Here is an 84,459-nt window from a genome sequence, read left to right on the forward strand (position 1 = left end):
CGCGATCATGTTTTCGCCAACGCGCAGACAGGCAACATCCTGCTCGTGGGCGTGAGCATCTCGGAAGGCAACTGGGCACTTGCGGGGCGTTACTTCTTCCCTGTGGTTTCGTTTGCTGTGGGCATTATGCTTGCCGACCTGGTACACGAGCGTTTTGGCAGCGTGATTCACTGGCGTCAGGTGACGGTGTTTTTTGAAGCCGTTATCTTGCTGGGCGTGAGCTTTATCCCGGGCGGCGATTTCAACCTGCTCGCCAACTGCCTTACTTCGTTTGCCTGCGGTATGCAGGTCGAGAGTTTCCGCAAGATTCATGGACACGGCATCGCCACGACCATGTGTATCGGCAACCTCCGTAATGCCTTGCAAAACGTGGACGACTACATCATTACCCACAAGCGCGGCTTTTTGGAAAACGGCCTGCTGTACTTTGGTGTGATCTTTACCTTTGTGTTTGGCGCCGTGCTGGGCAATTGGTGCATTGAGCGCATGGGTCTGCACGCCATCGTCGTGGCGAGCGTGCTGCTGTTTGTCGCGTTTGCCATCATGTTCATCGACCGCGAGCGCGACTTGCGTTTTCGCTGGAAGGTTGCGGCCGAGGCTTGGAAAGAGGGCTGTCGAAAGTAACCGAATGCGGCAAAGGGACAGCCCCTTTGCCGCAATATATTTTCATCTCTATGTAGTACAGCTTCAGGAGCCAGAAAAAAACTATCTAGCTCCTGAATGTTGTTACGAACTGCTTTTTGCAATTTATTCGAGATGCTCTTCAATCCGAGCCCTCAGAAGGGCAATGGCTGTGGGTATTCCAATTGCGGCGGCTAATTCGGCTTTATCCAAAACCTGTATGTTAAAGCACGATTGTTTATCACATTGAAGGACGTTAACTGAAGATAGCTTCACTTCCCGTTGACTGAATATATCGTAATCTCCAAATAGGAAGTTACCTTTTATTGTGTAATTCGGTATGTTCGTTACGCACTTCATCTCAAGTCTGTTTAGGCCATAATCGAACACCGCAACTTCCTTGTGTTCGATGATGAGCACAACCCTGGGCATGTTACTAAAACCACCGTCGACGACAGTAAAGAGCTTTTCATTTGCATCGTCATAAACGGTGTATTTAAGACTCAATAGCTGTCCTAGTGGACCCGTGAACCCATGTCTTTTGATGTTGAGGTTGTCTCCCGCTGGGTTGACGAGAGCCAGAGCATGCGGATAAGGGTTACCTTCAATTGAGATTCGATATTCGTTTGTAGCCGTCTTGCTCGATTTAGGACCAGTAGCCATCACGCGTCATCGCCTCGATCGAATTGGAACCGTCTTCTGCTTCGTGCGGAGAATTACGCTGTACGTTGCAGTACATGCAGCTGCAATAACCGCATGGGCAATTTCTAACAAAATGAATGACACTATTTGCTGCATGCATATTAATTACTATAAAGTATCCTTTTATAAACGTATTGTCAAACATATATTGCTAAAACAGAAACAATTTATAGACTGAGTTGGTCGTATTCTTTGGGCAATTGCTCCTATAATCTAGCCTTCGCTGCAGTCGGGAGGGAAGGGCTGGGGCTCCGTTATTATGTTGAAACGCTTTAACACTTTTGACGTTCTCATGCATTTTTTGTTTCAAAAGCGTTAGGATGGAACTTGCAGCGCGGGGCGTAATGGGTGCCCCGCACACGATGGGAGGCTATCAATGGCTAATCGTTTCGTTCTCAATACCATTTCTTATCATGGTTCCGGCGCCATCAAGGAGATCCCCGGCGAGCTCCAGCGTCGCGGCTACAAGAAGATCTTCGTCTGCTCCGATCCCGACCTGGTCAAGTTTGGCGTTACCGCTAAGGTGACCGACGAGCTCGACGCCGCCGGCATCGCTTGGAGCCTCTACTCCGAGATTAAGCCCAACCCCACCATCCAGAACGTCAAGGACGGCGTCGAGGCCTTCAAGGCCGCCGAAGCTGACGCTATCGTGACCATCGGTGGCGGCTCCTCCATGGACACCGCTAAGGCCATTGGCATCATCATCAACAACCCCGAGTTTGCCGATGTCCGCAGCCTCGAGGGCGTTGCTCCCACTAAGAACCACGCCGTGTTCACCATCGCCGTGCCGACGACCGCCGGTACTGCTGCCGAGGTGACCATCAACTACGTCATCACCGACCCCGAGAAGGTCCGCAAGTTCGTGTGCGTCGACACCAACGACGCCCCTGAGGTCGCCGTCGTCGACCCCGACATGATGGCTTCCATGCCCGCCGGCCTGACCGCTTCTACCGGCATGGATGCTCTGACCCACGCCATCGAGGGCTACACCACCAAGGGTGCTTGGGAGCTCTCCGACATGTTCCACTTTGAGGCCATTAAGCTGATCAGTGAGAACCTGCGCGACTCCGTTGCCGAGGCCAAGTCTGGTCAGCCCGGCTCCGGCCGCGAGGGTATGGCTCTTGGCCAGTATGTCGCCGGCATGGGCTTCTCCAACGTCGGCCTGGGCATCGACCATGCCATGGCTCACACCCTGTCTGCCCACTACGACACTCCGCACGGCGTCGCTTGCGCCATGCTGCTGCCGATCGCCATGGAGTTCAACAAGCCGGTTTGCGCCGAGCGCCTGGCCAAGGTTGCCGTTGCCATGGGTGTTGACACCACGGGCATGAGCACCGACGAGGCTGCCGACGCCGCCATCGCCGCCGTCAAGCAACTCTCCGCCGACGTGAACATTCCGCATGTCTGCGAGGCCATGAAGGCCGACGAGATCGAGGTCCTGGCCAAGGACGCCATGGCTGACGCCTGCTTCCCGGGCAACCCGCGCGAGGCGACGCTCGACGACGTCATCGAGCTCTTCAAGAAGATCTGCCCGGCTGCCTAGCCCAGTTTGGTGGTCCTTCGCCCGTAGGCGTATGGTCTTTTGACTTGCTGCTGGCCCCGCCGTGCTACGCGCGGCGGGGCTTTTTGTGCCGCGCCGATGCCCCAAGATGGGCAAAACCAAGGCATGCTGCCCGCTGCGGATAGGTGTTGCACTTCTCAGCGTGCATTTTTGGGAGTATTCAGCAAGCTCTGAAAAATGCATAACGTTGTGAATGGGCCGCAGTGGCCCGCAGACGCCCATCGACAGCCCTTGTGGGCGGGCTATCGATGAGCGGAGGGGGCTGCCACCGCGTTTTTGGTTTGCGACGACCTGCAACACTGCTGTAACCGCGTCGCTTTGCCGTTTGCGATGGGGCTGACGGGGTCCACGGTGCTGAATACTCCGTATTTTGCACGGTCCAAGGTGGGGTACCCTGAGACGAAGCAAATAGATGCCTCATATTTATGCAGATACCGATAGGATTTATGCAAGATTGGGACTGTAAACCGTGCGCGTGCATAAAACCGGTGTGGGGACGTCTGGAGTCGGCTCGGCTCCTGGGGCATTGCACGTGCAGAACGGTTAAAATCGGGACTCGGTCTTAGTTTTACTTGGAAGGATGCATATGGCTTCTAATGTTGATGCTTCTCTAGAGGAGACGCTCTCCTATATTACTGACCAGTTGAAGGCGCTTACCTCGATTGCTTCGCCTACGGGCTATACCCGTGCGGCGACTGATTATCTGATGGAGACCCTGCGCGATATGGGGTTTGGGCCCGAGCGTTCCAATAAGGGCAACGTGTTGGTTGAGCTTGGTGGCGAGGGTGAGCCGCTCGTACTGGCGAGCCATGTCGATACCCTGGGCGCCATGGTGCGTTCCATCAAGGACAATGGTCGCTTGCGTCCCACGACGCTCGGCGGGCATCAGTGGTCTACGGCCGATGGCGAGAACTGCACCGTTTACACGCGCGATGGCAATGTCTACACGGGTGTGGTTCTCAATACCGAGCCTTCGGCGCATGTGGCCGATGAGCCGGTCAAGACCATCGAGAAGAACATGGAAATCCTGCTCGACGAGAACGTCGACAGCAAGGACGACGTGCTCGAGCTGGGCATTCAGGCTGGAGACATCATCGCTATGGATCCGCGCACCACGGTGACGGAGAGCGGCTACATCAAGAGCCGCTTCCTTGACGACAAGCTGTCCGCGTCGATTCTGCTGGGTTTGGCCCGCGCCGTTGCTGGCGGCGAGGTGACGCTTTCGCGCAAGGTATCGCTGCTCTTTACCGTGTACGAGGAGGTCGGTCACGGCGGCGCTTTCGTGCCGGCCGATACGCGCGAGATGATCAGCGTTGACATGGGCTGCGTGGGCGACGACCTGGGCTGCACCGAGCGCATGGTGTCGATTTGCGCCAAGGATTCGGGTGGTCCGTACAACTACGACCTGGTGACGACGCTGTCCAACATCGCGCGCGAGCTTGAGCTCGACTATGCCATCGACGTGTACCCGCATTACGGTTCGGACGTCGAGGCCACGCTCTCGGCCGGCTATGACATTCGCCACGGTCTGATCGGCCCCGGCGTGTATGCGAGCCACAACTACGAGCGCAGCCACATCGACGGCGTGCGCAATACCTACGAGCTGGTTCGTGCCTACGTTCAGCGCTAGGGGAGCAGCTTGCGACTCAGCTGGCCAATCGCTAAGGCCCGATTTCTCGGGCCTTTTTCCGCTTTTGGTCGTTTAGTATTATGATGTCTGAAATCTATTAACTAAACGTGTAAATTACTTAACGAGGTGATGCGGTGTATGGACACGTCTGAGTACTTATCTATGGGTGATGCCGCCCGCCTGTTGGGCGTTACGAAAGCCCGCATATCGCAACTTGCCGCATCGGGGACGCTTGTGTGCGATATTGTGGGCGGCCGGAAGATGGTCGAGTACAATTCTGCGATCGCCTATCAAAAGGTCCGCAAACGAGGGCGCCGTCCTGCAGCCGATGTGGGGCGCAAGTTTACGCTGATGTCGGCCGACCATGAGGTCGCGCATGTCTCATTTGATCCGACGCGCGAGTTTCCCTTCGAAATCGCCGAGGTCCTCGATACGCAACGAATGCCGTTTGGCACGTGTTCGAGCTTTTCTCCAACGGTGAATAAGCGGGAGCTCAACGCGTGGTGGGGGCATCGGTCGGTGCCCGATGTTCGCCCTGGGCTTATCTCGCGCTACCGCGAGCTGGGGATTGTCAGCGGCGTTGAGGTGCCGGTTCAGTGCCTGGGCCTCTCGCTTTCGGATTGCTATTGGCTGCGGCCGACCGATTGCGACGAACTCAAATGGCAAAACATCAATTACTTCGAGAATGATTTTGAGCGGTCTGCGCCCGAGGGGCGTTCGGGTTGGCTGGAGGGCATCGGCCTTAAAAACCCCGACAACACGTCCGAGGGCGAGCTCCCTAAATCATGGATGATCCGCCGCGGCGTTCGCGTCTTGGCTAAAGGATGCGGCATGGATGACCAGCGACCCTTTAACGAGGCGGTTGCAACGGCCCTGCACCGTCGCTTGCTGTCGGAGGGCGAGTTTGTTCCTTATACGGTTGAGCGGATGTTCGATGGCCCTGTGTGTCTGTGCGATGACTTTCTTGATGGCCGCGAGGAATACGTTCCAGCCGTTTACGTTAAGAACGCTCTTGGCGGTCAGCGAGGAAACTCGACGTACGACCGGTACTCCCGCTTCCTTGGTAAGCATGGAGCAGACGAGGCTGCCGTGAGAAGGTCTATGTCGCAGATGATTGTCTGCGATGCCCTTTTGGCCAACAGCGACCGCCATTGGCGAAACTTCGGCATCATCCGCAATGTCGACACCCTGGAGATAAAACCTGCTCCGCTGTTCGATAGCGGCAACTGCCTGTGGTACAACGTACCAACTGCCGTGCTCGCAGCTGGGGAGTTTGGGTTTTCCGCTAAGCCGTTTGGGCCCGACCCTTCCGTCCAGCTGGCGCTTGCGGATTTGCTCGATTGGTTCGATTCATCGCGGCTCAACGGATTTGTTGATGAGGCGATTGAGATTCTTTCGCAGAGCGAGTGGGCGACGGCGGAGGGTCGACTCGAGGCCATTCACCGCGGCCTCGAGCGTCGCGTAATCGAGGTTGGTGCCGCTGTTGAGGCACTTCGACACGTGCAGCGATAAACCCGCGGCTACTTAAGTGCGCCGGCCACCGTGCCGCCGCCCAGGACGATGTCGCCGCGGTAGACTACGACTGCCTGGCCGGGGGCGATGGCTCGCTGCGGCTCGTCAAAAGTTAGCAGCATTTGTCCGTCTTCATCACGCGTAAGGGTTGCTGCCTGGTCTTTCTGTCGGTAGCGGTATTTGGCGCCCACGCGAATGCCGCCGGCATCCAGCTCGGCCTCCATGTGGTCGGCAGGGGCGCTCCAAATCCAGTCGTTGGCTGTGAGCGCTGTGGCCGTCAGGTCCTCGGCCTCGCCCAGATGCACAATGTTGTTGGCGGCATCGACGCCCGTTACGTACACGGGGTGCGCCATCGCGACGCCCAGGCCCTTGCGCTGGCCTATGGTATAGCGCAAGGCGCCATTGTGGCTTCCGACCACGCTGCCGTCGCGCCACACGATATCGCCCGGTGCAGCGGCGTGTCCGCAGCGGCGCTCGATATAGCCCGCATAGTCGCCGTCCGGGATAAAGCAGATATCCTCGCTCTCGGCCTTCTTGGCGTTGATGAAGCCCTGCTCGGCGGCAATGCGGCGCACATCGCACTCTTTGTCCAGCCCTGCCAGCGGAAAAATCGTGCGCGCCAGGCGCTCCTGCGTAAGCGAATACAAAAAGTAGCTTTGGTCCTTTTTGGGATCTTCGCCGCGATGTAGCTGCCAGGTGCCATCTGCCGCTTGGCTTGTTTTGGCGTAATGGCCCGTGGCGATATAGTCGCAGCCCATGTCCAGCGCCGCATCGAGCAGCGCGCCAAACTTAATGTGGCGGTTGCAGATGATGCACGGATTGGGCGTCAGCCCCTCCTGGTAGGCGTTCACAAAGCGCTCGATCACGTTACGGTCGAAGGTTTGCTGCAAGTCGAGCACGTGATGGGGTATTCCCAGGCGCCCGGCGACGGCCTTCGCGTCAGCGATGTCGCGATCGACTTTGCTCATGCCCGTGACGGGATCGGGCGCGGGACAGGTGAGGCGCATGGTGGCACCGACACATTCGTAACCCTGATTTTTGAGCAGATACGCGGTCACGCTGGAATCGACGCCGCCGCTCATGGCGACGAGCACGCGCTTGTTGTGCATGGGGAGGTTCTCCTTGGTGGCATGTGGCCAAAAAAGAAAAGCGGCGCGGGAGGCTGGTTCCGCGCCGCAGACATTGTAGCAAGTTCGGACGACTCGTGGGGCGCCCTGATGGGATGGGCTCAAGCTGCCGGGAGAGAGGAGACCGGTTCATCCTGGGCTCAACCTATGGGCAACAGACCTTAGTCCTGGAAGAGTGCCGTGGATAGGTAGCGCTCGCCGGTGTCGGCGAGCAGCGCCACGATGGTCTTGCCCTCGTTCTCGGGGCGCTTGGCCAGCTGCAGTGCGGCCCACACGGCGGCGCCGGACGAAATGCCTACGAGCACGCCTTCCTTGTGGCCCACGGCGCGGCCGGTGGCAAAGGCGTCGTCGTTCTCGACGGGGATGATCTCGTCGTAGACCTGGGTGTCGAGGACGTCGGGCACAAAGCCGGCGCCGATGCCCTGGATCTTGTGCGGGCCGGCCTGGCCCTTGGAGAGCACCGGGGAGGTGGCGGGCTCGACGGCGACGACCTGAATCTCGGGGTTTTGCTCCTTGAGGAACTCGCCCACACCGGTCACGGTGCCGCCGGTGCCAACGCCGGCGACGAAGATGTCGACCTTGCCGTCGGTGTCATCCCAGATCTCGGGGCCGGTCGTGGCCTTGTGGATGGCGGGGTTGGCGGGGTTCACGAACTGGCCGGCGATAATGCTGTTGGGCGTCTCCTTCTGCAGCTCTTCGGCCTTGGCGATGGCGCCCTTCATGCCCTTGGAGCCGTCGGTGAGCACGAGCTGTGCGCCATATGCCTGCATAAGCTTGCGGCGCTCAACGGACATGGTCTCGGGCATGGTGATGATCACCTTGTAGCCGCGGGCGGCCGCCACCGAGGCGATGCCGACGCCGGTGTTGCCGCTCGTGGGCTCGATGATGGTGTAGTCGCCGCCGCGCACGAGCTTGCCGGCCTTCTCGGCCTCGTCGATCATGTTCTTGGCGACGCGGTCTTTGACGGAGCCGGCGGGGTTGAAGTATTCCAGCTTGACGAGCACACGGGCCTTGAGGTCCTCATCGGCCTCAAAGTGGGTGAGCTCCAGGAGCGGGGTGTGGCCGATAAGCTGATCGATGGACGTGTAAACCTTGCTCATGGTGAACCTCCAAAGTGTTCAAATGACTGGATACCGTGTGGTTTTACGGCGTGGGTAGCAGCGAAACCCACAAACCTTATGGGTTGTTCGTTTTGCTGTTGGCAAGCATAGTAGGCACTAAAGCCTAGTAATGCAATAGGAAATAGAAGATTATTACGAGTCGATTAACCATCTTGACGGGAATAGGTATTTTCAAAACCAATATTTCGGCTAGAATTTCTACGAATTAAAAGACCGAAAGGCAGCAATATATATGTTGGTTTCCACAAAGGGCAGATATGCCCTGCGCGTTATGGTCGACTTGGCCGAGCATCAGGCGGCAGGCCGCATTCCCCTCAAAGAGATCGCCGCGCGTCAGGGGATTTCGGAGAAATATTTGGAGAACATTTTGGCTACGCTCGTGCGCGCCAATATGCTCTCGGGCATGCGCGGCAAGGGCGGCGGCTACGTGCTCACGCGCCCGCCCGAGCAGTACACGGTGGGCGAGATCCTGCGCCTGACCGAGGGTAGCCTAGCACCGGTCGCATGCCTGGACGGCGACTGCAAAGGTTGCTCGCGATCTGATGAGTGTCCTACACTCGATGTTTGGAAGAACCTGGACAAGCTCATCAACGACTACCTCGACGGCGTGACACTCGATACGCTCGTTGCCCCCAACGAGGGCTACGACTACGTCATCTAGCCCCACCTGCTATTGGGGGACGGGGCAGAAATGGTAGATTTTCTTGTCCTCTGAGGCTTGGCAAATGACAAGGCCGCCCATCGTTGCGATGGACGGCCTTCGTTTTGGCGTGTTGTGGCGGCCCGTATCCGGTCGCTTTAGTTCCTGGCGATGCTGTCGAGAATGCTGCGCATGATGGATACCAGGATGCTGCCCATAAACGCCGATCCAAAGCTGGCGATGGAGATACCCGCGCCCAGCAGATTGACCGACAGGTAGCTGGCCAGCTCGAGCATAAAGCTGTTGACCACAAGCTGAAAAATACCAAGCGTGATAATAGTGAGTGGCAGCGAGATGACCGTCAGGAACGGCTTAACGAGCGAGTCGACGATGTTGAGGAACAGTCCCACGAAGGCAAAGCAGACCCAGGCGTCGGCCATGCCGAAGGGCTGAATGCCGGGGACGAGAAACGTTGCGATCGCGATGGCGATTGAGGTCAAAAGCCAGTTGAGCATAAAGCGCATGGTGTGAATCCTTTCTTGCGCATGGCGTGGTGAGGGAGCGTGAGAGGCACATGCCTTTGCAACTCGGACAGATGCTCGGGCACGGCTCTGTTTGGGCGCCCATTGTCTCAGATATTCGTGGAGCTTGCGTGCGCATTCGGTTTCAAAACGGCGTTCGTCCTAGAAAACGCGCCGCTGGCAGAGAGTTTTGTCGCTTTAGTTTGGTGGTGTGCTAAACTGCTACGGGCAAAAGCCACAGGCGTTGCCCTATTGCATAGAACGGGCGAACGATGCCCGATGTCAGTATCAACTTCGATGCCTTTTGGCGGGTTTGGCGGTGATCGATGAATATCGAGAACATGTTTGACAAGCCTGATGTCAAGCAGCTGGTCCACGCATTTAGCCTTTTGGACGACGAGAAAGATATCCAAGCGTTTTTGACCGATATCTGCACGCCGCGCGAGATTTGCGATCTATCGCAGCGTCTGCAGGTCGCGCGTTATCTGGACGAGGGCGAGCCCTATGTTGAGGTTCAGGCGCGTACCGGCGCTTCGTCCACCACGGTGAGCCGTGTGTCCAAGGCGCTCAACGGCGAGTACGGTGGCTACCGCAAAATCCTCATTAAGCTGGAGGATGGCGAGTAGGCCGCGCCAAAAACGAATTGTGCAAAACCGCTCCTCCGGGGGCGGTTTTTTGATCCCTTAAGGACGGAGGAAAACGGATCACCGGGTTAGACTGACCCCTTCGGTGATCCGTTTTCCTCCGTCCCCAAGGGATCAAATCTGTTGGCGTGGGGCAAATCTGTCCGCGTGGGCGGGTAGGATGGATACATTGATTATTGCGAACAGTTTGAGCGGAGGACCATGCCTGTTCGAATCTATACCACCAATGCCGGCACGGATTTGAGCGATGCCGAGTCGGCGTTGCTTGCCGACCTTATTGCCCGCCATGGACGTGCCGTGCTTCTGGCGTCAACGTTTGCCGAGCTCGACCTGTGTCGCCATGATGCGGCGGAAGCCGGGATTTCGCTGGGTATTGACTACAAAACGCCTACATCGTGGCTTCGCTCGCTTTGGGAGCTTTTGGGCGACGGGCGCGGTTTCGTCGACAACCTGCAGCGTCAGATGCTGTTCTCGGACATGGTCACGCGTCTCGACGATGCCGACCTGCAGCCGCTTTCGCGCAGCCAGGGCACAGTGCGCATGCTTGCGCGCATGGCCCGCGACGTGTTGCCGGGCGTTGCGGGGACGACGGCCGAGCGATGCCGTGGCAACAATTGCCAGCCTAAGCCAAAAAGCGATGCCGAGGCTCGTGTGTTCGAGCTTTTGCGTGCCTACGCGGGTGGTTTGGACCGTCGAGATATGGTCGAGCCCTGCGAGGCGGCTGACATTATGGCCGATGCCCTGGCCGATAACCTGCCGGCGTGCACCCGCGCCGTATGCGTGCGCGGTATCACGTCGATTACGCACGGCCTGCTCGAGCTGCTGTCTGCCGTGGCGAACAATGGGGGGGAGGTCGTCGTACTGCTTGCCTGCGAGCAGGCGGCGATGCGCGAGGAGCTTGCCGCGGCATTTGATGCCCGCGGTGTGCTGTTCGAGGCCGCGCCGCTGAGGGAGGACGCCGTCGCGTCTGATGCCGCTTGCGGGACCGCCGCTCAGCCTGCCTTTATTGAGGTCGCCGGCCCCCATGCCCGTGCCCATGCTTATGCGGACGCCATCGATACGTTGGTGAAAACGCACAAGGAGTCCAAGGACGATAAAGCTACTGCAACGCCCGCTGACCCCGTGCGCGTGCTCGTTGTTTCTGCCCGGGCACCCCAGCTGTTCGGTGAGCTCGCCTCTCGTCTGGCGGCCCGTCATATCGCTGCCGAGACAGTTGAGTTCACGGCGTTTTCTCAATCCATTGCGGGCAGGCAGTTCACGGCGCTCGCCAACCTGATCGAGCGTATGAAGGCCGCCGACGAAGGGGCAGCTTCTAAGACTGAGTGGTGGCCCGCGCCGGAGCTTACCGACTGGATTTACAGTCCGCTTTCGGGCGCTGATGCCGTCAATGCCCGTACCTTCGATAAGAATATGCGTCTCTCGCGCAGCAAGACTACCGCGGGCGTTAAGAGCCTGCTGCAGAGCGTCCAAGGCCAGGTGAGGGGCGCGCGCAAGGCGGCGAGCGACGAGAACTGGTTTAAGAACGTGCCGTGCGTGGTCTCGGACGTGTTCCAGGCGCTGTGGCGTGACAAGCCCGTGACGGCGCTCAAGGCCATGCTTGCCGTTGCCGAGGGGTTGCCCGATCGCTCGCTGGGCAGCTTGGATGGCCAAGCCCGTCGCCAGGCGGAGGTGGCTCTGCTGCGCCACGTCATCGACATCCTTATGAACGATGCTCGCGCGCTCGACGTATCGCAGGCCGCGACCGTGCCCGTGCTCGATGGCATTCGCACCAAGGTGGACAAGCGTAGCACCGCCTACGATTACGAGACCTACGAGGTTGACCGTGCGCCACGTGCCCAGGTTCGCTTTACTTCGCTTGCCGATGCGGCGGCCCTGCGCCCCGGCAGCTACGATGCCGTGCTGTTTGCCGACGTCGACCTGGACAGTTATCCGCTCTCACATGAGGAGGGCCCGCTGGCAACGCTGACGGCGAGCCTCGGTCGCGAGGGCGTGACGCTTGAGCCTGCGGCCTTGCTGCGCGCACGCTTTGGCCGCGCGATACAAGCGTCGCGTGGTCCGGTTACGCTCGCCCGTGTGACCCACGATCGTCAGGCGCGCGAGTGCTATCCGGCGGCCGTGTGGACCGAGTTGCGGGCGCATGCCGAGGCCGCTAACGATGCTAAGGCCGCTGACGCCGACAAGGCCGCTGACGCCGACAAGGCCGCTGACGACGCTAAGGCCGTTGGCGCCGACAAGGCGAAGTGTGTGGGTGAGGGCGATATCGTAAGGGACTTCGATCCCGCGGCAGGCGAAGGTCTTAGGCGCGAGCGCGTGACCTGCGAAGCTCCTCAGCACCTGAGCGATGAAGCCATTCCGTATTTGGTCCTGCGTCGTCGCGATGGCGAGGGCGAGGATGCGCCGCTGGTGCCGCGCCTGACGTCTGCCTCGCAGATCGAGGCCTATTCGACCTGCCCGCTATGCTGGTTCGTCTCGTACCGCGTGAAGCCCCAGTCGATCGACGCTGGCTTTGGCAATATGGAGAAGGGCAACTTTGTCCACGACGTGCTGGAACACTTGCATGCCCGTCTGCCCCAGGAGCGCATGGAGCGCGTGACACCCATGAATCTGCCACGCGCGAAGGAGCTGCTGCGCGAGGTCTTTGACGAGACCTTGGCCGAGCATGCGGGCAAGCGCGGTACCGAGGGCCCGCTCGTGCCGCTCTCCCCGGTGGAGGAGCGCCAGGTGGCCGAGATTTTGCCGCAGCTGGAGGGCGTTCTTGCCTACGAGTCCGAGGCGCTCGCGCCCTTCGCGCCGCGCTACCTGGAGTTTGCGTTCAACGAGCTCCAGGTCGAGTATGCCGGCTGGCCGCTCGGCGGGCGCATCGACCGCGTGGATGTGGATGCCGAGAATCGCGCCGTGGTAATCGACTACAAGCATCGCACGGGCGTTGAGGAGTTTAAACTCGCCGACCCCACGGTGCGCGACGAGGAATCGGGCGAGGCCGCCATCGACGACCCGCGGTGGCTGCCGCCCCATACCCAGACGCTTATCTATGCGCAGGCCATGCGCCGGGCGCTGGATCTGGATGCCCGTGCGGCGCTCTATTTTTCGACCAAGGGCGGCAAACCGGCGCTGCGCGGCGCCGCGAGTGCCGAGCTGCTCGAGGAAGAGCGCGGCGACGGCCGCATCCCGGGGCTTAAGAAGGGCTTTCCCGGCGAGGGTGGCAGCATGGACTTCGACGCCCTGCTCGATCGCGTGGAGGCCGGCATCGCCGAGCGCCTGCACGAACTCGAGGCAGGCGACGTTGCCGCCGTCGACCCGACGTCGGCTCAGGCCGCGCATGCGCGCTGCTCGTATAACCACGAAGGAACGTTTGTAAGGAGGGACGTGTAGACCATGGATCTTTCGACTTTGATGCCGCAACAGCTGCAGATCGTCAAAACGCTCGACCGTCCGCTGTTTGTCTCGGCGGGTGCCGGTTCGGGCAAGACCTTTACCCTCACGCGCCGCATCGTCTACGCGCTCTCGCCCGAATCCGGTCCGTTCGTTGAGCATCTGGACCAGGTGCTCGCCATTACCTTTACCAAAGACGCCGCGGCCGAGATCCGTGACCGTGTGCGCCGCACGCTCATCGACGAGGGCATGGACGAGGAAGCCCTGACCGTCGACGATGCGTGGATCTCGACCATTCACGGCATGTGCTCGCGTATCCTGCGCGCACATGCGTTGGAGCTGGGCATCGATCCCGAGTTCACGGTGCTCACCGATACCGACGAGCTTATGGACCAGGCTGTTGAGCATGTGCTGGCCCGCGCGACGGCGCCCGATGCCGCCCCCGAGCTCGCCGCTTCGCTTAAGGCCCTCTACGCTTGGTATCCCATGGCGGGCGAGGGTGGGCCGTTTGGCGCCGGTACCACCATTAAAGGGCTGGTGCGTGAGCTGCTGGAGCTCTCGAGCCAGCTGCCGGGCGGTATGGACGACGTGTGCGTGGCGCGCGGCCAGGCCGATACCTCGGCACTCGCCGATGCCTATCGTGCGGCGCTGGGCGCAAGCAAGGCCGCGACCGAGAAAGCGCAGGTGGCACTCGATGCCATCGACGCGTTTGAGGCGAGCGGCAAAACCATGGAGGATGCGGCGCGACTCATGATGTCGTGCAGCATGCCTCGGGCGAGCAAGGCGTTTTCTAAGGAGCAGGTGGAGCTACTCAAGGCCGAGGCTGCCGATGCGTTTATCAATATCGTGCTGGCCTGCGGTGGTCCCGCGCTCGATGCGCTGGCGGGGCTTGCTCGTGCTGTGGAGGCGGAATACCGCGCGCTCAAGGCTGACCAGTCCGCGCTTGATAACAACGACCTGCTGCGCATGGCGTACGAGGCGCTGCGCGATTATCCCGCCATCCGAGCGGCCTATGAGGGTCGCTTTAAGATGGTCATGATCGATGAGTTCCAGGATACCGACCAGATGCAGGTCGATTTGATCCGTCACCTGACGGGCGCGGGGGAGCGCGCACTGTGCACCGTAGGCGATGCGCAGCAGTCGATCTACCGCTTCCGTGGTGCCGAGGTCGAGGTATTCCGTCGCCAGGAGCGCAAGGTGGGTTCGACGACGGCGTCCGAGACGGTCGCCACGTCCGATGCCCCCGCCGGCGAGCTCGTCAAGCTTGTACGCAACTTCCGCAGCCACGACGAGGTGCTGCGCTATGTGGCGCGCGTCTTTGACGGCGACACCGGTGGTTTGATGCAGGGGTTCTTGGATCTTGAACCGAGCGACGAACGCGAGGACAAGCTCAAGGCGAAGGCATCGCGCCGCCAGGCGATTTTCGTTGCCGGTGGCAGTACGCAGGAGCGAACGCAGGCGAAAGCTCGTGCGATTGCGGAGCGATTCCAAGCACTCGTTAAAGCGGGCCAGCCCCAGGGCAGCATGGTCCTGCTGCTGGGCCGCATGACCAACGCCGATGTCTATGCGCAGGCCTTCCGCGACCAGGGGCTCGACTGCGTGATCGCAGGCGGCTCGGTCTTTGCCCAGGCAGCCGAGGTGCAGACGGTGCGTGCCCTGGTGTGCGCGCTTGCTAACCCGGCCGATACGGCGCAGGGTCTTATGCCGCTGCTGGCCTCGCCGATGTTTGCGCTCGGCGCTCAGGAGTTCCTGGCGCTGGCGACCAAGCTGGACGACCAGACGGGGGAAACCTCGCGCCGCAACATCGACGTGGGCATCATGAGCGATTCCGATGTGCCGGGTTTGCAAGACTTGCCGCTCGTGACGCGCGCCCGCGAGGTGCTGCGGTATGCGCTCCGTCGCGTGGGCCGCGATTCGTTCGCCGCCATCGCGCGCGACGTGGTCAACGCCTCCGGCTGGTTTGTACGTCTGGCACAGCGTGGTCCCGAGGGCAAGGCCATTGCCGCCAACGTGCTCAAGGCGCTCGACGCCGTGGCCGAGGCAGAGGCCGAGCTCGGCAACTCGCCGCGCTCCATTGCGCTCGCCTTCGACCGCTTCTTGGCGGGCAAGGAGGCCCCGGGCGCGCTCAACGAGGAGGGCGACGGCGCGGTACGCATCATGACGGTGCATGCGTCCAAGGGTCTGGAGTATCCGGTCGTAGCGGTTGCCGAGTGTTTTGGCGTGCGTAAGTCCTCGGGTGCGGCACAGATGGGTCGCGTCGAGGGCGGAGCGCAGATCGTGGCGCTGCCGGCACGCTTCGACGGCGTTAAGCTCGCCGACGGAACCTTTGTGAAGGGCGACGACGTCAAAAAGCAGTTTGAGCATGCGTTTAAGGGCAAGGGCACGTCGTTGTGGCTGCCGCCAGAGCTCATGGAGGACGTCTGTGCGACGGGCTCTCCCGCCGAGGCATTTGCCCGCCTGCGCGACGACGACCTGCAGCTTTCGCTCGAGGAGCGGGCCCGCTTGCTCTATGTTGCCATGACGCGTGCGCGAGAGCTGGTGATCTTGGCGATGGATGCCGGCGTGAGCCGCGGCAAGCTGTGCGCGCCGACCTTCGACGTCGAGACCGATCTGACCTATGACGTGCTGCGTCGTATTCTGCCTACCGACGCTCTGGACATGCCGCAGCTCGATGCCGACCGCCTGGTGTTCGACAACTCCCAGCCGGGCGACTACGAGCTCATTTCGCTCGCGGACTTTTCCTTTGGCGAGCAGGCGTTTGAGGCCAACGCTTCACTGGATGCCGAGGGCAGGCTTGTTCGCGGCGATGTCGATACAGATACTGCCGACGATTCGGCCAGTACAATCGTCCCCGGTCCTGCCGACCCCGAACCCGATGCGTTCGAGCTCGTGCATCCCCAAGCGGTGGGCGTACGCATGGGCATCTGCCCGTATCCGGTGCGCGATTCGTACAGCTACTCGTCAATTGCCGCGGCGCTGCATGCCGAGTCCGAGGACCGTGCCACCGAGGCGCATGTGCCCATGGACGAGGCTGGCGATGATGCGGAGTCTGATGGTTCCGAGATGGCGGATGCAGACGTGGCCGCTGTCGAGCCCGCCGGCAATCCCATGGCGCTGGGCTCGGCCTTCCACGCCGCCTGCCAGTGGCTGATCGAGATGGGTGCCGATGCGCTGCCCGCCGAGCGTGCCGACGCCCTGGCTCGCCTGTGGCGCCTGACGCCGGAACAGCGCGAACGCTTCGACGTTGCCCTGGATCGCTGGCTCAAGTCGGCGGTCCGTGCCGAGCTGCTTGCCTGGCCGTGCGTTCGCGCCGAGGTGCCGTTCTTTTCGCTGGGCTGCGAGGACGAGGACATCGCTCGCTACGGTGCATATGCCGAGGGCGCCATCGATGCTTTGGCGACGAACCCGGCGGATTCGTCACGCGCGCTGGTCATCGACTACAAGACGGGCGGCACACCGGACGAGACGCCGGAACAGCTGCAGGAGAAGCACGCCCTGCAGGCGCGCGTTTACGCTGATGTTCTGCACAAGGCGGGCTTTGAGGCCGTGACCGTCAAGTTCGTCCGCGTGGAGCAAGTCGACCCCGCCAACCCGTGCGAGCCTCAGGTGGTCACCTACAGCCTCTAGCCCTCAATAACTTGCGGTGGAATACGGACTGTTTTGGCCAAAAAAGCCGCCAAACAGTCCGCATTTCACCGCAACTGCGTGAGGAGCCGTGTGGGTTTGGCTAGGTTCGGGTGCCGTCCGCGCCGTGCGGTAAAATCGTTCAGTCAGAACACGAACCCGCATCGGAGCTCATCACATGGCATTCGTCCATCTGCACAATCACACTGTTTTCTCCATGCTCGACGGCGCAACCCGTATCCAGGATATGGTCAACCGTGCCGTTGAGCTTGGCATGCCTGCCGTGGCCATTACCGATCACGGCTACATGTATGGCGTGCCCGACTTGGCGCTGGCCTGCGACGCCGTTAACCACAACACGCCCGAGTACAAAACCTGGAGCCACGACAAGGCCTTCTTGGAAAAGGACCGCCGCGACGAGCTGGTGGAGCCCGACCCCGAGGAAAACCCGCGCGAGCATGCCCAGTACGTTAAGGACATGGCTATGTGGGACGAGAAGGGCAATATCGACGAGCTCAAGCCGCCCCTGGTCATCAAGCCCATCTTTGGCTGCGAGGTCTACTTTACGCCGGACGAGACCCTTGCCCGCGACCATAAGCCCGAGCTCTACCACATGATCCTCCTGGCCAAGGACCAGGAGGGCTACGTCAACCTGATGCAGACGGTTTCCGAGGCCGCCGTGCAGGGCTTTTACTACAAGCCCCGCGTGACGCTCGACAACCTGCGCCGCCATGCCAAGGGCATGATCTGCACGAGCGCCTGCATCGCGGGCATCATTCCCAAATACATCGACCGCGGTGACATGGAGGGCGCCATCAAGTGGGCCGAGACCTTCCGCGATACCTTCGAACCCGGCGACTTTTATATCGAGATCCAGGAACACGGCATCACCACCGACAACGGCCTGACCGACGAGCAGATGGACCGCACGCTCATCGATATCGCCAAGCAGGTGGGCGTCAAAGTCATTGCCACCAACGACTTCCACTACCTGCGCCGCGAGGACGCGCCGGTGCAGGACGTCATCATGTGCATTGGCATGAACGCCAAGGTCGACGACCCCAACCGCATGCGCATGACCGGCTCGGAGTTTTATATGAAGACCGAGGAGGAGATGCGGGCGATGTTCCCGTATTGCCCCGAGGCCTGCGACAACACGCTCGAGATCGCCGACAAGTGCTACGTAGAGCTGGACTGGGACTCCATCATCCTGCCGCGCTTCCCGCTGCTCGATCCCGGCGAGACGCACGAGAGCCAGTTCCGCCGCGAGTGCGAGAAGGGCCTGCGCCAGCACTACGGCGACGACTGGGCCACGCGCGAGATTGGTGGCGTCAACATCAAAGAGCGCTTTGAGTACGAATACAAAGTCATCTGCGACAAGGGCTTTGCCGCCTACTTCTTGATCGTTGCCGAGTACGTGCAATGGGCCAAGGACAACGGCATCGGCGTCGGCCCCGGCCGTGGCTCGGCCGCCGGCGCTATCGTCGCCTACGCCATGAACATCACCGCGTTCGACCCGCTCGAGAACGGCCTGATGTTCGAGAGGTTCCTGTCCCCGCAGCGTACCGAGATGCCCGATATCGATATGGACTTCGACGATGAGCGGCGCCTCGAGGTCGTGGAGCACGTTCGCCAGCTCTACGGCCCCGAGAAGGTCACCCACGTCATCACCTACTCGACCATTAAGGCCAAGCAGGCCATCAACGACGCCGCGCGCGTCCTGGACTACCCGGTCTACATGGGTCAGCGCCTGTCCAAGATGGTTTCGAGCGACCCCAAGGTCAAGCTCAAGCAGGTGCTCGACAAGCAGCCCGGCAAAGAGGATCTGTTTAACCCCGATTTTGCCGAGGCCTATAAAAAGGACGACGACGCCCGCCGCATCATCGACACGGCGCTCTCAATCGAGGGCCTCACCCGTGGCGAGGGCGTGCACGCGTGCGCCGTTCTGATCTGCCGCGACCCCGTCAACGAGCACGTGCCCACTAAGCTCGATACCAAGGGCGGCGTCGAGATTACCCAGTACGAGGGCCATACCGTTGCCGATATGGGCCTGCTCAAGATGGACTTCTTGGGCCTGCGCACGCTGACTGTTATCTCCAAGGCCAAGGCAAACATCAAAAAGAACTTCGGCATCGACATCAAAGAGGAAGAGATTCCCTTTGACGACCCCGAGATCTTTAAGCTCATGGGTTCCGGCCACACCGCCGGCGTCTTCCAGGTCGAGTCCGCCGGCATGACGGCCACGATCAAGAACATGAAGCCCACCGAGTACAAGCACGTCGTAGCATTGATCGCCCTGTACCGCCCGGGCCCGCTGGGCGCCGGCATGGTTTCGTCCTACATCAACCGTATGAACGGCAAGGAGCCGGCGGTCTCCTACGACGACCGCCTGGACGACATCCTGGGCGAAACCTACGGCACCATGGTCTACCAGGAGCAGGTTATGCTCATCTCCGTCGAGATGTGCGGCTTCTCCAAGGGCGAATCGGACTCGCGTATCCGTAAGCCCGTGGCTAAGAAAAAGATCAAGCTGCTCACGTCGACGGTGCTCCACTGGGAGGATGGCTCCGACGAGACCACCTACGACCACTGGATGAACGGCGCCATCAAGAACAACTATACGCGCGAGGTCGCCCAGAAGATTTGGGACGATGTTCTCGAGTTCGCGTCCTACGCCTTCAACAAGTCGCACTCCGCCGGCTACGCCATCCTGGTTATGCAGACGGCGTGGCTCAAGGCGCACTATCCGCACGAGTACATGGCGGCCGTTCTGACGTCCTATACGGGCAAGACCGACAAGATCGTGCACTACGTCTCGGCATGCCGTCACGACGGCATCCCCGTGCTGTCGCCAGATGTCAACGAGTCCGGTACCGAGTTCACGGCTACCAAGGAGGGCGTGCGCTTTGGTCTGGCCGGCATCCGCGGCGTGGGCACCGGCGTGGCGCAGGCGATTATCGCCGAGCGCGAGGCGGGCGGCCCGTTTAAGACGCTGCACGACTTTGTCGAGCGCGTGGACTCGAGCCAGGCCAACCGCCGCGTGATCGAATCGCTCATCAAGGCAGGCGCCTTCGACTCCACGGGGTATCCGCGTCGCCAGATGATGCACTTTGTGGATAAGAACAACCCCGAGAACATCATCGATGCCGCGGTAAAGCGCCAGAAGGATCGCGCGAGCGGCCAGACGTCGTTCTTCGATATGTTTGGCGACGTTGAGGGCTCGGGCTTTGAGGTGAGCGTGCCCGATCCGGATGGCCAGGAATGGGACCGCCACCTTAAGCTGAGCCAGGAGAAGGAGGTTCTGGGCATCTATGTCTCGGACCACCCGCTGCGCCCGTTTGAGTATGCACTAGCCAAGGCGCGCGACTTCTCGTTCTCGCAGATCGATACCGGCTACGAAGTTCAGAATCCTACGGGCGGCACCATCAACCAGGAGATTCCCGAGGGCAAGGCGCTGTGGTGGGCCGGCATGGTCTCGAGCGTGTCCAAGCGCGTGACCAAAAACGGTGACCCCATGGGCATCGTGCAGCTCGAGGACATGGAAGGCGAGGCCACCGTCGTCGTGTTCCCCAAGACCTATAAAGAGGCCGAGGGGTACCTGTACGGCGAGGTCGATCCCGAGACCGGCGCGCAGCTGTCCGATGCCTTTGTGCGCATTAAGGGCAAGCTCGAGCGCTCGGACCGCGGCGACCAGATCATCGCGCAGGAGATCGTGCCGCTCGAGCTCAACGAGGAGAACAACAAGCCCAAGGTGTTTGAGGTCATGGTGCCTAACAGCCGCTTTAGCCAGGGCAATATGGCGCGCCTGGCCACGGTGCTCACCGCTAACCCGGGCGGCGACCGCGTGGAGATCTTTATCGAGCAGGTGGACGGGCGCGTGCTGCGTGCCGAGGTACCTGCCAAGGTCAACGCGCGTTCGATTCCGCTGCTGGCCGAGGCCAAGGCCATTGTGGGTAACCAGGGTCGCGTGACGGTGATCTAAGCTACCCCGGGTGAGATTGGAGGAAGTGATGGCGCAGGGGACGTTTGTGCAGGCGCTTCGCAAAGAGGCGGCGTTGAGCGGCACCTTTATGAAGGGGCGTTCGCTCATGCTCAACGGTGCCGTGCTGTCGATCGAGGACAGCGGCTCGCGCTTCTCCAAAAACGTGACGGTCGAGGGCACGGTGCGCGGCTCGCGCGGTGACCTGTACAAGACGCACGTGGCGCTCGACATGGACGAGCACGAGGTTATCGACTACGATTGCGACTGCCCCGCCGCATACCGCTATCCCGGTATGTGTAAGCACGCTATTGCCACGGCGCTGGCGTATTTGGATGCCAGCGGCGCCGAGCCCGTCGAAGGTTTGCGCACGCCGGTTCGCACGTTTACGGCGCAGCCGAAACAGCCCGCGCGCGCCGCGTCCGTCGCGCCGGCCGTCAACCCCAATTTTCCCTTTCCGGCGCCCGTCCCCACGAGCCCCAGCCTCATGGCGGCACTCTCCGATCTTTCGGACGCGCGCATGGATGAGCTGGCGAGCATGCGCCGCAAGCTTGCCGGTGCCGTTGATGCCGACGCCCCCAAAGCGGCGTTGGAGCCCTCGTTGGTGCCGTACTACAATCCGCTGTTCGCTGACCGCTTTAGCTGGGCGCTCGAGTTCCGCATTCGCTGTGGATCGGTCTCCTACGTGGTCAAGGACATCGACGGCATGGCCGATGCCTACGTGCGCGGCGGCACGTTCTCCTATGGCAAGAAGCTCACGTTTGTCCATTCACCTGAGGCCTTTGACGAAACATCGGCAAAGCTGCTCAACCTTGTTGCGACGACAGTTGCCTATCTCGATGACATCACAAGCTCGCGTTCGGCGTCGTACGACTTTGCCCGCAGTGGTTTTGTTGCCGAGCGTCAGTTGCCGCTGTCCGAGCATAGCATCGTATATGTGCTGGACCTGCTGCGCGGCCAGACCATCTCCTTTGAGCCCGCCTGGTCGCGGGGGATGACGACGCATCGCACCTACGACGTGGCGGTTGAGCTGTCTCCGCAAGGGGAGGACGAGGCATCCGCTAAGCGCCCACCGCTGCTTGCCGCCAAAATCGCGCCGGCGGCTGGTGGTAGCTATGACCTGCGCCTGCCCGCCGATATGTACTGCTTTGCGTCGGGCGATGCCGCCTACTTGGTTGACACGCGCCGCGCGCGCCGTACCGACGCTGCATTTGCTCAGCATGCCGCACCTTTTTTGTCGCGCTTGCTGCCGTGCCGCACGCCCGCCCATATTGCCGCCGAGCAGGTGGGTGAGTTCTGCCGTATGGCGCTGCCCATTTTGCGCGACTACACCGACCTCACCGCGCCCGCCGCGCTCGATACCGTGGCACCCGAGCCGAGCTTTGCTATGGCGATCGGTGTCGGCGATGGGCTCGTGACCTGCAAAATTACGGTTACCTACGGCGATTGGTCGGCGGATCTCTTTAGCCTGGGCGCTCCGGGCAGCCCCTTCGAAGAGCAGCGCCCCGGTGTGCCGCCCCGCGACGAGGTGGCGGAGTTTCGCGTTATGGATACAGCGGCCCTGTACTTCGATTTCTACAAGGGCGGTCTGGCGTTTGAGGAGCGCGATGATGAGAGCCTGTTCTGTCTGCTGACCGAGGGTCTGTCCGCCCTGTCCGAGCTGGGTGAGGTCATGCTCAGTGACCGTCTGCGCCAGGTCTCGGTCCGCCCTGCGCCCAAGCTTTCGGTGCGTGCGACCGTCAAGAGTAACCTGCTCGACGTCGAGCTGGGCGCGAGCGGGCTTTCGGCCGCGGACCTTGCCGTCTATCTCGATTCGTACAAGCGCCACCAGACGTTTGCGCGCCTGACGTCCGGCGACATCGTGCGCCTGGATGAGGGAGCGCGCGCCGCGTTTGGCCTTGCCGAAGATCTGGGTGTCGATGCCGTCGACCTGCTCGACGGCGTGTCGCTTCCCGCGTCGAGCACCCTTTTTGTCGATAGCATGCTCGCGCGCACGCCGGCGCTCGAGGCCGATCGCGACGCCGCGTTCCGCCGCACCGTCGAGCGCCTGGACACGCTCGGCAAGATGGACTTTACGGTACCCGCCTCGCTCAAGGCAACGATGCGCGGCTACCAGGTCGACGGATACCAGTGGCTCGGCTCGCTCGAACACCTGGGCCTTGGCGGCATCTTGGCCGACGACATGGGCCTGGGCAAAACGCTCCAGATGATTGCGCATATTCTGGCGCGCGTGGAGGCGGGGGACACCAAGCCCACGCTCGTGGTATGCCCGGCCTCACTCGTGTACAACTGGACCGCCGAGCTGGAGCGCTTTGCCCCGTCGCTCGATGTGTGCGCCATCGTGGGCGCCAAAGCTCAACGTCGTGTACAGATTGCCGGCGTGGCCGAGCATAGCGTGGTTGTGACGTCGTATGATCTTATGCGGCGCGATATCGACGAGTACGTCGAGCAGGATTTTGCCCGCGTGGTGCTCGATGAGGCCCAGTACATTAAAAACCCGCTCACGCAGGTGGCGCGCGCCGCAAAGCGCCTGCCTGCCGGCGTGCGCTTTGCCCTGACGGGCACGCCCATCGAAAACCGCTTGTCCGAGCTTTGGAGCATCTTCGACTTTTTGATGCCGGGCCTTTTGGGGACGCGCGAGTCGTTTGCCAAGCGCTTTGAGAGCCCCGTCGAGCATGCCGAGGGCGATAGCGCCGCTCGCCTGCAGGCGCTCGTGTCGCCGTTTGTGCTGCGCCGTGTTAAGGAAGACGTGGTGGCCGACCTGCCCGAGAAGATCGAGGACACCGTCATGGCACAGCTTACCGGCGAGCAACGCAAGCTCTACCTGGCCAACCAGGACCGCATCGCCCAGCAGGTGCAGCACCGCGAGGCTGGGGAGTTTAAGAAGGACAAGCTCAAGGTGCTCGCCGAGCTCACCAAGCTGCGCCAGATCTGCTGCGACCCGCGTCTACACTACGAGGATTACAAGGCGGGGAGCGCCAAGCTCGATACGTGTATGGAGCTCGTGCACGGCGCACTCGACGGCGGGCATCGCATCCTGTTGTTCAGCCAGTTTACAGGTATGCTCGATATCATCGGTAAGCGCTTGGCCAAGGAGGACATCGCCTTCCTTAAGCTCACGGGCGCTTCGTCTAAGGAGAGCCGCGCCAAGATGGTCGCGCAGTTCCAAGCGGGCGAGGTTCCGGTCTTTTTGATTTCGCTCAAGGCGGGCGGCGTGGGCCTTAACCTGACGGCGGCCGACGTGGTCATCCACTACGACCCGTGGTGGAACGTGGCGGCGCAGGACCAAGCGACCGACCGCGCGCATCGTATTGGCCAGCAACATACCGTGACCGTGTACAAGCTCATCGCCAAGGACACGATCGAGGAGCGCATCATGCAGATGCAGGAGTCCAAACGCGACCTGGTCAACAGCGTGCTCGGCGGCGACGGCATCTCCTCGGCGCTGTTTACCCGCGAAGATGTTCTGGCGCTGCTGGGCGGCGACGGGCGCTAACCCGCTCGGGTGGGGCCGCCAGGGCGGATAGCGCACGCTGCCCCATCGTCCCCGCCCGTTATGTGTTCATTTGCAATGCCGTGGATGGTTTGTCTGCCTTTGGGCATAAGAACCATCAAGAACATTGGCACGTCAGCAAAGGAGAACATCATGGCGAAATTCTTTAAGGACCCCGACGGTAAGCTCATTGCCGCCCTTGGCAACGACGTTGCAACCCCTGCCGGTTGCACGGAACTGACCGCAAACACTGAGGACGCGGCGCACGAGAAGCACGTGCCTGTTGTCGAGACCGAGCGCGACGGTCACGTGATTCGCGCACGCGTTGGCTCGGTCGAGCACCCCAGCCTGCCCGAGCACTATATTGAGTGGATCGCCCTTGAGGCCGAGGGCCGCTTAGAGGTCCATTACCTTGAGCCCGGCATGAAGCCCGCGACGTTTTTTGCCGGCGGTTCCAAGACCGGTACCGTCTATGCCTACTGCAACCTGCACGGGCTGTGGTCCGCGACATTCTAGGAGCGCGCCCCCGCTCGGGGTATCATAGCTAGCATATGCACATGCGAGCGCCGACTGCATCATGCGGCCGGCGCTTTTACTACGATTTCGATGGTTTACGACGGAAAGGGCTGAGCCATGAAGCTCGCGCTTGCACAGATCGATATGCGCCTGGGTGATATTGAGGGCATTTGCGGCCGCATCGAGGACCAGGCTCGTCTGGCCCACGAGCGCGGGGCGCGCGTGCTGTGCGTTCCGGCTCCGCTCTTTATGGGCGCCATGCCCGGGGGCCTGGTGGGCACTGCCGACTTTGAGCACGACATGCTTGCCGGCTTGACTGGTGTCGCCGAGCGTATCCAGGAGCTTGACATGATTTGCATCGTGCCCGCGGCGGTTTCGTTTGAGGGCCAGCCGCTGCTCGACTACATGATGCTCAAGGACGGTCATGTGGTGCCGGCGCGTTCGAGCATTGCCCTGCAGCGTGGTGAGAACAACGACACGCGTTGGGCGCCGCCGGTGTTCGACGTGGACGGCGTGCGCATCGCCGTGATTTTTGACTTGGACCGCGAACTCGAGATGTTGCCGACCGGTGTTGACCTCATTGCGTATTTCCAATTCAACGCGTTTGACATGACCGACCGCGAGACTGCCGCCATTGCCGCCGTACGCAGCGGCGCCTACCGCAAGATCGCATCCAAGCGCAGCGTGTGGTTTGCCTGCATGGCGCCGGTCGGTGCCTATGACGAGTCGGTGTATACCGGCGGTTCGTTTGTGCTCGACGACTGTGGTCGCGTGGTGGCCCAGGCGCCGTGTTTTGAGGAGAGCCTGCTGGTTCAGGAGATTCAGCGCGGCGTGATGCTCGATGCCCTGGAAGATCACGAACTGCCCGAGTTCCGTTCCGAGGAGTGGCTGTGGCAGGCGCTGGTGCTCGCCGTGCGCGACAACGCCCGAGCCCACGGTGCGTCGCGTGCTGTGGTGGCACTCGAGGGCGACTTGCCGTCGTCCCTGCTGGCGGCGCTGACCGTCGACGCTCTGGGCCCGCGTAATGTGATTGGCCTGGTGCTGGGGCGCAACCGTATCTTTACGCCGGCGCAGGAAGAGGCCGAGGCTGCCCGCTGTGCCGCCGTCCGCGCCATCGCCGAGCGTCTGCACATTCGCACCGTCGAGCGCGATGCACCGGATGCGGCGCGTGTGCTCGATCGCGACGTGTCGGCGGGCGATGCCGAGCGTCTGCGCTCGCGCACGCTGGGCCTCATGCTGGAGGACACGGCGCTCGAGCTGGGTGCGATGGCGCTGAGCCCGCTGTCCAAAACCGAGTACGCGCTGGCGGCGCCGGCGCTTTGCGGCGGCTACCAGGGCGATTACGCGCCCTTTGGCGATGTGTACCTGTCGACGCTTGAGTTTGTGGCGCGTGTGCGCAACCGCACGTCTGCCGTGGTGCCCCAAGAGCTCGTGACGCTCAACGCGGTGGAAGATTGTATGGAGCGAGTGCTGGCGCAGGCGCTCTCGACGCTCGACGGTCCGGTCGATATGCTCGACCGCGCGGCACAGCTGCTCGGCGGGCTTGAGCCGGGTGAGGTCGATGGCGCGCTCGAGGCGCACGTGGACCGCAATCGATCTTTCGACGACATCCCGATGGCCGCTGGCAAGCCTGAGGCCTGCTCGCTGCTGCTGATGCTCGTGCGTCAGGGCGAGGCCGCCCGCCGCATGCTGCCGACGGCGTCGATCGTCTCAGCCCGTTCGTTTGTCGAGCGCGCCTGGCCGTACATGCTCGCGTGGTCCGACCTGGGGCTTAACGGCAAGGAGCGTATGACGGTCGATTCGCTGGCGCGCGCCGAGGTGCGCCGTTTTGCTGACGAGGATACGAGCGAGCGCGTGCGAAACGAGATGATGGGCGTGCTGGGCGAGCTACTGGGTATTTCGCCCGAGCAGATGGAGGAGCTGCGCTCCGAGGACGGCCAGCGCCGCCTGCACGAGGGTATGAAGAAGTTTGAGGGCGAGGTCCAGGACGCCATCGATAAGATGATGGGCGGCCAGGGTGGCCCGCAGGGTGGCCCGATGCCGCATCCGCCGGTTGATCCCCGACAGTTCCCCTTTTTCTCTCAAAATTAACTATGGGATAGGGGCAAGGTTACGCGGTTTTGCCAAACCGCGTAACGAGTCGACGCTGCGCGAGCCCCTGCCGGTCAATCTGCCGCTCAAACCGTCGCTTGCGTACAGAAGTACGCGGCGCTCCTCTTTCGCGACACCTTGCCACGGCAGGGACTCGCTCGCTGACTTATGCTCAACCTATGGTTCAACCTTGCTTGCTAGATACGGTCTCTGTTGTGTTATTCTAGAACAGACGTTCGTGAATGATGCTCGGGGCCTTGCCTTGTGCTGTATTTGTGACGAGGGGAGGTTGGCTTGGTCATTTTGGGTATCGACCCCGGTTTGGCCCATACGGGCTGGGGGATTATCGAGGAGCGACGTGGCGAGGTTCGCTGCCGTGCCTACGGTTGTATCGAGACCAGCGCGGGCAGCCCGCTCGCGGTGCGCCTGTCGCATATCGCCCATGACCTTAAGGATGTCGTCGAGCGTTATCGACCCGACACGGCTGCTGTCGAGAGCATCTACTTTGGCGCCAACGTTCGTTCGGCCATCCCCACGGCACATGCCCGCGGCGCTGCGCTTGTGGCGCTTTCGGAGTGCGCGCTCGAGATCGGCGAGTACACGCCTATGCAGATTAAGCAGGCTGTTGTGGGCACCGGAGCCGCGGACAAACGGCAGGTCGCGTATATGGTTCGTACGCTCACGCAGCTCGACCACGACCCGCATCCCGACCATGCCGCCGATGCCCTGGCTTGCGCCATCTGCCACGTAAACCTCAGCCGCACCCGTGCCCTTACCGGTGGCGAGTTCTATCAACAGAGAGGAACCGGATACTGATGATTTCCCAGCTCCATGGAACGCTTGTCGAGGCCACGATGAGCTCGGCCGTCGTCGACGTGTCGGGCGTTGGCTTTGAACTCGGCATCTCGGGCAGCACTGCGGCCACGTTGCCGACGCCCGGCGGCGAGGTCCGCCTCTACACGCGTATGCAGGTGCGCGAGGACGCCATGACACTTTTCGGTTTTTCTTCAAAGGATGAGCGCACGATGTTCGACCGGCTCGTGTCCGTCTCGGGCGTTGGCCCGCGCTTGGCGCTCGCCGTACTTTCCACCTATACCGTGGGACAGCTGTATTCCCTGGTGATGGCCGAGGACGACAAGGGCATGGCCAAGGTGCCCGGCGTGGGCAAAAAGACCGCCCAGCGCCTCATCTTGGAGCTCAAGAGCACCTTTGCCAAGGACAAGGGCTTTGTGCCGGTCGATGCGATCCCCGGTCAGGTTGCGATGCCCGTGCCCGCCGCCGCTCCTTCGGCGATCGATGACGCCCGTGCGGCACTCCTTTCCATGGGCTTTAGCCCGCAGGAGACCGATGTCGCTCTGAGCGGGTATGATGGGCAGGATATGCGTGTCGAGGATTTGCTCGGCGCGGCGCTTAAGCGACTCGGAATGGATGCGTGATGTGGGAAGCCGATGACTCTCAGGACCTGTGGGCGACGCCCGGCAACTCGCCGGCGGCATCCATGGCGCACGGCGAGCGCATGGTGGGCTCGGAGCTGACGGCCGAGGACCTCGATGTCGATCGCACTTTGCGCCCCCAGCGCCTGGACGATTACTGCGGCCAGGAGCATATCAAGCAGAGCCTGCGCGTGTTGATCGAAGCGGCGCAGAGCCGTGGCGAGACGCTCGACCACGTGATCTTCTCGGGCCCTCCGGGTCTGGGCAAGACCACGCTGGCTACGGTTATCGCCAACGAGCTGGGCGCTCAGATCAAGACCACGAGTGGCCCTGCCATCGCGCGCACCGGCGACCTGGCAGCCATCCTTACTAACTTGCAGCCGGGTGATGTGCTGTTTATCGACGAGATCCACCGCCTCAACCGTTCGGTCGAGGAGGTCCTGTACCCCGCGATGGAGGACTTTGCCCTCGATATCGTGATTGGCAAGGGTCCGGCGGCGCGCTCGATTCGCCTGGATATTCCCAAGTTTACGCTGGTGGCGGCAACGACCCGCTCAGGCATGTTGACCGGCCCGTTGCGCGACCGCTTTGGCATTTCATATCGCCTGGATTACTACACGGTCGAGGAACTCGCGCAGATTGTTACGCGCTCGGCGACTATCCTGGGCGTGACGATCGACCATCCCAGTGCACTCGAGATCGGCTCGCGTTCGCGCGGCACGCCACGTCTTGCCAACCGCCTGCTCAAGCGCGTGCGCGATTACGCACAGGTGCGCGGCAACGGCCCCATCGAGCTCGATATCTGTCGCCAGGCGCTCGAGTTCTTCGAGATCGATGAGCTCGGTCTGGACTGGATGGATATTCGCATTTTGGAGACGCTCGCTAAGACGTTCTCCGGTCGTGCCGTGGGACTTACGACCCTTGCCAGCGCGGTGGGCGAGGACCCGGGCACGCTCGAGGATGTCTATGAGCCGTATCTGCTGCAGTGCGGGTTGATGATTCGTACGCCGCAGGGCCGTCAGGCAACCCTTCGCACCTTTGAGCACCTGGGGATTGAACCTACTGTTTAGGGCGCTTTGTTTTGGCGGGCTGTTGGGCTATCGCTGGGCATCGGGTAAACATATCGCCGTTCATCGGTTATGGGTGTTTTACTACTGCGCGCCCGTGCTATGCTGAATTGGTCTTTTTCTCATTCGGTAACGAAAGGACCGCCCATGCCTACTGACATCGAAATCGCACGTTCTGTCACGCCGCTGCCTATTACCGAGGTGGCCAAGAACGCCGGCGTCGACGTTAAGCACCTTATTCCGTACGGCTTCGACAAGGCTAAGGTCGACTATTCGCTGCTCAACGAGCCGACCGATCACCAGGCCAAGCTCGTCCTCGTGACCGCTATCAACCCAACGCCTGCGGGCGAGGGCAAGACCACCACGACCATCGGTCTGGCCGATGGCCTGCGTCGTCGCGGCGTCAAGAGTGCCGTGGCCCTGCGCGAGCCTTCGCTCGGCCCCGTCTTTGGTGTTAAGGGCGGTGCTGCCGGCGGCGGCTGGGCTCAGGTGATCCCCATGGAGGATATCAACCTGCACTTTACCGGCGACTTCCATGCCATCGGTGCTGCCAACAACCTGCTGGCCGCCATGCTCGACAACCATATTCAGCAGGGCAACCAGCTCGGTATCGATGTTAAGCGCATCACCTGGAAGCGCGTCGTCGACATGAACGACCGTCAGCTGCGCCATGTCATCGACGGTATTGGCGGCAAGGCCCAGGGCGTGCCGCGCGAGGACGGCTTCGATATCACCGTTGCCTCCGAGGTCATGGCAATCCTGTGCCTGTCCACGAGCATCAATGACCTCAAGGAGCGCCTGGGCGAGATTGTTGTCGGCTACAGCTATGCCGGCGAGCCCGTTCGCGCCCGTGACCTTAAGGCTCAGGGTGCCATGGCGGCCCTGCTCAAGGATGCGCTCAAGCCCAATCTGGTGCAGACGCTCGAGGGCACGCCCGCGTTTGTCCACGGCGGTCCCTTCGCCAATATTGCCCACGGCTGCAACTCCATCATGGCCACGCGTATGGCGATGCGCTTTGGCGATGTCGCCATTACCGAGGCCGGCTTCGGTGCCGATCTGGGTGCCGAGAAGTTCCTCGACATCAAGTGCCGCATGACGGGCGTTCGCCCCAGCGCCGTCGTGGTCGTCGCCACCGCTCGTGCGCTGAAGTACAACGGTGGCGTCGCCAAGGCCGACCTCAACGAGGAGAACCTCGAGGCACTCAAGGCCGGCATGCCCAACCTGCTGCGTCACGTCGACAACATCCAGAACGTTTATGGTCTGCCCTGCGTAGTCGCCATCAACCGCTTCCCGACGGACACCGAGGCCGAGCTTGCGCTCATCGAGTCCGAGTGTCAGAAGCTCGGTGTCAACGTTAAGCTTTCCGAGGTCTGGGCCAAGGGCGGCGAGGGCGCGCTCGAGCTTGCCGATGAGGTCATGCGTCTGATTGAGCAGCCGAGCGAGCTCAAGTTTGCCTATGAGGACGGCGCCGATGTGGCCGACGCTCTTGAGGCCATTGCCACCAAGGTCTACCGCGCCGACGGCGTTGACTTTACGCCGGCCGCCAAGCGCCAGCTCGCCGAGCTGCGCGAGAACGGCTTTGGCAACCTGCCGGTGTGCGTGGCCAAGACGCAGTACAGCTTTAGCGACAACGCCAAGGCCCTGGGCGCTCCCGAGAACTTCCGCATCACGGTGCGTGAGCTCAAGGTTTCCGCCGGTGCCCACTTTGTGGTCGCGCTGACTGGCAGTGTTCTGACCATGCCGGGCCTGCCCAAGGTCCCCGCGGCCGAGAACATCGACGTCGACAACGACGGCAACATTACCGGCCTGTTCTAAGTCTGCTGTCCATAGCTGCTAGCCCGCCCCGCCGTGCCCGCAAGGCCCGGCGTGGCTTTTTTATCCTTAGGCCCGCGCATGTCTTGTAGATACCGACGGGCTCTGCCCATCATAGGCTTTTGCGCGGGTAGAATGCATGGATAACTTGAGGCTCACGCGCGACGGAAAGGAATCGTTGCATGGATCAGGACAAGACAACCGTGATGGGCGGCTACGGTTCTGCGCAGGCTGGCGATAGCGCCGATGCGACCCGCGTTGTTCCCAACCCCGGTTATACCGACCCCGCCGCGACGCAGCCTTCTGCCGAGCCAACCCGGGTTATGGGCTATGGCGACACAGCGCGGGATTCTTATGCTGTATCTTCGCAAGGCCCCTATGGCAACGCAGCTCCGGACCCGTTTGATTACGCGCCGCAGGATTCTTATGCCGCCTCGACGCCGAATCCCTATGATGACCTGCCGCAAAATCCCATTCCGCAGCCTCAGCAGACGACGTATATGCCTCGCACGGCGCAGTCTCGCTACGAGTCGCGCGAGCCGTATCGCGAGTACCCCAAGTCGATTCCGCAATATGGCGAGGACGAGGAGAAGAAGCCGTCGCGTTCGTCGAGCGTGATCAAGAAGATCCTCATCGTGCTGGCGATCTTCTTTGCGCTGTCGGTTGTGTTTGCCATTGTGTCGGGCATGCTCAACAAGCGAGGGAGTTCAACGGCCGATACCGCTGCCGAGCAAACCGAGTCCGCCTCGTCTAGCACCGTCGATCTGAGCGATATCCCGGGGCAGTACTGGTCCAACGCCAAGAAACTTCTCAAGTCGCGCGGCGCCAATCTTTCGAATGCCGTGGTCCTGACTGATGATGGCTCAACGCCCGTCATCGATGCCAACTGGGTCGTTACTTCTGCTTACTATAACGACAGCGGCAACCTCGAAATTCAACTCACGCACAAGAATAGCTCGGGCAACTCGCCCGACGGCCAAAGCGGTACCGACAGCTCGAGTTCCAATACGCTGGAGGACTTGAGCAACAAGGCACAGGAGTTGGGAGACAAGGCGCAAGAGCTGGGCGATACGGCACAAAACCTGGGCGACACCGCGCAGAACTTGGGCGACATGGCGACGGGTGCCTGGAATGCACTGCAAAACGGCATCTCGGGCGCGCAGGGAAACTAGCTGTTAAGCGGGCTACAGCTGTTCAGCCGACGGTCGGGCGAGCTAAAGCCCGAGTCAAACGTAACGACGCATGAGGCATTGGGTCGGCGCTCGTGCACGATGCGCGTGACGAGCTCCAGCAGCTCCTCGTCGGATATGTCAAAGCCGTCGGGGCGCACCAGGTCAAACGAAACGAACCCGTCGTGCTCGTGCAGGTCGTGGATGGAGAGCGCGGGGTCGATCTGCATAACGCCGCGCTTGACCCAGCCGCGCAAATCATCGCCGGTTGTCGCGATGGGGTCGCAGTGCAGCGTGATGCCAATGCCCATCTGGCGCTTGATGTCGTGCTCGATGGTGTCCAGGATCTCGTGGTGCTCAAATGCGTCGCCCTCGCCGGGCATCTCCACGTGAGCGCTGGCAAACTGACGACCGGGGCCGTAGTCGTGCACCATCAGGTCGTGTGTGCCCAAGACCTGCGGATAGGACATGATCTTGTCGCGGATTGCCTGGACGAGCTTGGGGTCGGGCGCTTGCCCCAGCAACGGGCTGATGGCGTCGCGCACTAGGCCCATGCCGCTGATGCAGATGAAGATGCCCACACCCAGGCCTGCCCAGCCATCGAGGTCAAAGCCGGTCGTCTGCGAAATAAGCGCCGCCACCAAGACCGAGCCCGAGGTGATGACGTCGTTTTTGGAGTCCTGTGCTGTGGCAATGAGTGTTTCGGAATCGATACGGTTGCCCAGCGCGCGGTTGAATGCGGCCATCCAGAGCTTAACGAGCATGGATGTAGCCAGTGCCGCAAGGGAAACGAGCGTGTAAGCGGTGGGGGAAGGCTTGATGATCTTGGTGACCGACTCGAGGATCAGGTTGATGCCGACGGCGCAAACCAGGACGGCGACAAACAAGCCGGCGAGGTACTCGTAGCGGCCGTGGCCATAGGGGTGGCCTTCGTCTGCCGGGCGGCTGGCGAGGCGGAACCCGAGCAGGCTCACGATGTTGCTCGAGGCATCGGAGAGGTTGTTGAAAGCGTCGGCGATGAGGGAGACGGAGCCAGCGAGCAGGCCCGCGATGCCCTTGGCCAGGCACAAGGTGATGTTGAGGCCAATGCAGATGAGGCTTGCGGCGAAGCCCGCGTTGGTGCGGCGGGAGGTATCGACCGGCTCGCCCTCGCTGCCGGGAACAAGCGTATGTACCAGCCGATTTACAAATAGCATAGCGGTCGTCCTCACAATCATGTTTAAGGGGATAGTGTAGCTCGCGCGGGGGCGCCGTGCACCGATACTCAGAAAATGCAGCAATAGTCTGCCGGTGCTAACGAGCGAGCCTTCTCGTCTGCCTGGGTGGTCCATTTTGGGCCACATGGGTATGGGCACGTGCTTACCTGCCCAACATACTTAATGTCGACAGCCCCAGTGCAAAGGAGGACGTATTCATGGACGAGATGTTTGCCATTAAATGCCAAAACTGCGGCGGCCCTATGTACTCACACCAGGCTAAACGCAGCTTTGAGTGCGCCTATTGCGGCACGGTCGTTCCGTGGCAGGCCGATGCGGGGGAGCCCAAGAGCGCCCTGGGCATTCGCCATACGCCACTGACGGTTGTCGATGGGCTGCTTAAGCTCACGCATGTGTCGCAGCTCGAGCGCCCGGTGGACCCCGACTGGTATTTCTTTAATGAGCACTGGCGCAATCAGTCGGTTCTGGAGCATCTGCTGTGGGAAGACCGCGGCACGGCGCAGGAGTTCCAAGAAGCCACGCACGTGAGCATTCCCTGCCCCTTCTGCGGCGCGTCCTTTGAGGGCGAGTCAACGCAGCGTGTGTTTGAGTGCCCGTCCTGCGGCAACAAGATCGGCATTGCCGACCTGCTCAAGCCCGGTACGTTTAGCAAACGTCTGACCATGGGCGTGGGTGCGGAGTATGTGCCGGAGCAGGGTATTCCCTGCGAAATCTCACCGCAGCAGGCACGTGCCAACGCGCTGCAGCTGGTGCGCCAGTACCCGGATGCCTTTGCCGGGCACGACGTGGAAGACGCGATCCAAAACGACATGATGCTCTTCTATTTCCCCATGGCGCTGGCGGACCTGCGTATGATGGCGAGCTTCCCGGGCAAGGGCCTGAGCAAGGAGACCTTGGTGTACTACGAGGTACTCGATTGGGCGTATCCGCGGGCAAACTACCTGGACGTTCGTCTTATGGGCATTTTGGAGCCGTGGGACTTTGGCAAGGTGGGGCCGTTCGATCCTGCCATGCAGGAGGGCGACTTTCGCGTTGTCTCCGTCGATGCATCTACCAAGGACCAGGTGGTCATTGATAAGCTGGCGCTCGACATTGCCGGCAACGATGCCGAGGCGGTACTGGGGCTCAATAAAAAGAGCATTCGCATGTGGGCGCGCAAGGCCCGCAAGCAAAAGGACGGTCTGGTGATGGTGCCGGTCTACTTTGTCGATCGTCCGGCGACGGATAGCCGCGACGGCGAGCAGGTGCGCATCGCCGTGAACGGCCAGACGGGCCGCGCGGCCGCGGTGGTGTTTAGCGACAAGCGCGAGACGCATATCGTGGCGCCGCTCAACCTGAGCCTTCATCTGTCCGGCGAGAGCACCGTGCACGCCACGCCCATCGAGGTCAAATACGTTAAGTCGCCGTTTCTGTACCAGATCGTGCGCCGTGGAGGCGGCGAGCAACCGCGCCAGGTTGCAGCCGCCGTCGAGGGTTCCTACCGAGAAGAAAAGCCCAAACGCAAGGGCTTGCTCGCTGCGATCTTTGGGAAGTAGGGAAGCGCAGCGCGGGACGGCTCACAGGCGTGCGGGCGTTTCGGTCGCAACGTGCTGCTACCCTTGCGTTTCGCCATTGGTCGCTTCGTTGATGGCGCGGTACTCGGCACTCAGCTCGCGCGCCAGCTCTTCCTTGCTTGGAAGATACGGCAGGTATTTGGCGGCAAACACTTGGTCGTTGTCTTCGGGCAGCGTGTACTCGACGATCGAATCGCTTTTGTCCGCGCAGAGCACGATGCCTATGGGCGGATTGTCGCCTTCGTTCATGAGCTCACGCGTGTAGTAGTTCACATACATTTGCATCTGGCCCAGGTCCTGATGCGTAAGGTCATCGGTCTTAAGGTCGATGAGCACGAAGCAGCGCATCAGATAGTTGTAAAAAACAAGGTCAATATAGAAATGGCGCCCATCAAAGGTGATGCGCTTTTGGCGCGCCTCGAAAGCGAAGCCACGGCCAAGCTCCAGCAGGAACTTCTGAAGATGTGTGATGAGCGCCTGCTCTAGATCGCTCTCGCGAAACGCAGTATCGTCCGAGAAACCTAAAAACTCCAGTACATATGGATCGCGGATGATATCCTCGGGGCGACGAGCTGGGGCGCTCTTTTGGATTTCTTGGGTGACAGCCTCCTTGTCTTTGCTGGCAAGTAGGCGCTCGCGGAACATGGTGTTGATCTGGCGTTCGAGCTGGCGCGTGCTCCAGCGAGAGTCGGCGCATTCGTTCATGTACCAGGTGCGAGCTTCGGGGTCAGGAATGCGTATTAACCTGCGGTAATGTGTCCAGCTCAATTCGGGACGCAGTGAGTCCCGAATTGGAAATGCAAGATAGAACTGACGCATTTTGCGCAGCTCTCTTGCTCCAAAACCTTTACCAAAATCCTTGGTAAGTCTGATTGCGAGGGCCTTGAGCAGCGCCTCTCCATACTTGGCGCGCTCCTCTCCGCCCTGCTCATCAACTATGCTCTTGCCGATCTCCCAATACGCCTCAACCATCGCAAAGTTAACGGCGGTATAGGCCTTGTCGCGAGCGGCGTTGAGAATCGAGGAAACCTGCTTGTAAAAACCTTCGGGCACGATTGCCGATTCTCCACGGTTTACCAGTTCGCCCATCACTGTCGCCCCACTTTCCTCTTGTGGAATGCATCTTTATCGCATCTAGTTTAAAGCCTCGCGCGGACACGAATTGCTGTGCTGTCTGGCACCTTCGCATGGGAGCCTTGCGGTGACTAAAATGTGACCATAAAGGCAGTTTTAGCGAACCCCACGGGAGTGACATGCATGGACAAGAACACGCTGCTATTCCAGGATAAAGGTTCGGGTAGGTTTAAAGACGTCAAGATCTACCCTAACCGTATTGAGGTGCTCAAGAAGGGCACGTTTGGTGGCAAGCACACCGAGATTGTTTACCTTAAGGACATCACTGGGGTCAACAGGATCAAGGGTCGCGACGTTTTCCTGCGCAATCGACTGTTAACCGCTTGCGTCTTTAGTCTGAGCAGTCGTGCGAAGGCCCAGGAGTTTGTTAACGCGCTGAACATGGTGATGTAGCCCATGGCGGCGTTCGGGCCAAGGTAAAAATCGGGGGCACAGAACGGTGTCCTGCGCCCCCGATTGAGTCGATGTGTCTAAAAGGCGGGCTTGCCTACTCGCTGTCGTCCCCAGCGTTGTCGCGGTCACTGGCAAGCATTGCTGCACCTGCGACCGTTGTCGCCACGGCGGCGGCAGCGAGCCCGGCGGCAACGCCAGAGCTGTCGCCCGTGTCGGCGAGCTTTCCGCCCGAGCCCTTGCCCTGGCCTCTCTTGTTGCTCTTGCCGTTCTTGTCGGCGCCGCCTGCGTTGGAACCCGTGTCGCTGCCGGTGCCGCCCGCACTGCCCGAGGCCGCTACGGTAAAGCTTGCGGCTCCGTCGCTGGCGAGCGTGTAGTTCTGCGCCGCGTCGCCCAAGAGACCGTTCACGCGCACCCAGTACGTTCCTGCGGCAAATGTTTCGCCCTCGGCCATTGCCGTGCCCGGAGCGCCGTCCGCGTCGTGCACAAACTCGAGCTGGGCCGTGCAGGCATCGGTTTCGAGCTTGCCCTCGAGTGATGCCGCAATCTTGGCGCGCACGTCTTCGCCGGCCTTAAGGCCTTCGAGTCCCTCAAAATGGGGCGTCAGCGCGCGTGGATCGATATCGATGGGCACAGAGCCCTGCAGCCCCGTAACGGTCTCGTTGCCCAGGGCGTCGACATCCACGTATTCAATGGCAAACGCATGGCCCGAAGCTGTCGCGTTGAGCGCGTTGCTGCTGTCAGCAAGGCGGAAATGACCCTCGCCAACGGTCTTGCCATCCTGGAATGAGGCATCGCTCAGCGAGTCGCCGTACGTCATGCGCATGCGGGTCGGGAGATAGTACGGGAGATAGTACGAAGCCGTCTGCTTGTGCTCCGTATCGTAATTGCGCTGGTAGATGCTCCGGGCCAGCGCCGCATCAACAAAGTCGGATGCGATGATGCCAATGTGCTTGAGGTAATCTGACTTTGTATCCTCGGTGCCGCTGGGGTTGATGTACGGGCTCTTATACGGATGCTCGTTGACTACTCGTGCCGAGGTAAAAGGATTGCCCCCGTGCGACAAGCCCGTGCAGCTGGTGTAGTTGATAGACCAGCAGCGCTCCAGGACTTGCTCCTTGGCCCCGTTATCGTCCTCGACATCTACCTCGTTGCGCGTGCGCCCGGTCGTTTCCTTCAGCGCATTATCGATCCAGCTGAGCTTGTCGGTTCCCGTGAGTTTGTACTTGTCCTGGGCGTATACCTTGGTGCAACAGGGCTCTTTGTCGCCTGTTTCCCCCGCGGCTTCAAAGCCCCGCGCGTCTTGGACGAGACACATAGTGGCGCTGTCGGAGTGAGCCTTGATCTTGTCATCCCATTCGGTAAGGTCGAGGCCCCACGTGTGGCCGCTTACACTGTTGCCGGCGAGCCTAAATCGACGCAGCAGAACGATCTTTCCGCGCACCTCGTGTAGCGCGGGGATTCGGCTCGACGTATAGAACAGTTTGGGGTTGTCGTCCAAAACCTTGGCGAAAGCCGTCGTAACACTTTCGTCGGTAGCCTCGTCGTTGCCTCGTGATACAAGCATGATGAGCGCTTCTGTCGGGTTTTCGTTCAAAAACGTTTTGAAGTAGCCTATGACATCGGAAAGATGCATAAAGTACGCGTCTTTTTTGAGCAGGTAGTAATCCCCGTGGTCGATACCGGGGTCGTCGCCCTTTCCGAGCCGGATATCAAAATAGCGAATGCCTTCGAGCAACTGCGTGGGAATGTAATCCTGCTGGCATTTTACTTGCGAGGATTGGGGCTCAGTGTCGTTGTCCACGCTGCAGGTGCCCGAATCGTGCGTACCCGGGATGCTCAGCTCGTCGAGGAACTTGTTGTCGTCGACGTATTTCATCCAACATGGCCCATCGACGTAGCTGCTGTACGTGATCCAGTCGAGGCTGCTAACCGTGGCATCGTTCTTTTTCATGTCGTAACCGATAAGTTCGAGCTCCCACGGAATGCTCTTACTCTTATGGCAGATCTTATTGTTGTCCTGGTCTTCGCCGTTCGATTCTATTGCCAGGTACTTAATGTCTTTTTTCTCGGTTTCTTTCTCGACCGTGCGGTCTCGGATGATATAGGTTCCGTTTGATTGACGCTCGAACGCAAAAGCGCGGCTGGGCTTGTTGTCATACTCGCCGCCCCATACGTGGATGACCTTTCCATCTTTGTCAGAGTCGTCGTCGACCGACCAAATGCTGTAGCCCGTCTTTTTATGCTCTTCGAAATTGAGCAAGGTGCGGATAGCATACCAGTTTGTATCGTCATTCTTGGTCGTTACGTTCTCAAGGATGAGCTTGCTGGACGTGCCGTCGTTAAACAGGTGGCAGACGTTGCCGCGAACGTTGCCGTCTTGGTTGACGCTCGCGGTGCGAAAATAGCCCGCGGGGCGAAGGCGAATGACGAAATTGTCGAGGCTGACTGACGCTGTGGCAGCGTCTTCTGCAAATGCCGCGCGCACGGGAAGGCCCAATCCCGCGGTTTCGGGCAGGCTTACAAATGGCGACAATGCTGCGAGTCCTAGGCCCAACGTGAATGCTCGACGGCTGATGGCGTGGTGTTCGGTCATAACTCCTCCGTTCGCAGGGTGCGGTTATGCACTCATTTTGTTCACTATACTGCCCGGATGTCTAAACGTGTTGGCTTAATTGTCTGCGTGGCGCCATAAATCGGCGGGCGGACGCGTTGGGGCGCTTGTCTATTTGTGCTGCTACCGCGCTGGGGGTGGTTTTGCCGCCCGGCACCCTCGCGTTCGCCGGCTATCGGCATAAGAAAAGGAGGGTCGGTTTACCGGCCCTCCCTGGGTACGAAGCGCTGGGGTACCGTCGCTTGTTTGCTCTGCGACCGTGTTTCCCGTTGCGCTCGCCAGTCGCTTAGCGCTTGATCTCGATATCGTCGAGCTTGACGTCCATGGCCTCGGTCTTGGCCTTGGCAATGTCATCGGCAAACTCCAGAGACTTCATCATGGTCTCGACGGCGTCCTTGTGCTCCTCGACATTGTCGATGCTCACGTAAACGCTGCCGCCGCCTGCTTCGGTGAAGTACTCAGTCGTTACGCCGCCCGAGTGTGTATAGGAAGCGTTGCGCCAAGTCTTGCCGTTGTACTTGACGGGATCATTCTCGGTCCACTCAAAGTTGGCCTTCCATTTGGCCTCGTAGCCGAACAGCTCGTCAGCGTTCTTGTCAGAGTCGAAGACAGGGATGAAGCGATCGCTGGCGTGCTCGCTCTCGGTGAACTTAAACTGGGCCCTGTCGGCGGTGTCGCCGGCAACGTCGGTGATCTCGACGCCCTCGGGCACCTCGACCTTAAACCAAATGAAGTCGGTCCTCATATCCACGGCTGGCTTTTCTGCGCCGCCGCCACCGCCACTGCCGGTAGCGCCGCCGCTTCCGCCGCAACCCACCAGGGCAACCGCGGCAAGGAGACTGATGCAGAGTGTGAGAATCGCAAAGGCCTTCTTTTTCATGGTCGTGTCCTCCTCGATCTGTAACCGCCCATGGATTACCTGCCTTTACTGTACGCGTGGACGGCTCGCTAGGGTGGGCCATGTGTCCCATTCTGAGGGCCGGATTTGCGCCGACAAGTGGCAATATGCGCGGGTCCAAAAGAGGGGAGGGCCGATGCCTGTCGGCCCTCCCCGGGGTTGGGTGCCCGTTGCTTTAATGGGGCGCATGTGCGCAGGTGCGCGTAGGCGCGTGCGGGTGTCCCGTTACTTGAGCTCGATGCTCGAAATCTCGACTTCGCGCGCCTCGGAAACTGCCTCTGCCATGTCATCGGGGAACTCGATGGAGTTGAGGAGCGTCTCGGCTTCTTTCTTGTGCTGGTCGAAGTTCGAGATGAGGACGTAGACGCTTCCCGGCTCAACGTCGGTAAAAAGCATGGTTGAGATGCCGCTGTTGTCCTCGTATGTTCCGACGAGCCACGTCCTGCCGTTATACTCGACGGACCCGCCATCCTTCCACTGGAACGTATCCCCCTTCTTTTCTGCCTGGTCGGCGTGGGATTCCTCGGCTGTCATCGCTTTTTTCCAAACGGGGATAAAGCGATCGGCCGAGGCGTTCTCGTCTTCGGGGAAGGTGAGCTGGACCCTGTCGGCATTCTTGCCGGCGGAGTCGCTTACGCCGACGCCCTCGGGCATCTCGACCTTAAACCAGATAAAGTCGGTCTTCTTGGCGACGGGGGCCTTTTCCTTGCCCTCGCTCTTGGATGCGCTGCTGCCCCCGCCCGATGCGTTCCCGCCGCAGCCGACAAGGGCAAATGCGGCAAAGAGGGCGATGCAAAGGGAAAGGATTGATAGGGTCTTTTTCTTCATGGTGGCGTCCTCCTTGTCTGCCAGGGACATCGTGTGCCGCGGATCGCTGGGGCGGCGGTTGCGCGTGCACATGATGACTTTGTTTGCTGTGCGGTGATTCCTCCATTCGTCGTCCGGTGCCGTGATGAGCGTTGCCCCAACATGGGGCTCCTTACCTATATGTATGCCCCAGTTGCCGCTGCCCGGGAGTCTCGAAACGTGGGCCATGTGTCCCATGTTTGCGTTGGCATGGCCTATCGTTCGTCATAGAAATCCGCGATGGCCAGGTGCGCTGACGCCCATGTGCTTATGGGCTAGACTTAGCACCATTACGTGTTCGATGCGGTTGGTCGGCGGTTGCCGCCTGACCGATGTATATGACTTGAAGGTGCGTGCGTATGAGCCAAGAGATGATGGATAAAACCTGTCGAGAGTTTGCCGAGGCACTTGCCGCACGCGAGCCGGTTCCCGGCGGTGGCAGCGCGAGCGCCTTTGTGGGCGCGCTGGGCGCCTCGCTTTGTGGAATGGTCGCTCGTTATGGTGCGACCAATCCTGCGCTTGCCGATCGCGCGGATGACCTGACGCGCGCATTTGCCCAGGCAGATGAGTTGGCCCAGGAGCTTGTCGAGTTGGTTGCCGAGGACGTTCGTGCATATGGGCAGGTGTCCGCGGCGTACGGTATTCCGCGTGGCGATCCGGCTCGAGCGACCGCGATTCAGGATGCGCTGCATGTGGCCGCTATGCCGCCGTATCGCATTATGGATGCCTGCGGGCGTGCACTGGCGCTGCTCGAGGACATGGCCGACAAGGGTTCGCGTCAGCTGCTGTCCGATGTGGCGTGCGGCGCCGTGTTCTGCCGTTCCGCTATGCAGGGCGCGAGCTTGACGCTCTTTGCGAACACCACGTCTATGAAGGATCGCGCTCGTGCTGAGGAGCTCGAGACGGCGTGTGATGAGTTGCTCGACATGTGGTTGCCGCGCGCCGATGCGCTGGCGCGCCGCGCCGCCGACGCCGCAAGGAAGAGGGGATAGCCATGGCTGAACTGCTGAAGGGTGCCCCCGTTGCTCGCGCTTTGACTGAGGAACTTGCTGCTCGCTGCGTGGCTTTGCGCGAGCGCGGCGTTGTGCCGACGCTGGCTATCGTGCGCGTGGGTGAACGCGAGGACGACCTATCCTACGAGCGCGGTGCGCTCAAGCGCTGCGAAAAGGTTGGCATTGAGGCTCGCCGCGTTTTGCTTCCCGCCGATGTTTCGCAGGACGAGCTGTTGGCGGCCATCGAGGACATCAATACCGATTCGTCTGTTCATGGCTGCCTGATGTTCCGCCCGCTGCCCGCCGGCCTTGACGAGGACGCGGTTGCCGCGGCACTCGATCCTGCCAAGGACGTTGACTCCATGACGCCGGCTTCGCTGCTCACCACGCTTTCGGGGCGCGGCGAGGGTTTTGCCCCCTGCACAGCCGAAGCCGTGCTTGCTTTGCTGGATCATTACGGCGTTGAGCTGGATGGGGCCAAGGTCGCGGTCGTTGGTCGGTCGCTGGTGATTGGCCGTCCCGTTGCCGCCATGCTTACGGCTCGCAATGCCACAGTGACGACGTGCCATACGCATACGCACGACCTTGCTGCCGAGTGCCGTGCTGCCGACATTGTGGTTGCCGCCGTTGGACGCGCGCGTACGATTGACGTGGATGCGGTTCGAGAGGGCCAGACGATCATTGATGTTGGCATTAATTGGGACGAGGCCGCTGGCAAGTTGGTGGGTGACGTCGATTCTGATGCTGCGGAGCCGGTCGTTAACGCCATCACGCCCGTGCCGGGCGGCGTGGGCGCTGTGACGACGGCGATCCTCGCCAAACACGTGATCGAGGCGGCCGAGCGCGCATCGAAATAGGTTTTTGACCACAAGGGCTGCCGAGGCCGTGGTTTCGCCCTTTTTGCGCCGAAGCGATACACTGTTATCGTTTGATTTCTTCGCTCAAGGAGGATGCGCATGCCGTGCACAACGATTTTGGTTGGTAAGAACGCGAGCTACGACGGGTCGACGTTGGTTGCCCGCAACGAGGACTCGTCCAACGGGGTGTTTGAGCCCAAGCGTATGCGCGTGGTGCATCCCGACGAGCAGCCGCGCGTCTACACGAGCGTCCTGAGTCACCTGACCGTTGAACTGCCCGATAACCCCATGCGCTACACGAGCGTCCCCGATGTTGTCCCGGGCCACGGCATCTGGGCCGAGGCCGGTTTCAACGAGCTCAATGTGGGCATGTCCGCAACCGAGACGCTCACCACCAACGAGCGCGTTCGCGGCGCCGACCCGCTCGTCGACTACGTGCCCGCCAAGGGCAACGAGGACGAGGACGGCTATGTTCCGGCGCAGCCCGGCGGCCTGGGCGAGGAGGACATGGTGACCCTGGTGCTGCCATATGCCAAATCCGCCCGCGACGGCGTACGCATTCTGGGTGACCTGCTCGAGCGCTATGGCACCTACGAGAACAACGGCATCGCCTTTAGCGACGTGGACGAGATCTGGTGGCTCGAGACCATCGGCGGTCACCACTGGATCGCCAAGCGCGTGCCCGATGACGCCTATGTGACCATGCCCAACCAGCTGGGTATCGACAGCTTTGACCTGGATGACGCCGAGGGCGCCCAGGCCGATCACATGTGCTCCGCCGACCTGCGCGCTTGGATGGCCGAGTGGCATCTGGACTTGACGCTGGGCGTTGAGGGCGACGGTCCGGCCGCGGTCTTTAACCCGCGCGAGGCCTTTGGCTCGCACAGCGACAGCGACCACGTTTACAACACGCCGCGCGCCTGGTATATGCAGCGCTGCCTTAACCCCAGCGATGTGTGGGACGGTCCCGAGGCCGACTACACGCCCGAGAGCGACGATATTCCCTGGAGCCGCGTGCCCGAGCGCAAGGTGACCATCGAGGACATCAAGTACGTACTCTCGAGCCACTACCAGGGCACGGAGTACGACTGCTACGGCAGCAAGGGCACGCCCGCCACGCGTGGCGCCTATCGCCCCATCGGCATCAACCGCAACAGCCAGCTCGCTGTGCTGCAGCTGCGCCCCTATGCGCATCCGGCCTACCGCGCCGTGCAGTGGATGGCCTTTGGCTCCAACTCGTTTAACGCGCTGGTTCCGCTGTACGCCAACGTCGAGACCATGCCCGAGTACTTTGCCGACACGCAGGCTCGCGTGACGTCCGAAAACTTCTACTGGGCCAACCGCCTGATCGGCGCGCTGGCCGACGTCCGCTTCCATGAGTGCGGCCGCGCAGTCGAGGATTATCAGGAGAAGGTCGGCGGCATGGGCCACAAGCAGATTCATGACGTCGACGCTGCCGTAGCCGTTCTGCCCGAGGCCGAGGTGCCTGCCGAGCTTGCACGCGCCAACGAGGAGTTTGCCGAGCTCGTGCGCGTGGAGACCGATGCCCTGTTGGGCAAGGTGCTCTACACCACGAGCTGCGCCATGAAGAACTCTTTCGCGATGAACGACAACGTGAGATAGGGATTTCCCGTCGATCGAATAGCGCTTAAACGCTTTGTCGCTTTCACTCAATCTTGGGTACAAGAACGCCAATGCAGTTGTTTGTGATTGGAGACAACCATGGTTATGAAACTCGATCAGCTTGTTAACGGCGCCATCAACGTGGGCTTCGGCGCCGCCGCCGTTGCCGTCGAGGGCAGCAAGAAGGTTCTCGACGACCTTAACACCAAGGGCGAGCAGGTGCGCAAGGACGCAGGCGCCCCCGGTATCGCCCGCAGTGTGTCCGACATGTTCGAACAGGCCGGCGGTACCATCTCCGATCTGACCGAGCGCTTGGGCATGCAGGGCGAGACCGCGGCCCAGCGCGTGCTCGACGAGCTCATTCTGGCTCGCGTCCGCGTCATGACAGCCCTCGAGCGCACGGCCTTCCTGGCCCATGTGCGCGACATCGTCGATTCGGTCGAGGACAACGTGACCTCGGTGCCCGTCGAGTCCGTTGAGCCCGACGATGCGAAGGATACCGAAGAGGCCGAGTAGCAGCGCAGATGGCAGATTCCACCACCGATTACAACAATCTAGACCCCTTGGGTGACGAGGCGGCGGTTGTCGATGAGGTCGATGCCGCCGTCTCGGGCGCTCGCAAGAAGCCGCGCGCTGTCGATATGGTCCCCGAGGAGCCCGACGCGATGGCGCCGGATGAAGAATACCAGCTCACGCCGGCGGGTCGCCGCGAGCGCATCGGGCAGATTGTTCGCCTGGTCAAAAAGTACCGCGTGTGGGATAACCTCACGCCGGTTCGTTTGCGCCGCCTGCTCGAGGAACTCGGCCCCATGTTCGTCAAGATGGGGCAGATTCTGGCCAACCGGTCCGAGATTCTGCCGCAACGCTTTTGCGACGAGCTGCGTCGTCTGCGGTCCGACGTGGAGCCGGTGCCGTACGAGGTCGTACTCAGTTGTCTGGAAGAAGAATACGGCCTGCGCCTGGGAGAGATGTTCGATGCGATCGACCCCAATCCGCTTGGTAGCGCATCGCTCGCGCAGGTGCACCGCGCTCGTCTGGTGACGGGCGAGGACGTGGCCGTCAAGGTGCAGCGCCCCGGTGCGCAGCAGGTTATGGCACAGGACATCGATATCATCCGCTCGGTGGTGCGTATCGTTTCCAAGTTCGTCAACACCGATCAATTCGTTGACCTGCACGGCGTAGTCGAGGAGCTGTGGACCTCGTTTCGCGAGGAGACCAACTTTTTGGCCGAGGCCAAAAACCTCAACGACTTCTACGAGTTCCATAAGAGCGTTCATGGCGTGACGTGCCCTAAATCCTATCTGGACCTGTGCACCGAGCACGTGGTGGTTATGGACTACGTCGACGGCATTTCGATCGCCGATCCTGCACGCTTGGTGGCCGAGGGCTATGACTTGGAAAAGATCGGTGCCGCAATCGTCGAGGATTACTCGACGCAGGTGCTCGATGACGGCTTTTTCCATGCCGACCCGCATGCGGGAAACATTATTCTCAAGGACGGCATCGTTTACTTTATCGACTTGGGCATGGTCGGACGCATGTCGAGTCACGATCGCGGTATCGTCAAGGACATGATTTTCGCCGTGGCCGAGGGTGACGTGCCCAAGCTCAAGGATTCGCTCATGCGCTTTGCCGTGACGCGCGGCGACTCGGCTGAGCTCGATCATTCGGCCTTTTTGTCCGATTTGGACTTTATCGTCGCAGACTTTGCGGGCCTTGACCTGAAGGATCTGGATATCGGCGAGTTTTTGACCTCGCTGTTAAACCTGGCGCGCAAAAACGACGTTGAGCTGCCGAGCGTGGTAACGATGTTCGCCCGCGGCATGGTGACGCTCGAGGGCCTGCTGACTGAGTATATGCCCAACGTCAACATGATCCAGATCATCCAGACGCACATCAAAAACGAGAAGAGCACCTATGCGCGCGTGCGCGACATGGGACGCGATCTTGCCGCGAGCAGCTATCGCGCGGCGAAGGGCTCGCTCGAGGCGGCCGAGTATCTGGGCCTGGCTTCGCGCATGCTCACGCGCGGCCAGCTTAAGGTGAACACGCAGATCATGAGCAGCGATAAGGCGCTGCGACAGCTGGGTGGAATTATCGACCGCATGTCGATGGCAATTGTGATCGCCGGTCTGTTTATCGGTTCGTCGGTGGTGTACTACGCGCGCATCGAGCCGGTTGTGTTTGGCATTCCGGTCATTGGCTTTTTGGGCTACGTGAGCGCGTTGGTGCTGGCGCTTATGCTGGGCCGCAATATCTGGCTCAACAGTCACGGCGGCAAGCACTAGGGGCTGCGGTCACCGTATTTTCCTATCGCAAATAATAGCTTTTACCTTGGGCTTCGCCTGCGTGCGAGGCCCTTTTGCGTGATACCATACTGACGGTAATAATCGATGGCATAGATGGTGGTGCGGAGACGCACGAATGCGCGGTTTTCCTGCGCGTTTGGGAGAATCGGGGTGCAAGTCCCCGGCTGTACCAGTAACCGTAATTCCTCTTGGCTCGGGATGTTCGCGTCGCAGATCGGACGACGTGCCCGAGTCGTTAAGGTTAAGTCGGATCGCCTCCCATCTTGCATGCGGCTGCGGCGTATGCCGCCGGCGTGCATAGGGCTCTGGAGGGAAGGGGGACCCCGATGGGGGAACTCGAGCGCAACATGCGCGATGACGTGGGGCAGCCTCAAGGCAACGCTCCAAGTACAGACAATGGGGGACAAATGGATATGTTTGAGGACGAGCGTGAGTGCGCCTCGTTGCATCGCCGTGGCGCGATTGCACGCGGTGTAGCTAAGCGCGGTCTGGTGGCATTCCTGGCCTTCGCGATGGCCTTTGGCACCACGCCGGCTCAGCTGTGGGCCGAGGGCGCCGAGGGCATTGCCGAGGCTGTGGCTCAGGCTGCGACGCCGAGTGAGGACGCAGCGCCTGCGGATGGTGCTGCCGACCAGGGCAACGTTGAGGTTTCAGATTCTGGGAGCGCGCCTGCAGCTAGTACCGCCACAACAGGGGCGGCAGCTGGCGACGAAGGCTCGGCGACGGGGGAGAACCCTGCCGCGAGCGAGCAGTCTTCGACGGCATCCGCTGGCCAAGCAGGATCTGCCGCCGTGGCTGCCGTCCAGGCAGAGAACCCGACGGAAACTGGCGATGTCGCCAAGAAGCAAGTCGAGGTCTCGTTCTCGATTATCGGCACCGATGCCGACGGCAAGGCTCAGACCTGGGTGGCACCTACGCAGCTCAAGCTCGACGAGGGCGCGACGGCTGCGGATGCCTTTATTAAGCTGCAGGAGAAGACGGGCTTCAAGGCGGACTACGATCCGAACACGGCATACGGGTTCTACCTCAAAAGCATCACATCCCCGAGCGATGGCCGCACGCTTGTCTACGATCCGACGACTTATGCCTTCTGGCAGCTGTTCGTCGATGGCGCGTCTTCCTCGGTTGGCGCGAGCAGCATCAAGCTCACCCAGGGGCAGAAGATTGAGTTTGCCTATACGGCTGGTAGCGCGTCCCCTGTCGTTAAGGACCAGGTTGCCGCAAATGTGACCGTCATTGGTCGCGATGCCCAGGGCAAGACTCAGACTTGGGTCGATAACGCGCAGTATGTGGTGACGTCCGGCTCGAGCGCACTTGACCTTACGAAGGTCGCGCTCGAGGCGAATGACATCGACGCCGTTGCTGCGGGCTCCTTCATTCTGAGCCTTAAGTACAACGGCGTTGAGCTGGGTACGCCGCTCGATTATTCGACCTATTGGCAGCTGTTCATCAACGGCAAGTCGAGCGACTACACGGCAGACAATGTCACCATTCATGCTGGCGATACCGTTACGTGGTTCTACGGTGGCTGGGGCGACCAGTTGCCCTCTGATTCCGTCCGTGCCTCCGTTCAGGTCCTCGGTAAGGACAAGGACGGCAAGCAGCAGGTTTGGGCCTCGACGGGCCAGACGAGTCTCAAGGCTGGTTCCACTGCTAAGGATTTGCTGGAGCAGACTGGTCTTACCCTCGATGCTAAAGAAGAGTCTTGGGGTTGGTACCTCAGCGGCATTACCTCGCCGCTTGACGGTAAGACCTATGAGTATGATCCTGCGACCAAAAGTTATTGGCAGTTCTATGTAAATGGCAAGTTCGCCCAAGTCGGGGCCGGCAACTACGAACTCCAAGAGGGTGACGCCGTCACCTTTATGTATGGTGCTGACGCCGATGCCCTCCCCGGTCAGGTTCTTGGGTCCGTCGATGTTATCGGTCCCGATGTCAACGGCAACAATACTCGCTGGGGCTCGGCAAGCAATGTTTCCCTGCCCGAAGGCTCTACGGCCCAGGACCTTATTGAGACGGTTCTGAAGGCGAAGGGCGTTACGTACAACGGCTCCCAGAGTGGTGAGTACTGGTTCCTGAATTCCATTACTTCGCCGTTCGATCACAAGCCGTATGGCTGGGATGGTGCGACCAAGAAATATTGGCGTCTGTTTATCAACGGAGAGCCCTCATCTCTCTGCGCCAACCAGGTCACGCTCAAGAGCGGCGACAAGGCTACGTTTGCCTACACCACCGATAAATCGCCCATGCCCGATCCCGACAAGATTGTCGTGGACCCGAGTGCAACGACTCCTGATTGGGATGCCGAGTGGGCCGGCTACGGCAACGGTGGCAACGGTTCGACCGTAACGGATGCCAAGACACCTGCGCAGGCCGCCGGTCTTAAGTGGGCCTTCGATTGGAAGGCCGAGTCTGGTCAGCAGTATGCCAACTGCAGCGAACCTGTCATCGCTAACGGCTTTGTGTACATCGCGACCGAGAACGAGCTCATTAAGATCGATTCGTCCACGGGCAAAAAGGTTGCCTCTGCGCCGCTTGCCTCCAAGGTGAGCTATACCTCTCGTCCGATCTATACCAACGGCCTTATCATCGTTCCGCTCAACGGCGGTGCGGTCCAGGCGATTACTGCAGACAAGCTGATCTGCAAGTGGCTGACGCCTGGTTTGACGGACTTGACGCAGAGCTCCTGCACCGTCGTTTCGGACGGCGAGTATGTCTATGTTGGTACGGTCGATATTTCGTATGACGAGAACTACAACGCGACCTACGGCAACGGCTCCCTGAAGCGTATCAAGATTGCCACGGGCGAAGTCTCTTGGCAGAACATTGACCCTTCCGAGGGCTATTATTGGACTGGCGCTGCGCTGACGGATAAGTACACCATTGTTCCTACGAGCGCGGGCACGCTTAAGTGCATTGATAAGACGACGGGCGATGTCGTTTCGACCATGAAGCTCGGCGCTGTCGCAAATGCCGATTGCATTGCCGATCCGTCCAATGGTTCGACCTTCTATCAGATGACGCACGACGGAAAGCTCCATGTGATTTCGCTTTCGGCGAAGGGTGTGCTGAGTGAACAGAAGACGGTTGATCTGGGCCTTACGAATAATCTGAGCGCCCCAGCGGTGTCTGGTGACAATCTGATTGTCGGCGGACAGACGGCTACGGGCTCTGCTCTGGTTCTCTATAACCTGAAGACGGGTAAGACCACGATGGTCGCTGCTGCCGACGGCAAGGCGCTGCCGGCTGGCCTCAACGGTATTGCTGCTACTCCGCTGGTGAGTGTTCAGGGCGGCAAGACCTATGTGTACTTCACCGTGAACAGCGCGGATAGCAAGGATTACGTCAACTACTCTGCTGGCGGTGGCGTGTATCGCTATACGCTTGGCGACGCAGAGGCGACGCAGATTTATGATGCGGCTGGCCATTACCAGTACTGTGACTCTCCGGTCATTGCCGATGCTTCTGGCAACCTCTACTACATCAATGATTCGGGTACTCTGTTCAAGCTGGGGGCTGTCGAGTCTTGGACGGTTGCCTTTAATTCCAACGGCGGGTCTGCTTGCGACACTAAGTTCGTTGCTACGGCCGACGGCAAGCTGGTCAAGCCGGCCGATCCGACGCGCGATGGCTACACTTTCGGCGGTTGGTTCACCGATGAGGCTTGCACGCAGGCGTATGACTTCAGTACGCCGGTGACGGCCGATCTGACGCTGTATGCCAAGTGGACCAAGAATGCTGTTAACCCTGGCGGTAATGGCGGTTCTGGCACTAATGGTGGTAACGGTGGCGCTGGCAACGGTTCTGGTGCTGGTGCCGGCACTGGCACGGGTTCCGGCTCTGGCACGAAGGGCCAGCAGGCTGGCGGCGTTGTCGCCCCGGGTCATAAGCCGGCGACCAAGACGACGGTGTCGACCAAGACCGAGACCAAGGACAACAAGTCCGACAAGAAGGACTCCGATAAGTCCGATAAGAAGGACGAGAAGAAGTCTGACAAGAAGTCTGACAAGAAGGACAGCAAGTCCGACAAGAAGTCCGATTCCAAGTCCGATACGGGTGCTGCTTCCACGACCACTGCTAAGAAGTCCTCTAGTGCCTCCGAGCAGGAGGCTGGCACCAACCCGCTCGCCATTGTTGGCGTTGCCGCCGGCGTCATCGGTCTCGCCATCGTCGGCGTGTTCGTGTTCACCAAACGTCGGTAGGTGAGGGCTGTGTCCAATAAATCCAAGGACGCTGACCCCAAGCAACCAGATTCCTCGTTCATTCAGTTCGACGATACAAAGCAACAGGGCGCCGCTTCGGCGGCGTCCGCCCCTCGTCGCAAGGCGCTCCTTGGCGTTTTGACTGCCGCGTGCACCATTCTGATCGTCGTCTCGCTGGGCTTCGTCCATCCTTCCGAGAGCGGCGCCTGGTCCATCGACTGGATCATTCAGGCCGTGACGGGGGAGAGCGTCGTCACCAAGGACACCAAGGCGTCTGGCTCGACTATGGCTTCGGGCGAGGCCAGTTCCGAGGACTCCAAGTCATCGAATGATGCAAAAGACGAGTCCAAGGGTTCGAACGACGGCAAGGACGATTCCGAGTCTTCGGACAAGGAATCGGATAAAAGCTCGGATAGCAAGAAGTCCGATGGTCAGGACGGCAAGAAGTCTGGCGATAAATCCGCTGCCCAAAATACGGGAGTCGGCGATACTTCCAATGCGTCTGGCGGTGGCCAGTCGTCTGATGGAGCCTCATCCTCTAATGGTGGAAACGCCTCCTCGGGCGGCCAGAGCGGCTCGCAGGAGTCCAGCTACATAACAGTGACGGTTTCGGTCACATCGAGCGCTGTGGGCAATCCTGTGTCTTCTGGTGGCACCTTTACCTTTAACGAAGGCGCTACCGTCTACGATGCCCTGTGCGCGCTGGGCCTTTCTGTCAACGCACATGGCTCGTCGTACGGCACGTATGTCTCCGCGATTGGTGGTTTGGCGGAGAAACAGTACGGCGGTACGAGCGGCTGGATGTACTCCGTCAACGGCACAACGCCCATGACGGCCTGCAGCAACTACGTTCTCTCCAACGGCGACAACGTGGTCTGGTATTACGTTACAGGCTAGAGGCCTCGACATAGCGCGCCAGACGGGCGGTTCGGACAAACATCCGGGCCGCCCGTTTTCATGCGAATGGGACCGGGCCGCCCGGTCTCTCGGCAAACAAAAAACCGGTTGGAATGGGAATTCCAACCGGTTATACATTCAAGCAAATAGCGAATCGACTACGACCGTGCGCCCTCGAGGAAGAAGCGACGGCTGAAGTAGTTGTACCAGGTGACGAGGAATGTGGCGATGGCCTTCATGGCCTGGTAGCCGATGCTCAAAAACGTGACGCCCACAAACATGTATAGGTCGTTGAGGCCCAGGCCGATCACCGACAGGATGGTGAAGATCGTGAACTCGCGCTTGCGGCTCATGCCCTCGCGGTGGTCGAACACATACTTCATGCTGAGCCAGTAGTTGACCACGACGGACGTGGTAAACGAGACCGTGGTGCTCATCAAAAAGTCGAGGTGAAACAGCTCGACGAGCGCAATGAGCATACCCCAGTCGATGCCAAAGGAGATAAGACCCACGACAGCGAACTTGAGGAACTGCTTGGTATGAGGTTGTGCCAGTGCCTTGCGCACGTAATCACATCCAATGCGTTGATGAATCGAGCAGAGAATACTTTAGAGCTTTTGCAAGGGAAACGTAAGGTCTTTGCCAAGAACTATACGAACTCGCCAAATTATCAAGTGCTAATCCGCAAACGTTGAAAATTTGCCCGTAAACGAGCAATGCCCACGAACAACACAGCGCTCGACGCGCGTCATCTGTGGGCATTGTAAAGCTGTAAGGTTGCGAGTTACTTGGTCTCGTCGCCTTCCAGGAAGATCTTTCGGGTCACAAAGTTGTAGACCATGACAAGCGCGGTGGCGCAAATCTTGGCGATATTGGCCTCGAGCCCCAGGCCGGCGTTGAGCGCCAGCACGATGCCGTCGTTGAGTCCCAAACCGATCACAGACAGCACGACAAAGATAATGAACTCGCGGCGGCGGCTCATGCCCTCCTTGTGCGCAAACACGTACTTCATGCTAGCGAGGTAGTTAAAGATGAGTGAGATGATAAAGCCGCTGGTGTTGGCGATTAGGATGTTGAGGCCCAGACCGTAGTGGAGCAGATTCATAATGCCAAAGTCGATGACCGTGGCAATGACGCCGACGACGCCAAACTTCATGATCTGCGCAAGGAGCTTTTGCATGGTACCTGCCTTATGGTGGCGCCGGGGCGCCGCGGGGATGACAAACTCAGCAAGTTTAGCCAATCCCCACGGGTGGTGCTAGGCGCGCTCCTCGATAGCACCGTTTCTATATGCATCGAGCAGCTGGCGCAGGTCCTGGATCTGGCTGCGGATCTTGGCGCCGGTATCGGTGTCGCTCACCATGCGGCGGCGGTCGGCCTCGTCAAAGCGGTTGGTCTCGCTTTCGATATCGATGTTGCGGGTGAGCGCCTCGGCAACGGTGGTAAAGGCCTGGTGCGACTTGAGGCGGCACCCTCGCGAGCTCGAGATAAGCGTGTAGCCGGCGATGCCCGTCTTGGGATGGTAAGCGCGGCAGAATCCGCCATCGATGACCAGCAGCTTGCCCTCGGCGCGGATGGGCTGCTCGCCCTTGGTGGTTTTAACGGGCGTGTGGCCGTTGATGATGTGACCGGTCGGTGAGCATGCCATGGGCGCGACGCCAAACTCGCGCATGATGTCGTCGCAGACCGAGGGCGACTTGGTAAGCGTAAAGTACGGGTCCATCGGCTCGACCCAGGTGCTCTTATCGGCGATATAGGCGCGCTCAAAGGTACGCACCAGGCGTCCGCTGGCGGGTGAGTTAAAGCCAATCCACAGGTACCACATCCAGTCGAGAGCGTCGCGGTCGCCCACGCGCCAGGCGCGGCGGGCGATGTGGTCGCAAAAATCGAGATAATCGCGGCCAGCGTGCCAGGTGCCCAGGCAGTTCATGCTGCTAAAGGTGCCGTCTTCGTTGAGCGGCACGCAGCCATGGAACAGCAGGTTGCCGTTGGCGACCTTGTACATCGAGCCGTGGGAATAGAGGAAATCGATATGGCGATGCAGGTGATCGGCGGTGACAAACTCGGACACGAGCTTGTCGATGATGTGCTGCTCTTGGGGCGTGAGCGAATAGGGGTCCGCCGGGTCGACGGTGGGGAAGTCATTGGTCGTGAGCGGCCACACGCTGCCGTCGGCGAGCGTGACCGTGCCGGTGTCGTGATCGATTTTGTCGAGTAACAGGCGGTCGGTCATATCGAACTCGGGGTGGCGCTGGATAATCTGGCCCTCGAGCTTAAAGAGCAGCACGTTGATGGCCTTGATCAGCGGGGTGATGGACTCACCGGCGGTGTAGGTGGCATCGGCAAAGGCGACAAGCTCACGCAGCGAGATGCCGTAGTCGTTCTCCAGGATCTCGTAGTTGTCGTAGCGTAGGTTGTTGCGCAGCACCGTGGCGATGCAGGCGGGCTCACCGGCCGCAGCGCCCATCCACAGCAGGTCGTGGTTGCCCCACTGGATGTCGAGTGAATGGTAGGTGAGCAGACGGTCCATAATCTTGGCCGCGCCGCCGCCGCGGTCGAAGATGTCGCCCACCAGGTGCAGGTGGTCGACGGCCAGGCGCTTGATGAGCGAGGCGAGCGACTCGATAAAGTCGTCGGCGCTTGCGGTCTCCAGGATGGACTCCACGATGCGCTCGTGATAGCGCACACGATAGTTGTTCTCATCCGGATGCGTGTGTAGCAGCTCGTCGATGATGTAGGCGTAATCGCGTGGGATGGCCTTACGAACCTTGGAGCGGGTGTAGCGGCTTGAAAGCGAACGAGCGACCATGATGAGCTGGTCAAGCATCGTTTTGTACCAGGTGGGCGAGTCCTCGCGCTGGCTGCGGACCAGCTCGATCTTCTCGTGCGGGTAGTAGATGAGCGTGCACAGCTCGCCCTTTTCGTCAAAGGTGAGCGTGTCGCCAAAAATCTCGTCGACATGCTCGCGCACGACGCCCGAGCAGTTGTTGAGGATGTGCATAAAGGCCTCGTACTCGCCATGCACGTCGCTCATAAAATGCTCGGTGCCTTTGGGCAGGTTGAGGATGGCCGAGAGATTGATGATCTCGGTAAACGCGGATTGCTCGGTGGGAAATTGTTTCGACAGCAGACGCAGATACTTGAAGTCTTGCGGATTGCGATCGAATGCGACCATGAAACACCTTCCGATGGAGCTGGTAAAACTGATAAACAGCGTCAAACGTTTATCAGTATGCGCCGCTTTTGTTTCGATTTTGCGCCAGCGGCTGAATTGTCGGCTGAACGGTTTGGTAAATCGATTTAGTTGAGGTAGATATGGCGGTTGAGTGGAGACGTAGGGTCGTTTTTGCAGACGTATGCCTCCGGGATCGATAGAGATGATGACGGTAAAGATGTTCACCACCTTTGGCTCTATTTGGTAAATAGTGGACATTTGTACCGTATTTATGCTTGCTGTGCGATAATTTTTATAACTATACGTAAGGAGCCTCATATGAGTGATTTTGTCCTGACCTGTGAATCCGCCGCCGATCGAACTCGGGAGTTCTTTGAATCGCGCAATATCCCTGTCGTGTGTTTTCATTACGAGATCGACGATGTTGTCTATACGGACGATCTGTATCAGTCGATTACGCCGGACGAGTTTTTTGCCCAGATATCCGCGGGCGCCATGCCCAAGACGTCTCAGGTGAGCGTGGGTGAGTACGAAGAGTTTTGGGAGCCGCTTGTTGCCGAGGGCAAAGACGTGCTGCACCTGACGTTGTCGTCGGGTATTTCGGGCACGTATGGATCGGCCTGCGTTGCGGCGCAGATGCTCGCGGATCGCTATCCCCAGGGCGGCAAGGTGCGCGTCATCGATTCGCTGGGGGCGTCTTCGGGCTTTGGCCTGTTGCTGGAATATGCCGCCGATGTGCGCGATAGCGGGGCTTCACTCGACGAGACGGCTGCCTGGATCGAGGAGCACAAGCTCAACCTGCACCACTGGTTCTTCTCGACCGATCTGTCGAGCTACCTGCGCGGCGGTCGCATTTCGGCTGCGAGTGCGATCATCGGCACGGCGCTTAAGATTTGCCCGCTTATGACGGTCGATTGCGACGGCAAGCTGTCGCCACGTGAGAAGATTCGCACTAAGAAGCGCGCGATTTCCGAGATGGCCAAGACCATGATGGCACACGTGCAGGACGGTGCGGATTATTCGGGTAAGTGCGTCATGTCGCACTCGGCGTGCCGCGAGGATGCCGAGGCAGTTGCGGCGCTGATCGAGGAACAGATTCCGCAGCTTAAAGGCAAGATTGAGATCAATAACATCGGTACTCTGATTGGCTCGCATACCGGACCTGGTACGGTGGCGCTCTTCTTTATGGGCGACAAGCGCGTGGATTAGTTTGCCCCATCACATCGCTGCATGATTGCTCAAACGAAAACGGCCCGCCTCACGTTTGTGGGGCGGGCCTTGCTGTTGGGGTTAGCGTTTCTTTCCGCGGAAGAAGAAGCCGTGCAGTGACGGCTTGAGGCCGCGGTTGGCGCGATGCTCCTCGACGCGCTCGTGGATCGAAGCGACGCGCTCGATGACTTCGTCGGGAATCGGCACGTCGGGATTCATGTTCTCGACCTGGCTGACCTCGGCGGCGGAGACCTGGTCGATAATGGGCACATCGTCGTGCGAGATGACAGGTGTGGCGTCTTCCTTCATCTTGCGATAACGCTGCATCATGTCGGTCTGTAGCTGCTGGGCCGAAGGCGGCGTCCAGATGATGGCGTTGGCGCCGGCGGCGATGGTTTCACGGATGCTCTCTGGCGTCTTGCCGCCCGGCGCGATGAGCGGCAGGTTGGGATAGTGCTTGCGCAGCTCGCGTAGGACCTGGGGCGTGTTCTTGCCGGCGGCGATGTTGAGAATCTTGGCTCCAGCGCGCACCTTGGCGTGGGCATCGTCGTCGCAGCGAACGACCGTAGCGATGACGGGGATGTCGGCGATGTTGGTGATGTGCTCGACCATCTCGGCGGTGGCGGGGGAGTTGACCACGCATCCCGCCGCGCCCTGCATCTCGGAGACGGCTGCCATCTGCACGGAGCGCTTACCGGTGGTGGTGCCACCGCCCACACCTACAAAGACCGGGCACTCGGCGACGGTCAGCAGCGCCTGCGTAATGGCGGGCTGCGGCGTGAAGGGGTAAACGGCAAAGACGGCATCGGCGTTGGAGTTGCGGATAACCGCGACATCGGTGGTGTAAATGAGCGACTTGATGCGGCGGCCGAAGAGCGTGAAGCCGCTGGCCTCCTCGATCTCGTCGGGCATGCGAAGGGCAGCCTTGCGCAGACGTCCGTCGATGGGCAGGGGCTCCATAGGGAGCAGGCCGTTGGGCGTGACGGCTACCTGGGGCTCGGTGAACTCGTCTGCGAGCTCGACCTCGGAGAAATCGACCGAGGCGACAATGTCCTCGTGAACCTCGGCGGGCACATCGATGGGGGCTTGGTCGTTTGCCGCGGCAGGCGTGTCGAAAGAGCTGGTGCCGACGAAGGCGTCGACGCGCTCATTTAGATCGTTGAGGGTATCCATGGAAGCTCGATTCTATGTGATGACGGCCGGCGCGATGCAGCCGGAATTGCGAATGCTAAATCGTTTGACGAGTTGATTTTTCCCCGCCACGCAATTCGTTAGACCGAAGGGCCGGCGAACGTGAAGGAGCTGTGGTGGCGGGGATCGAGGTGCTATCTTGAAAGTCCCGTTTAAAAGAGAGGTGACGCGGTATGGAATTGACAGCAATGTTTGGCTCGATTGGCCTGTGTGTGGGCGCAATTGTTGCCGCCGCGGTCATCTACTTTGTGGTCACGGCCATTAAGGGCAAAAGGGCCGAACGCAAGGAGCGCACGATGCCTAAACAGCATCGCGACCAGCAGGGCAAACGCGCACGGAGATAGCTTGTTGAGTTTTGGATCCGTGCGCTAACTGCGTTTTCGGATCAGGGCAATGTAGAAGCCCTCAAAGTCGCGGCTGGGCGGAATGGTGAGCGTGCCGGGCAGGCCGTTGGCGATGGCCGATACCTGACCCGCGGCAATGGCTTCGGTCAGGGCGTTGGACTCGATGCGCGGCTCCTCACCAGCTTCCTGGGCGCGGCGTGCCTCACTTTCGCTCGGCGTGCCATCGAGGGGGATAAGCTCGCAGTCCATGTGCTTGTCGAGGGCCTCTTGCAGGGCGTCCTCGTTTTCCTGCGGCAAGATCGAACAAGTCGAATAGACGAGCGTGCCGCCCGGTTTGAGGGCTCCCATGGCGCGGTCCAGAAGTGCTCGCTGCGAGCGGGCGCACCTGCTCAGCAACTGCTCGGTGAGGCCGCGCAGGCTCTTCTCGTTGCCGCTGACGACTGTGCCCGTGCCGGTGCAGGGAGCGTCGAGCAGGATACGGTCAAAGCGGAAGAACTCGTCGAGCTCGCGTGCGTCGATGCGCATGACGGGCACGTTTTTTGCGCCTTGGCGGTGGAGGTTGGCTTCGAGCTTCTCGGCGCGGGGAATGCTCATCTCGCAGGCGGTGAGGTGTGCCTGGCCCTGGGTGAGGGCGGCGATCTGCGTCGTCTTGCCGCCGGGGGCCGCGCACATGTCCAGGATGTCCTCGCCGGCCTGGGCGCCCAAGACCAACGGCGGCATCATGGACGACAGACTTTGCAAGTAGATCTTGCCGTCGCGGTAGATGTCGAGGTCCCACAGGTCGGAAACCTGGGCCTCGGGCAGGATGGAAGCGTCCGGGTACCATGCGACGGGGCGGTGGGCGATGCCGGCGGCATCGAGCGCCGCGGCGATGTCCTCGGCGGTTGCCTTGAGCGTGTTGGCGCGCAGCGTGACCGGGCGTGTGGCCGCGGCGCCGAAGCCCTCGATCATAAGCTCGGCATCGGCGGGCGCATAGGCGCCGGCGACCGTGTCGACCATAAAGCGCGGCAGGTCGGCGGCGCAGGGAAGGGCGGCAAGCTGGTCGGAAAGCTCGGTGGCGGCAAACTGCCTGAGCTTGAGCTCGGCCTTGACCTGCTTTTTCTGCTTACGACGACGCGGCTTGGACATCCGTCTTTCCTTCCACCTAAATGATTATTCTGGGACGGGGATTAAAAAATCATTTAATGATCCCCGTCCCAAAAAGACTACTTTGCGTCGCCCGGGAATGATTTTTTAATCCCCGTCCCAGAATAATCATTCCCGGGCGCGTTGCTGTTGCCTAGTACTGGCTCTCGTGCTTGCTGAAGAAGTCGAAGCGCGGGGGTAGCGGCTTCACGCGGTGCTCGCCGGGCTTCTCGCCCAGGCTCTCCACAAACTCATCCGTGGAGGCGAAGATGTTATCCCAGCTAAAGAAGGCGACCGGGTCAACGTCGAAGTACTCGCAGATGAGCTCGCAGCCGGCAGGGACGATGCCGTGCATGAGCACGGTCGCCACGCGCAGCTCGGTAAAGGCGTCGACGAGGGCCTGCGTCATTGCGGCGTTTGCCGGCTCGCCCTCGAGCTTGTTGGCGGCCTTAGAGGCGTCGCTCCAGCGCTTGTTGGCGGCACGCAGGTAGTCGTCGCACACGGCGAGCGCGCGGTGCGTCTCGAACTTGTACATGGCTTGCTCAAAGGCGAGAGCTGCCTGCTCGGCGGCTTCGACCACGGTGTCAGAAGCGGCACCGGCGGGGATGCAGCCGTTGCGGTAGGGGCTCTCGTCGCCCTCCTTGATGGCGACGCCGTAGAAGCAGCTGCGGGCCAGGCGGTTGAAGACGCCGGTCAAAAGGGCGCTCTCCTTAAGGGCCGGATCGATAACGCGCTTGTCGTCGCAGGCACGCACCTCGTTGCCGTCCTTGTCCTTGCCGGTCACACGCGTGTCGTATGCCTTGGGGCTAAAGCTCACCGGCTTCTCGGATAGGCCGAGCGACAGCCAGTGCGCGCGCATCTGCTCGCAGGTGTAGTGGTTGAGCAGGTCGTCTGCCGGCGGGGGAGGGGTCTGCGAGGACGAGCTCGCCTTTTTGCCCATGTAGAGCAGGTGATAGCAGGCGCTGACGGTGCTCTGCGTAAGGTCCCAACCCAGGGCCTCCCACATGGCGGTTTGCGCGATGCAGTAGAAATAGATGTTGTCCTGACCGATGAACTGGTAGATCTGCGCGTCGTCCGAGCACCACCAGTCGCGCCAGTCGAGCGAGCTGTGCTGGTAGGTGGGCGCGGGGACCTGCGTGGAATCGGCGGCGGGCTCGCCCATGAGGGCGGCATCCTGGGCGGCGACGCCCTCGGTCACGCCGGCTGCCTTGGCATCGCGTGCGAGCACGGTACGCGTATAGCTGATGGGCGCCCACAGGCTCTCGGGCCAGCACCAGCAAGTGACGTCGTTCACGCCGTCGACCTCGGGCACCGGAACGCCCCAGTCGATGTTGCCGGTGATGCGGAAGGGCACGAGTGCCTTGCCGCTGCGGAAGCGCACGCCACCGTTGGCGAGCACCGCGTGGGCGTCGTCGCGCTCCTTCCAGCTGGGGAAGGTGACGGTAAAGCTGCTCTTGTTGCCCTCGGGCTCCAGCACGGTGTGCTCGGGGAGCTGGTCCTCGACGGCATCGAAGGCCTCGCGGAACTTGTTCTGGATGTAGAGCTGAGCCGGCAGCAGCCACTCCTCCATGGTCTTGGAGACCACGGAGCGAACCTGCGGGTTCTGGGCGAGCTTGGCGGTGTAGGTCTTCATAAAGTCGAGGTAGGCCGGCAGGTCAAAGTAGAGATTGTCGACCGGGCGCAGCTCGGGCACCTCGCCGGTGAGCTGGCTCTTGGGCGCGATGAGCTCCTCGGGCTCAAACTGGTGGCCCAGATCGCACTCGTCGGCATAAGCCTTCTCGGACTTGCAGCCCTGGATGGGGCAGCGGCCGATGACCTGGCGGCCGTTGAGGAACGTGCCGGCCTTGGCATCGTAGAACTGCAGCGTGGAGCGCTTGGAGATGGTGCCCTGCTCGTGCAGGCGCTCGATAATCTCGGCAGTCACCTCGTTGTGGATCTGGGCCGCCGGCTCAAGGCCCGAGCCGCCGTAGATGTCGCAGCTGATGTTGTAGTTGTTGAGGGTCGCGGCCTGGCGGGAGTGATTGGACTCGACATACTCGCCGATGGACTTGTCGTAGCCCTCGTTCTCCTTGAGCTTGCGGTAGCTCTCCATGATGGGCGAACCGTAGCAGTCGGTGCCCGAGGTGAAGATGACGTTTTCGCGGCCCAGGCGGTCGCGCAGGAAGCGGGCGAAGAAGTCGGCCGGGACAAAGACGCCGCCGACGTGGCCAAAGTGCAGACCCTTGTTGCCGTAGGGCTCGCCGGCGGTAACGATGGCGCGGCGCGGCCAGCTGGGACGGTCGTTCATGGAGTATTTGGATGCCATGGGACTCCTTCGCATATAGGTAAGAGCGCGGCCGGGCACGGGGTTCGGCGGCGCGGTGGTCAATTCGTGCATATCGTTCGACATTATCGCACATGCGGGCGGGTGCGTGGCAGGGGCGCTATCCTAAGATGCTATGAATGAGATTTCCAACATACATGCGTTTGAGGACGAGGATTTTCTACACGCTTGCTTCGTGTGGGGGATGGCCGTGATCGCGGTGTTTGCCGTGTGCCTGGTGCCGGTGTTTATGCTGTTGGGCGGGCCTGCGGACTTGGACGCGGCTGAGGCGGGCGGCTGGATGGCTGTCGTGGGCTGGATAGTCGGCTTGGCTGCGGTCTCAATGGCATCGTTTGCCGTGCACGAGCTGGTGCATGCGGTGTTTTTTAAGCTGCTGGCGCCTGCGGGCGCGCAGGTGACCTTTGGGGCGAATCGCGAGACGGCGATGATCTATGCCTGCGCCGAGGGCGTTGTGTATTCGCGCCGGCGGTACATGGCGGTTTGCCTGGCGCCGACGGTTGTTGTGACGACAGCATTTGCCCTGGGGTTTGCGTTCTCGGACTATCCGCTGCTGTGCTACCTGGCGGCTGGTCTGCACTTGTCGGGCTGTGTGGGTGATTGGTATTACGTGCGGACCATTCTGCGCGACCGCCGTATCGTCGCCTGCGAGGATACGTCCTTTGGCGTGCGCTTTTTCGCAAAGTAGTCTTTTTGGGACGGGGCTATTTTAGCTGCCATGATGTCGGTGTGAGTTTTCTGGGACGGGGATGTCGATGAAGTCGTTGTTGCTGCATGCGTGCTGTGCACCATGCTCGCTTGAGCCGGTTCGCCTGCTGCGCGAGGAGGGGTTTGAGCCCACGATTTGCTGGACCAATCCCAATATTCAACCGCGCGATGAATGGCGGCGGCGTCTGGACGAGCTGCGCCGGTGGTGTGCCGATGGCGACATCGAGCTCATCGAGGCGGGGGAGGACCGCGAGCGCTGGGAGGCCGGCGTGGCCCCGCTGGGTGCCGATCGGCCCCGTCGCTGTCGCTCGTGCTATGCCTTGCGCTTGGCCGAGGCATGCCGCGTTGCCCAGGAGCGCAGGTTTGAATATGTGGGTACGACGCTCGCCGTCTCGCCGTATCAGCTGTTCGACACCTGCAATGACGTGCTTGAGCGTTTGGCGGCCGCCCATGGGCTCACCCCGGTGATTCGCGATTTTCGCCCGTATTATCCCGAGGCTACGCGCCGTTCGCGCGAACTGGGCATGTATCGACAGAACTACTGCGGCTGCCGCTTTTCTGCTGTCGAGGCGGCCATGGACCGCGCCCGCATCCGCGACGAGCGCAAAGCCGCCAAAAAGTAGTTCGTTTGGGACGTCAGCCTGCTAGGATGTAGAGCGGACTTTAGCTATATAAGGAGTATCCGACGTGTCTATGCGTACCGATGATTTTGACTACAACCTTCCTGAGGAACTGATTGCCCAGGCTCCTGCCGAGCCGCGCGACTCCTGCCGCCTGCTGGTGGTGGATCGCAAAGGCTCCCAGGCGGGGAAGCCGCTGGAGCACGGCGGTACCGTTGAGCACCGCATCTTCCGCGACATCATCGACTATATCGAGCCGGGCGATGTGCTCGTCATCAACAAGACGCGTGTGATGCCGGCCCGCCTGATCGGTCGCAAAGCCGGCTCGGGTGGCGTGGTCGAGACGCTGCTGCTCAAGCGCCGTGAGGATGTTGACCCGCTGGGCCACGTTTGGGAGTGCCTGGTCAAGCCGGGTAAGCGCCTGAAGCCCGGTGCTCAGATTGAGTATCGCGCCGGTGGCGCCCATGCGCCCGAGGGGGCTCCCGTGGTGCTGACGGCCGAGGTCATCGACTTTGTCACCGATAGCCGCGGAGGCCGTCTGGTGCGCTTTGAGCCGGCCGGCTGCAATGCCGCCGGCGAGCCGCGCACGCTCGACGAGGCCATTCATGCTGCCGGTCACGTGCCGCTGCCGCCCTACATTACCGATTACGAGGGCGATCCCGAGAAGTACCAGACCGTCTACGCCATGAAGGAGGAGCACTCGGCTGCCGCTCCTACGGCGGGTCTGCACTTTACCCCCGAGCTCATGGCCGCTATCGAGGCCAAGGGCGCGAAGTTTGCCGCCGTCGAGCTCGAGGTGGGTATTGATACCTTCCGTCTGGTGGAGGAGGACGACCCCACGCAGCACGTCATGCACACCGAGCGCTACCACGTGTCACAGGAGGTTGTCGACGCCGTGCATAAGGCGAAGGCCGAGGGGCACCGCGTGATCGCCGTCGGCACCACCGCAGTACGCTCGCTCGAGAGCGCCTTTGACGCTGAGGCACCGGTGTCTGATCCGGCCGTGACGGCGCGCTATTTTGAGGGCCGCGAGGATGGGGCCGACACGCTCGGCCGCGGCGACATCGTGGTGCGCGAGAACGCGACGACGCAGCTCTACCTCATGCCCGGCTCGACCTATCACGTGGTCGACGCGCTGATCACGAACTTCCACGTGCCGCGCTCCACGCTCATGATGCTCGTGAGCGCACTTGCCACCCGCGACCAGATCATGGATGCCTATGCCGCCGCCATCGAGGAGCGCTACCGCTTCTTCAGCTTTGGCGACGCCATGCTCATTTTGTAGGTTACGGCGTTTTACAAACGCCGTAACCGGCCGACGCTGCAAACCCCCCTAAGCGGCAATCTGACGTTCAATCGTCGGGCATGACCAGAAGGTCAATGCCCCCCTCTTTCACGTCACCTTGCTCGCTTAGGGGCGTTTTCGCTGACTTCGCCAAAGCATCGGCAGGTACTCATTGGGGACGTACTTAAATGAGTGCCTGCAGAATGAGAGTGGATAATCTCCCGTTTTAGGCGTGTTTCTTCGTCAAAAGTGGGAGATTATCCACTCTCATTAGGTGGCACTTGGGGACGTTCCTTTTTTGCCGGCACCTGGGGACAGTCCTTGTAATCGTTGGGGAGTGGTTACTTGCTCGCGAACAGCCAGATCAAGATGATCACTAGAACTACGGCGACGATGCAGACGATGGCGCCGGTGAATTTGATGCGTGAGTCGCGGGTACGCTCGCGCACCGCGTCCTCGGTGGCCTCGAGCTGGGCGACTTCTCGCTCGGTCTCGGTGTGTTCGGCATTGTCTCGGGCCAAGGACCCTGCAAGCGACTCGGTGATCTCTGGGTGGTCGTGCACCTCGGTCGCCTGTTCGATGATCGACTGTGCATGTGCGGCATCTGCTTGGGCGTTGGCGATGGTCTGCTCCTGGTCGCGGCGCGCCTTGTCCTCGGCAGCGATCTTCTCGCGCAGTTCGCGCTGACGAGTCGCGGCGGCGGTCTTCGCCGTCTGCAGCTCGTCGCGCGCGGCATCGGCTTCGGTCGTCACGGCTTGGTGCGCGCGTTTTGCGTCGGCGATAGGGGCTTGAGCCTGCTCGACGGCCTGCTCGGCTGCGGCAAGCGAGTGCTCAAGGTCGGCGGTGATGCGCGGGACATCTTCTTCGGCTTTACGCAGGGCATCTGCCGTGTCGGAAATCTGCATCGAGAGCTCGCTGGTGCGCACCGTATAGTTGGCGGGATTTGCCGAGGGATTGCGTTGCAGCTCGGCATACTCATGACGCAGCGTCTCGAGCTGGGCGCGCGTGGCGTCGACGGTTTGTTGTGCGGCGGCAATGCCGGCGTCTCGCTCTGCCTTCACCTTGTCGCGGATGCGCTTGGAATCCTCAAGACGTCGAACGAGGCGGTTGCCGGTCTCGCGTGAGCTCGCCTCGCGGGCCTCCACGGCGTCGAGCGCGGCCTTCAGGCGGAGCTCAGTCGCGTCATCCTCTGTCTTCATTTGTTCGAGCTGACCCTTGAGCTCTGTCGCTTTGGAGGCGTGGACATCACGGTCAATCTCGGCGACCGCTGCAGTCTTTTGGGCCGTGGCAATCGCCTGGCGCTGGTCGGCGACGATCTGGTCGTAGCGGCCTGCGATATCCTGGCGCGTCTCGAGTTCCTCGGCCTGATCGGCAATGCGCTGCTCAAGTTCGGCCAGGTGGGCGCGGGCATCGGCAAGTGCCTTTTTCGCGGCGTTCATCTCGCGCATGGCCGAGGCGCCCTGGGCGATAAAGGTGCCCACGGCGTTCGCAGTGTTCGAGACAGCGGTCCCCAGATCGCGGCTCGCGGCGGGGGAGTGCGGGGCAGTCGGGCGAGCGGTGTCGGCAGCGTCCGCATCGGCAGTCTGCGGCACGGCGATATTGCCGGTACCGCCTTCGATCACAGAAAAGCCTGCTGCGTGCGGGTCGACCGCATCGGTGCCAATCGTGGGATGCTCGAGCTGCAGAAACGAGGGCATGGTGCTGCCCTGGTCGGCAACCGGAGTCTCGCCGGGTACGAAGGTCGAGGCTGCCTCGGCGGCCTCCTCTTCCTCGGCGTCAACGTCAGCGTCGGCCACGGCGTCTTTCATCGCTTTGACGGCATCCATCATGGAGTCCATGACGGCGTCGAGCTCTTCTTCCGAAGAAACCTCGATAGGGCCCGCAGCTTGCGGAGCAGCATCCTGTACGGGGCGGTCGTCCTGAGCGGGCGCATCGTCGTTTTGCTCGTCTGCATCTTCGGCGCCAGGGGTTTCCGCCGTAGCGCTTTCGTCCAAGAATGGGCCGTCGAGGTCAATATCATCGCAGGTCACAGCGTCGGCATCTGCAGTGACGTCTGCGGAATCATCAATATGCTGTTGAGTCTGGGGGTCCAGCTCGTCTGTCATAGGCATGTGCTCCTCATCGTTGTTTGTCACCCTATGATAAAGTCTCGCGCCGACATCCCGCGCGCTGCAGCAAAGTTTCAAAACGTGTTCGATGGCTCGCGTCGATAGCAAAAACTCGGCCACTTTATCCAGTTTGTACTTGACATTCCCTTCGCCGAAAGACGTTGCGCCGTTCGCCTGCCAGGGGCTTTATTTTTCACTTGAACCCGCTAAAGTTGCATTTCAGCTTTTGGCGCGTGAAGTTGGATGCGCGCAGTCGACGGGCAGGCCCGTCGCGATTTGAAAGGACTTTATATGGGACTTTTCACTGGTAAGACCGTGATCGTCACCGGCGGCGGCAAGGCCACGCTCAAGGACGGCTCCGCTGGCTCCATCGGCTACGGTATCGATATCGCTTTTGCCAAGGAGGGCGCAAACCTCGTCATTACCGGCCGCAACGTTGCCAAGCTCGAGGCTGCCAAGGAATCCCTCGAGGCCGAGTACGGCGTCAAGGTTCTGCCTGTTCAGGCCGATGTCTCGGCTGGTCAGGACAACGAGGCCGTCGTCCAGAACGTCATCGACAAGGCTATTGAGGAGTTCGGCCGCATCGACGCCGTCGTCAACAATGCTCAGGCCAGCGCCTCGGGCGTGACCATTGCCGATCACACCATGGATCAGTTTAACCTGGCCATTTACTCTGGCCTGTATGCCACCTACCTGTACATGCAGAAGGCCTACCCGCACCTGAAGGAGACCAAGGGCTCCGTGGTCAACTTTGCTTCGGGCGCCGGCCTGTTTGGCAACTATGGCCAGTGCAGCTACGCCGCTGCCAAGGAGGGCATCCGCGGACTGACCCGCGTCGCTGCCAACGAGTGGGGCAAGGACGGCATCAACGTCAATATCGTTTGCCCGCTTGCTTGGACCGCTGCGCTCGAGAACTTCCAGGATGCCTATCCCGAGGCGTTCAAGGCCAACGTCCACATGCCGCCGGCTGGCCACTACGGCGACGTCGAGAAGGAAATCGGCCGCGTTGTCGTTCAGCTCTGCGGTCCCGACTTTAAGTATATGAACGGCGAGACCGTCACCCTCGAGGGTGGCATGGGCCAGCGCCCTTAGGGGTTCCGCCGTTCTACCGAACGGCGGACCGGCCGACGCTGCGCGGGCCGCATTTGGACAATCTGCCGTTCAATTTCAAGGGCGCGACCAGAAGGTCAGCGCCCTTTCATTTCACGGCACCTTGTCTCAAATGCGACCCGCTCGCTGACGTTGCCAAAATATCGGCGTTGCCGTGGCTGGTAAATAGCTCCACTCATCGGGGACGTACTTAAATGAGTGCCCGCAGAATGAAAGTGGATAATCTCCCGTTTTTGGGCTGTGCTTTGGGCAAAAGTGGGAGATTGTCCACGCTCATCCGGTAAGCGTCCAAAAATCCACGCTCATTTGCCGTGTCCCTGCCGTATCCTCCTCGCACCAGTTTCTGTCGAGTCGGTGCTTCTTGCGGGTTGCCCGTATAATGGTTTGCGTATGAACCGCAACCAAGGAGTTCCAGTTTATGGACCAGAACCTTTTTAAATTCGACCTGATCGCCGAGGACCCGACGACGCACGCGCGTGCCGGCGTACTGCACACCCCGCACGGCGACATCGAGACGCCGATTTTTATGCCCGTGGGCACCAAGGCAAACGTCAAGGGCATTCCTACCGAGACTGTCAAGAAGCTCGGCGCCCAGATCGTGCTCGCCAATACCTATCATCTGTCCATGCGTCCCGGCGAGGACACCATCGCCGAGCTGGGCGGCCTGCACAAGTTCATGAACTGGCACGGCCCCATCCTCACCGACTCGGGCGGTTTCCAGGTCTTCAGCCACAACGATGCCGTCAAGCTCACCGATGAGGGCGTGCGCTTTATCGTCAACGATTACGACGGCCGCCACGTGTTTTGGACGCCCGAGGACAACATGGAAATCGCCATGAAACTCGGCTCCGATATCTGCATGCAGCTCGACCAGTGCCCGGGCTATCCCGCCACGCGCGCCTACGTTGAGCGCGCCGTTGAGCTGTCGAGCATGTGGGCCGAGCGCTGCTATAAGGCGCATACCCGCGATGACCAGGCGCTCTTTGGCATCGTTCAGGGCGGCATGCACCTGGATCTGCGCCTGCGTTCGCTGCGCCATCTGGAGGAGTGCGGCGACTTCCCGGGCTATGGTATCGGTGGCTATTCGGTGGGCGAGGATCACGAGACCATGTTCGAGACCCTGGCGCCGCTCGTGAGCGAGTACATGCCCAAGCATAAGCCGCGCTACCTGATGGGTGTCGGCAACCCGACCACGCTCGTGCGCGGCGTTGGCGTGGGCATCGACATGTTTGACTGCGTGCTGCCGACGCGCACCGGCCGTATGGGCACGGCATTCTCCAGCGAGGGTCGCCTCAACTTCCGCAACGCTCGCTTTGCGCACGACGACGGTCCCATCGATCCCACCTGCACCTGCCCGGTGTGCACGGGCGGTTACAGCCGTGCGCTCATCCGTCACATGGTCACGCAGAAGGAGATGCTCGGCGGCATTCTGCTTTCGATGCACAACATCTACTACCTGCTCAACCTTATGCAGCGGGCCCGCCAGGCCATTATCGAGGGCCGCTACGGCGCGTTCGTGAGCGACTGGATGAACAGCCCTGCGGCGGTGGATTACTAAGAGCAGCACGGGCGCTTGCAGAGCGCGGGCAACGGCAAGGGGCGAGCGCCGGCCGGTCATCACGTTTGCTAACACCGCTTGCGCGACCGATGACCGATAGCTTGCAAGCACTTGATGCATCGTGGGTACCATACCGAATAGTTGATGTTCGGGCGGGTGTTTGACGCATGGCGTCGACCCCGCCCGCTTTTCTTTTTCTCGATAGGAGTACCCATGATTAAGAATGAGAACGTCGAGGGCGAGCCTGCCTACGACGAGACGTACCGCCGCGGCCCCGTGGTCATGCGCGGCCCCATGATTCCCAAGGACAACACCTACGCCAACCTGCTGGCGCCCGAGGACTCGACCGACTGGTTGCACACCGACCCCTGGCGCGTGCTGCGCATTCAGGCAGAGTTCGTTGATGGTTTTGGCGCACTTGCCGAGCTTGGTCCTGCGGTGACCATCTTCGGCAGTGCCCGCACGCCCAAGACCGATCCGCTCTACAAGGCGGCACGCGCCGTTGGCCGCAAGATCGCCCAGCGCGGCGTGGCGGTTATCACCGGCGGTGGTCCCGGCGTCATGGAGGCGGCCAACAGGGGAGCGGCGAGCGCCAACGGCAAGTCGGTCGGCTTGGGTATCGAGCTTCCGCACGAGCAGGGGCTCAATAAATACGTGAACCTCGGCATGGACTTCCGCTACTTCTTTGTGCGCAAAACCATGTTCGTTAAGTACAGCTCGGGCGCCATCGTATTTCCCGGCGGCTTTGGCACGCTCGACGAGATGTTCGAGGTTCTCACGCTGGTGCAGACGCACAAGGTCAAGCGCATGCCGCTCGTGCTGGTGGGCACCGAGTACTGGCAGGGCCTATTCGACTGGCTCAACGGCCCGGTGATGAGCACCGGTATGATTAGCCCGCTCGATCCGGATCTGGTACACATTACCGACGACCTCAACGAGGCCGTTGACATTGCGCTCAGCGGGCTGATGTAGATCAATCGTGCCCACGCGACATGAATACGCATGGCAATCTGATGTTATCTAACATCAGATTGCCATTTATATTGGGTATACTGGTGTAAAAGACGAGGGCGAGGAGGTCGCAAATGTCTACAGCAACAGTTAAGCCTACGACGGTTCGAATCGAAGAGGGGCTCAAGGAGCAGGCGACTGAGTTCTTGGATTCGGTCGGCCTCAGCCTCAATTCCTATCTCAATCTTGCCGTTCGGCAGCTGGTAAATCAGCGAAAGATTCCTTTTGAGATTGTAGGAAGGGCGGAGGTGCCCAACGAGGTGACGAGGCGCGCCATGGTGATCGCCGAGGCTCATGAGCTGGGGATTTTGCCGGACGATAGCCTGTCATTCAATAACGCTGATGAGCTTATGTCATTCCTCGATGAGGAATAGCGATGTTCGAGATTAAAGTCGAGGCTCAATTTAAGGTGGACTACAAACGAACGATGCGCATGCATCCGCAGCTAAAAAGTGAGTTTAAAGCGGCGGTTGCAGAGCTTGTGGCTCATGGGTCACTTCCGGCGGAGTATGGCGCCCACGAGCTCTCAAACCCGGGCGGAAACTACAACGGCCACATCGATTTCCACCTATCCGATGGCTTGGTCGATGTGGTCGTTCTTTATTTGCCGCATAAGACTAATCCTGTGATCCGGCTGGTCAGAATGGGCTCGCATGAGGAGCTGTTCCAGGGTCCGCAGGGCTGATTGCTCGCTTATGATTCGCGGGGGAATAGGGATTGATTCGCGGCCGATTGGCCAAAAACGGCCCCTATTCCACCGTAACTGTTGGAGACATCCCGTTCGTGGCTGCGACCTCCGGTTCTCCTCTTCGCTGGATTTCGCTTAAAAACTCGGCTGCAACTTCGCTGCTTTTGAAACGGATGCTGCAGTCCTCTTTCTTAGGAAAGGCCAGTAATGGAATAGTTCCGTACCAGACGGTTTCCTCGTCAATTACTGACGCGCATAGGCGCCCTTCGGCTTTGATGGAATAGTCGACGTTCATCTCGGTAAAAATCGCTTTCACGTCATTGTGCGGAGTCGAGGCAATTGAAATCTCAAGGGCAATCCCACGGGCGGCGGCGCCTGTGAGTACGGCAGCGAGCTTTGCGAGGCATGCAGCGGATGCGTAGGGCGCGGCAATAAAAATGCTTTTCATTGCGCGCGCGATGTCATCCGCTAATGCCTCCATGGCCCTTGCCGGCCTAACGAGGATGTTTTGATCGGCCCGTTTGTTGTCATTTGCTGCAAAGACTTCATACCCCAGCTTGGCGTAGGTCTTGAGTCTCTTCTGGTACATGCGCGCGAGCATGGGTATCGACAAATCAACATAGTCGAATATCTCAACCCGCTGCTTGCCCTCGTGACTTCTATGTAGTCTGCCTGCCTGCTGCGTTATGCTGCCGTCCCAAGATATCGGTGTGGCAATGAGCAGAGTGTCAAGGTAAGACAGGTCGAAACCCTCGCCCAGAAGGCCTTCGGTTGCGATGATAATTCGATGCTCATGCTCGAAGCCGGGAAGGCTGTTCAGTATTGCCTTTCTTTCTTTGGCGTCGATTTCTCCGGTTAAGAGTATAGGTTCGTGTCCGCGGCTTTGAAGCAGTCTACATAGCTCTTCGGCATGTTTTTTCCTTTTGGATAGTACAAGCGGATGTCGACCGTTTGACGCGGTCTCGAGGGCATCGTCGACAATTGCTTTGTTTCTCGCTGTGTGCGCACACAGGAGATCGAGAACTTGATTAAAGGATGCTCCCGGTTCGTAGGCGGGTAGTCGAACTCCGGTAAAACGCGGTCTAACAACGCGCTGAATCCCCTGTTGGATCGCCTGCGTTTTTGGATCGATGACATGGCGAAGCGGGCCGCATAGCATTGAGAGCGCCTGCGTGAGTCCGTCCGAACGCTTGGGCGTCGCGGAAAGGCCGTATACATATTTGGCTGGAGCGGACTTGAGGACGAGCTCGAGCTGTGGCGCGGCCGCATGGTGACATTCGTCACAGATGATGAGACCGTAATCGCGAACGAGCTCCTTGGCTATTGGTTCTCCAGTCTGGGGGTCCTTGCTGGACAGAGACTGGAATGAAGCAATGTCGATGAGACGGCTTATGGCGGTTTTGCCTCCTCCGATTTGGCCAATGAGCGGAGGCTGCCTTTTACTGATTCGTCCTTTTGAGGTCCGGACTGGCTCTCGGTTGTCCGTGATGTCGAGAAAGCGTTCGAGCTGGGATTTCCATTGGGCAATGAGCGCGGTCTTGGGAACGATGACGAGCGTTGGAAGACCGATGGCAGCAATAAGATAGGCTCCAATGACGGTTTTCCCGAAACCCGTCGGCGCAGACATGATTCCGTCTTCATAGCCGAGCATCTGTTCAGCGGCAATTTGCTGTTCAGGGCGAAGCGTCCCTTTAAATGCCATCCCAATTGGATTGCCCGATACGCGCTTGTCTGAATAGTGGGCAGCAACGCCGGCTTCTTGAAGCAGCCGCTCAAGTTGAGCCTTGCAGCCTCTGGGGATCGCGACGCAGCCATCTCTAAGTTCGCTGAGGTCTATGTACCGCGGTTTGCCGAATACTGATTGATGCATTGATTGCGCACGGAAGAATTCCGGGTTGGCAAATGTTGCAAGCCTGCGGACTTCCATTTGGGCTGCGGGACTCAGGGACTTTTCGGTAATGTAGAGCATATCAGCTTGCGTGACGGGTAGCGATGGCGGGAAGTCCCGCTGCGTGAGCGGAAGCCGCTTTCGCGGCCTCTGGGAATGCGGTGCGGCGGTGTTTGCCGCCACTGCAGCTGATAATCCATGCGGTCTATTGTCGATGCTCTTGAGCAGACTTTTCACCATCGTACGCGGGATCAACTGGATTTGCGAAAGATAAAGCCATTGATCGGGAAAGGGCTCAAATTGCTCGTCAACAAATACGCTGTTTCCTTCTCGCTGCGCTTTTCCTTGAAAGGGCAGCGCTATGAGATTTCCGAAGCCACCCTCAGGAATGGTGGACTGCGCGGGCATCATTCGGTCAAAAGCTTCGAAGGTGATTGTCTTGTTGAGCATCGCCGCCTCGGCGATAAGGCTGCTTCCAAAATCTCTTGCGGTCTTTGCGCCGGTGAGCTCTAGGAAGAAAAACCAGACATGTGCGCCGTTGCCTGATCTCGATCGCTCAACTGCAGCATCGATTCCATGGCTTTTTGCGACAAGCCGAATGGCGTTTGCCGCTTCTTTCCAATCGGCTCCGTCAAAATCAATGACCAGAACTTTTGTGTTGCTGTCACTGTCGAGAACATACTGACCTATGACGTCTCGGAGCCTGTCGTCGCTGCCTTTGAAATGGTCAATGATCGCGGCATTGCTCAACTCGGGGAAGACGCGGCTACCGCATTCCGCGCATTTGACCCTCTGATGGCTTGCCTTGGGACAAATGCCCGGTTTCCACTCATTTGCGCAGGCGGGTGTATAGCCGATACCCCCGTCTTTTCTGCGGTACCCATGGGCGTAAACATCTTTGCGGCCAGTAAAGAGATTGCGAAAGAGCTCGAGTTTTTCGCGCGCTGAACTCGTGCTGGTGACGAGGCCCTTAACCTGCGCTCGCTTGCCGAAAGATTTTCCGGCTTTCTCCCATTCTTCGAGCGTTGCGTAGCGGATGTCTGGGCCGTTGCTGCAGATGACGATTTGGCTGTGCGGCTCCGATACGTGAGAGACTGCTTCCTTGAATTGGAATAACGCGTCCCCGATGAGGGCGTATTGATGCGTGACGGTGCTCATGTAAATGCCGTTCTTCTCATGGTCCATTGAGATGAGGGTACGTTATTTTGGTTTTTTGGGCGCTCGATTCCGATTTAGGTTCGGTGATAGTGGAATGCGACTCCGTGAGTGGTGTTCAGCTGGTGTCAAAATGTGCGGCGGCTGTTGCTGAATGGGTTTGAGCGGCTATGAGGCGGGCTGGAGACCCCGGGAGTCGCCCTCGAATAGACCCTGTGGGCAAAAAATGGCAAATATGAGTACTGTTGTTGGGGTAGTATCATATCATCTTGAACGTATTTAAGACCAATCGGCCGAAATTTGATATAACCAACCCTCTCGACATGGCGATTCGGGACTTTATGACGCTCGGAATTGGTGGAAGACGGCATATTCAGCCAGATTTCGCTGTTACTAAACTGGTAACAGTACTCATATTTGCCATTTTTTGCCCAGAGGGTATCGCAGGGGGGTTGGACAAAGCATCGATCGCCGCCAATTTCTCGATTGGCTGGTTGGGCGGCAATGAAGTTGCGGCGTAATGGGAAGCGGTTCGCGGCTTTTCGGCTCAAGCGGTCACCGTCCCGCCGCAACTCTTAAAGCAACGCCGGTGCGCTTTGAGTTGGGGCGCGCCGGCGTGACGGCTTTGCTGGGGCTGGTTGCACCATGGCTGTTCGACAGCCCCGACAGGCCCGATCTTGTCGGACAGGTCTGTTAGCGTTTAACGTTTGCCCAGATAAAACCTGCCAAAATAAATCTGTCCCTAATTGGCAGCTTGGTAGCGGGGGCAATAGCTGATGGCGATGGCGTCGACGCCTACGTGGGTGGCGATGGTGCAGCCGATGGGGCCGGTGCCGGCGTCTACGTAGTCCTGGCCTGCGAGTGCTTCATTGACAAGCTCCTGCTCCTCGGCGGCGCCGGTCGTGAGCACGCGCACGCTCGAACCCGGGTGTTCAGCCAAAAACGCGAGGCAGTCGGCCATGGTGTTGGCGACGATGCGCTTGGCGCCGCGGCCCTTCTTGACGGCCTTGATCTCGCCCGACTGCCACTCCGGCGAAACGGCCAGGCGAATGTTGAGCATCTGCGTGAGCTGGCCGGCGAGCTTGGGCGCGCGGCCGTTCTTAACGAGGTTCTCGAGCGTGCGGGGAATCAGTAGCAGGTGGGCGTCGGGCAGCGTCGCGCGAATCTGTGCCTCGGTCTCGTCCAGGCTGCGGCCGTCCTCGCGCATGGCCAGCGCGTACTCCACCAGCAGGCCCTCGGCGCCCGAGCCGGTGCGCGAATCGATGCAGCGCACGTCGAGCTCGTGGGTCTCGGCCACCAGGCTGGCGTTGGCATAGCAGGCGGACCACTCGCTGCACAGCGAGATAAAGATCGCGCTATCGTGGCCGTCGGCGAGCACGCGGTCAAAGAGTGCCTTGAACTCGCCGGCGCTCGGCTGCGAGGTGTGCGGCAGCTGCTCGGAGCCGGCCATGCGGGCGACGTATTCCTCGGCGGTAATCTGCACCTGGTCGAGCAGGTCCTCGCCCTCGATAATCACATGCAGCGGAATCACGTAAATGCCGAGCTCTTGGGCACGGGCGGGGGAGATGTCCGACGTGGAGTCGGTTATGATGGCAAAAGACATAATTGCACCTTTCGTTGGGGCGCGGCAGCGCCGCCTTCTGAAAGCAAAGTGCGACAAGTATAGTGGAGTTGCTCTACATTGCTAGGTTCAATTGTTGAATAGTCAACAGTTTGAAGCGGTGGTGTGGAAATCATCAACTGGGGAAGAAGGGTGCCGATGGCGGCATTGCAACTTTGCGAGCGGCCGGTTGTGCTGTTCGATTTTGACGGCACGGTGGCCGATACGGGTCGGGCAGTGATGACCTCGACGCGCAAGACGCTGGCTGCGCGCGGGTTTTCGGAGACGCAGATGGGTGATCTGCGCCGCATGATCGGGCCGCCCCTGTGGAAGAGCTTTCACGACTTTTACGGCTTTTCCCGCGAGGAGTCGCTTGTGGTGGCCGATGAGTACCGCGCCTTTTTTGATGAACTGGGACCGGAGGAGTATCCCGTGTTCAATGGGGTCCCCGAGCTGCTGGATGGGTTGGTCGCCCAAGGCAAACGTATGGCCGTGGCGACGTCGCGCATGGAGGCCAAGTGCATCGACATGGTGCATGAGCTCGGGCTCTCTCAGTTTGAGGCGGTGATTGGCATGAATCCGCCGCAGGGACGCGAGACCAAGGCCGATTCGGTCCGCGACGCCCTGGCGGCGCTTGGCGCGACTGCCGACGAGGCCGTGATGATCGGCGACCGCTTTAACGACGTGGAGGGCGCGCACGCGATGGGCGTGCCGTGCATCGGCATCTATTCGGGCGCGGCGGCGCCGGGCGAGCACGAGGCAGCGGGTGCCGATGCGGTGGTGCACTCGGTGGCAGAGCTTGCTAAACTTTTCGCTATCTAATGACGTAATGTGAGGGACGGGCGTGCCCGTCGCTCATTGCTAAGGAGGTCGTCCATGAATCAGGTGGAGCAGAGCGTCGCCGAGTATGTCGACGAGGTCTGGGATGATGTCGTCGCCGATATCGAGCAGCTGGTGAGTTATCCGTCCGTGGCAGTTTCTGCCGATGCGGAGCCCGGCGCGCCGTTTGGCCGCCCGGTCCGTGATGCGCTCGATTGCGCGCTCGGCATTGCGCAGAAGCTCGGCTATCAGACGAGCGACGACGAGGGCTATGTGGGAATCGCCGATATCCCGGGCCGCGGCGACAAGCAGCTCGCGACTATCTGCCACGTGGACGTGGTTCCCGCCGGCCCTGGCTGGAACACCGACCCGTTCGCCATGGAGCGCCGCGAGGGCTGGCTGCTCGGTCGCGGCGTGATTGACGACAAGGGCCCGGCAGTGCTGTCGCTCTACGCCGGCGCTTATCTTATCAAGCACGGCATTACCCCGCGCTATACCTTCCGCGCGCTGCTGGGCTGCGATGAGGAAGTGGGCATGTCCGACGTTCACCATTATCTGGAGAACCACGCGAACCCCGACTTTCTGTTTACGCCCGATGCCGAGTTCCCGGTCTGTAATGCCGAAAAGGGCCAGTTTGGGGCGACATTTGTGAGCTCCAAGATCGACGGCGGGCGCATTGTGTCCTGGAGCGGTGCCGAGGCGAGCAACGCCATTCCGTCGCAGTCTATCTGCGAGCTTGCGATTGCCGCCGATGAGCTGCCGGCGCCGGTCGAGAACGGCGACCGCCTGGAGATCACGGCGCTCGATAACGGGCATGCGCAGATTTTCGCCCACGGCATTGGCGGTCATGCCTCGATGCCAGAGGGAACGATCAACGCCGTCGGGCTGATCGTGGCGTATCTGCGCGAGGCCGAGGATGCGTTTGGCGCCCGTGACGAGCGCCTGTTGACACCTGCGGAGCACGAGTTTGTCAAGTTTTTGGCTTTTGTGCATGCGGACGCCTATGGCCGCGGCTTGGGCATCGATGCGACGAGCCCCGCGTTTGGCCCGCTCACCTGCAATCCCGGCGTCATCCGTGTGGTGGATGGCCATATTGAGCAGGTCATCGACGTGCGCTTCCCCGACAGCACGAGTGCCGATACCATCCGCGAGCAGCTCGATCCGCTCGTGGGCCGTTTTGGCGTGACGTGCCGCGTGGGTCGTACAAAGGTGCCGTTCTCGGTCTCTGCCGACGACCCGGCCGTGAAGGCGCTCATCGATACCTACAACGAGTTTACGGGCAAGCATGCAGAGCCCTTTGCCATGGGCGGCGGCACGTACGCGCGCAATTTTGCCCGCGCCGTCTCGTTTGGTCCCGAGGAGACTGGCCTGGAACTGCCCGCATGGGGCGGCCAGATGCACGGCCCCAACGAGTGCGCCAACGAGGAACAGCTCAAGCAGGCGCTCAAGATTTATATCGTGGCGATCTTACGTTTGAACGAGCTTGAGCTTTAAGGCTGCGGCGTTTTAACAACTTAGCACCCCTTTCGTCCGGGCTTTTTAAGTTGCGGTGGAATAGTTCCTAGAATGGGCCATTTGATGGCCAAGCAGGAACTATTTCACCGCAACTTTGTTTTTATTGGTGTAAAAGGCGCGCCATGCTTGGCGCTGGATTGTTATCCGTTTGTAAAGGCTGGGCAGAGCTTGCGGTAAGGGTCTATCAAATGTCCGTAAGAAACCGCAGATAAGGCGGTTGTCGCCCGATCGAGACCGTATCTTTCCAAACAGCAAAGCGGGCAGGGTGCCCGCGAGTCGCATGTATGAAAGGAAGATCATGCTCGATCAGGCTTATTCTCGTCGTCAGTTCCTCGGCCTCGCTGGTGGTCTTGCCAGCATCGTCGGTCTCGGTCTCGTTGGTTGCGGCGGCTCCAACGCCGCCAACACCGCTGCTGAGGGCAGCGCCGCTGCTGCCGAGTCCGTCTCCGGCGAGGTGACCTACGACGGCGCCTCTTCGTTCCAGGCTCTCGTCGAGGCCGCTGCCGAGAAGTTCATGGACGCCAACCCCGACGTCTCCGTCTCCGGTTCGGGCAACGGTTCGGGCAAGGGCCTGACCGCTGTCGCCGCCGGCACCGTCACCATCGGCAACTCCGATGTCTTCGCCGAGACCAAGCTCGAGGCCGACCAGGTCAAGAACCTCGTCGACCATGAGGTCGCCGTCGTGGGCATGGGCCCCGTCGTCTCCAAGAACGTCAAGGTCGACGACCTGTCCCTCGAGCAGCTCAAGGGCATCTTCTCCGGCCAGATCACCAACTGGAAGGAGGTCGGCGGCGACGACGCCACCATCGTCGTCCTCAACCGCAAGGCCGGCTCCGGTACCCGCGCCACTTTCGAGGCCGCCGTCTTTGGTGACGAGGCCGTCGACTTTAAGGGCGACGCCGAGCTCGACAAGTCCGGCGACGTCCAGACTCAGATGGGCAGCACCGACAACGCCATCTCCTACCTCGACTTCTCGCACTTCGACGACTCCAAGTTCAACGCCATTAAGGTCGAGGGCGTCGAGCCCAAGAGCGCAAATGTCACCGACGACTCCTTTAAGATCTGGGCTACCGAGCACATGTACTGCGCGAAGGACGCCGACGAGGCCACCAAGGCCTTCCTGGAGTTCATGCTCTCCGACGACGTCCAGGGTAAGCTCGTCGAGGAGCAGGGCTTTATCCCCGTCTCTGCCATGAAGGTCGTCAAGGACGCCAGCGGCAAGGTCTCTGCTAAATAAGCAATCGCCCCCGGAAAGGTTTGCAATGGCAAAACAGCTGCCAAAGCGCGACCTTGAGAACGTGGGCCTGGGCGTCACGGGCGCGTGCGTAGCGCTCGTGACGCTTGTCGTTGCCGCGCTCATCTTTATGGTCGCCCAAAAGGGCCTCTCGGCTTTTCTCAAGGACGGCGTCTCGGTCGTCGAGTTCTTCACCGGCACCAAGTGGGACCTGGCCAACACAGCCGAAAACGGCCTGCCCTACACCGGCGCCCTGCCCCTGATCGTCACCTCGTTTGCGGTCATGGTGTTCTCCACGCTCATCGCGCTGCCCATCGCCATCGGCTCTGCCATCTTTGCGGTCGAGATCCAGCCTAAGTTTGGCTCCAAGGTCTTTCAGCCGCTTATTGAGCTTTTGACCGGCATTCCCTCGGTCGTCTTTGGCCTGATTGGCTTTCACGTGGTCGTCGGTCTTATGAAGAGCGTTTTCCACGTAAGCACGGGTCTGGGCATCTTGCCCGGCGCCATCGTACTGGCGGTCATGATTCTGCCGACGATGACTACGCTTTCGGTCGACGGCCTGCGCGCCGTGCCCGATAGCTACCGTCAGGGCTCGCTCGCGCTGGGCTATACCCGCTGGCAGACCATCTGGCACGTGGTGCTCAAGTCCGCCATGCCGTCGCTCATGACCGCGGTCATCCTTGGTATGACCCGCGCCTTTGGCGAGACGCTCGCCGTGCGCATGGTTATCGGCGGCATCGAGGCCATGCCGACGTCGCTGCTGTCGCCTGCCTCGACCATTACCACCACGCTCACCACGTCCATGGCGGTCTATGCCGAGGGCTCGGCCCAGGACGACGTTCTGTGGGCGCTCGGTCTGCTGCTGATGGGCATGAGCCTCATCTTTATCCTGATCATCCACCTTATCGGCTGCAAGGGGGCGAAGGCTCGTGGCTAGCACGCGCATCCACATCGACGAGGCGAGACTCGGGCGTGTCCAAAGGCAAGACCGTATCGCCACGGGCGTGCTGACGGCGATTGTCGCCATCGTCATGCTTATCGTCGTCTCCATGGTGGCCTACATCCTGTTCGAGGGTATCTCGACGCTGTTCCAGCCGGGCTTTCTCACGCAGCCCGCACGCGCCAACGGAACGCAGGGCGGCGTGCTCTACCAGCTGTTCGACTCGTTCTATCTGCTGCTGATTACCCTGATCATCTCGGTGCCCATCAGCCTGGGCGGCGCGGTCTTCCTAGTTGAATACGCGCCCGACGGTCCCATTCGCGACATCGCCTCGACCGCCATCGAGACGTTGTCTTCACTGCCCTCCATCGTCGTCGGCATGTTCGGCTTTCTGGTGTTCTCGGTGCAGCTGGGCTGGAAGTACTCCATCATCTCCGGCGCCGTCGCGCTCACCATGTTCAACATCCCCATCCTGGTGCGCGTGATTCAGCAGGCGCTCGAGGACGTGCCGCAGGCCCAGCGCGATGCGTGCCTGGCCATGGGCCTCACTCGCTGGGAGGCCACACTGCACATCCTGATTCCCGAGGCCATGCCCGCCATCGTGACCGGCATCGTGCTTTCGGCCGGCCGCGTGTTTGGCGAGGCCGCGGCGCTGCTCTTTACCTCGGGCATGAGCTCGCCGGTCCGCCTCAACTTCTTGAGCTTTAACCTGTCGAGCCCCACCTGCGCCTGGAACGTGTTCCGTCCCGGCGAGTCGCTGGCCGTGCACATCTACAAGATCTATGGCGAGGGCAGCCCCGAGGCCCAGCAGATCGTCTGGGGCACCGCGGCACTGCTGATGATTTGCGTGCTGCTGTTTAACGTTGTCGCCCGTATCGTGGGCAAGCAACTGGCAAGGAAGATGACGGCCGAATGAGCGATATGAATGCAACGCCCGCAACCGAGGCGGCCACGTCCGACACCCCCCAGGACTTTCTGTCGAGCGTGGGGGAGAGCGAGAGGCGCGTGCGCGTGAGCGGCAAGGCCGTGAGCGACGAGGTCGTGCTCTCCGCCAAGGACGTCAACGTGTACTATGGCGACCACCATGCGCTGCACAATACGTCGCTCGACTTCCACAAGGGTGAGATCACGGCGCTCATCGGGCCTTCGGGCTGCGGCAAGTCGACCTTCTTGCGTAGCCTCAACCTGATGAATCGCGAGATTCGCCGCTGTCGCGTGGAGGGCGAGATCAACTACCGCGGGCGCAACGTGAACACCAAGACCGAGAACACGTACGAGCTGCGTCGCTCCATCGGCATGGTGTTCCAGCAGCCAAATCCCTTCCGCAAGTCCATTCGCGACAACATCACCTTTGCGCCCAAGCGCCACGGCATCACCGACCGTGACGAGCTCGACCGCATGGTCGAGGAAAGTCTGCGCGGTGCCGCGCTGTGGGACGAGGTCAAAGACAAGCTCGACAAGAGCGCCTACGCGCTTTCGGGCGGTCAGCAGCAGCGTCTGTGCATTGCGCGCACGCTGGCGCTCAACCCCGACGTAATCCTGTTTGACGAGCCCTGCTCGGCGCTCGACCCCATCTCGACGCTGGCGATCGAGGACCTCATGTCGTCGATCGTGGCCGACCGCGCCATCGTCATCGTGACGCACAACATGGAGCAGGCGTCGCGCGTGTCCAACCGCACGGCGTTTTTCTACATGGGCGATATGGTCGAGTACGACGAGACCGACGAGATTTTCCAACGGCCCAAGGATAAGCGGCTGAATGATTACCTCACCGGCATGTTCTCCTAGTCCGGGACATGCTTGAGGCCCGCGGCGGCCACGGTTGCCGCGGGACTGATTGGAGAGGCGGGTCATCTCTTGCGGGAGATGGCCCGCCTTTTTGTGTCGTGTGCTGGTGCGCTTGCCCAAAACCACCACGAAGGCGCCCGTCCCCTTTGTGGTGGTTTTCGCTATCATGGAGAACGTTGAATTTCTACGAAGGAGCAGGGCATATGGCGATTCTTTTGGGATGCGATTCCGTCAGCCTAGAGTTTCCCACCAAGCATATTTTCGATAGCGTGACGCTCGGCGTGGGCGAGGGCGACCGCATTGGTATTGTCGGTAAAAACGGCGACGGCAAGTCGACGCTGCTGAGCGTGCTCGCCGGCACGCTGGAGCCCGATGACGGACGCGTGACGCACCGCCGCGGCATCACGATCGGTCTACTCGGCCAAAAGGACCAGCTTGTCGATACCGATACCGTGCATCATGCCGTTGTGGGTGACGCCCCCGAGTACGAGTGGGCGTCGAGCCCCCGTACGCGCCAGATCCTCGCCGGCCTCATTAGCGATGTGCCCTGGGAGGGCATGGTAGGCGAGCTCTCGGGCGGTCAGCGCCGCCGCGTGGACCTCGCGCGCCTGCTGATCGGCGACTATGACGTGCTCGTGCTCGATGAGCCCACCAACCATCTGGACATGCGCACCATCAACTGGCTTGCGCGTCACTTAAAGGCCCGCTGGCAGCGCGGTCAGGGCGCGATGCTCGTGGTCACGCACGATCGCTGGTTCTTGGACGAGGTCTGCACCAGCATGTGGGAGGTTCACGACGGCCAGGTCGATCCCTTCGAGGGCGGCTATTCGGCATATATCCTGCAGCGCGTGGAACGCGACCGCATGGCCGCGGTTACCGAGGAGCGCCGTCGCAACATGGCACGTAAGGAGCTCGCGTGGCTGAGCCGCGGTGCCCAGGCGCGCTCCACCAAGCCCAAGTTTCGCGTGGATGCCGCTCGCGAGCTGATCGCCGACGTGCCGCCCGTGCGTGACGAGCTGGAGCTCAAGCGCCTGGCCGTGAGCCGCCTGGGCAAGCAGGTTATCGATGTGGTCGACGTGGACGCCGGCTATGCGGATACCGATGGCGCGCCCAAGCAGGTGCTCAACGACGTGACCTGGCTCATTGGTGCGGGCGACCGCTATGGTCTTTTGGGCGAGAACGGCGCCGGCAAGTCGACTTTGCTCGACGTGATCCAGGGCAAGATCGCGCCCCTGCGCGGCCGCGTGAAGATCGGCCAGACGGTGCGCTTTGGCGTGCTGTCGCAGCAGCTCGAGGAGCTCGAACCCTACATGGGCGACACGATCCGCGAGGTGCTCAGCCACTATAAGAAGTACTACGTCATTGACGGCAAGGAGACTTCACCCGAGAAGCTCTGCGAGCGTCTGGGCTTTACGACGCAGCAGCTCTGGAGCCGCATCGGCGATCTTTCGGGCGGCCAGCGCCGTCGCCTGTCGCTGCTGCTGACGATCCTGGACGAGCCCAACGTGCTCATCCTGGACGAGCCCGGCAACGACCTGGATACCGACATGCTGGCGATTGTCGAGGACTTGCTGGACGGCTGGCCCGGCACGCTGATTCTGGTGACGCACGACCGCTTTTTGATGGAGCGCGTGACCGACCAGCAGTGGGCGCTGCTCGACGGCCACCTGACGCATATGCCCGGCGGCGTCGACCAGTACCTGCGCCTGTGCAACGCCACCGCCGAGGGCGAGCCCGTGGGTGCACCGAGCGCCAAGACCGGTACGTTCGACACCGGTGCCGCGGCGGCTGCGGCCGAAAAGCCCAAGTCGAGCGGTCAGCCCAACGGCCTTTCCAATGCCGAGCGCCAAAAGCTCCGTCGTGAGGTGAGCTCGCTCGAGCGCAAGATGGAAACGCAGCGCGCTCGCGTGGAGGAGGCCGAGGCCGCCATGGCCCAGGTCGATCCCACCAACTACACGGCGCTGGGCGAGCAGCAGGCAAAGATCGACGAGGCCCACGCCGCCATGGACGAGCTGGAGATGGCGTGGCTCGAGGCGAGTGAAAAGCTCGAGGGCGAGGAGTAGGCGAGGATGATCAAGGCCGCGTTTTTTGATATCGACGGCACGCTGCTGAGCTTTGAGACGCACCGGATTCCGGCGTCGGCGCAGCAGGTGCTCGACAGCTTTCACGAGCAGGGGATTGCGTGCGTCATTGCCACGGGTCGCCCGACCTACCAGATGCCCGATTGGCTGTTCGATCTTGGTTGGGATGCGTACATTACGCTTTCGGGCCAGCACTGTTTTGATGCCGAGGGCGTTTACCGTAGCTGCCCGATCGATCCGGACGACGTTGCGGTGATTGTGGACCAGGTGGCCGAGGGGCGCTACGACTCGCTGTGCATGCAGGGCGAGAACTCGTTTGTGAACCGCCTGTCCGAACGCGTGGTGACGGCCGGCAACAACGCGGGGATCGTCTACCACGAGGAGCCGTTTGAGCACGCCTTTGAAGCGCCGGTCTACCAGTTTTGCGCCTTTGTGGATCCTGCCGACGAGCATATCGTGACCGATGCGGTGTCGCATTCGCTCACTACGCGCTGGTGCGACCTGTTCTGCGACATTATTCCCGCTAACGGCGGCAAGGACCTGGGCGTGGCAGCGACGCTGGAGCGCCTGGGTGTCGACGCGAGCGAGACGATCGCCTTTGGCGACGGCGAGAACGACCTGTCGATGTTCTCGGCCGTGGGCACAAGTGTGGCCATGGGCAACGCGCAGGATACCGTGAAGGCCGCAGCGACCTACGTGACGACCGCCGTAGACGACGACGGCATTTACAACGCCGCCAAGCACTTTGGGCTACTGTAGCTGCGGCCGGCACTTAGGGACGTTCCTTTTAATATGAGCAGGACATTGTCAAGAGGCAAAA

The 84,459-nt window shown here is 60.7% G+C and carries 63 protein-coding genes (1 of these 63 cut by a window edge); 45 read left to right on the plus strand and 18 right to left on the minus strand.

Annotation, left to right across the window (positions count from 1 at the left end):
* Positions 1 to 624, plus strand: the 3' portion of a protein-coding gene (locus DXD77_RS02820; protein ID WP_089572184.1) for a YoaK family protein. Its footprint begins 93 nt before the window's first position; only the last 624 of its 717 coding nucleotides appear in the window; the start codon falls outside the window, past its left edge; the stop codon is at positions 622 to 624.
* 123 nt (positions 625 to 747) lie between these two features.
* Here the strand turns inward: DXD77_RS02820 and DXD77_RS02825 are convergent, their stop codons facing one another.
* Entirely contained in the window at positions 748 to 1,284 is a 537-nt protein-coding gene (locus tag DXD77_RS02825) for a hypothetical protein (protein WP_147325410.1), read from the minus strand.
* Positions 1,285 to 1,699: 415 nt separating this feature from the next.
* On the opposite strand from DXD77_RS02825, the gene fucO reads away from it, so the two are divergent.
* The 3 genes from fucO (at position 1,700) to DXD77_RS02840 (ending at position 6,026) form a co-directional block, all read left to right on the plus strand.
* Entirely contained in the window at positions 1,700 to 2,866 is a 1,167-nt protein-coding gene (gene fucO, locus DXD77_RS02830) for a lactaldehyde reductase (protein WP_022094861.1), read from the plus strand.
* Between the two features lie 604 nt (positions 2,867 to 3,470).
* Positions 3,471 to 4,514 (plus strand): M42 family metallopeptidase, encoded by a 1,044-nt coding sequence (locus DXD77_RS02835; protein ID WP_117647687.1) that lies wholly within the window; start codon positions 3,471 to 3,473, stop codon positions 4,512 to 4,514.
* A 138-nt stretch (positions 4,515 to 4,652) separates the two neighbouring features.
* A complete protein-coding gene (locus DXD77_RS02840) occupies positions 4,653 to 6,026 on the plus strand; it encodes a DNA-binding protein (RefSeq protein ID WP_117647689.1) in 1,374 nt (457 codons plus the stop codon).
* An 8-nt stretch (positions 6,027 to 6,034) separates the two neighbouring features.
* On the opposite strand, the gene mnmA is transcribed toward DXD77_RS02840, so the two are convergent.
* The gene (mnmA, locus tag DXD77_RS02845; protein ID WP_255413156.1) at positions 6,035 to 7,258 is read right to left on the minus strand and encodes a tRNA 2-thiouridine(34) synthase MnmA; all 1,224 of its coding nucleotides are present in this window, start codon (positions 7,256 to 7,258) and stop codon (positions 6,035 to 6,037) included.
* Between the two features lie 56 nt (positions 7,259 to 7,314).
* Positions 7,315 to 8,253 (minus strand): cysteine synthase A, encoded by a 939-nt coding sequence (gene cysK, locus DXD77_RS02850; protein WP_089572177.1) that lies wholly within the window; start codon positions 8,251 to 8,253, stop codon positions 7,315 to 7,317.
* 253 nt (positions 8,254 to 8,506) lie between these two features.
* Between cysK and DXD77_RS02855 the strand changes: the two genes are divergently transcribed.
* Complete coding sequence (locus tag DXD77_RS02855) at positions 8,507 to 8,935, plus strand: Rrf2 family transcriptional regulator (protein ID WP_117583966.1); 429 nt, start codon at positions 8,507 to 8,509, stop codon at positions 8,933 to 8,935.
* A 137-nt stretch (positions 8,936 to 9,072) separates the two neighbouring features.
* Here DXD77_RS02855 and DXD77_RS02860 read toward each other — a convergent pair whose 3' ends face one another.
* On the minus strand, positions 9,073 to 9,438 hold the full coding sequence (locus DXD77_RS02860; protein WP_117583967.1) for a phage holin family protein: 366 nt from the start codon (positions 9,436 to 9,438) through the stop codon (positions 9,073 to 9,075).
* Positions 9,439 to 9,761: 323 nt separating this feature from the next.
* Between DXD77_RS02860 and DXD77_RS02865 the strand changes: the two genes are divergently transcribed.
* The 12 genes from DXD77_RS02865 to DXD77_RS02920 all read left to right on the plus strand — a co-directional run bounded on the left by DXD77_RS02865 (position 9,762) and on the right by DXD77_RS02920 (position 32,638).
* Positions 9,762 to 10,061, plus strand: a complete 300-nt coding sequence (locus DXD77_RS02865) for a YerC/YecD family TrpR-related protein (protein WP_022094855.1) — start codon at positions 9,762 to 9,764, stop codon at positions 10,059 to 10,061.
* A 219-nt stretch (positions 10,062 to 10,280) separates the two neighbouring features.
* Entirely contained in the window at positions 10,281 to 13,451 is a 3,171-nt protein-coding gene (locus DXD77_RS02870) for a PD-(D/E)XK nuclease family protein (RefSeq protein ID WP_117647691.1), read from the plus strand.
* Between the two features lie 3 nt (positions 13,452 to 13,454).
* Entirely contained in the window at positions 13,455 to 17,078 is a 3,624-nt protein-coding gene (locus DXD77_RS02875; protein ID WP_117583969.1) for a UvrD-helicase domain-containing protein, read from the plus strand.
* Positions 17,079 to 17,253: 175 nt separating this feature from the next.
* Positions 17,254 to 21,057: a DNA polymerase III subunit alpha gene (dnaE, locus tag DXD77_RS02880; RefSeq protein ID WP_117647693.1), complete on the plus strand. Its 3,804-nt coding sequence runs from the start codon at positions 17,254 to 17,256 to the stop codon at positions 21,055 to 21,057.
* A gap of 28 nt (positions 21,058 to 21,085) precedes the next feature.
* A complete protein-coding gene (locus tag DXD77_RS02885; RefSeq protein ID WP_117647695.1) occupies positions 21,086 to 24,550 on the plus strand; it encodes an SNF2-related protein in 3,465 nt (1,154 codons plus the stop codon).
* Between the two features lie 150 nt (positions 24,551 to 24,700).
* Entirely contained in the window at positions 24,701 to 25,063 is a 363-nt protein-coding gene (locus tag DXD77_RS02890) for a desulfoferrodoxin family protein (RefSeq protein WP_089572163.1), read from the plus strand.
* Between the two features lie 117 nt (positions 25,064 to 25,180).
* Positions 25,181 to 27,154, plus strand: coding sequence for a hypothetical protein (locus DXD77_RS02895; RefSeq protein WP_117564494.1), 1,974 nt, complete (start codon positions 25,181 to 25,183; stop codon positions 27,152 to 27,154).
* A 294-nt stretch (positions 27,155 to 27,448) separates the two neighbouring features.
* Positions 27,449 to 27,970: a crossover junction endodeoxyribonuclease RuvC gene (ruvC, locus tag DXD77_RS02900; protein ID WP_022095142.1), complete on the plus strand. Its 522-nt coding sequence runs from the start codon at positions 27,449 to 27,451 to the stop codon at positions 27,968 to 27,970.
* Positions 27,970 to 28,590 (plus strand): Holliday junction branch migration protein RuvA, encoded by a 621-nt coding sequence (gene ruvA, locus DXD77_RS02905; RefSeq protein ID WP_117564493.1) that lies wholly within the window; start codon positions 27,970 to 27,972, stop codon positions 28,588 to 28,590. Before ruvC ends, ruvA begins: the two co-directional genes overlap by 1 nt.
* Positions 28,590 to 29,657, plus strand: coding sequence for a Holliday junction branch migration DNA helicase RuvB (gene ruvB, locus DXD77_RS02910; RefSeq protein ID WP_022095140.1), 1,068 nt, complete (start codon positions 28,590 to 28,592; stop codon positions 29,655 to 29,657). The genes ruvA and ruvB overlap by 1 nt, the downstream gene beginning before the upstream one ends.
* Positions 29,658 to 29,801: 144 nt before the next feature.
* Positions 29,802 to 31,469: a formate--tetrahydrofolate ligase gene (locus tag DXD77_RS02915; RefSeq protein ID WP_117564492.1), complete on the plus strand. Its 1,668-nt coding sequence runs from the start codon at positions 29,802 to 29,804 to the stop codon at positions 31,467 to 31,469.
* 179 nt (positions 31,470 to 31,648) lie between these two features.
* The gene (locus DXD77_RS02920) at positions 31,649 to 32,638 is read left to right on the plus strand and encodes a hypothetical protein (protein WP_089572154.1); all 990 of its coding nucleotides are present in this window, start codon (positions 31,649 to 31,651) and stop codon (positions 32,636 to 32,638) included.
* On the opposite strand, the gene DXD77_RS02925 is transcribed toward DXD77_RS02920, so the two are convergent.
* On the minus strand, positions 32,635 to 33,831 hold the full coding sequence (locus DXD77_RS02925) for a cation diffusion facilitator family transporter (RefSeq protein ID WP_117564491.1): 1,197 nt from the start codon (positions 33,829 to 33,831) through the stop codon (positions 32,635 to 32,637). The genes DXD77_RS02920 and DXD77_RS02925 overlap by 4 nt on opposite strands.
* 218 nt (positions 33,832 to 34,049) lie before the next feature.
* Here DXD77_RS02925 and DXD77_RS02930 point away from each other — a divergent pair, with 218 nt between their 5' ends.
* Positions 34,050 to 35,387: a hypothetical protein gene (locus DXD77_RS02930; protein ID WP_117564490.1), complete on the plus strand. Its 1,338-nt coding sequence runs from the start codon at positions 34,050 to 34,052 to the stop codon at positions 35,385 to 35,387.
* Between the two features lie 57 nt (positions 35,388 to 35,444).
* Here the strand turns inward: DXD77_RS02930 and DXD77_RS02935 are convergent, their stop codons facing one another.
* Entirely contained in the window at positions 35,445 to 36,494 is a 1,050-nt protein-coding gene (locus DXD77_RS02935; protein ID WP_117564489.1) for a YhcG family protein, read from the minus strand.
* Between the two features lie 168 nt (positions 36,495 to 36,662).
* Here DXD77_RS02935 and DXD77_RS02940 point away from each other — a divergent pair, with 168 nt between their 5' ends.
* Positions 36,663 to 36,932 carry a hypothetical protein gene (locus DXD77_RS02940; protein ID WP_117564488.1) on the plus strand — a complete coding sequence of 90 codons (270 nt, stop codon included), beginning with the start codon at positions 36,663 to 36,665 and terminating at the stop codon, positions 36,930 to 36,932.
* Between the two features lie 94 nt (positions 36,933 to 37,026).
* Here DXD77_RS02940 and DXD77_RS02945 read toward each other — a convergent pair whose 3' ends face one another.
* The 3 genes from DXD77_RS02945 to DXD77_RS02955 form a co-directional block, all read right to left on the minus strand.
* Positions 37,027 to 39,525: a phosphatidylinositol-specific phospholipase C gene (locus DXD77_RS02945; protein WP_117647697.1), complete on the minus strand. Its 2,499-nt coding sequence runs from the start codon at positions 39,523 to 39,525 to the stop codon at positions 37,027 to 37,029.
* 304 nt (positions 39,526 to 39,829) lie between these two features.
* A complete protein-coding gene (locus DXD77_RS02950) occupies positions 39,830 to 40,423 on the minus strand; it encodes a hypothetical protein (protein WP_117564486.1) in 594 nt (197 codons plus the stop codon).
* Positions 40,424 to 40,666: 243 nt separating this feature from the next.
* On the minus strand, positions 40,667 to 41,269 hold the full coding sequence (locus DXD77_RS02955; protein ID WP_147324152.1) for a hypothetical protein: 603 nt from the start codon (positions 41,267 to 41,269) through the stop codon (positions 40,667 to 40,669).
* Positions 41,270 to 41,646: 377 nt separating this feature from the next.
* On the opposite strand from DXD77_RS02955, the gene DXD77_RS02960 reads away from it, so the two are divergent.
* The 7 genes from DXD77_RS02960 (at position 41,647) to DXD77_RS02990 (ending at position 52,167) form a co-directional block, all read left to right on the plus strand.
* The gene (locus DXD77_RS02960) at positions 41,647 to 42,279 is read left to right on the plus strand and encodes a cyclodeaminase/cyclohydrolase family protein (protein ID WP_055250908.1); all 633 of its coding nucleotides are present in this window, start codon (positions 41,647 to 41,649) and stop codon (positions 42,277 to 42,279) included.
* Positions 42,280 to 42,281: 2 nt separating this feature from the next.
* Positions 42,282 to 43,136, plus strand: a complete 855-nt coding sequence (locus DXD77_RS02965) for a bifunctional 5,10-methylenetetrahydrofolate dehydrogenase/5,10-methenyltetrahydrofolate cyclohydrolase (protein ID WP_117564484.1) — start codon at positions 42,282 to 42,284, stop codon at positions 43,134 to 43,136.
* Positions 43,137 to 43,235: 99 nt separating this feature from the next.
* Positions 43,236 to 44,759: a C69 family dipeptidase gene (locus tag DXD77_RS02970; protein ID WP_117564483.1), complete on the plus strand. Its 1,524-nt coding sequence runs from the start codon at positions 43,236 to 43,238 to the stop codon at positions 44,757 to 44,759.
* 99 nt (positions 44,760 to 44,858) lie between these two features.
* The gene (locus tag DXD77_RS02975) at positions 44,859 to 45,275 is read left to right on the plus strand and encodes a hypothetical protein (protein ID WP_117564482.1); all 417 of its coding nucleotides are present in this window, start codon (positions 44,859 to 44,861) and stop codon (positions 45,273 to 45,275) included.
* 8 nt (positions 45,276 to 45,283) lie between these two features.
* A complete protein-coding gene (locus DXD77_RS02980) occupies positions 45,284 to 47,047 on the plus strand; it encodes an AarF/ABC1/UbiB kinase family protein (protein ID WP_117647698.1) in 1,764 nt (587 codons plus the stop codon).
* Between the two features lie 428 nt (positions 47,048 to 47,475).
* Positions 47,476 to 51,270: a DUF4430 domain-containing protein gene (locus tag DXD77_RS02985; RefSeq protein WP_158549077.1), complete on the plus strand. Its 3,795-nt coding sequence runs from the start codon at positions 47,476 to 47,478 to the stop codon at positions 51,268 to 51,270.
* A 9-nt stretch (positions 51,271 to 51,279) separates the two neighbouring features.
* On the plus strand, positions 51,280 to 52,167 hold the full coding sequence (locus DXD77_RS02990; RefSeq protein WP_233502362.1) for a DUF4430 domain-containing protein: 888 nt from the start codon (positions 51,280 to 51,282) through the stop codon (positions 52,165 to 52,167).
* 158 nt (positions 52,168 to 52,325) lie between these two features.
* Here DXD77_RS02990 and DXD77_RS02995 read toward each other — a convergent pair whose 3' ends face one another.
* The 3 genes from DXD77_RS02995 to DXD77_RS03005 all read right to left on the minus strand — a co-directional run bounded on the left by DXD77_RS02995 (position 52,326) and on the right by DXD77_RS03005 (position 55,342).
* Positions 52,326 to 52,733 (minus strand): GtrA family protein, encoded by a 408-nt coding sequence (locus DXD77_RS02995; RefSeq protein ID WP_055250894.1) that lies wholly within the window; start codon positions 52,731 to 52,733, stop codon positions 52,326 to 52,328.
* Between the two features lie 218 nt (positions 52,734 to 52,951).
* Entirely contained in the window at positions 52,952 to 53,347 is a 396-nt protein-coding gene (locus tag DXD77_RS03000; protein WP_117564479.1) for a GtrA family protein, read from the minus strand.
* 78 nt (positions 53,348 to 53,425) lie between these two features.
* Positions 53,426 to 55,342 carry a fructose-1,6-bisphosphatase gene (locus DXD77_RS03005; RefSeq protein WP_117646501.1) on the minus strand — a complete coding sequence of 639 codons (1,917 nt, stop codon included), beginning with the start codon at positions 55,340 to 55,342 and terminating at the stop codon, positions 53,426 to 53,428.
* A gap of 318 nt (positions 55,343 to 55,660) precedes the next feature.
* Here DXD77_RS03005 and DXD77_RS03010 point away from each other — a divergent pair, with 318 nt between their 5' ends.
* A complete protein-coding gene (locus tag DXD77_RS03010) occupies positions 55,661 to 56,551 on the plus strand; it encodes a DegV family protein (protein ID WP_117564477.1) in 891 nt (296 codons plus the stop codon).
* Positions 56,552 to 56,632: 81 nt separating this feature from the next.
* On the opposite strand, the gene DXD77_RS03015 is transcribed toward DXD77_RS03010, so the two are convergent.
* A complete protein-coding gene (locus DXD77_RS03015) occupies positions 56,633 to 57,724 on the minus strand; it encodes a hypothetical protein (RefSeq protein ID WP_099431937.1) in 1,092 nt (363 codons plus the stop codon).
* A gap of 191 nt (positions 57,725 to 57,915) precedes the next feature.
* Here DXD77_RS03015 and DXD77_RS10345 point away from each other — a divergent pair, with 191 nt between their 5' ends.
* Positions 57,916 to 58,086, plus strand: a complete 171-nt coding sequence (locus DXD77_RS10345; protein ID WP_158548946.1) for a hypothetical protein — start codon at positions 57,916 to 57,918, stop codon at positions 58,084 to 58,086.
* Between the two features lie 24 nt (positions 58,087 to 58,110).
* On the opposite strand, the gene DXD77_RS03020 is transcribed toward DXD77_RS10345, so the two are convergent.
* Positions 58,111 to 59,214: an RsmB/NOP family class I SAM-dependent RNA methyltransferase gene (locus tag DXD77_RS03020; protein WP_117564476.1), complete on the minus strand. Its 1,104-nt coding sequence runs from the start codon at positions 59,212 to 59,214 to the stop codon at positions 58,111 to 58,113.
* Between the two features lie 151 nt (positions 59,215 to 59,365).
* Positions 59,366 to 61,516, minus strand: coding sequence for a methionine--tRNA ligase (locus DXD77_RS03025; protein ID WP_117564475.1), 2,151 nt, complete (start codon positions 61,514 to 61,516; stop codon positions 59,366 to 59,368).
* A gap of 133 nt (positions 61,517 to 61,649) precedes the next feature.
* Between DXD77_RS03025 and DXD77_RS03030 the strand changes: the two genes are divergently transcribed.
* From DXD77_RS03030 to queA, 3 genes are all read left to right on the plus strand, one after another.
* Positions 61,650 to 62,219, plus strand: a complete 570-nt coding sequence (locus DXD77_RS03030) for a DUF3267 domain-containing protein (protein ID WP_117564474.1) — start codon at positions 61,650 to 61,652, stop codon at positions 62,217 to 62,219.
* A 67-nt stretch (positions 62,220 to 62,286) separates the two neighbouring features.
* On the plus strand, positions 62,287 to 62,862 hold the full coding sequence (locus tag DXD77_RS03035; protein WP_117564473.1) for an epoxyqueuosine reductase QueH: 576 nt from the start codon (positions 62,287 to 62,289) through the stop codon (positions 62,860 to 62,862).
* 70 nt (positions 62,863 to 62,932) lie between these two features.
* A complete protein-coding gene (gene queA / locus DXD77_RS03040; RefSeq protein WP_117629596.1) occupies positions 62,933 to 64,144 on the plus strand; it encodes a tRNA preQ1(34) S-adenosylmethionine ribosyltransferase-isomerase QueA in 1,212 nt (403 codons plus the stop codon).
* A 341-nt stretch (positions 64,145 to 64,485) separates the two neighbouring features.
* Here the strand turns inward: queA and DXD77_RS03045 are convergent, their stop codons facing one another.
* Positions 64,486 to 66,249 (minus strand): hypothetical protein, encoded by a 1,764-nt coding sequence (locus DXD77_RS03045; protein WP_055250877.1) that lies wholly within the window; start codon positions 66,247 to 66,249, stop codon positions 64,486 to 64,488.
* 294 nt (positions 66,250 to 66,543) lie between these two features.
* On the opposite strand from DXD77_RS03045, the gene DXD77_RS03050 reads away from it, so the two are divergent.
* The 5 genes from DXD77_RS03050 (at position 66,544) to DXD77_RS03070 (ending at position 70,616) form a co-directional block, all read left to right on the plus strand.
* The gene (locus DXD77_RS03050) at positions 66,544 to 67,344 is read left to right on the plus strand and encodes an SDR family NAD(P)-dependent oxidoreductase (protein ID WP_006235414.1); all 801 of its coding nucleotides are present in this window, start codon (positions 66,544 to 66,546) and stop codon (positions 67,342 to 67,344) included.
* A 436-nt stretch (positions 67,345 to 67,780) separates the two neighbouring features.
* Positions 67,781 to 68,920: a tRNA guanosine(34) transglycosylase Tgt gene (tgt, locus tag DXD77_RS03055; protein ID WP_055250876.1), complete on the plus strand. Its 1,140-nt coding sequence runs from the start codon at positions 67,781 to 67,783 to the stop codon at positions 68,918 to 68,920.
* Between the two features lie 213 nt (positions 68,921 to 69,133).
* The gene (locus DXD77_RS03060) at positions 69,134 to 69,892 is read left to right on the plus strand and encodes a TIGR00730 family Rossman fold protein (protein WP_117564470.1); all 759 of its coding nucleotides are present in this window, start codon (positions 69,134 to 69,136) and stop codon (positions 69,890 to 69,892) included.
* A 113-nt stretch (positions 69,893 to 70,005) separates the two neighbouring features.
* Positions 70,006 to 70,305, plus strand: coding sequence for a type II toxin-antitoxin system RelB/DinJ family antitoxin (locus DXD77_RS03065; protein ID WP_055250873.1), 300 nt, complete (start codon positions 70,006 to 70,008; stop codon positions 70,303 to 70,305).
* Between the two features lie 2 nt (positions 70,306 to 70,307).
* Positions 70,308 to 70,616, plus strand: coding sequence for a type II toxin-antitoxin system YafQ family toxin (locus DXD77_RS03070; protein WP_117564469.1), 309 nt, complete (start codon positions 70,308 to 70,310; stop codon positions 70,614 to 70,616).
* Between the two features lie 64 nt (positions 70,617 to 70,680).
* Here DXD77_RS03070 and DXD77_RS03075 read toward each other — a convergent pair whose 3' ends face one another.
* Positions 70,681 to 73,692 carry a DEAD/DEAH box helicase family protein gene (locus DXD77_RS03075; RefSeq protein WP_117564468.1) on the minus strand — a complete coding sequence of 1,004 codons (3,012 nt, stop codon included), beginning with the start codon at positions 73,690 to 73,692 and terminating at the stop codon, positions 70,681 to 70,683.
* A gap of 239 nt (positions 73,693 to 73,931) precedes the next feature.
* Here DXD77_RS03075 and DXD77_RS10260 point away from each other — a divergent pair, with 239 nt between their 5' ends.
* The gene (locus DXD77_RS10260) at positions 73,932 to 74,183 is read left to right on the plus strand and encodes a hypothetical protein (RefSeq protein ID WP_147325411.1); all 252 of its coding nucleotides are present in this window, start codon (positions 73,932 to 73,934) and stop codon (positions 74,181 to 74,183) included.
* 221 nt (positions 74,184 to 74,404) lie between these two features.
* On the opposite strand, the gene DXD77_RS03080 is transcribed toward DXD77_RS10260, so the two are convergent.
* Positions 74,405 to 75,265 (minus strand): DegV family protein, encoded by an 861-nt coding sequence (locus tag DXD77_RS03080; protein WP_117647702.1) that lies wholly within the window; start codon positions 75,263 to 75,265, stop codon positions 74,405 to 74,407.
* 156 nt (positions 75,266 to 75,421) lie between these two features.
* Here DXD77_RS03080 and DXD77_RS03085 point away from each other — a divergent pair, with 156 nt between their 5' ends.
* The 8 genes from DXD77_RS03085 (at position 75,422) to DXD77_RS03120 (ending at position 84,398) form a co-directional block, all read left to right on the plus strand.
* On the plus strand, positions 75,422 to 76,084 hold the full coding sequence (locus DXD77_RS03085; RefSeq protein WP_117564466.1) for an HAD hydrolase-like protein: 663 nt from the start codon (positions 75,422 to 75,424) through the stop codon (positions 76,082 to 76,084).
* A 54-nt stretch (positions 76,085 to 76,138) separates the two neighbouring features.
* Positions 76,139 to 77,575 carry a M20 family metallopeptidase gene (locus DXD77_RS03090; protein WP_117564465.1) on the plus strand — a complete coding sequence of 479 codons (1,437 nt, stop codon included), beginning with the start codon at positions 76,139 to 76,141 and terminating at the stop codon, positions 77,573 to 77,575.
* A 301-nt stretch (positions 77,576 to 77,876) separates the two neighbouring features.
* The gene (locus DXD77_RS03095; RefSeq protein WP_233506718.1) at positions 77,877 to 78,833 is read left to right on the plus strand and encodes a phosphate ABC transporter substrate-binding protein; all 957 of its coding nucleotides are present in this window, start codon (positions 77,877 to 77,879) and stop codon (positions 78,831 to 78,833) included.
* A gap of 25 nt (positions 78,834 to 78,858) precedes the next feature.
* Positions 78,859 to 79,767, plus strand: coding sequence for a phosphate ABC transporter permease subunit PstC (gene pstC / locus DXD77_RS03100; RefSeq protein WP_117564463.1), 909 nt, complete (start codon positions 78,859 to 78,861; stop codon positions 79,765 to 79,767).
* Positions 79,760 to 80,686, plus strand: coding sequence for a phosphate ABC transporter permease PstA (gene pstA / locus DXD77_RS03105; RefSeq protein ID WP_117564462.1), 927 nt, complete (start codon positions 79,760 to 79,762; stop codon positions 80,684 to 80,686). Before pstC ends, pstA begins: the two co-directional genes overlap by 8 nt.
* A complete protein-coding gene (pstB, locus tag DXD77_RS03110; protein WP_117564461.1) occupies positions 80,683 to 81,558 on the plus strand; it encodes a phosphate ABC transporter ATP-binding protein PstB in 876 nt (291 codons plus the stop codon). The genes pstA and pstB overlap by 4 nt, the downstream gene beginning before the upstream one ends.
* A 203-nt stretch (positions 81,559 to 81,761) precedes the next feature.
* A complete protein-coding gene (locus DXD77_RS03115) occupies positions 81,762 to 83,621 on the plus strand; it encodes an ABC-F family ATP-binding cassette domain-containing protein (protein WP_117564460.1) in 1,860 nt (619 codons plus the stop codon).
* A gap of 6 nt (positions 83,622 to 83,627) precedes the next feature.
* Positions 83,628 to 84,398: a Cof-type HAD-IIB family hydrolase gene (locus DXD77_RS03120; RefSeq protein ID WP_117647704.1), complete on the plus strand. Its 771-nt coding sequence runs from the start codon at positions 83,628 to 83,630 to the stop codon at positions 84,396 to 84,398.
* Positions 84,399 to 84,459 lie beyond the last annotated feature (61 nt).

The organism is Collinsella sp. TM09-10AT (genome assembly GCF_003436275.1).
Taxonomy (GTDB): domain Bacteria; phylum Actinomycetota; class Coriobacteriia; order Coriobacteriales; family Coriobacteriaceae; genus Collinsella.

Coding starts and splice junctions, on each gene's coding strand:
- DXD77_RS03060 (WP_117564470.1), top strand. CDS start 69,134: ATGATTAAGAATGAGAACGTCGAGGGCGAGCCTGCCTACGACGAGACG.
- DXD77_RS02955 (WP_147324152.1), bottom strand. CDS start 41,269: ATGAAGAAAAAGACCCTATCAATCCTTTCCCTTTGCATCGCCCTCTTT.
- DXD77_RS02855 (WP_117583966.1), top strand. CDS start 8,507: ATGTTGGTTTCCACAAAGGGCAGATATGCCCTGCGCGTTATGGTCGAC.
- DXD77_RS02840 (WP_117647689.1), top strand. CDS start 4,653: ATGGACACGTCTGAGTACTTATCTATGGGTGATGCCGCCCGCCTGTTG.
- DXD77_RS02835 (WP_117647687.1), top strand. CDS start 3,471: ATGGCTTCTAATGTTGATGCTTCTCTAGAGGAGACGCTCTCCTATATT.
- DXD77_RS03010 (WP_117564477.1), top strand. CDS start 55,661: ATGAGTGATTTTGTCCTGACCTGTGAATCCGCCGCCGATCGAACTCGG.
- DXD77_RS03030 (WP_117564474.1), top strand. CDS start 61,650: ATGAATGAGATTTCCAACATACATGCGTTTGAGGACGAGGATTTTCTA.
- ruvA (WP_117564493.1), top strand. CDS start 27,970: ATGATTTCCCAGCTCCATGGAACGCTTGTCGAGGCCACGATGAGCTCG.
- DXD77_RS02965 (WP_117564484.1), top strand. CDS start 42,282: ATGGCTGAACTGCTGAAGGGTGCCCCCGTTGCTCGCGCTTTGACTGAG.
- DXD77_RS03080 (WP_117647702.1), bottom strand. CDS start 75,265: ATGTCTTTTGCCATCATAACCGACTCCACGTCGGACATCTCCCCCGCC.
- DXD77_RS03065 (WP_055250873.1), top strand. CDS start 70,006: ATGTCTACAGCAACAGTTAAGCCTACGACGGTTCGAATCGAAGAGGGG.
- DXD77_RS02860 (WP_117583967.1), bottom strand. CDS start 9,438: ATGCGCTTTATGCTCAACTGGCTTTTGACCTCAATCGCCATCGCGATC.
- DXD77_RS03045 (WP_055250877.1), bottom strand. CDS start 66,249: ATGACAGACGAGCTGGACCCCCAGACTCAACAGCATATTGATGATTCC.
- pstC (WP_117564463.1), top strand. CDS start 78,859: ATGGCAAAACAGCTGCCAAAGCGCGACCTTGAGAACGTGGGCCTGGGC.
- DXD77_RS03115 (WP_117564460.1), top strand. CDS start 81,762: ATGGCGATTCTTTTGGGATGCGATTCCGTCAGCCTAGAGTTTCCCACC.
- DXD77_RS10345 (WP_158548946.1), top strand. CDS start 57,916: ATGGAATTGACAGCAATGTTTGGCTCGATTGGCCTGTGTGTGGGCGCA.
- DXD77_RS02960 (WP_055250908.1), top strand. CDS start 41,647: ATGAGCCAAGAGATGATGGATAAAACCTGTCGAGAGTTTGCCGAGGCA.
- dnaE (WP_117647693.1), top strand. CDS start 17,254: ATGGCATTCGTCCATCTGCACAATCACACTGTTTTCTCCATGCTCGAC.
- DXD77_RS02930 (WP_117564490.1), top strand. CDS start 34,050: ATGGACGAGATGTTTGCCATTAAATGCCAAAACTGCGGCGGCCCTATG.
- DXD77_RS03050 (WP_006235414.1), top strand. CDS start 66,544: ATGGGACTTTTCACTGGTAAGACCGTGATCGTCACCGGCGGCGGCAAG.
- DXD77_RS02940 (WP_117564488.1), top strand. CDS start 36,663: ATGGACAAGAACACGCTGCTATTCCAGGATAAAGGTTCGGGTAGGTTT.
- tgt (WP_055250876.1), top strand. CDS start 67,781: ATGGACCAGAACCTTTTTAAATTCGACCTGATCGCCGAGGACCCGACG.
- DXD77_RS02895 (WP_117564494.1), top strand. CDS start 25,181: ATGAAGCTCGCGCTTGCACAGATCGATATGCGCCTGGGTGATATTGAG.
- fucO (WP_022094861.1), top strand. CDS start 1,700: ATGGCTAATCGTTTCGTTCTCAATACCATTTCTTATCATGGTTCCGGC.
- pstB (WP_117564461.1), top strand. CDS start 80,683: ATGAGCGATATGAATGCAACGCCCGCAACCGAGGCGGCCACGTCCGAC.
- DXD77_RS02985 (WP_158549077.1), top strand. CDS start 47,476: ATGGATATGTTTGAGGACGAGCGTGAGTGCGCCTCGTTGCATCGCCGT.
- DXD77_RS03025 (WP_117564475.1), bottom strand. CDS start 61,516: ATGGCATCCAAATACTCCATGAACGACCGTCCCAGCTGGCCGCGCCGC.
- DXD77_RS02950 (WP_117564486.1), bottom strand. CDS start 40,423: ATGAAAAAGAAGGCCTTTGCGATTCTCACACTCTGCATCAGTCTCCTT.
- queA (WP_117629596.1), top strand. CDS start 62,933: ATGCGTACCGATGATTTTGACTACAACCTTCCTGAGGAACTGATTGCC.
- DXD77_RS02970 (WP_117564483.1), top strand. CDS start 43,236: ATGCCGTGCACAACGATTTTGGTTGGTAAGAACGCGAGCTACGACGGG.
- DXD77_RS02870 (WP_117647691.1), top strand. CDS start 10,281: ATGCCTGTTCGAATCTATACCACCAATGCCGGCACGGATTTGAGCGAT.
- DXD77_RS02945 (WP_117647697.1), bottom strand. CDS start 39,525: ATGACCGAACACCACGCCATCAGCCGTCGAGCATTCACGTTGGGCCTA.
- DXD77_RS02980 (WP_117647698.1), top strand. CDS start 45,284: ATGGCAGATTCCACCACCGATTACAACAATCTAGACCCCTTGGGTGAC.
- DXD77_RS03085 (WP_117564466.1), top strand. CDS start 75,422: ATGGCGGCATTGCAACTTTGCGAGCGGCCGGTTGTGCTGTTCGATTTT.
- DXD77_RS02920 (WP_089572154.1), top strand. CDS start 31,649: ATGGATCAGGACAAGACAACCGTGATGGGCGGCTACGGTTCTGCGCAG.
- DXD77_RS02825 (WP_147325410.1), bottom strand. CDS start 1,284: ATGGCTACTGGTCCTAAATCGAGCAAGACGGCTACAAACGAATATCGA.
- cysK (WP_089572177.1), bottom strand. CDS start 8,253: ATGAGCAAGGTTTACACGTCCATCGATCAGCTTATCGGCCACACCCCG.
- DXD77_RS03075 (WP_117564468.1), bottom strand. CDS start 73,692: ATGGACCATGAGAAGAACGGCATTTACATGAGCACCGTCACGCATCAA.
- DXD77_RS02915 (WP_117564492.1), top strand. CDS start 29,802: ATGCCTACTGACATCGAAATCGCACGTTCTGTCACGCCGCTGCCTATT.
- DXD77_RS03015 (WP_099431937.1), bottom strand. CDS start 57,724: ATGGATACCCTCAACGATCTAAATGAGCGCGTCGACGCCTTCGTCGGC.
- DXD77_RS02925 (WP_117564491.1), bottom strand. CDS start 33,831: ATGCTATTTGTAAATCGGCTGGTACATACGCTTGTTCCCGGCAGCGAG.
- DXD77_RS03070 (WP_117564469.1), top strand. CDS start 70,308: ATGTTCGAGATTAAAGTCGAGGCTCAATTTAAGGTGGACTACAAACGA.
- DXD77_RS02865 (WP_022094855.1), top strand. CDS start 9,762: ATGAATATCGAGAACATGTTTGACAAGCCTGATGTCAAGCAGCTGGTC.
- ruvB (WP_022095140.1), top strand. CDS start 28,590: ATGTGGGAAGCCGATGACTCTCAGGACCTGTGGGCGACGCCCGGCAAC.
- DXD77_RS03000 (WP_117564479.1), bottom strand. CDS start 53,347: ATGCAAAAGCTCCTTGCGCAGATCATGAAGTTTGGCGTCGTCGGCGTC.
- DXD77_RS02885 (WP_117647695.1), top strand. CDS start 21,086: ATGGCGCAGGGGACGTTTGTGCAGGCGCTTCGCAAAGAGGCGGCGTTG.
- DXD77_RS02935 (WP_117564489.1), bottom strand. CDS start 36,494: ATGGGCGAACTGGTAAACCGTGGAGAATCGGCAATCGTGCCCGAAGGT.
- DXD77_RS03090 (WP_117564465.1), top strand. CDS start 76,139: ATGAATCAGGTGGAGCAGAGCGTCGCCGAGTATGTCGACGAGGTCTGG.
- DXD77_RS03005 (WP_117646501.1), bottom strand. CDS start 55,342: ATGGTCGCATTCGATCGCAATCCGCAAGACTTCAAGTATCTGCGTCTG.
- DXD77_RS02890 (WP_089572163.1), top strand. CDS start 24,701: ATGGCGAAATTCTTTAAGGACCCCGACGGTAAGCTCATTGCCGCCCTT.
- DXD77_RS03120 (WP_117647704.1), top strand. CDS start 83,628: ATGATCAAGGCCGCGTTTTTTGATATCGACGGCACGCTGCTGAGCTTT.
- DXD77_RS03020 (WP_117564476.1), bottom strand. CDS start 59,214: ATGTCCAAGCCGCGTCGTCGTAAGCAGAAAAAGCAGGTCAAGGCCGAG.
- DXD77_RS02875 (WP_117583969.1), top strand. CDS start 13,455: ATGGATCTTTCGACTTTGATGCCGCAACAGCTGCAGATCGTCAAAACG.
- DXD77_RS03095 (WP_233506718.1), top strand. CDS start 77,877: ATGTATGAAAGGAAGATCATGCTCGATCAGGCTTATTCTCGTCGTCAG.
- DXD77_RS02975 (WP_117564482.1), top strand. CDS start 44,859: ATGGTTATGAAACTCGATCAGCTTGTTAACGGCGCCATCAACGTGGGC.
- DXD77_RS03035 (WP_117564473.1), top strand. CDS start 62,287: ATGAAGTCGTTGTTGCTGCATGCGTGCTGTGCACCATGCTCGCTTGAG.